105 protein-coding genes and 2 pseudogenes (2 of these 107 cut by a window edge) are annotated in these 115,031 nt (G+C 51.7%); 39 read left to right on the forward strand and 68 right to left on the reverse strand.

Annotated elements, in window-relative coordinates; all coding sequences use genetic code 11:
• On the reverse strand, positions 1–136 hold the 5' end (the start) of the coding sequence (locus tag GPJ68_RS12215) for a YebC/PmpR family DNA-binding transcriptional regulator (protein ID WP_049271531.1). The gene continues 581 nt to the left of window position 1, outside the view; 136 of the gene's 717 nt are visible here — the first part of the coding sequence; its start codon is at positions 134–136; its stop codon lies beyond the left edge, outside the window.
• 454 nt (positions 137–590) lie between these two features.
• On the opposite strand from GPJ68_RS12215, the gene GPJ68_RS12220 reads away from it, so the two are divergent.
• Positions 591–878, forward strand: coding sequence for a VF530 family DNA-binding protein (locus tag GPJ68_RS12220; protein WP_016153085.1), 288 nt, complete (start codon positions 591–593; stop codon positions 876–878).
• Between the two features lie 12 nt (positions 879–890).
• Positions 891–2,258: a glycoside hydrolase family 10 protein gene (locus tag GPJ68_RS12225; RefSeq protein ID WP_172860443.1), complete on the forward strand. Its 1,368-nt coding sequence runs from the start codon at positions 891–893 to the stop codon at positions 2,256–2,258.
• A gap of 65 nt (positions 2,259–2,323) precedes the next feature.
• On the opposite strand, the pseudogene GPJ68_RS12230 reads toward GPJ68_RS12225, so the two are convergent.
• Positions 2,324–2,764 (reverse strand): annotated as a pseudogene (locus tag GPJ68_RS12230) (methyl-accepting chemotaxis protein); the annotation flags it as partial.
• Between the two features lie 55 nt (positions 2,765–2,819).
• On the opposite strand from GPJ68_RS12230, the gene GPJ68_RS12235 reads away from it, so the two are divergent.
• The 3 genes from GPJ68_RS12235 (at position 2,820) to ansP (ending at position 6,897) form a co-directional block, all read left to right on the forward strand.
• A protein-coding gene (locus GPJ68_RS12235; RefSeq protein ID WP_095033700.1) for an IS1-like element IS1B family transposase occupies positions 2,820–3,517 on the forward strand; the annotation gives its coding sequence in 2 pieces (ribosomal slippage) (positions 2,820–3,069 and positions 3,069–3,517; 699 coding nt in all).
• A 115-nt stretch (positions 3,518–3,632) separates the two neighbouring features.
• Positions 3,633–5,174, forward strand: a complete 1,542-nt coding sequence (locus GPJ68_RS12240; RefSeq protein ID WP_104651607.1) for a PAS domain-containing methyl-accepting chemotaxis protein — start codon at positions 3,633–3,635, stop codon at positions 5,172–5,174.
• A gap of 280 nt (positions 5,175–5,454) precedes the next feature.
• The gene (gene ansP / locus GPJ68_RS12245) at positions 5,455–6,897 is read left to right on the forward strand and encodes an L-asparagine permease (RefSeq protein WP_047358134.1); all 1,443 of its coding nucleotides are present in this window, start codon (positions 5,455–5,457) and stop codon (positions 6,895–6,897) included.
• A 41-nt stretch (positions 6,898–6,938) separates the two neighbouring features.
• On the opposite strand, the gene GPJ68_RS12250 is transcribed toward ansP, so the two are convergent.
• Both GPJ68_RS12250 and GPJ68_RS12255 read right to left on the reverse strand, forming a co-directional pair.
• Positions 6,939–7,160 (reverse strand): YgdI/YgdR family lipoprotein, encoded by a 222-nt coding sequence (locus GPJ68_RS12250; RefSeq protein WP_003020157.1) that lies wholly within the window; start codon positions 7,158–7,160, stop codon positions 6,939–6,941.
• Positions 7,161–7,296: 136 nt separating this feature from the next.
• Positions 7,297–8,358, reverse strand: coding sequence for a YncE family protein (locus GPJ68_RS12255; protein ID WP_046275590.1), 1,062 nt, complete (start codon positions 8,356–8,358; stop codon positions 7,297–7,299).
• Between the two features lie 259 nt (positions 8,359–8,617).
• Here GPJ68_RS12255 and pqqU point away from each other — a divergent pair, with 259 nt between their 5' ends.
• On the forward strand, positions 8,618–10,738 hold the full coding sequence (pqqU, locus tag GPJ68_RS12260) for a TonB-dependent receptor PqqU (RefSeq protein ID WP_137380428.1): 2,121 nt from the start codon (positions 8,618–8,620) through the stop codon (positions 10,736–10,738).
• A 30-nt stretch (positions 10,739–10,768) separates the two neighbouring features.
• Here the strand turns inward: pqqU and GPJ68_RS12265 are convergent, their stop codons facing one another.
• Positions 10,769–11,806: an NADP-dependent oxidoreductase gene (locus tag GPJ68_RS12265; protein ID WP_016156570.1), complete on the reverse strand. Its 1,038-nt coding sequence runs from the start codon at positions 11,804–11,806 to the stop codon at positions 10,769–10,771.
• 58 nt (positions 11,807–11,864) lie between these two features.
• Positions 11,865–12,440, reverse strand: coding sequence for an XRE family transcriptional regulator (locus GPJ68_RS12270; protein WP_016153140.1), 576 nt, complete (start codon positions 12,438–12,440; stop codon positions 11,865–11,867).
• A 37-nt stretch (positions 12,441–12,477) separates the two neighbouring features.
• On the opposite strand from GPJ68_RS12270, the gene mddA reads away from it, so the two are divergent.
• Both mddA and GPJ68_RS12280 read left to right on the forward strand, forming a co-directional pair.
• Positions 12,478–12,996 (forward strand): L-methionine sulfoximine/L-methionine sulfone acetyltransferase, encoded by a 519-nt coding sequence (gene mddA, locus GPJ68_RS12275; RefSeq protein WP_016156571.1) that lies wholly within the window; start codon positions 12,478–12,480, stop codon positions 12,994–12,996.
• Complete coding sequence (locus GPJ68_RS12280; protein WP_016153142.1) at positions 12,993–13,442, forward strand: DMT family transporter; 450 nt, start codon at positions 12,993–12,995, stop codon at positions 13,440–13,442. The genes mddA and GPJ68_RS12280 overlap by 4 nt, the downstream gene beginning before the upstream one ends.
• Positions 13,443–13,508: 66 nt before the next feature.
• Here GPJ68_RS12280 and GPJ68_RS12285 read toward each other — a convergent pair whose 3' ends face one another.
• Positions 13,509–13,742 carry a YdcY family protein gene (locus GPJ68_RS12285; protein ID WP_016153143.1) on the reverse strand — a complete coding sequence of 78 codons (234 nt, stop codon included), beginning with the start codon at positions 13,740–13,742 and terminating at the stop codon, positions 13,509–13,511.
• Positions 13,743–13,759: 17 nt separating this feature from the next.
• Positions 13,760–15,358: an ABC transporter substrate-binding protein gene (locus GPJ68_RS12290; protein ID WP_104651604.1), complete on the reverse strand. Its 1,599-nt coding sequence runs from the start codon at positions 15,356–15,358 to the stop codon at positions 13,760–13,762.
• 282 nt (positions 15,359–15,640) lie between these two features.
• Here GPJ68_RS12290 and GPJ68_RS12295 point away from each other — a divergent pair, with 282 nt between their 5' ends.
• From GPJ68_RS12295 to GPJ68_RS12305, 3 genes are read left to right on the forward strand one after another with little or no spacing between them, the layout of a single operon-like run.
• Complete coding sequence (locus GPJ68_RS12295; protein WP_049282397.1) at positions 15,641–16,948, forward strand: SrfA family protein; 1,308 nt, start codon at positions 15,641–15,643, stop codon at positions 16,946–16,948.
• Positions 16,949–16,952: 4 nt separating this feature from the next.
• On the forward strand, positions 16,953–19,934 hold the full coding sequence (locus tag GPJ68_RS12300; RefSeq protein WP_046275606.1) for a virulence factor SrfB: 2,982 nt from the start codon (positions 16,953–16,955) through the stop codon (positions 19,932–19,934).
• Positions 19,931–22,090: a virulence factor SrfC family protein gene (locus tag GPJ68_RS12305; protein WP_104651603.1), complete on the forward strand. Its 2,160-nt coding sequence runs from the start codon at positions 19,931–19,933 to the stop codon at positions 22,088–22,090. The genes GPJ68_RS12300 and GPJ68_RS12305 overlap by 4 nt, the downstream gene beginning before the upstream one ends.
• Before the next feature lie 19 nt (positions 22,091–22,109).
• Here the strand turns inward: GPJ68_RS12305 and GPJ68_RS12310 are convergent, their stop codons facing one another.
• Positions 22,110–22,283, reverse strand: a complete 174-nt coding sequence (locus GPJ68_RS12310) for a GhoT/OrtT family toxin (protein WP_016153148.1) — start codon at positions 22,281–22,283, stop codon at positions 22,110–22,112.
• Between the two features lie 192 nt (positions 22,284–22,475).
• Between GPJ68_RS12310 and yncL the strand changes: the two genes are divergently transcribed.
• Positions 22,476–22,571 (forward strand): stress response membrane protein YncL, encoded by a 96-nt coding sequence (gene yncL, locus GPJ68_RS12315; protein ID WP_071524268.1) that lies wholly within the window; start codon positions 22,476–22,478, stop codon positions 22,569–22,571.
• A 119-nt stretch (positions 22,572–22,690) separates the two neighbouring features.
• Here yncL and GPJ68_RS12320 read toward each other — a convergent pair whose 3' ends face one another.
• On the reverse strand, positions 22,691–23,470 hold the full coding sequence (locus tag GPJ68_RS12320) for a helix-turn-helix domain-containing protein (RefSeq protein ID WP_104651602.1): 780 nt from the start codon (positions 23,468–23,470) through the stop codon (positions 22,691–22,693).
• Positions 23,471–23,571: 101 nt separating this feature from the next.
• On the opposite strand from GPJ68_RS12320, the gene GPJ68_RS12325 reads away from it, so the two are divergent.
• Positions 23,572–24,699, forward strand: coding sequence for a multidrug effflux MFS transporter (locus tag GPJ68_RS12325; RefSeq protein ID WP_104651601.1), 1,128 nt, complete (start codon positions 23,572–23,574; stop codon positions 24,697–24,699).
• Positions 24,700–24,893: 194 nt separating this feature from the next.
• On the opposite strand, the gene patD is transcribed toward GPJ68_RS12325, so the two are convergent.
• The 8 genes from patD to GPJ68_RS12365 all read right to left on the reverse strand — a co-directional run bounded on the left by patD (position 24,894) and on the right by GPJ68_RS12365 (position 32,730).
• On the reverse strand, positions 24,894–26,321 hold the full coding sequence (gene patD / locus GPJ68_RS12330) for an aminobutyraldehyde dehydrogenase (protein ID WP_016156580.1): 1,428 nt from the start codon (positions 26,319–26,321) through the stop codon (positions 24,894–24,896).
• A gap of 21 nt (positions 26,322–26,342) precedes the next feature.
• Positions 26,343–27,149: an ABC transporter permease gene (locus tag GPJ68_RS12335; protein ID WP_016156581.1), complete on the reverse strand. Its 807-nt coding sequence runs from the start codon at positions 27,147–27,149 to the stop codon at positions 26,343–26,345.
• Positions 27,139–28,083 carry an ABC transporter permease gene (locus GPJ68_RS12340; RefSeq protein WP_016153152.1) on the reverse strand — a complete coding sequence of 315 codons (945 nt, stop codon included), beginning with the start codon at positions 28,081–28,083 and terminating at the stop codon, positions 27,139–27,141. Before GPJ68_RS12340 ends, GPJ68_RS12335 begins: the two co-directional genes overlap by 11 nt.
• Entirely contained in the window at positions 28,084–29,100 is a 1,017-nt protein-coding gene (locus tag GPJ68_RS12345; protein WP_016153153.1) for an ABC transporter ATP-binding protein, read from the reverse strand. It abuts the gene before it with no gap.
• 16 nt (positions 29,101–29,116) lie between these two features.
• On the reverse strand, positions 29,117–30,262 hold the full coding sequence (ydcS, locus tag GPJ68_RS12350; protein WP_016153154.1) for a putative ABC transporter substrate-binding protein YdcS: 1,146 nt from the start codon (positions 30,260–30,262) through the stop codon (positions 29,117–29,119).
• Positions 30,263–30,591: 329 nt separating this feature from the next.
• Entirely contained in the window at positions 30,592–32,001 is a 1,410-nt protein-coding gene (locus GPJ68_RS12355) for a PLP-dependent aminotransferase family protein (RefSeq protein ID WP_019076828.1), read from the reverse strand.
• Between the two features lie 92 nt (positions 32,002–32,093).
• The gene (locus GPJ68_RS12360; RefSeq protein ID WP_131382557.1) at positions 32,094–32,510 is read right to left on the reverse strand and encodes a type II toxin-antitoxin system HicB family antitoxin; all 417 of its coding nucleotides are present in this window, start codon (positions 32,508–32,510) and stop codon (positions 32,094–32,096) included.
• A 31-nt stretch (positions 32,511–32,541) separates the two neighbouring features.
• The gene (locus GPJ68_RS12365) at positions 32,542–32,730 is read right to left on the reverse strand and encodes a type II toxin-antitoxin system HicA family toxin (RefSeq protein WP_049259794.1); all 189 of its coding nucleotides are present in this window, start codon (positions 32,728–32,730) and stop codon (positions 32,542–32,544) included.
• A gap of 263 nt (positions 32,731–32,993) precedes the next feature.
• On the opposite strand from GPJ68_RS12365, the gene GPJ68_RS12370 reads away from it, so the two are divergent.
• From GPJ68_RS12370 to GPJ68_RS12385, 4 genes are all read left to right on the forward strand, one after another.
• On the forward strand, positions 32,994–34,397 hold the full coding sequence (locus GPJ68_RS12370) for a cytochrome ubiquinol oxidase subunit I (RefSeq protein WP_016153156.1): 1,404 nt from the start codon (positions 32,994–32,996) through the stop codon (positions 34,395–34,397).
• Positions 34,397–35,407: a cytochrome d ubiquinol oxidase subunit II gene (cydB, locus tag GPJ68_RS12375; RefSeq protein WP_180837399.1), complete on the forward strand. Its 1,011-nt coding sequence runs from the start codon at positions 34,397–34,399 to the stop codon at positions 35,405–35,407. The genes GPJ68_RS12370 and cydB overlap by 1 nt, the downstream gene beginning before the upstream one ends.
• Entirely contained in the window at positions 35,407–35,532 is a 126-nt protein-coding gene (locus GPJ68_RS12380) for a DUF2474 domain-containing protein (RefSeq protein WP_104651600.1), read from the forward strand. Before cydB ends, GPJ68_RS12380 begins: the two co-directional genes overlap by 1 nt.
• Positions 35,533–35,721: 189 nt before the next feature.
• Positions 35,722–35,952: a DUF2554 family protein gene (locus tag GPJ68_RS12385; RefSeq protein ID WP_019076831.1), complete on the forward strand. Its 231-nt coding sequence runs from the start codon at positions 35,722–35,724 to the stop codon at positions 35,950–35,952.
• 3 nt (positions 35,953–35,955) lie between these two features.
• On the opposite strand, the gene GPJ68_RS12390 is transcribed toward GPJ68_RS12385, so the two are convergent.
• Both GPJ68_RS12390 and GPJ68_RS12395 read right to left on the reverse strand, forming a co-directional pair.
• Positions 35,956–37,917, reverse strand: coding sequence for a U32 family peptidase (locus tag GPJ68_RS12390; protein WP_104651599.1), 1,962 nt, complete (start codon positions 37,915–37,917; stop codon positions 35,956–35,958).
• Positions 37,918–37,996: 79 nt separating this feature from the next.
• Positions 37,997–38,533 carry a helix-turn-helix domain-containing protein gene (locus GPJ68_RS12395; protein WP_016153160.1) on the reverse strand — a complete coding sequence of 179 codons (537 nt, stop codon included), beginning with the start codon at positions 38,531–38,533 and terminating at the stop codon, positions 37,997–37,999.
• 105 nt (positions 38,534–38,638) lie between these two features.
• Here GPJ68_RS12395 and GPJ68_RS12400 point away from each other — a divergent pair, with 105 nt between their 5' ends.
• Positions 38,639–39,805 (forward strand): benzoate/H(+) symporter BenE family transporter, encoded by a 1,167-nt coding sequence (locus GPJ68_RS12400; RefSeq protein WP_047358124.1) that lies wholly within the window; start codon positions 38,639–38,641, stop codon positions 39,803–39,805.
• Here GPJ68_RS12400 and GPJ68_RS12405 read toward each other — a convergent pair.
• Positions 39,788–40,657, reverse strand: coding sequence for a helix-turn-helix domain-containing protein (locus tag GPJ68_RS12405; protein WP_180837401.1), 870 nt, complete (start codon positions 40,655–40,657; stop codon positions 39,788–39,790). The genes GPJ68_RS12400 and GPJ68_RS12405 overlap by 18 nt on opposite strands.
• 184 nt (positions 40,658–40,841) lie before the next feature.
• Here GPJ68_RS12405 and GPJ68_RS12410 point away from each other — a divergent pair, with 184 nt between their 5' ends.
• Positions 40,842–41,750: a DMT family transporter gene (locus GPJ68_RS12410; RefSeq protein ID WP_016153163.1), complete on the forward strand. Its 909-nt coding sequence runs from the start codon at positions 40,842–40,844 to the stop codon at positions 41,748–41,750.
• Between the two features lie 35 nt (positions 41,751–41,785).
• Here the strand turns inward: GPJ68_RS12410 and GPJ68_RS12415 are convergent, their stop codons facing one another.
• The 3 genes from GPJ68_RS12415 to tehA all read right to left on the reverse strand — a co-directional run bounded on the left by GPJ68_RS12415 (position 41,786) and on the right by tehA (position 44,213).
• Complete coding sequence (locus GPJ68_RS12415; protein WP_016156591.1) at positions 41,786–42,460, reverse strand: DUF3313 domain-containing protein; 675 nt, start codon at positions 42,458–42,460, stop codon at positions 41,786–41,788.
• A 155-nt stretch (positions 42,461–42,615) separates the two neighbouring features.
• The gene (gene tehB / locus GPJ68_RS12420) at positions 42,616–43,212 is read right to left on the reverse strand and encodes a tellurite resistance methyltransferase TehB (protein WP_180837403.1); all 597 of its coding nucleotides are present in this window, start codon (positions 43,210–43,212) and stop codon (positions 42,616–42,618) included.
• Complete coding sequence (tehA, locus tag GPJ68_RS12425) at positions 43,212–44,213, reverse strand: dicarboxylate transporter/tellurite-resistance protein TehA (RefSeq protein WP_104651598.1); 1,002 nt, start codon at positions 44,211–44,213, stop codon at positions 43,212–43,214. Before tehA ends, tehB begins: the two co-directional genes overlap by 1 nt.
• Before the next feature lie 113 nt (positions 44,214–44,326).
• Between tehA and ydcK the strand changes: the two genes are divergently transcribed.
• The gene (gene ydcK, locus GPJ68_RS12430; protein WP_104651597.1) at positions 44,327–45,307 is read left to right on the forward strand and encodes a YdcK family protein; all 981 of its coding nucleotides are present in this window, start codon (positions 44,327–44,329) and stop codon (positions 45,305–45,307) included.
• Here ydcK and rimL read toward each other — a convergent pair.
• The 5 genes from rimL to GPJ68_RS12455 form a co-directional block, all read right to left on the reverse strand.
• Positions 45,299–45,844: a 50S ribosomal protein L7/L12-serine acetyltransferase gene (rimL, locus tag GPJ68_RS12435; RefSeq protein WP_016156595.1), complete on the reverse strand. Its 546-nt coding sequence runs from the start codon at positions 45,842–45,844 to the stop codon at positions 45,299–45,301. The genes ydcK and rimL overlap by 9 nt on opposite strands.
• A gap of 103 nt (positions 45,845–45,947) precedes the next feature.
• The gene (locus GPJ68_RS12440; RefSeq protein WP_003833168.1) at positions 45,948–46,172 is read right to left on the reverse strand and encodes a YdcH family protein; all 225 of its coding nucleotides are present in this window, start codon (positions 46,170–46,172) and stop codon (positions 45,948–45,950) included.
• A 167-nt stretch (positions 46,173–46,339) separates the two neighbouring features.
• On the reverse strand, positions 46,340–47,995 hold the full coding sequence (locus GPJ68_RS12445) for a glucan biosynthesis protein D (RefSeq protein WP_029139548.1): 1,656 nt from the start codon (positions 47,993–47,995) through the stop codon (positions 46,340–46,342).
• 193 nt (positions 47,996–48,188) lie between these two features.
• Positions 48,189–49,532, reverse strand: a complete 1,344-nt coding sequence (locus tag GPJ68_RS12450) for a VOC family protein (protein WP_016156596.1) — start codon at positions 49,530–49,532, stop codon at positions 48,189–48,191.
• A 120-nt stretch (positions 49,533–49,652) separates the two neighbouring features.
• Positions 49,653–50,555: a manganese-dependent inorganic pyrophosphatase gene (locus tag GPJ68_RS12455; protein ID WP_104651596.1), complete on the reverse strand. Its 903-nt coding sequence runs from the start codon at positions 50,553–50,555 to the stop codon at positions 49,653–49,655.
• Between the two features lie 230 nt (positions 50,556–50,785).
• Here GPJ68_RS12455 and pcaQ point away from each other — a divergent pair, with 230 nt between their 5' ends.
• Complete coding sequence (gene pcaQ / locus GPJ68_RS12460; RefSeq protein WP_003020288.1) at positions 50,786–51,709, forward strand: pca operon transcription factor PcaQ; 924 nt, start codon at positions 50,786–50,788, stop codon at positions 51,707–51,709.
• Positions 51,710–51,754: 45 nt separating this feature from the next.
• Here the strand turns inward: pcaQ and GPJ68_RS12465 are convergent, their stop codons facing one another.
• The 11 genes from GPJ68_RS12465 to hrpA form a co-directional block, all read right to left on the reverse strand.
• The gene (locus GPJ68_RS12465) at positions 51,755–53,443 is read right to left on the reverse strand and encodes a methyl-accepting chemotaxis protein (protein ID WP_016156598.1); all 1,689 of its coding nucleotides are present in this window, start codon (positions 53,441–53,443) and stop codon (positions 51,755–51,757) included.
• Between the two features lie 169 nt (positions 53,444–53,612).
• Positions 53,613–54,731, reverse strand: coding sequence for an S-(hydroxymethyl)glutathione dehydrogenase/class III alcohol dehydrogenase (locus GPJ68_RS12470; protein ID WP_016153173.1), 1,119 nt, complete (start codon positions 54,729–54,731; stop codon positions 53,613–53,615).
• A gap of 32 nt (positions 54,732–54,763) precedes the next feature.
• Positions 54,764–55,039: a metal/formaldehyde-sensitive transcriptional repressor gene (locus tag GPJ68_RS12475; protein ID WP_003833178.1), complete on the reverse strand. Its 276-nt coding sequence runs from the start codon at positions 55,037–55,039 to the stop codon at positions 54,764–54,766.
• A 335-nt stretch (positions 55,040–55,374) separates the two neighbouring features.
• A protein-coding gene (locus GPJ68_RS12480; RefSeq protein WP_095033700.1) for an IS1-like element IS1B family transposase occupies positions 55,375–56,072 on the reverse strand; the annotation gives its coding sequence in 2 pieces (ribosomal slippage) (positions 55,375–55,823 and positions 55,823–56,072; 699 coding nt in all).
• An 83-nt stretch (positions 56,073–56,155) separates the two neighbouring features.
• Positions 56,156–57,457: an AppA family phytase/histidine-type acid phosphatase gene (locus GPJ68_RS12485; RefSeq protein WP_109018346.1), complete on the reverse strand. Its 1,302-nt coding sequence runs from the start codon at positions 57,455–57,457 to the stop codon at positions 56,156–56,158.
• Between the two features lie 278 nt (positions 57,458–57,735).
• Positions 57,736–59,004, reverse strand: coding sequence for a Y-family DNA polymerase (locus tag GPJ68_RS12490; RefSeq protein WP_049042983.1), 1,269 nt, complete (start codon positions 59,002–59,004; stop codon positions 57,736–57,738).
• A 2-nt stretch (positions 59,005–59,006) separates the two neighbouring features.
• The gene (locus GPJ68_RS12495) at positions 59,007–59,426 is read right to left on the reverse strand and encodes a translesion error-prone DNA polymerase V autoproteolytic subunit (protein WP_016153176.1); all 420 of its coding nucleotides are present in this window, start codon (positions 59,424–59,426) and stop codon (positions 59,007–59,009) included.
• Between the two features lie 171 nt (positions 59,427–59,597).
• Positions 59,598–60,128 (reverse strand): cytochrome b561, encoded by a 531-nt coding sequence (gene cybB / locus GPJ68_RS12500; protein ID WP_104652040.1) that lies wholly within the window; start codon positions 60,126–60,128, stop codon positions 59,598–59,600.
• A gap of 149 nt (positions 60,129–60,277) precedes the next feature.
• On the reverse strand, positions 60,278–61,717 hold the full coding sequence (gene aldA / locus GPJ68_RS12505) for an aldehyde dehydrogenase (RefSeq protein ID WP_016153178.1): 1,440 nt from the start codon (positions 61,715–61,717) through the stop codon (positions 60,278–60,280).
• Positions 61,718–61,916: 199 nt separating this feature from the next.
• The gene (locus tag GPJ68_RS12510; RefSeq protein ID WP_047417340.1) at positions 61,917–62,708 is read right to left on the reverse strand and encodes a YdcF family protein; all 792 of its coding nucleotides are present in this window, start codon (positions 62,706–62,708) and stop codon (positions 61,917–61,919) included.
• An 85-nt stretch (positions 62,709–62,793) separates the two neighbouring features.
• On the reverse strand, positions 62,794–66,696 hold the full coding sequence (hrpA, locus tag GPJ68_RS12515) for an ATP-dependent RNA helicase HrpA (RefSeq protein WP_104652041.1): 3,903 nt from the start codon (positions 66,694–66,696) through the stop codon (positions 62,794–62,796).
• 201 nt (positions 66,697–66,897) lie between these two features.
• Between hrpA and azoR the strand changes: the two genes are divergently transcribed.
• Positions 66,898–67,503, forward strand: a complete 606-nt coding sequence (gene azoR, locus GPJ68_RS12520) for an FMN-dependent NADH-azoreductase (protein ID WP_006684422.1) — start codon at positions 66,898–66,900, stop codon at positions 67,501–67,503.
• Between the two features lie 43 nt (positions 67,504–67,546).
• On the opposite strand, the gene GPJ68_RS12525 is transcribed toward azoR, so the two are convergent.
• The 4 genes from GPJ68_RS12525 to GPJ68_RS12540 all read right to left on the reverse strand — a co-directional run bounded on the left by GPJ68_RS12525 (position 67,547) and on the right by GPJ68_RS12540 (position 71,018).
• Positions 67,547–67,732 (reverse strand): hypothetical protein, encoded by a 186-nt coding sequence (locus GPJ68_RS12525; protein WP_016153181.1) that lies wholly within the window; start codon positions 67,730–67,732, stop codon positions 67,547–67,549.
• A gap of 127 nt (positions 67,733–67,859) precedes the next feature.
• Complete coding sequence (locus GPJ68_RS12530; protein ID WP_016156611.1) at positions 67,860–68,183, reverse strand: YdbL family protein; 324 nt, start codon at positions 68,181–68,183, stop codon at positions 67,860–67,862.
• A 7-nt stretch (positions 68,184–68,190) separates the two neighbouring features.
• Complete coding sequence (locus GPJ68_RS12535) at positions 68,191–68,382, reverse strand: YnbE family lipoprotein (RefSeq protein ID WP_016156612.1); 192 nt, start codon at positions 68,380–68,382, stop codon at positions 68,191–68,193.
• The gene (locus GPJ68_RS12540) at positions 68,379–71,018 is read right to left on the reverse strand and encodes a YdbH family protein (RefSeq protein WP_104652043.1); all 2,640 of its coding nucleotides are present in this window, start codon (positions 71,016–71,018) and stop codon (positions 68,379–68,381) included. Before GPJ68_RS12540 ends, GPJ68_RS12535 begins: the two co-directional genes overlap by 4 nt.
• Positions 71,019–71,708: 690 nt before the next feature.
• Here GPJ68_RS12540 and GPJ68_RS12545 point away from each other — a divergent pair.
• Together GPJ68_RS12545 and hslJ are read left to right on the forward strand one after the other, a co-directional pair.
• The gene (locus GPJ68_RS12545) at positions 71,709–72,698 is read left to right on the forward strand and encodes a 2-hydroxyacid dehydrogenase (protein ID WP_003833196.1); all 990 of its coding nucleotides are present in this window, start codon (positions 71,709–71,711) and stop codon (positions 72,696–72,698) included.
• Between the two features lie 112 nt (positions 72,699–72,810).
• Positions 72,811–73,230 carry a heat shock protein HslJ gene (gene hslJ, locus GPJ68_RS12550; RefSeq protein ID WP_094761302.1) on the forward strand — a complete coding sequence of 140 codons (420 nt, stop codon included), beginning with the start codon at positions 72,811–72,813 and terminating at the stop codon, positions 73,228–73,230.
• A 13-nt stretch (positions 73,231–73,243) separates the two neighbouring features.
• Here the strand turns inward: hslJ and GPJ68_RS12555 are convergent, their stop codons facing one another.
• Positions 73,244–73,510, reverse strand: coding sequence for a DUF333 domain-containing protein (locus tag GPJ68_RS12555; RefSeq protein ID WP_003020360.1), 267 nt, complete (start codon positions 73,508–73,510; stop codon positions 73,244–73,246).
• Between the two features lie 274 nt (positions 73,511–73,784).
• Here GPJ68_RS12555 and nifJ point away from each other — a divergent pair.
• From nifJ to ttcA, 5 genes and pseudogenes are all read left to right on the forward strand, one after another.
• Positions 73,785–77,310, forward strand: a pseudogene (nifJ, locus tag GPJ68_RS12560) (pyruvate:ferredoxin (flavodoxin) oxidoreductase).
• Between the two features lie 367 nt (positions 77,311–77,677).
• Positions 77,678–78,814, forward strand: a complete 1,137-nt coding sequence (ompC, locus tag GPJ68_RS12565) for a porin OmpC (protein ID WP_047417332.1) — start codon at positions 77,678–77,680, stop codon at positions 78,812–78,814.
• A gap of 145 nt (positions 78,815–78,959) precedes the next feature.
• Positions 78,960–79,172, forward strand: a complete 213-nt coding sequence (locus GPJ68_RS12570; protein WP_043016208.1) for a KTSC domain-containing protein — start codon at positions 78,960–78,962, stop codon at positions 79,170–79,172.
• A gap of 81 nt (positions 79,173–79,253) precedes the next feature.
• A complete protein-coding gene (gene uspF / locus GPJ68_RS12575) occupies positions 79,254–79,688 on the forward strand; it encodes a universal stress protein UspF (RefSeq protein WP_016153190.1) in 435 nt (144 codons plus the stop codon).
• Positions 79,689–79,886: 198 nt separating this feature from the next.
• Positions 79,887–80,822 (forward strand): tRNA 2-thiocytidine(32) synthetase TtcA, encoded by a 936-nt coding sequence (gene ttcA / locus GPJ68_RS12580; RefSeq protein WP_104652045.1) that lies wholly within the window; start codon positions 79,887–79,889, stop codon positions 80,820–80,822.
• Between the two features lie 49 nt (positions 80,823–80,871).
• Here ttcA and dbpA read toward each other — a convergent pair whose 3' ends face one another.
• From dbpA to GPJ68_RS12600, 4 genes are all read right to left on the reverse strand, one after another.
• On the reverse strand, positions 80,872–82,245 hold the full coding sequence (gene dbpA, locus GPJ68_RS12585) for an ATP-dependent RNA helicase DbpA (protein WP_104652046.1): 1,374 nt from the start codon (positions 82,243–82,245) through the stop codon (positions 80,872–80,874).
• Positions 82,246–82,273: 28 nt separating this feature from the next.
• Entirely contained in the window at positions 82,274–82,441 is a 168-nt protein-coding gene (locus GPJ68_RS12590) for a hypothetical protein (protein WP_016153197.1), read from the reverse strand.
• Between the two features lie 275 nt (positions 82,442–82,716).
• Positions 82,717–83,700, reverse strand: coding sequence for a zinc transporter ZntB (gene zntB, locus GPJ68_RS12595; protein WP_016153198.1), 984 nt, complete (start codon positions 83,698–83,700; stop codon positions 82,717–82,719).
• A 156-nt stretch (positions 83,701–83,856) separates the two neighbouring features.
• Positions 83,857–84,966 (reverse strand): methyl-accepting chemotaxis protein, encoded by a 1,110-nt coding sequence (locus GPJ68_RS12600; RefSeq protein WP_180836697.1) that lies wholly within the window; start codon positions 84,964–84,966, stop codon positions 83,857–83,859.
• Between the two features lie 410 nt (positions 84,967–85,376).
• Between GPJ68_RS12600 and GPJ68_RS12605 the strand changes: the two genes are divergently transcribed.
• Both GPJ68_RS12605 and GPJ68_RS12610 read left to right on the forward strand, forming a co-directional pair.
• Positions 85,377–87,491 carry a bifunctional diguanylate cyclase/phosphodiesterase gene (locus GPJ68_RS12605; protein WP_049270686.1) on the forward strand — a complete coding sequence of 705 codons (2,115 nt, stop codon included), beginning with the start codon at positions 85,377–85,379 and terminating at the stop codon, positions 87,489–87,491.
• 67 nt (positions 87,492–87,558) lie between these two features.
• A complete protein-coding gene (locus tag GPJ68_RS12610; RefSeq protein ID WP_104652048.1) occupies positions 87,559–88,791 on the forward strand; it encodes a sensor domain-containing diguanylate cyclase in 1,233 nt (410 codons plus the stop codon).
• A 12-nt stretch (positions 88,792–88,803) separates the two neighbouring features.
• Here GPJ68_RS12610 and smrA read toward each other — a convergent pair whose 3' ends face one another.
• The gene (gene smrA, locus GPJ68_RS12615) at positions 88,804–89,367 is read right to left on the reverse strand and encodes a DNA endonuclease SmrA (RefSeq protein WP_053388543.1); all 564 of its coding nucleotides are present in this window, start codon (positions 89,365–89,367) and stop codon (positions 88,804–88,806) included.
• A gap of 213 nt (positions 89,368–89,580) precedes the next feature.
• On the opposite strand from smrA, the gene ogt reads away from it, so the two are divergent.
• From ogt to uspE, 3 genes are all read left to right on the forward strand, one after another.
• Positions 89,581–90,096: a methylated-DNA--[protein]-cysteine S-methyltransferase gene (gene ogt, locus GPJ68_RS12620; RefSeq protein WP_016153203.1), complete on the forward strand. Its 516-nt coding sequence runs from the start codon at positions 89,581–89,583 to the stop codon at positions 90,094–90,096.
• A 194-nt stretch (positions 90,097–90,290) separates the two neighbouring features.
• The gene (gene fnr, locus GPJ68_RS12625) at positions 90,291–91,043 is read left to right on the forward strand and encodes a fumarate/nitrate reduction transcriptional regulator Fnr (protein WP_003020397.1); all 753 of its coding nucleotides are present in this window, start codon (positions 90,291–90,293) and stop codon (positions 91,041–91,043) included.
• Positions 91,044–91,194: 151 nt separating this feature from the next.
• A complete protein-coding gene (uspE, locus tag GPJ68_RS12630; protein ID WP_016153204.1) occupies positions 91,195–92,145 on the forward strand; it encodes a universal stress protein UspE in 951 nt (316 codons plus the stop codon).
• A gap of 48 nt (positions 92,146–92,193) precedes the next feature.
• Here uspE and GPJ68_RS12635 read toward each other — a convergent pair whose 3' ends face one another.
• Entirely contained in the window at positions 92,194–92,454 is a 261-nt protein-coding gene (locus GPJ68_RS12635) for a DUF2534 family protein (protein WP_003020403.1), read from the reverse strand.
• Between the two features lie 243 nt (positions 92,455–92,697).
• Here GPJ68_RS12635 and GPJ68_RS12640 point away from each other — a divergent pair, with 243 nt between their 5' ends.
• Positions 92,698–93,729, forward strand: a complete 1,032-nt coding sequence (locus tag GPJ68_RS12640) for a mechanosensitive ion channel family protein (protein WP_016153205.1) — start codon at positions 92,698–92,700, stop codon at positions 93,727–93,729.
• A 201-nt stretch (positions 93,730–93,930) separates the two neighbouring features.
• Here GPJ68_RS12640 and GPJ68_RS12650 read toward each other — a convergent pair whose 3' ends face one another.
• On the reverse strand, positions 93,931–94,338 hold the full coding sequence (locus GPJ68_RS12650; protein WP_029139554.1) for a cupin domain-containing protein: 408 nt from the start codon (positions 94,336–94,338) through the stop codon (positions 93,931–93,933).
• A gap of 215 nt (positions 94,339–94,553) precedes the next feature.
• A complete protein-coding gene (locus tag GPJ68_RS12655) occupies positions 94,554–94,937 on the reverse strand; it encodes a VOC family protein (protein WP_047417311.1) in 384 nt (127 codons plus the stop codon).
• Positions 94,938–95,054: 117 nt separating this feature from the next.
• On the opposite strand from GPJ68_RS12655, the gene GPJ68_RS12660 reads away from it, so the two are divergent.
• Entirely contained in the window at positions 95,055–95,825 is a 771-nt protein-coding gene (locus GPJ68_RS12660) for a DeoR/GlpR family DNA-binding transcription regulator (protein WP_065554831.1), read from the forward strand.
• Between the two features lie 107 nt (positions 95,826–95,932).
• On the opposite strand, the gene mppA is transcribed toward GPJ68_RS12660, so the two are convergent.
• Positions 95,933–97,546 (reverse strand): murein tripeptide ABC transporter substrate-binding protein MppA, encoded by a 1,614-nt coding sequence (mppA, locus tag GPJ68_RS12665; RefSeq protein WP_016153209.1) that lies wholly within the window; start codon positions 97,544–97,546, stop codon positions 95,933–95,935.
• 184 nt (positions 97,547–97,730) lie between these two features.
• Between mppA and mpaA the strand changes: the two genes are divergently transcribed.
• The gene (mpaA, locus tag GPJ68_RS12670; RefSeq protein ID WP_016153210.1) at positions 97,731–98,459 is read left to right on the forward strand and encodes a murein tripeptide amidase MpaA; all 729 of its coding nucleotides are present in this window, start codon (positions 97,731–97,733) and stop codon (positions 98,457–98,459) included.
• On the opposite strand, the gene ycjG is transcribed toward mpaA, so the two are convergent.
• On the reverse strand, positions 98,434–99,399 hold the full coding sequence (gene ycjG / locus GPJ68_RS12675; protein ID WP_047417302.1) for an L-Ala-D/L-Glu epimerase: 966 nt from the start codon (positions 99,397–99,399) through the stop codon (positions 98,434–98,436). The genes mpaA and ycjG overlap by 26 nt on opposite strands.
• A 115-nt stretch (positions 99,400–99,514) precedes the next feature.
• Between ycjG and tpx the strand changes: the two genes are divergently transcribed.
• Complete coding sequence (tpx, locus tag GPJ68_RS12680; protein ID WP_016153212.1) at positions 99,515–100,021, forward strand: thiol peroxidase; 507 nt, start codon at positions 99,515–99,517, stop codon at positions 100,019–100,021.
• Positions 100,022–100,074: 53 nt separating this feature from the next.
• On the opposite strand, the gene tyrR is transcribed toward tpx, so the two are convergent.
• The 4 genes from tyrR to pspE form a co-directional block, all read right to left on the reverse strand.
• Positions 100,075–101,619: a transcriptional regulator TyrR gene (gene tyrR, locus GPJ68_RS12685; protein WP_016153213.1), complete on the reverse strand. Its 1,545-nt coding sequence runs from the start codon at positions 101,617–101,619 to the stop codon at positions 100,075–100,077.
• 147 nt (positions 101,620–101,766) lie between these two features.
• On the reverse strand, positions 101,767–102,828 hold the full coding sequence (locus GPJ68_RS12690) for a YcjF family protein (RefSeq protein WP_104652049.1): 1,062 nt from the start codon (positions 102,826–102,828) through the stop codon (positions 101,767–101,769).
• Complete coding sequence (locus GPJ68_RS12695) at positions 102,825–104,222, reverse strand: YcjX family protein (protein WP_109017872.1); 1,398 nt, start codon at positions 104,220–104,222, stop codon at positions 102,825–102,827. The genes GPJ68_RS12690 and GPJ68_RS12695 overlap by 4 nt, the downstream gene beginning before the upstream one ends.
• Positions 104,223–104,364: 142 nt before the next feature.
• Positions 104,365–104,682, reverse strand: a complete 318-nt coding sequence (pspE, locus tag GPJ68_RS12700) for a thiosulfate sulfurtransferase PspE (protein ID WP_016153216.1) — start codon at positions 104,680–104,682, stop codon at positions 104,365–104,367.
• A 228-nt stretch (positions 104,683–104,910) separates the two neighbouring features.
• On the opposite strand from pspE, the gene GPJ68_RS12705 reads away from it, so the two are divergent.
• The gene (locus tag GPJ68_RS12705; protein WP_016153217.1) at positions 104,911–105,921 is read left to right on the forward strand and encodes a LacI family DNA-binding transcriptional regulator; all 1,011 of its coding nucleotides are present in this window, start codon (positions 104,911–104,913) and stop codon (positions 105,919–105,921) included.
• Between the two features lie 29 nt (positions 105,922–105,950).
• Here the strand turns inward: GPJ68_RS12705 and GPJ68_RS12710 are convergent, their stop codons facing one another.
• The 9 genes from GPJ68_RS12710 to GPJ68_RS12750 form a co-directional block, all read right to left on the reverse strand.
• On the reverse strand, positions 105,951–106,856 hold the full coding sequence (locus tag GPJ68_RS12710; protein WP_016156630.1) for an OmpG family monomeric porin: 906 nt from the start codon (positions 106,854–106,856) through the stop codon (positions 105,951–105,953).
• 67 nt (positions 106,857–106,923) lie between these two features.
• Positions 106,924–108,006, reverse strand: a complete 1,083-nt coding sequence (locus tag GPJ68_RS12715) for an ABC transporter ATP-binding protein (protein WP_016153219.1) — start codon at positions 108,004–108,006, stop codon at positions 106,924–106,926.
• Positions 108,007–108,016: 10 nt separating this feature from the next.
• On the reverse strand, positions 108,017–108,685 hold the full coding sequence (pgmB, locus tag GPJ68_RS12720; RefSeq protein ID WP_046274543.1) for a beta-phosphoglucomutase: 669 nt from the start codon (positions 108,683–108,685) through the stop codon (positions 108,017–108,019).
• The gene (locus GPJ68_RS12725; RefSeq protein ID WP_104652052.1) at positions 108,682–110,958 is read right to left on the reverse strand and encodes a glycoside hydrolase family 65 protein; all 2,277 of its coding nucleotides are present in this window, start codon (positions 110,956–110,958) and stop codon (positions 108,682–108,684) included. The genes pgmB and GPJ68_RS12725 overlap by 4 nt, the downstream gene beginning before the upstream one ends.
• Positions 110,955–112,010 (reverse strand): Gfo/Idh/MocA family protein, encoded by a 1,056-nt coding sequence (locus GPJ68_RS12730; RefSeq protein WP_075848148.1) that lies wholly within the window; start codon positions 112,008–112,010, stop codon positions 110,955–110,957. Before GPJ68_RS12730 ends, GPJ68_RS12725 begins: the two co-directional genes overlap by 4 nt.
• A gap of 10 nt (positions 112,011–112,020) precedes the next feature.
• A complete protein-coding gene (locus GPJ68_RS12735; protein WP_016156634.1) occupies positions 112,021–112,809 on the reverse strand; it encodes a sugar phosphate isomerase/epimerase in 789 nt (262 codons plus the stop codon).
• Between the two features lie 16 nt (positions 112,810–112,825).
• Entirely contained in the window at positions 112,826–113,878 is a 1,053-nt protein-coding gene (locus tag GPJ68_RS12740; RefSeq protein ID WP_016153224.1) for a zinc-binding alcohol dehydrogenase, read from the reverse strand.
• Between the two features lie 27 nt (positions 113,879–113,905).
• Positions 113,906–114,748, reverse strand: a complete 843-nt coding sequence (locus tag GPJ68_RS12745; RefSeq protein WP_003020474.1) for a carbohydrate ABC transporter permease — start codon at positions 114,746–114,748, stop codon at positions 113,906–113,908.
• Positions 114,735–115,031: the 3' portion of a carbohydrate ABC transporter permease gene (locus tag GPJ68_RS12750; protein WP_003840754.1), read on the reverse strand. The gene runs 585 nt beyond the window's last position; 297 of the gene's 882 nt are visible here — the last part of the coding sequence; its start codon lies beyond the right edge, outside the window — the gene reads right to left on this strand; it ends in the stop codon at positions 114,735–114,737. Before GPJ68_RS12750 ends, GPJ68_RS12745 begins: the two co-directional genes overlap by 14 nt.

Below are 115,031 nucleotides of genomic sequence, written 5' to 3' on the forward strand. Positions count from 1 at the left end.
CTGAGTTTGATTCTGGGTCTGGTTCACCTTGTTTGGCAGCAGCATAGATTTCTACACCGAATTTTGCATATATATTAGACGTTGCACCGTCTTTAGCAGTTTTTTTAGCAACAATATTTGCCCATTTACGTCCCACTGGAATAGTCTCCTCAGAAATTCATTTACATTACATGCAGATTAATAGCCTGCAAATTTTTCCGCAATATTATATCATGATATGTAAACTCTCGTCCATGAAAAACAAAATATCCATGTTTTACTAAATGTTACTTTAATTTTATCAATAGTTAACATTATGGATATGTTATTTTCGTTTTTTTTAGATCTTTTGTTTTTTTATTTTAATAGTCGAATGACAGCGATAATACATAAATAAAGAGAAACTGGAGTAACAATCCAGGTATAAATACCCACTTAAGATTAATGAACGCATCTAATCCAGATCTTTTCTTCAGCAATGTCTGGCTGATGTTTACTTCTTAATCATGAAAGCCTGAGGAACAGATGCCATTGCTGGTCGCCCCGCTTTCTTGTAACCTTCTTCCCGTTGCACTACTGACAAAATCTGGAACCACTGAACTGGACTTCATATGAATGCTCATATTTCTAAAGACCCTTTACATGGCGTAACGCTTGAAATGCAGGTCAATGCACTGGTTGATCGTTATGGTTGGGCTGAGCTGGCGCAACGCATTAATATCAACTGCTTTAAAAATGAGCCGAGCGTTAAATCCAGTTTGAAGTTTCTGCGCCGCACGCCCTGGGCGCGGGCAGAAGTTGAAGCGCTGTACCTGGATTCACTGCATGACCTTGCCTCAAATAACACCACCGAACCGGCGTTCGATCCCTGGGCTAACAGCCGCAACAAGAAGAATTAAGAGCAAAATCTGATGTCAGCATCCGGTTTTATTTCAGCAAATTATCAGAAAAAACTGGCGAATATTCTCGCCCGTTCCCGAGCCAGGCTGCCGCGAACCAACATGAAATGGTTTGCGCTGCTCGTAGGCAGTATGTTGCTACTTGGCAGTTGTTCTTCACAGCCGCCCGGTTCAAAAATCACCCCACTGCCCCCGGTGGGCAAACCACAGCAGAGCAAGGAGCCGGTGCGCGGTATCTGGCTGGCAACGGTTTCGCGTCTTGACTGGCCGCCGATTTCATCCGTCAACATCAGCTCGCCTGCCGTTCGTATCAGCCAGCAGCAAAAGGCGCTGACTGACAAGCTGGATAACCTGAAACGTCTTGGTATTAACACCGTTTTTTTCCAGGTGAAGCCCGATGCCACTGCGTTGTGGCATTCTACAATCTTGCCGTGGTCAGATACCCTGACCGGTAAGATTGGTCAGGATCCTGGTTACGATCCGTTACGGTTTATGCTCGATGAAGCGCATAAACGCGGAATGAAAGTCCATGCCTGGTTTAACCCCTACCGCGTGTCCGTGAACACTAAACCGGCAACGGTTACCGAATTAAACAACACGCTGTCACAGACGCCTTCCAGCGTTTTTGTCCTGCATCGGGACTGGATCCGTACCTCGGCCGAGCGTTTTGTGTTAGATCCCGGTATTCCCGAAGTGCGTGACTGGATAACCAGCATCGTGGCTGAAGTGGTTGAGAATTACCCGGTTGACGGCGTGCAATTCGATGATTACTTCTATACCGAGTCTCCCGGCTCTGCGCTCAACGACAGCCAGACCTTCAGAAGATACGGCCAGGGATTTGTCTCCAAAGCTGACTGGCGGCGCGATAACACGCAACGCCTGATCGCTCAGGTTTCACGAACCATCAAGAAACTCAAACCTGAAGTTGAATTTGGCGTCAGCCCTGCGGGCGTGTGGCGCAACCGTTCGCACGATCCGGCGGGCTCCGACACGCGCGGCGCGGCAGCCTATGATGAATCGTATGCGGACACCCGCCGCTGGGTGCAACAAGGCTTGCTGGACTACATCGCCCCGCAGCTGTACTGGCCTTTTGCCCGCGACGCGGCGCGTTACGATGTGTTGGCGAAATGGTGGGCAGATGTCGTCAAATCAACCAACACACGCCTGTATATTGGGGTGGCGTTGTACAAAGTCGGTGAGCCGTCGCGAAAAGAACCTGACTGGACGGTTAAAGGCGGCGTGCCGGAGCTAAAAAAACAGCTCGATCTGAACGAGTCTGAACCGCACATTAACGGCACAATTTTGTTTCGCGAAGATTACCTTAATCAGCCGCAAACGCAGGAAGCCGTGACCTATATTCGCAGTCGTTGGGGGCGTTAATGGTCGTCCGTATTGGATTTATAACGCAAAAGCGTCCGGTTATACGGACGCTCTTAACCGATCCATCAGGCAACTGAAGGCTCAGGCAATCTGAATGATGAGACCAGCATCGCCAGCTGTTCCGCCTCCTCTTTCAGCGCCTGCGTTCGCGCGGCGGCATCATCTATTAACGAGGCGTTTTGCTGAACGGTGCTGTCCATTTCGGTAACAGCCAGCGTAACTTCGGAAACGCCCTTGCGTTGTTCTTCACCCGCAACGCGTATTTCCCCCATCAACTGACGTACCTGACGTACATTACTGACCAGTTCTCCCAGACGTTCGCCCGCATTGTGAATTTGCTGACTTCCGCTACCTACATGAGAAACGGATTCATCAATCAACGCCTTTATTTCCTGCGCGGCAGTGGCGCTGCGCTGGGCCAGCGTGCGTACTTCGGAGGCCACAACGGCAAACCCTCTCCCGGCATCACCTGCTCTGGCGGCTTCAACCGCGGCATTCAGGGCGAGGGTGATGCTGCCAACTTACTGATTTAGTGTATGATGGTGTTTTTGAGGTGCTCCAGTGGCTTCTGTTTCTATCAGCTGTCCCTCCTGTTCAGCTACTGACGGGGTGGTGCGTAACGGCAAAAGCACCGCCGGACATCAGCGCTATCTCTGCTCTCACTGCCGTAAAACATGGCAACTGCAGTTCACTTACACCGCTTCTCAACCCGGTACGCACCAGAAAATCATTGATATGGCCATGAATGGCGTTGGATGCCGGGCAACCGCCCGCATTATGGGCGTTGGCCTCAACACGATTTTCCGCCATTTAAAAAACTCAGGCCGCAGTCGGTAACCTCGCGCATACAGCCGGGCAGTGACGTCATCGTCTGCGCGGAAATGGACGAACAGTGGGGATACGTCGGGGCTAAATCGCGCCAGCGCTGGCTGTTTTACGCGTATGACAGGCTCCGGAAGACGGTTGTTGCGCACGTATTCGGTGAACGCACTATGGCGACGCTGGGGCGTCTTATGAGCCTGCTGTCACCCTTTGACGTGGTGATATGGATGACGGATGGCTGGCCGCTGTATGAATCCCGCCTGAAGGGAAAGCTGCACGTAATCAGCAAGCGATATACGCAGCGAATTGAGCGGCATAACCTGAATCTGAGGCAGCACCTGGCACGGCTGGGACGGAAGTCGCTGTCGTTCTCAAAATCGGTGGAGCTGCATGACAAAGTCATCGGGCATTATCTGAACATAAAACACTATCAATAAGTTGGAGTCATTACCGCGTTTCTTATTAAAACGGTTTAAAACGGCTTTTTAATATTCCTCCCGATTTTATTGCGGGAATTTTTGTATGGATTATGCATATCATTATGGGGCCTCTATGAAAAGTAACATGCCCGTTACACAAATTGAGCACGCACTTAACGACAAAGCGACGCTGCTTTCAACGACGGATAAAGAAAGTCATATTACCTACGCTAATTCTGCTTTTATCGATGCCAGCGGATTTAACGAAGATCAATTAATGGGCGAAGCGCATAATATTATTCGCCATCCTGACATGCCTCCCGCTGCATTCGCCGATATGTGGTATACGCTACAGCAGGGAGACAGCTGGACGGGTATGGTGAAAAACCGCCGCCAAAATGGTGACCATTACTGGGTTCGCGCCAACGTTACGCCGGTCTGGCACAATGAAAAACTCACCGGTTACATCTCCGTGCGTACCGTTCCTTCGCGTGATGAAATAACTCACAGCGAAAGTTTATACCAAAAAATGAATAGTCAGCAGTTTAAAGGCTTTCGACTTTTTAAAGGGATTATCATTCGTCGCGGCTTATTGGCATGGACTTCCATGTTTAAATGGCTGAATATCAGCCAGCGCGTCAATTATTCTTTAGGGGTGACGGCCCTGCTCGCTTTGCTATTTATCTTCGCCCCGTTTAATCCATTTATTCAGTCGGGTGGCTTGCTGGTGTTATTTCTGGCGCTGGCTATTTACCTTAAGTATCAAATTTGTCAGCCAGTTAATACGCTCCTGACGCAAATGAAGAAAGTGGTGTCCGGACGTAAACCTGATAACTGTCATTTAAATCGGGTGGATGAGATCGGAATGCTAATGCGACTGGTTAATCAGTCCGGGCTTAATCTGAATTCTCTGGTCGATGACGTCAGTACGCAAATTTCCGGTATTCGCGCTATCAGTCAGCGGGTGTCAAAAGAAGGTACGGCGCTGCATCAGCGTTCAGAAGAAACCTCTGCCGACCTGCAACAAACCGCTGCGGCCATTGAAGAAATTGGTAGCGCGGTACAACAAACCGCTGAGACGGCGGCACATACCATGACCATGGCCGATAAAACCAGCACCAACGCTGCAGAAGGCGGCGATATCATGAAACAAACTATCGCCATGATGCAGGCGATATCGCGTGACAACGGGCAGATCGTTGACATCATTGGCGTGATCGACAGCATTGCCTTTCAGACCAATATTCTGGCGCTCAATGCCGCGGTTGAAGCCGCGCGAGCCGGGGAATCCGGGCGTGGCTTCGCCGTTGTCGCGGCAGAAGTCCGCAATCTGGCCCAACACTCGGCGTCTGCGGCAAAAGAGATCAAACAACTTATTGAGAAGAACGTCGCCAATGTTAATAGCGGCGTCAAAATGGTGGAGCAAACAGAAACGCATCTCACCGGGATGATTGGGGATGTACTGCAGATGTCGATGATGATCAAAGACATTAGTCTGGCCACGCGTGAGCAAACCCAGGCTTTGGATCTGATTAACGATTCAATTTCACGCGTTGGCACCATGACACACAATAATGCCGAGATGGTGGAGCGCGTGACCGACGCCACCGCCGATCTGACTCAGCGTTCATCACGCTTACAGCAGGCCGTTCAGGTCTTTGGCGTATCGGCATAACGTTACGGCGCTTATTGGGTAAATGCCTCGATAAGCGCACTCCTCTACAGGTATAAACGCCCTTCTCTTTTATTGGCTGAATCGAGGCCACACCGCGCCAGTACCGGCTGCATAAAAATGCTGAATTCTTGTTACCGGGGCTTTGCGGAACCAATCAATTGAATGTAGGATGCTCGGCCGGCAGTTTTCCCCCGTAACACAATGAAGGGTAAGGCTGTTTTCGCCGCAGCAGGTGCGGCAAAAAGGATGTTGTATTTTTGTCAGGTCAACAGGAATCGTAATGAACACAAACAACACGCAAGCCGCGGAACAACATGCGGCGAAACGACGCTGGTTGAATGCTCACGAAGAGGGGTATCACAAAGCGATGGGCAATCGACAGGTACAAATGATCGCCATTGGCGGCGCAATTGGTACCGGGTTGTTTTTAGGGGCAGGCGCACGCCTGCAGATGGCCGGCCCGGCTTTGGCGCTGGTCTATCTGGTATGCGGTATTTTTTCGTTCTTTATACTGCGCGCGCTCGGCGAACTGGTTTTACATCGCCCTTCCAGCGGTAGCTTCGTTTCCTACGCCCGTGAATTTTTAGGTGAGAAAGCCGCCTATGTGGCTGGCTGGATGTACTTCATCAACTGGGCGATGACCGGCATTGTCGATATCACCGCGGTGGCGTTGTATATGCATTACTGGGGCGCATTTGGCGACGTGCCGCAGTGGGTGTTCGCCCTCGGCGCGCTGGCTATTGTCGGTACCATGAACATGATCGGCGTGAAGTGGTTCGCGGAGATGGAGTTTTGGTTTGCGCTGGTTAAGGTACTGGCAATTGTGATTTTCCTGGTGGTAGGTACCGTTTTTTTAGGTACCGGAAAGCCGCTGGATGGTAACGCCACGGGTTTTCACCTGATTACCGACAACGGCGGCTTCTTCCCGCATGGCCTGCTGCCTGCGCTGGTACTGGTACAGGGTGTGGTTTTCGCCTTTGCCTCTATTGAACTGGTGGGTACCGCCGCCGGTGAGTGCAAAGATCCGCAAACGATGGTGCCGAAAGCAATCAATAGCGTTATCTGGCGTATTGGTCTGTTCTATGTGGGTTCTGTCGTGCTGCTGGTTCTGCTACTGCCCTGGAACGCCTATCAGGCGGGGCAAAGCCCGTTTGTTACATTCTTTTCCAAACTGGGCGTGCCGTACATTGGCAGTATCATGAATATTGTGGTGCTCACCGCGGCGCTTTCCAGCCTTAACTCAGGGTTGTACTGCACCGGGCGTATTTTACGCTCCATGTCGATGGGCGGTTCGGCACCGAAATTCATGGCTAAAATGAGCCGTCAACAGGTGCCATGGGCCGGGATCCTCGCCACGCTGGTCGTGTATGTCGTCGGGGTATTCCTGAACTATCTGGTGCCGTCACAGGTGTTTGAGATCGTGTTGAACTTCGCGTCACTGGGCATTATTGCGTCGTGGGGATTTATCATGGTCTGTCAGATGCGTCTGCGCCGGGCCATAAAAGAAGGTAAAACGGCAGACGTCAGCTTTAAACTGCCGGGCGCACCGTTTACCTCGTGGTTAACGCTGCTGTTCCTGGTGAGCGTACTGGTATTGATGGCGTTTGACTATCCAAACGGCACCTATACCATCGCGTCATTACCGCTGATTGCCATCCTGCTGGTCGCGGGCTGGTTCGGTGTGCGTAAACGCGTTGCAGAGATCCACCGCACCGCGCCATAACGGCAGAAGGCCTGACAGGTTAATCCTTCAGGCCTTCTTTTTTAGTTCGCTTCAATCAACTGCGCTACGTCGTTGCTGTTAATTTCCCGCGCATTCCCATCCTGATCGGTATAGCTGGTCATTCCCGTGTCTTTATCCAGTTTTGGCTTACCCTGGGTGGTGATGGTTTGTCCGCTTTTGGTCGTCATGACGTAATCGGTGGTGCATCCTGCCAATGTAAACAGCATTACGCCTGCACAAAGACAGATAAATGGCTTTTTCATGGTATTCCCGTGTTATTCAGTTAGCCGTTGAGGGCGTAGTGTAAGTCCCTGAAGTAGGTCAGGCTACTGGCGGGGTGTAACGAGGCGTATCGGGGGATTTAGAGAAGTGACAGGAGGGGTTTCCCCCTCCGGTTAATTACAGCGCAATACGAATAACATCGTCCGGCTGGGTGGCTTCCTGCTCGCGGGTGGACTTCTGTTTCACGCTAACGTACAGGGTTTTACCGTCGGCGGAGAGCGCCAGGCTATTCGGGAATGTTGGGGTCTCGAACGTTTTAACGACTTTATAGCTTTTCGCGTCGATCACGCTCACTTTGCCGGCCTGACGATGGGTCACGTAGGCCTCGTTACGCGCCGGGTTAAACAGCACGGCCAGGGATTCCGGCGCGGCGACTTTTGCCAGGACGTTGCCATTACGTGTGTCGATTACCAGCACTTCCGCCGCTTTAGAGTCGGTGACAAAGGCGCGATTGCCCGCCGTGTCCAGACTCAGGTTGATGAAGAAATGCTCTTTTCCATCATCCAGCAGCTTTTTACGGCTGAGAATTTTGTTGGTGGTGGTATCGATGGTGATGAATTCACCGTCCGCATTGGCGGTGTACAGGCGTTTAGCCTTGCTGTCGACAGCCAGAGCGGTGCTCATTTTGCCGGTATTTTGAATGGTGTCCTTCAATGTAATGGCATCACCGTCCACCACCCAAATCACGCTCTCTTTACCAATACCGCTAATGTATACCGTGTTGGTGGCGTCATCGGCGACCAGCTCACGCGGCTGCAGTGGGCGAACGTCTTCAGAACGCTTACGCGCATCCAGCACCAGACGTCCTTTCACCGCGCCCGTTTTGGCATCCATTGCCGTCACCGCGCTGTTTACCGTGTTGCCGAACCACAGCGTTTGCGTGGCGTTGTTGATGGTGGCGCCAAACGGTTTGAGATCGTTATGAATAACCTGAGTCACTTCGAGGGTGACCGGGTCAAGACGGTAAACCACCCCGCCGGTATCCAGTTTGCGGCTCTGCGAAGTCGCCAGCCACAGCGCGTTCTCTTGCTGACTGTATGCCATTTCATAGGCGCCTTTGCCCACGGCTTTGCGCAGCAGTTCTTCTGCAGCCTGCGTAGTAAAAGATGATGCAACGAGCAGTGAACCTAACAGTAAAGAACCACGCAGACGCGGCGAAAACAGATGACGTAAAGACATGACGACTCCCTTTGATAAATTCGTTTGTTACTGCTTCACATAGCTTCAATGAGCAAAATCATGGTTTTGCCCTTTTTAAGAATGAGAATAGTAATCATTATTCATCTCAAAGTGGAGCACTTCTTCACATATTGACTACAATCGTTGTCATTGCCCGAAAAATTAGCGCAATTCAGCAGCGCTAAAATTCATCTTTTATAAAAAATTCACGCGCTTATCGCCGGTGTTACGGCGTAAGCATCATTAACTGGCCTTGTTCATGACGATTTTTGCATCCCGCTACACTGCACTTCCTGTTTCTTTACTGCCTGTCTTCCTCTCGCCTTATGCCGTGGCAGAAAGTGAGATAAACGATCAAACGCTGATCGTTAGCGCGACACCACAGTCCATTTCTGAACTGGACACCCCTGCCGCCGTCAGCGTCGTTGACGGAGAAGATATGCGTCTGGCAACGCCGCGAATTAACCTGTCTGAATCCCTGACCAGCGTCCCTGGGCTACAGGTGCAAAATCGGCAGAACTACGCCCAGGATCTCCAGTTGTCGATTCGCGGATTTGGTTCGCGAACCACTTATGGCATCCGCGGCATTCGTTTGTATGTCGACGGGATCCCGGCAACCATGCCGGATGGGCAGGGTCAAACATCCAATATTGATATCAGCAGCGTACAAAATATTGAGGTTTTACGCGGCCCCTTCTCTGCTCTGTATGGCAATGCGTCTGGTGGAGTGATAAATGTCAGCACTGAAACGGGACATGAGCCGCCAACCATTGAAGCCAGCAGTTATTACGGCAGTTTTGGCAGTTGGCGCTACGGGTTAAAAGCAACGGGCGCATTGGGCGATGGCACACAGCAAGGGGATGTGGATTACACCGTTTCAACAACCCGGTTTACTACCCATGGTTATCGCGATCGCAGCAGCGCACAAAAAAATCTGGCCAATGCCAAACTGGGCGTGCGCATGGATGATACGAGCAAACTAACCCTGATTTTCAATAGCGTAGAGAGTAAAGCTGACGATCCTGGTGGTCTTACCGAGTCAGAGTGGCAGGCCAATCCGCAGCAATCTCCCCGCGCTGAGCAATACAACGCGCGAAAAACCATCAAGCAGACCCAGGCGGGGTTGCGCTATGAACGCCAGTTTAGCGCGAAGGATGATATCAGCATCATGACTTATGCGGGGGAGCGTGAAACCACTCAGTATCAGTCGATCCCGATGGCCCCGCAGTTAAAACCGTCTCATGCCGGAGGCGTTATTACCCTGCAACGTCATTATCAGGGGATAGACAACCGCTGGACTCACCGTGGCGAGCTGGGCGTACCCGTGACCTTCACCACCGGTCTGAATTACGAAAACATGAGCGAAAACCGTAAAGGCTACAACAACTTTCGCCTTGATGATGGCGTGCCAGAATATGGTCAGAAAGGCGACTTACGACGTAACGAACGTAACCTGATGTGGAATGTCGATCCCTATCTGCAAACCCAGTGGCAATTAACGCAGAAACTCTCGCTGGATGCCGGGGTTCGCTACAGTTCGGTGTGGTTTGATTCTAACGATCGCTATATTACGCCTGGTAACGGAGATGACAGCGGTGACGCCAGCTATCACCAGTGGTTACCTGCTGGATCGTTAAAATACGCCATCACCGATGCCTGGAACGTCTACCTGGCCGCGGGACGTGGGTTCGAAACGCCCACCATCAACGAGTTGTCTTACCGCTCCGACGGCCAAAGTGGGATGAATTTTGACCTACATCCTTCCACAAACGATACCGTGGAAATCGGCAGTAAAACGCGTATCGGCGATGGGCTGTTTACCGCAGCGCTATTCCAGACCGATACCGATGACGAGATCGTGGTTGACAGCAGTAGCGGCGGGCGGACAACCTACAAAAACGCTGGAAAAACCCGCCGTCAGGGAGGTGAGTTATCCTGGGACCAACGCTTTGCCGCAAGCTGGCGCGTAAAAGCTGCATGGACCTGGCTGGATGCAACCTACCGCAGCAACGTCTGTGGCGATCAAAACTGCAACGGCAACCGCCTGCCTGGCATTGCGCAAAACATGGGATTTGCTTCGCTGGGCTACGTGCCTGATGAAGGTTGGTATGCGGGAACTGATGTTCGTTATATGAGCAATATTATGGCCAATGATGAAAATACGGCGCAAGCCCCGTCCTATACCGTAGTGGGTTTAAATACCGGCTATAAATTTTATTACCGCAGTCTGATGATCGACCTGTTCGGTCGGGTGGATAATCTGTTTGATAAGTCCTACGTCGGTTCGGTGATAGTGAATGAGGCAAATGGTCGATATTACGAACCGGCGCCAGGACGAAACTATGGCGTAGGGATTAATCTGGCCTGGCGTTTTGAGTAACACTGGCGGGAATGACTCCCGCCATCCGTTTTACGCATCGTCTGCAAGACGAATCACCACTTTACCGAAGTTTTTGCCGGTCAGCAGGCCGATAAAGGTCTGCGGCGCATTTTCCAGACCGTCGGTGATTTGCTCGCGGTAATGGATTTTGCCCTCTTTAACCCAGCGCCCCATCTCCCGCTGAAACTCCTGAATGCGGTGACCATAATCCTGACCAATGATAAAGCCCTGCATCCGGATTCGCTTTTTCAGCAGCGTTGCCATCAGCAAAGGTAATCTATCGGGTCCGCCTGGAAGCGATGTGGCGTTGTAACCGCTGACCAGTCCGCACAGCGGAATGCGCGCAGAGGTATTGAGTAATGGCAGAACGGCGTCAAATACCTTGCCGCCGACGTTTTCGTAGTAAATATCGATCCCCTGCGGACAGGCTTTTGCCAGCTGTTGCGCAAAATCTTGTGCGTGGTGATCGAGGCAGACATCAAAGCCCAAGACCTCGGTGGCATGTCGGCATTTCTCTGCCCCGCCAGCAACCCCGATCACCCGGCAGCCTTTGAGCTTACCAATCTGCCCTACCGTTGCGCCAACCGGGCCGGTGGCGGCGGCCACAACCAGCGTTTCCCCCGCTTTTGGCTGACCGATATCCAGCAGCCCCATATAAGCAGTAAATCCTGGCATCCCCATCACTCCCAGCGCCCAGGAGGGATGTTCAGGATTATCGCCAAGCTTCACCAGCCCGTTACCGTCGGAGATGTCATAGTCCTGCCAGCCGCTGTAGCTCAGCACCCACTCGCCTGGCTGGTAATCAGGATGGTTGGATGACACCACGCGACTCACGGTCCCGCCAACCATCACGCCGCCAATCTCTACCGGCGGGGAGTAAGACGGCTCATCGCTCATGCGTCCACGCATGTAGGGATCGAGGGAAAGAAAAATGGTGCGTAGCAAAACCTGGCCTTCACCCGGCGTTGCCACCTCATCGTCTTCAAGACGGAAGTTTTCCGGGACCGGCGCGCCATGCGGGCGGGAAGCCAGTACCCAGCGGCGATTGCGATTAGTCTGTTGACCCATGATGTGCTCCTCTGCTTTTGGCATGATTCCATCAATAGTAGCAGCCTCTGTCCGCCAGTTAGCTGACGACATGATTTAACCGCACAACCAGGTAAACGCAGGGTTGTGCGGTTTCATTAATAAACCGACAATCATTCGGCGGGCCAAGCTCCAGGCAATCGCCAGCCCGCATTTCATGACGCACGTCCCCTTCCACAAAGACCAATTCCCCCTGTTGTAGCCAGATAAGTTGTCTTGCCTGCACATAGGAAGAGGCTGGCATCGGGATGTCGCTTCCAGCGGGCAATTCTATCTGCACCAGATCAATAGGCAGATCGCTGCGTGGTGAAACGTGGCGGCGCAGATAGTGGCTTTGCGGGTCGTGCCAGACAGGCTGATCAGCGAAGCGCAGCAGCTTGCCCTCCTGCATTTCGGCCCGCGCCATCAGCATAGACATGCTGATACCAAAGGCACCGGAGAGCCTGCCCAGCAGCGTGGCCGTAGGGCTGCTCTCACCGCGCTCTATTTTATGGATCATCGCCCGCGACACGCCTGCGCGTTCAGCGAGTTCCGTCAGAGACCAGCCGCGAGACTCCCGCTCAATGCGAATTCTTGCACCGATCCGTTGATTTATGCTGTCTTCAATAGTATTCATATTGTAATACTATAGTGAACAATCCCTGAGGTTCAACATGTCCATTCGATTTGCCAGCAAAGAAGATTGTGCCGCCATTGCAGAAATCTACAACCACGCGGTACTGCATACGGCGGCTATCTGGAACGATCAAACGGTCGATGCCGAAAACCGTATCTCATGGTATCAAGCCCGCCAGTTGATGGGCTATCCGGTGCTGGTGAGTGAAGAGAATGGCGTGATTACAGGGTACGCCTCCTTTGGCGACTGGCGTAACTTTGATGGATTCCGTCATACCGTTGAACATTCGGTATATGTCCATCCTGCTCATCAGGGTAAAGGCCTGGGACGAGCGCTGCTCAGCAGGTTAATAGAAGAAGCCCGCGCGTGCGGCAAGCATGTGATGGTTGCGGGCATTGAGTCTCAGAATCAGGCGTCGCTGCATCTGCACAGCACGCTGGGTTTTAAAACCACCGCGCAAATGCCACAGGTTGGCACGAAATTTGGGCGCTGGCTGGATCTGACTTTTATGCAGTTGCAGTTAGACGATCGTCGCGAGCCGGATGCCAGCAGATGAACCAGACGCTAACCCTCTCCTTTCTGATTGCCGCAGGTATTGGTCTGGTGGTGCAAAATACCTTGATGGTACGCATCACGCAGACGTCCTCGACGATCCTCATCGCCATGTTACTTAACTCGCTGGTCGGGATCGTGCTGTTTGTCAGCATACTGTGGTTTAAGCAAGGTATGGCGGGGTTTGGGGAACTGGTTTCCAGCGTGCGCTGGTGGACGCTAATCCCTGGCTTGCTGGGATCGTTCTTTGTTTTTGCCAGCATCAGTGGATACCAAAATGTGGGCGCTGCAACCACTATCGCGGTGCTGGTGGCCAGCCAGTTAATCGGCGGACTGGTGCTGGATATTCTGCGCAGTCATGGCGTGCCGCTGCGGGCGTTGGTGGGGCCGATCTGCGGCGCGGTGCTGCTGGTCGTTGGGGCCTGGCTGGTGGCGAGACGTTCGTTTTAATTGCGCTTATCCGGCCTGAACATGCAGGCCGGATAAGGTGTTACTTCGCCATCTGGCAACAACGAATTAAAGGATTGTGCCGCCTTTGGTCAACTGTTCGCGACGGGTTTCCATATCCTCTTTATGCTGACGGCCATGATGTGCGATAGCCGTACGCAAACGCTGTTGCTGGGTGTAACGTTCTTCCCGGCTCAGCACGACATCATCGCTGAGTTCAATCAGCAATTCATTCATATGCGTAATGACGCTCTCTTCAATGGCGGCATCAACACGTGCGCTGACCTCATCCAGATGCGACATAACCTCTCCTTAACTCATTAATTTAATTTTGCTTTTGAAAAATCGCTGCCCATCAGGCTAACGCTGTATCCGCTGACGTTGCTGCGCGTCGCGTAAAACGTTTTCCCGTTTGCCAACGCAATCCACGGAGCCTGCTGGTAGAAAATTTCTTGCGACTGCTGGTAAAGCGCGGCGCGTTCTTCCGGTTTACTCACCAGTTTCGCCTTTTGAACCAGCGAATTATACTCTTTATCGCACCAGCGCGCGGCGTTAGATCCGGTTTTAATGCTGTCACAGCCCAGCAGTACATCGGCGAAGTTGTCCGGATCGCCGTTGTCTGACATCCAACCGAACAACGCGGTGTCATGCTCACCTTTACGCATTCCAGAGAGATATTCCCCCCACTCGTACGACACAATTTTCGCCTTCACGCCAACCTTCGCCCAGTCGCTTTGGATCATCTCGGCAATCCGTCGGGAGTTCGGGTTGTATGGGCGCTGAACCGGCATTGACCACAGCGTCGCTTCAAAGCCGTTTTCCAGTCCCGCCTGTTTCAGCAGATCTTTCGCTTTTTGCGGGTCGTAAGCGTAATCCTGCAGATCTTTATTGAACCCCAACATATTCGGCGGAATTGGCGATTTTGCCACCGTACCGGAACCTAAAAAGACGGCGTTAATAATGGCCTTTTTGTCTGTCGCGTAGTTAAGCGCCTGACGCACCAGCACGTTATCAAACGGTTTTTTCTCGGTATTAAACGCCAGATAGCCGACGTTCAGCGCTTCAACCGAATGCAGCGTCAAATCTTTATTCTTCTTAATCTCGTCAAACTGTACGGGCGCAGGCGCCGGAATTATCTGGCATTCATTGGTTTGCAGTTTCGCCAATCGGGTCTGAACGTTTGGCGTGATTGAGAAGATCAGGTGCTTCGTGGGGACGGCACCGTCCCAGTAGTTCGGGTTGGCGAGATAGCGGATTTGCGAATCCTGCTTGTACTGCTGCAACACGTATGGCCCGGTGCCAATTGGCCAGTTATCGACGTTTTCCGGGGTGCCTTTTTTCAGCATCACGTCGGCATATTCCGCAGAGAGGATGGAGGCAAAATCCATTCCCCAGTCGGCAAGAAACGCGGCGTTAGGTTCATTAAGGATAAACTGAACGTGATAATCATCGACCTTCTTCACTTCTTTAATCAGTTTATCCAGACCGACATCGTTGAAGTATTCGTAGCTTCCCTGAGAAATTTTGTGGTACGGATGAGCGGCATCTTTCTGTCGTAATACCGAGAAAACCACGTCATCAGCGTTGAAGTCACGGGTTGGTTTGAAGAATTTATTACTGTTGAATTTCACGCCCTGACGCAGGGTAAAAGTGTAGGTCTTACCGTCCGGCGAAATCGTCCAGTCCGTTGCCAGAGACGGAACTGGCGTATTTTTTACCGGATCAAAGTTGATGAGTCGGTTGTAGAGCACCTGTGAGCTGGCTACAAACGATGGACCGGAACTGGCGATTTGCGGGTTAAATGACTCTGGCGACGCTTCTGAGCAGTAAATGAGAGTGTCAGTATTGGCCGCGAACGCCGCGCCTGATGGTAAGACGGCGCTGAGCGCCAGCGCGAGTAACGTTTTCCTTGCAATCATGGTTATAAGCCTTCTTATTTTATTATTAACCGGGATATCAGAGCATAGCTGACAAAAACTGACCAATAACAAATCACTATCAGGTTATTCTAATCCGGTGTATTTCGCTGAATAATTCATCACCCTAAGCGAATTAATTTCCCTTAAGTCTTTTTCAAAACGTCAAGATTTTTCCCGGCACTCTATGCCATGAAAATTCGCCCCTTTTTGCCTCTCTTCCACCGTTTGCTCGTTTTTATAAAACGTAAAGTAGATACGTGAAGAAGTCTAAGGGGTAACAACGTGGCAAAAACTCTCTTGCGCAGCGGCAATTTGGATGACTATCAGGCCGTGGGCGGCGGTGGTCAGGCCGTGTTTGATTCAGCATTGCAAATTCGTGAAACGCTTCGCCTGCGTAAACAGCAGGCGATGGTGGATTGTCTGGCGATCCCACAAATTAACGACAACGGCGATCGCGTTGACTGGTATTCGCCGATTGAAGGGAAAGCTGTTGCATGGAAAGCCGCTGATGAAGAGGCCCGTTTTCGTGCGCTGCGCTATCTGGGGAGCACGCTGGAAAATGCGGCGGCGCTGAGCCGTAAAAGTCTGCAATCGGGTAAAACCTCCCTGCAACTGTTTGGCTCCCTGCTGGAAAAAGCCATCCAGTTTCCTGGTGAGAATCACGTGTTTCTTGTTGAAGGTAAACCCGTTATTACGTTCTGGGGTTTCGTCAATCTGAATGAAAATCCTCGCGACGATGTGCTCGATTGCCTGCGCCTTGCCGATATTCCTCCGGTCGTCACCGTAGCGGAGCCTGAGCCGGAAGAAGAAATCACTGCCCAAATCACCTTCGCCGAGGCCGAGGCGCCTTTGTTGACTCCAGTCGTTGAGCTACCTAAACCGGCTGAACCTGAACCACAACCCCCGGTCGTTGTTAACGAACCTGAAGTCTCGCCGCCGCTCGCACAGAAGAAACCCGCACGCCGCCTGCCGCTGTGGAGCCTGCCCGTTGCCGCGGTGATCATTGCAGCCATGGTTGGACCGCTGCTGTGGAAGCAACAGACCACCCAGCCCGTACCCGCTGTTCCCCCTGGAGACGTCGCTAAGGCAGATATGGCACCGCTGCCAGAACTGACATCTGCACTGCCGTTGCATCGGGCTGAAGTGGTTCCGGCTGCGAAAAAAGAAAAACCTGTCGAGGGACCGGTCGTGATCGCCGCGATTCCGAAAGATGCGCTGGTGATGGATGCCAACCAGATGAAGGCAGGAACGACGCGTTTTCTCAACGGTAACTGGCGCGTAATGGTTGATGTTAAAGATCCGGTTAGCGGTAAAGCGCCGTCGCTGCGCTATCAGATCCAGGCCAATAAAGGTACTGCGCGCGTGGTTCATGGCGACAATATTGTTTGTCGTGCCGAGATTTTCTCCGGTTTGCATCAGTCAGGTGAATTAATGATTAAGAGTCGCGGGAATGCCCGTTGTACGGACGGGTCACGTTATCCGATGCCGGAAATTACCTGCAAAGCGGGAACCAATGACGTCGCCGCCTGTACCGCACGTTATGACGATCACGCGGAAATCCCTCTGACGATCAAAAAGATAGGTGCCTGATTTTATGTTGGTGAATCTGTGTGACTACAAACAGAGCGTGACGCTCATCGCCAATAGCGGTGTGCAATTTCTGGATTTTGGCCTGACGCCGCAGGAATCTGCGCATCATGGCCGCTTTGTGCGCAAAACGGCAAATGGTCCCCTGCTGCGGCTGGATTTCGATCTGACAACCGGACGTTATACCTTACCAGGCAGCACCGGCGGTCAGCCCGAAGTGGTGAAGCCGGAAAGCACCCAGAAGCTGCATTATTCGCTGGACGTGCTCGACGGTGTCTGGCTGCCGCTGCCGTTCCTGCGCTTTAATCCGCCGCGTACGTTCGTTGAAGGCCCGGATAACTGGGCGCGCGTACAGGTGCGAAAGCTGGCGCAACCTGACAGCGCGGGCAACACCCACCGCGTCACCGTGGCGCTGGACAGCCAGCTCACTGAAAATGCCCCTGCGGCGTTAACCCCCAACGAAAATGACCTGCTGAACGGTACGCGATTTGCGCTGGCCTGGCATGACAACGAAATTGCCGATTTCCTCGACCAGACCTGGATTGACGGCTGGTTGCGCGAATCCTTTATGCATCATGTCACACAGCATGAGAACCGCTCAGAACAAGAGATCCAGCAGGCGCTGCGTAACTTTGAATATCAGGCGCACTGGCTGAATGTGCTGACCCTGTTAGGCGAGCAACTTTCCGTCCCGGAAGTGAAACTGGTCACGCATACCCTCAGCACGCCCGCCATTCCCGTTGATCTTATCCTGGATATCGGTAACACCCATACCTGTGGCGTCCTGATTGAAGATCACGGGGATGCCAATGACGGACTACGCCAGACAGCCGAATTGCAGGTGCGTTCGTTAAGCGAGCCACAGTTTCTCAACGATCCGTTGTTCACCAGCCGACTGGAGTTTTCCGAAGCGCGTTTTGGTAAGCAGCACTTTTCCGTGGAGAGCGGTCGTGATGATGCCTTTATCTGGCCGTCGATTGTCCGCGTTGGCGATGAAGCCCGAAAGCTGGCAATGCAGCGCATGGGCACTGAAGGCAGCAGTGGGATCTCCAGCCCGCGCCGTTATCTGTGGGACGAAACGCCGGTGTTGCATGACTGGCGCTTTAGCCAGATGAATGGCAAAACCCAGCGCGAACCACTGGCTACCGCCTTCCCGCTGATGAACCTGATGAACGATGACGGGCAACCGCTGTTCAGCCTGCCGCAGGATGATCGTCTGCCGGTATTCTCACCGCAATACAGCCGCAGTACGCTGATGACGCATATGCTGTGCGAAATACTGGCCCAAGCACTGGGGCAAATTAACAGCGTGGCGACGCGTTTGCGCCTCGGATTCCCGGCATCTCCTCGTCAGTTGCGTACGCTGATCCTGACCCTGCCGTCGGCGATGCCCAAACAGGAGCGTGAGATTTTCCGCCTGCGCATGTTTGAAGCTATTGCGTTGGTCTGGAAAGCGATGGGCTGGCACCCGCAGGATGAAGACTTCACCACCCGTAAACAGCAGGAAAAGAGCGTGGTTCCCGTACCTGAGATCCAGATGGAATGGGATGAGGCCAGCTGCGGGCAACTGGTGTGGCTGTATAACGAAGCTATCTCTCACTACGATGGTCACACCGAATCGTTCTTTAACGCCCTTGCCCGCCCGGACCGTTTGCCGGAGCCTGGTGAGACTAAAGGTCGTGCGCTGCGCGTGGCATCGATCGACATTGGCGGCGGGACAACGGATATGGCCGTCGTCCATTACCAGCTTGATGACGGCGTGGGTACAAACGTCAAAATTACCCCGCATCTGCTGTTCCGTGAAGGCTTTAAGGTTGCGGGCGATGACATGCTGCTGGACGTGATTCAGCGTTGCGTGTTGCCTGCGCTGCAAACCCGTCTGCAACAGGCTGGCGTGACCGACGCCGCCGCATTGCTGGCTACGCTATTTGGCGATTCCGGGCGCATCGACACCCAGGCGATTTTGCGTCAACAAACGGCGTTACAACTCTTTATGCCGCTCGGTCATGCGGTACTTTCAGCCTGGGAACAAAGTGATATTAACGATCCGGTAGCGGGTCTGCATGCCACCTTTGGCGAACTCCTGAGCCAGCAACCAACGCGCAACGTGCTGAATTACATCCAGCAGGCTATCGATCATGCGTTGCCTGCGGGATCGCCAGCATTTGATGTGTTGAGCGTGCCGTTACAGGTGCAGTTCAGGCAGTTACAAGAAGCGTTACTGGCGGGCCAGTTTACCCTGACCTCCCCACTGCACGCGGTCTGTGAGGCCATTTCACACTATCGCTGCGATATTTTATTAGTGACCGGCAGACCCGCCTGTTTACCTGGCGTACAGGCGTTGATCCGCCATCTGCAGCCCGTTCCGGTTAATCGTATGATCTGGATGGATAACTACCGCGTACATGAGTGGTATCCGTTCAGCCAACAAGGGCGGATTGGTAACCCCAAATCCACCGCAGCAGTTGGTGCAATGTTGTGTAGCCTGGCGCTGGATCTACGCTTGCCGCGTTTCAACTTTAAAGCTGCCGATATCGGCGCTTACTCGACCGTACGTTATCTCGGCGTGTTGGATAATACGGTCAATACGCTGCGTGATGAGAACATCTGGTATCACGATATCGATCTGGATAAGCCCGGCGCGAAGCTGGATGCCCGCCTGCACTTCCCATTGCGCGGCAACGTTACGTTAGGTTTCCGTCAACTGGCCAACAGCCGTTGGCCTGCCACACCGCTGTATACGCTCAGCATAAATTCTGCCGAACTGGCAAAAACCATCGCCGGAGATGGCGTGTTGAATGTACGGCTGCAGCTACGCGGTGGTAGCAAAGAAAGCGGCCCGGAATTTTTCGTACTGAGCGATGCGTGGTTACAGGATGGCACTCCCGTTGCCGCCAATGCCTTAACGTTAAAACTGAATACGCTGGCAGACCGACGCCATAGCGGGAGCCATTACTGGATTGATAGCGGGAGCGTGTACCTGAAATGAGTAAGATGTTAAACACCGCGCAGGCCGCCATCGAGTGGGTAACTGATACCCGTCAGCGTGCGGCGCGTCTTGATGATGAAGCGGATGCCCTGTTGGCACAGCTCACCCTGGCCGCCGTTAATGAATCTGCGTTGAAGACAACCTTTTCATCGCGAGGATGCGTTGGGCTTTACGGACATTCGCAATCGGCAAAAGCGCACCTGCTCACAGCATTGTGCAGCAACGCCAATGGCAAAGTGAATATCGTTACCCCGGATCGCAGCTTTGATTACTTTTCACATATTAATCCTGGTCATGCGCCAACCAATATGGCGATCCGCTTTACGCGTGATGAAAATCCGCTCGATGGTGAATGGCCGTTGCGCCTGCGGCTACTCAGTGAAGCCGAACTGGTACAGCTATTTATTACCCAGTTCTGTGCGCTTGCGGACAACCGCCAGGTCGAGAAATCGATTATTGAGGCGCGCCTGGAAAAATGGCAAACGTTGCGCCAGCGTCATCCGGTGCCGGGCATTACCGCGCATGATGTCGCGGCAATTGGTCGTTTCTGGCGCGCCTGCGTACCGGCCAGACAACAGCAATTTGACGACGCGCTATGGCATCAGTTTGCCACGCTGCTACCCGCTCTGGATCTGACTACCCGGGCAAACGCCTGGGCGTTACTGTGGGGAGAACAACCAGAGTTGACGCAACAGTGGTTGGCGCTGGCGCATACGCTGCAACAAACCGGGAGCGCGCAAGAACTCGCGGCTCCGCTGAGCCTGCTGGTTGACCATTTTGGTTTACCTGCCGAGAGTTTCCTGACTCAGGTAGCATTGAACGGGAATGAGGCGCAAAGCGATGTGGTGGTTCATCCAATAGAAAATAATCAGTTGCTCAATGCGGTCAGCCTTTCTCAGGCTTCGCTGGCGCTGCTCACGCGCGAGCTGGTCCTGACGGTTGAAGACGCGGTACTGGAAAATGTCGATCTGCTGGATATTCCCCTCGCCCCGGATGTTCATCCCCATCCATTGTGGCAGGCCAAATTAGGCTGGATGCTGGAACATTATCGCCAGCATCTGCAACCGGATGTACTTTTAATCTGTAATGCGGTATCTACCCGCTCCCAGACGCCCGCCATCACCCGCAAACTACTGGGCTGGGTTAACGACACTCAGCCCGTACATGACGCCGCATTGCCGGGAGTGGTCTGGGCCATTACTCCGCAGGATGCGCGGTTTAGCACTCAGCAAAATCTTGATGAATCTGTGCAGCAATTAATGGGCAAGCCCGGACTGCACTGGGGCACGCTGCAGGCGCTGGATAAACACAGCTTACAACGCCTCGTCGAATGGCTGACTCAGGCAACCTCGCCCCAGCAACGCCAGGCGAGATTGACCTCCCTGCGTGAGCAGCACCAGCAGCGCGTACGCGAAACCCTGATCGGCTGGATTAACCCCGTTGAAACCGAATCGGGTAGCAATGAGTCGGTGATCCGCCAGCTCCAGGCCCAGGCGGCAAAGCATGGCGAACTCCTGGACGGTTTACTCCCGCCGATGCGCCTCTTTGAGTCGCTGCTGCGTGTTCAGCAGCCGCGCGAGGAACAGGTGAGCGGATTATTTAATGAAGAGATTGACCTGTTTGCCGAGGTGCGTGACACACCGCACTCGCCGGAAAGCAAAGAGGCCGGGTATCAGGCGCACAAAATGTGGGTTAACCACGTGCGACAGTGGTGTCGCGATGAAAATAATGCGCGCCGTTTACGTCTCGAGCCGCGTACGCTAAGGCAAGTTGCCGATATCCTCGTCACCACCAGCTATCGGCTGGAGATGCCGCAACGCTTACAGCGCATTATGCAGCGAGAAAACGTCTGCGCCGCGCAGCTTCACGCCGATATTGGGGATTTTATTACCTGGCTTGGATTTGCCAGCGTGGCAGAGGAACAGCGTCCGGCCAGCAGGATCCAAAAAGGATCGGCTATTTTTAGTGCCCCGGCGCAACAGCCGATGTTACGGTTGACGAAACTGGATGAACAACCTTCGCATGGCGCAAGCCGTTACGTTTACGACTGGCTGGTCGCTTTGTATACCCGCGCCAATGAAAACGTGGGATATCAGCATCCGCAGGATGTTTGCGCAGCCGACAAAAAACGATTAGATGCCCTGCTTTCCTCCTGAAACGGCGTTTACGCCGTCATCAGAAGAGAGAAAACATTAACGCGACGGGAAAACTCATCGGCCAGGTCGCCCCGACTAATACCGCGCTGAGAAAACGAATCCGCTTTTTATCGCGGGAAAGAAACCAGGTGATGATTGCCGTGATAGCGGCCATCACCGCATAAAAAACCAACATTTTTTGGTACAGAGACATGTCAGGCATCCGGGCCGAAAGGTAAAATCGCGCGCAATATGCTCTTTTTCATGACCTACATCAAGTTTTATTAATTATTTTAAGAGAAACGCCGGTAAAACAAGCCGTTTTCATTATGTTCAGAATCCGTACTATTGCGGATAGTTATAACCCGTACTATACCCATAAGGGTTAAAACGAAAGGTGGCACAAATGAATGTTTCCAGTAAAACTGTGGTGCTGATAAATATATTTGCTGCTGTAGGACTTTTCAGTCTGATTTCCGCAAGGTTTGGCTGGTTTGCTTGATGTCGTTCTTCTTGATTAATTGCAGCGTCCGCTGGCAGAGAGGCTCTTCTCTCTGCCATTAGTACACGATTTTCCCACTCTCCTGCCACCCGGTAAATTATCCTTAGTATGTAATCCCCCTAATCCTTCTGCGGCATTATATTGCCCGCATAACGGCTCGGTGTTGTGCCGGTATGCTGATGGAAAAAAGCGATAAAAGCACTGTCACTGACAAATTCCAGATATTGCGCCACCTGGCTGATCTGCCCCCCGTCAGCCAGCATCTCCATGGCTTTTAATAGTCTAAATTGCTGCCGCCAGCTCTGATAATTCATCCCGGTATCCCTGGTAAATATTCGACTGATCGTCCTCTCGCATGCCCCAACCCGTTGGGATAATTGATTTAGTCGTGGTGGCAATTCGCCCATGCGTACTCCTTCAAGCCACACGTTCAGCCGTGGATCTGAGGGAAACTGCAACGTCCAGTTTTCACTGCGGGCGGCCCGCATTTCCTCACAGAAAACGGTGATAAGACTGGCCTGCTGCGCGGCAGGCATTTCCCATGGCCAGAAAGCCATACGTTCTATTACTTCAAAAAAGAGAGGATTAACGTCGACTATCTGCAGCGGTAATTTAGATAACGGCAATGTAGTTGAAAAATACAACGAACGATAAGCCATCACGCCACGCATTATGGCGCGATGTACCGTACCAGCCGGGATCCAGACCGCGCGCCGTGGCGGTAGCAGACACAGGGCATGCTCCAGCTCAATCGTAATGCTTCCCGCTGCCGAAAAAAGTAGCTGATGACGAAGATGGCTATGCCGGCCGGAATCGTGTACGCCCATCTCGGAGGCAATCCCGATTACCGGTTTATCAAAGCTATCCGCATCGAAATCATCATCCGGGGCAATTACCATTATCTGTCCGATATTTGATATTTAAAGTCTTGATAATGGTAATACGACACCTCCCTTTCAGCAATAATGCCCGCCACTTTTCTGTCTCTCTGGATATTGCTATGAACTCTCTTCGCCGCCCGCCGCTGTGGCTTCTTACTTTGCTGATTATGTTTCCGCAACTGGTGGAAACCATTTATAGCCCGGCATTGCCAGGAATCGCCACGTCTTATCACGTAAGCAGTGAGCGCGCGGCCCAAACACTCTCCGTTTATTTTATTGCCTTTGCCATCGGCGTGGCGATGTGGGGTTGGCTAAGCGACTGCATCGGTCGACGTTGGGCGATGCTGGCAGGACTTATCTGCTATGGGTCAGGTTGTGCCCTGGCCGTGGTTGCCACTGACTTCAGCGTTTTGCTGCTGGCGCGGATGATCTCAGCCATCGGCGCGGCTGCCGGGTCAGTGGTGGTACAGACCATGTTACGGGACACATATGAATCAACTGCGCTATCCCGCGTCTTTTCCGTGATGGGCGCTGCGCTGGCATTGAGTCCCGTTTTCGGCCTGCTAAGCGGAGGTTGGCTGGTCAGCCTGGATGGTCATACCGGTGTATTTACTGCCCTTGTGCTGCTGGCGCTGCTACTGCTGCTACTGACTGCGACCATGCTGCCAGAAACCCGGCCCGAAAATACGCTCAGACCCAGCCTTGCTGCACTGCTCTCCCGCATGATGCGTGACCGCGAGCTGTGGAAAAATACCATGCTGGTTGCGCTGCTGAATACCATGCTGTTTAGCTATTACAGCCTGGCTCCGTTTCTTTTCGGTCAATTGGGATGGAGTTCCAGAGCCTTTGGCTGGACGGGGGGACTACTTGCGTTTGCTTCGCTGTCGGGCAGCCTGCTGAACCGGAGATTATTGACGACAGACCTGACGTCGGAACAGAGGGTACGTTATGCCTGTGCGCTGGCAGCATTGTCAGGCCTCGCCGCGTGGTGGTTACAGCACTCCGCGTGGATTCTGATACCGGTTTTCGGCGCGGTGATTGCCTATGGCATCGCGATCCCTAATGTGCTGAGTCAGGCCCTACGCCACTATCGTGAACAGGCCGGGGCCGCCGGTGCATTATTCGGATTAAGCTATTACCTGTTGCTGGGAATGATGCTGGGGGCTGCAGGCATGGTGCAACAATTGGGGCTGGTTCTGAGCGTCTGTGCGCTACTCGCCTGGATTTGCAGCTTGCGCCGCGGATAACCGGATGAGGTTCCTGAAAGCACAAAGCCCTGACATTAATAAGCCGGGGCTTTGTTGTATTAATAGCCTGACCTCGCGGATATTTCCAACTTACCGCCGTCCGATGGCGACGAGGCCAGTGGCGCGAATAATATAGACACACGTTTGCCAGTATTTAGCTATCCGTGCCGCATTTATTGCTCGCGCTCCAGATATTACTCATGCTTGATCATGACATGGCGAACAATCGTGTAATCTTCCAGCCCGTAAACCGACATATCCTTGCCATAACCAGACTGTTTTTGTCCGCCGTGCGGCATCTCGCTGACCAGCGTGAAGTGGGTATTGACCCAGGTGCAACCATACTGCAGGCGAGCGCTAAATCGATGCGCGCGCCCCACATCCCGAGTCCAGACGGAGGATGCCAGGCCGTATTTCGAATCGTTAGCCCACGCCAGTACCTGATCTTCATCCTCAAATACGGTGACGCTGACCACCGGACCGAAAACTTCCCGCTGCACGATAGCATCTTCCTGCTTCGCCCCGGCCAGCAGCGTCGGAGCAAAGTAGTAGCCTGCGCCGTCCACTTTTTTACCACCGGTGATGACTTTGATATGCCCCAGTGCTTTGGCTTCATCAACCGCTTTAGTAACGCGATCGAGGTGCGCCTGCGAGCTTACCGGCCCCAGCTCCGTCGATTCGTCATTCGGTGCACCGATTTTCAGACTGGCAACCGCGGCACCGAGTTTCTCAACCAACGCGTCATAAATGCCTTTCTGGGCATAGATTCGACAAGCGGCGGTACAGTCTTGCCCGGCGTTGTAATACCCAAAGGTTCGCACGCCGCTCACCACCGCATCCAGATCGGCATCATCAAAAATGATGACCGGGGCTTTGCCGCCCAGCTCCATATGTGTGCGCTTAATCGAAGGCGCGGTGTGCTGGATAATGTGTTCACCGGTCGCAATGGAGCCGGTCAGGGAAACCATCCGGACTTTTTCATGACCGGTCAGCGGGTCACCCACCGTTTTGCCACGGCCAAACAGCACGTTGATAACGCCTGGCGGATAAATATCTTTGGCAAATTCTGCCAGTTTAAGTGCCGTTAGCGGGGTAATTTCTGACGGTTTAATCACCACACAGTTACCCGCCGCCAGCGCCGGTGCCAGCTTCCACGCCGCCATCATCAGCGGGTAGTTCCACGGCGCGATAGAGGCCACCACGCCCAGTGGATCCCGACGAATCATCGACGTATGCCCTTCCAGATACTCTCCGGCCGCCTGTCCTTGCAGGGTACGAGCTGCCCCGGCGAAGAAGCGGAAAACGTCGACGATTGCCGGAATTTCATCGTTAAGGACACAGTGCAGCGGCTTACCACAGTTAAGCGATTCCAGCTCAGCGAAGGTTTGCGCGTTATCGGCGATAGCATCCGCCAGTTTCAGCAGCAGTTCGGAACGGACTTTCGGTGTGGTTTGTCCCCAGGTGGCAAATGCGCTGTCTGCTGCACGTACCGCCGCATCAACCTGCCCGGCTGACGCCTCGGCAATCTCCAGAATGCGTTCTCCAGTGGCAGGGTTATAGACTGGCTGCTTTTCACCTTCACCGTTGACCAGCTCGCCATTAATCAGTAATTGATGTTGCATAGCAATTTCCCATATCGTCGTTTATTTACCGTTTCCGGCGAGAGAGTCGCCTTCACGCGTTAGCCACCAGGCCCCTAAAATTGGCAGTGTTGTCACCAGCATTACCAGCAATGCCACAACGTTGGTGACAGGCACATCTCGTGGTCGACCCAGTTGATTGAGCAGCCACAAAGGAAGTGTTCTTTCATGTCCGGCGGTGAACGTTGTCACGATGATTTCATCAAACGACAAAGCAAACGCCAGCATCCCTCCCGCCAGCAGTGCCGATGCCAGGTTTGGCAGCACGACATAACGAAAGGTTTGCCAGCCGTTGGCGCCAAGATCCATAGACGCTTCAACCAGACTCCATGAGGTACGGCGAAAACGGGCCACGACGTTGTTAAATACCACCACCACGCAAAACGTCGCATGGCCGACCACGATGGTGAGAAAACCGGGTTCCAGGTTGATAGTTTTAAACGCCGTCAGTAGCGCCAGACCGGTAATAATCCCCGGCAGCGCGATCGGCAACAGCAGCAACAGCGATATTGCGCTTTTACCAAAAAAGTCCCTGCGCCACAGTGCGGCAGCGGCCAGCGTCCCCAGAACGAGAGCAATGGCCGTCGACAACGCAGCGATTTTAAGTGACAACGTCACCGATTCCAGAATATCGCTACGTTGCGCCGCAACGCTAAACCACTTCAGCGTTAACCCCTGCGGTGGAAAACTAAAAGCAGCCTCCTCAGTATTAAAAGCATAGGTGGCGATGATGAGGATAGGAAAGTGCAGGAAAATAACCCCGCCCCATGCCGCCAGTTTGAGTAACCAGGGCGCGCGTTCAGAGTGCATCGAAAGCTCCCAGACGCTTCACGAACGCCAGATACAGTGCGATTAACACAATCGGCACCAGAGTAAATGCCGCCGCCATCGGCATATTGCCGATCGCCCCTTGTTGCGAATACACCATATTGCCGATGAAATAGCCTGGCGGCCCCACCAGTTGCGGCACGATAAAATCGCCCAACGTCAGAGAGAAGGTAAAGATCGACCCTGCCGCGATACCGGGTATCGCCAGTGGCAGGACCACATAGCGGAAAGTCTGATGCGGACGAGCGCCCAAATCAGCGGAGGCCTGTAAGAGCGAAGGCGGAAGTCTCTCCAGCGCGGCCTGTACCGGCAGGATCATAAACGGCAGCCAGATGTAGACGAACACCAGAAAACGCCCTAACCCTGAAGTCGACAACGTATTGCCGCCGACCGCAGGCAGCGTCAGGAACGAAAGCAGCAGCGGCTCCAGCCCCAGATGGGTTAAAAACCACTGCGCCACCCCGTCTTTAGCCAACAGTAACGTCCATGCGTAGGCTTTAACAATGTAACTGGCCCACATCGGCAACATCACAGCAATGTAAAAAAAGGCTTTCATTTTGCCACTGGTATATCGCGCCATATACCACGCCATCGGAAACGCCAGAATCGCGCTGGCAATGGTGACCGCCACCGCCATCGTCAGGGTACGCAAAATGATGTCGTAGTTGGCGGGATTAAACAGCGCCTGCAAATTCGCCAGCGTCAGGTCGGGCGTGACCGACATGGTGAAATCATCGAAGGTATAAAAACCTTGCCACAACAGCGTCAGTAATGAGCCGAAGTAGACGATCCCAAACCACATCAGCGGTCCGAGGAGCAGCAAAAATAGCCCCAGACCCGGATTACGCCAGAAGAACCCTGAGATCCGGTTCAGACTTGTCGACTGTGGAGGCGAATGTAAGACATTCATAGCCATTCACCTCTCCTCAACCAGCGGTACCATCACGTCGCGTGACCACGATGCCATCACCTGTTGACCCGGCGACAGCGTTGTTGGCAGCATTTCTCCCGTCAGGTTCGCCTGGCTAACCAGCAATTTTTCACCGCCGACAAGTTTCAGTTCAAAACGTGTCGCGGCACCCTGGTACTGCACTGCCTGGATAACCCCCCGGGCCTGGACTTCGCCACTGCTATCATTCAAGCGAATGTGTTCCGGACGCAGGGAAAACATACCCTGTAGCCCGCAAACGTTCGCTGACATCGTTTCATCAAAAACATTTGACGTCCCGACGAAACTTGCCACAAACGGTGTGCGCGGACGCATGTACAGTTCACGCGGAGAATCCACCTGTTCGATGCGACCATTATTAAACACCGCCACACGATCGGACATCGACAGGGCTTCACCCTGATCGTGGGTGACAAAAATGAAGGTGATACCCAGGGATTGCTGTAGCTTTTTCAGTTCCAGCTGCATCTGCTCACGCAGCTTAAGATCCAATGCCCCGAGCGGTTCATCCAACAGCAGGACGCGCGGTTCATTGACCAGCGCGCGGGCAATCGCCACGCGTTGCCGCTGACCACCGGAAAGTTGCGATGGTTTGCGTTCATAAACAAAACCGAGCGCAACCTTATCCAGCGCTTCACGTGCTTTTGCGTGACGCTGTTTTTTATCAATACCTTTGACCATCAGCCCGTAGGCGACATTGTCGAGAATCGACATATGCGGGAATAGCGCATAATCCTGAAATACCGTATTGACGTCCCGTTCCCAGGGCGGCAATTCGCTGGCCTGCTTACCAAAAATGGTGATTGCGCCGCCTGACAGTTGCTCAAACCCTGCAATAAGGCGCAGACAAGTGGTCTTGCCGGAGCCGGATGGCCCCAGCATAGAGAAAAACTCACCGTCGTTAATCGCAATACTCACCCCATCAACTGCACGAACATCCCCGTACAGACGCGAGACGTTATGAAACTCCACTGCGTACGTCATAAAACCCCCAGCGGAATTAACGACCGCCCATAATGGCGATGTAATCCTGCGTCCAGCGACTGTAAGGAACGAATTTGCCACCTTCTGCGATCGGCGTTTTCCAGAAGGCAATTTTGTCAAAGTAGCTATAGCCGTTGGTTTCACAGCCCTTTTCACCCAGCAGCGGGCTGGCTTTACAACCTTCAGGCACGACTGGCAGAGAACCAAACCAGGCTGCGACGTCGCCCTGAACTTTCGGGGTTAATGACCAGTTCATCCATTTGTAAGCGCACACCGGGTGTTTGGCTTCGCTGTGCAGCATGGTGGTATCAGCCCATCCGGTAACCCCTTCTTTTGGGAAGACCGTGGCAATAGGCTGGCCTTCTCCTTTCAGGGCGTTCGCCTGATAAGGCCAGGCGCTGGACGCCACCACACCTTCGTTTTTGAAGTCGCTCATTTGCACGGTGGTATCGTGCCAATAGCGATGGATCAGCGCGTGCTGATCGCTCAGGACTTTGATCACCGCCTGATACTGTTGTTCGGTGAGCTGATAGGGATCGGTAATGCCCAGTTGCGGCTGAGTCGCCTTAACGAATAATGCAGCATCGGCAATATAGATCGGGCCATCGTAGGCTTGAACGCGCCCTTTATTGCTTTTTCCGTCCCCAAGTTTTTGCTCAACAAATACCACGTTCCAGCTATCCGGCGGTGTTGGGAAAATTTTGGTGTTGTACATCAGCAGGTTTGGCCCCCACTGGTACGGTGTACCGTAAACTTTTCCGCCAACGTTAAACCACTCGCCTTTTACCACGCGCGGATCGATGCTTTTCCAGTTAGGGATCAGCGCGGTATTAATCGGCTGAACGCGTTTTCCCATAATCAGACGCAATGAGGCATCACCGGAAGCGGTAACCAGGTCGTAGCCGCCTTTTGCCATCAGGCTGACCATTTCATCAGAAGTGGCCGCTGTTTTAACATTGACCGCGCAGCCGGTCTCTTTTTCAAACTGCGAGACCCAATCATATTGTTTATCGGTCTGTCCACGTTCGATGTAGCCCGGCCAGGCAATAATATCCAGACGGCCTTCCGGTTTATCTAAGGATGTCGGGGGTTCGGCTGCCTGTGCAGTCATCAGTGTCATACTGAGTGCGCACAGGCTACTGAGGGCAAACTGCTTGCTCATAACGTCTTACTCCTGTCTAAAAAATATTGAGCGGCAGCCTTGCCGTAAATATATGTCCTTTCCTAAAAATAGTCGGGGTGTTGTGAGCGTTCCTGCTGGCGCAAGGAAATTTAATCAGGTTGTGAGCTAACGCTCATTACGCTACTGACGCTGATCGGGAGCTTTAATCTTCTGGAGTATAGACAAGGAGTTAGGTGCAACGGTGGCAATAGTAAGAACTATTAATTTTTTGTATGGTAGCACCCGATATAAATAACATCGGGGTTAGGTATTCTCTATTTCGAAAATAAGAACGCGCTATTCTTTTATATTGAATAGCGCGTTACGTTTTATTTCATCATCTCGCGAATTAATTTTCCCAGCTGTTTCACAGCCTGTTCCTCACGCTCTCCCCAGTGCCATGCGGTATTAAAGCGAAAAAAACGAGTCCAGCTCCCCGAGGTCGAAAACATTTTTCCCGGTGCAATGCTGATATGGTGCGCCAGTGCCTGGGTGCTGAGCACGCCTGCATCAAGCGGTTCAGGCAGTTCCAGCCACAGAAAATAGCCGCTGTCGTTATGGTGAATTTTGACTTCCGCCGGAAGATGACGCAGCAACGTTTGCCAGGCCTGCTGTTTGCGTTCCGCCAGTTGACGGCGTAAGCGGCGCAGATGCGCGTCATAGCGCCGGGTTGACAGATAATCCACGAGCGCAAGCTGCATGGGGGAACTGGTGGATAACGTGCTCATGAGCTGGAGTCGCTGAATACGTCGAGCATGCTTCCCGGCCGCCACCCAGCCCACGCGAAATCCGGGCACCAGACACTTCGAGAAGGATGAACAATGCAAAACGCTGTCGGCGCGATCCCAGGCTTTGGCAGGCAGTGGTTTTTCGCGACCAAAGTACAGCTCGCTGTAGACATCATCTTCTATCAGCATTACATGATATTTTTCCAGCAATGCGACCAGGTGCGCCTTTTTCTCTGGGCTGAGCGTAAAGCCCAACGGATTTTGGCTGTTGGTCATCAGCCAGCAGGCTTTTACCGGATACTCCTGCAACGCTTGCTCCAGCGCGGTAAGATCGATCCCCTCTTTCACGTCGGTGGCAATCGAAAGCGCCTTCAGCCGTAATCGCTCCAGGGCCTGCAACGCCCCGTAGAAACAGGGGTTTTCGACAATTACCCAGTCTCCCGGTTCGGTAACCGCCTGCAGGCTCAGGTTGAGGGCATCCAGCGCACCGGTAGTGATGACAATTTCATCAGGTGAAATGGTCATCCCCTGTTGAGCATAGCGGCGGGCAATGGCATGGCGCAGCTCATCATTTCCCGGCGGCAGGTTTTCTATCACGCTCATGGCGGTCGCGGTTTTACTGACCTGCGCCAGCGAGCGGTTCAACTGCTGGAGGGGAAACAGACGCGGATCGGGGAATGCAGAGGCAAATGGCATCACTGACGCATCCCGGCTGGCCTGCAGCATATCAAAAATATAGGTGTTGATATCCACCGCTTCATCGCGCATCACCTGCGCCTGCGGCGCTGCCAGCTCACGTTCAGGGCGCGCGGCAACATAGTAACCCGACTGCGGCCGGGCGATAATCCGGCCCTGACTTTCCAGCAACTGATATGCATGTCCGACGGTCATAAAACTCATGCCGCTGCTGACCACCTGCTCGCGCAAGGATGGCAAGCGATCGCCGGGCTGCCATACGCCAGACGCGATTTGATCGCGAATTTGCTCAGCCAGTCGCTGGTATTTTTTCATTTTTCGTCCTGATAATCGGTGTCGGTGACACGCACTGTATATATCAGTTTACATAATCAGGGCATTTTTTATAACTGTTATAGTTAACAGTTTTACAACATTGTTACTGACAGCTCCTTGCCTAAGGCGCGTGCAGCTATTTGCACAGCATCAATTTTTGTCGCGTGCTTTAAATCGAACAAACGGGTAATTTCCTGCTTAGGCCTGCCGATCCTGTTTGCCAGCTCCTGCTGGGTGATTTTTGATTCAAGAAAGGCATTTAACAAAAGAACCTTCGACGCAATGCTCAGGGGGATTTCCACATAGTCACCTTCAGTGCCAACCGCCGAAGGTAAAGGAATCGGTTCGTTATCGTCGAAATAGAATTCAAAAGCGGTCACCAATGCAGACTGCGCAGCCTGCAAAGCCCCATGACGGGTTTCGCCCTGGGTTAATGCTTCAGGAATATCCGGGAAAGAAACCACGAATCCACCTTCCACGGCGGGGATTAGATTAACGGGATAACGCATGATTTTTTCAAAATCTCTCATATAATTAACCTCATATTGATGATGACTGTAAACCAAGCTGCTTCAGGATCGATTTTCGCAAGGCTTCTTTTATTTCATCACCAGGATGCCTGGGCATAACGCTACGCCTTCCCTGGTACCTCAACTTCAGATGATTTGAGCCGTTTGTAACAGCCACTCCCTGAGATTCAAGCCAGCGTCTGAACTCACTTTGCTTCACTGCGCCTCCCTGTCGTCTATTATACACACAAAGTAAACATTTATGATTACCTTTTCATTACCTCGCGAGTGATAGCGTAAAATCACTCGCGTGGGGAGGACGCGATTCAATAACAGGAATCCAGGTTCCAGATTTCATATCAGCCAGGCTAACCTATAACAGCACGACAACTGTTATGGTTAAAAAGAACTGTTCTGTTTCTGCCTTCCATTGCTTCGCAGCCTTAGAATTGCGCCAAATCAATTTTGCCTGCGGAGCTAAGCATGTTCGGTCTTGACGCGTTTCACCTGGCGAGGATCCAGTTCGCGTTTACGGTATCCTTTCACATCATCTTTCCGGCGATTACCATTGGCCTCGCCAGTTATCTGGCGGTGCTCGAAGGGTTATGGTTAAAAACGAAAAATCCGACCTGGCGCTCGCTATACCATTTCTGGTCGAAAATATTCGCCGTAAACTTTGGTATGGGCGTGGTTTCCGGGCTGGTGATGGCTTATCAGTTCGGCACGAACTGGAGTGGTTTTTCCGAGTTCGCCGGTAGCATCACCGGGCCGCTGCTGACCTATGAAGTATTAACCGCCTTCTTCCTCGAAGCGGGCTTCCTCGGGGTAATGCTGTTTGGCTGGAACCGGGTTGGCCCAGGACTTCACTTCTTCGCGACCTGTATGGTTGCGCTGGGTACTATTATTTCTACCTTCTGGATCCTCGCCTCCAACAGCTGGATGCAAACGCCACAGGGCTATGAAATTGTTAACGGGCAAGTCGTTCCCGTCGACTGGTTCGCCGTGATTTTCAATCCTTCCTTCCCTTATCGTTTGCTGCATATGTCCGTTGCCGCCTTCCTGAGCAGCGCGCTGTTTGTCGCGGCATCAGCCGCATGGCATTTATTGCGCGGTAATAGCACGCCAGCAATTCGCGCGATGTTTTCAATGGCGCTGTGGATGACGTTAATCGTCGCCCCGCTGCAGGCCTTAATTGGCGATATGCACGGGTTGAATACGCTGAAGCACCAGCCTGCAAAAATTGCGGCGATTGAAGGACACTGGGAAAATCCGCCCGGTGAACCGACCCCGCTGCTGTTGTTCGGCTGGCCGGATATGGAGCAGGAGCGCACCCGCTATGGGCTGGAAATCCCGGCGCTGGGCAGCCTGATCCTGACTCATAGTCTGGATAAACAGGTCCCGGCGTTAAAAGAATTTCCGAAGGAAGACAGGCCCAATTCCACCATCGTGTTCTGGTCGTTTCGCATTATGGCAGGGTTAGGCATGCTGATGATCCTGCTGGGCGCGTTTGCCCTGTGGCTGCGTTATAAGGAGCGGCTATACACCTCACGTCCTTTCCTGCGTTTTGCATTGTGGATGGGGCCCTCCGGTCTGATTGCCATCCTTGCTGGCTGGGTGACCACCGAAGTTGGCCGTCAGCCGTGGGTGGTTTACGGTTTGCAACGTACGGCGGATGCGGTTTCCGCACATGGTGATTTACATATGAGCATCAGCCTACTGTCTTTCTTTGTGGTGTATAGCTCGGTGTTTGGCGTGGGTTACAGCTACATGATCCGCCTGATCCGCAAAGGGCCACAGGAAGATGAGCCGACCATTCCACCAACAGGCACGCCGGCACGGCCGCTTTCTGCTGTTGTTCTCGATTCTCAACCGGAGGCACACCGCTAATGGGTATCGATTTATCAGTTATCTGGTTTGTAATTATCGTGTTCGCCACGCTGATGTATATCGTGATGGACGGTTTTGATCTCGGGATCGGTATTTTATTCCCTGCGATTTCGGATGCGGATGACCGCGATGTGATGGTCAACAGCGTCGCCCCGGTATGGGATGGTAATGAAACCTGGCTGGTGTTGTGCGGCGCCGGATTATTCGGCGCTTTTCCCCTGGCCTATGCGGTGATTGTCGATGCGCTAACGATCCCGTTGACCCTGATGCTCATCGGCCTGATATTTCGCGGCGTCGCGTTTGAGTTTCGCTTCAAAGCCACGCCGGCGCATCGACCATTCTGGGATAAAGCTTTTCTCGGCGGTTCAATCCTCGCGACATTCACTCAGGGTATTGTGGTCGGTGCCGTACTCAATGGATTTTCCGTCACCGGACGCAGCTACAGCGGCGGTCCTTTCGACTGGCTGACCCCCTTTACCCTGTTCTGCGGCGTGGGCCTGGTTGTAGCCTACGCCCTGTTGGGGGCAACATGGCTGGTGATGAAAAGCGAAAATCCGTTGCAGGATAAAATGCGCTGCGTGGCAAGAAAACTGCTGCTGGCGATGCTGGTTGTCATTGCCATTATCAGCCTGTGGACGCCGCTGGCGCACAGCGCCATTGCCGAGCGTTGGTTTAGCCTGCCCAATCTGTGGTTCCTGATGCCGGTTCCGCTCCTGGTTGCGCTGATTAGCCTCTGGCTGTGGCGCTCGCTGGGTCAGCAAAACAGCCATACGCTGCCTTTTGTATTGACGCTGGGGCTGATTTTTCTCGGGTTCAGCGGGCTGGGGATCAGTATCTGGCCCCACATCATTCCACCGTCCATTACGCTGTGGCAGGCGGCAGCTCCGGCGCAGAGTCAGGGCTTTATGTTGGTTGGCGCGCTGCTGATTATCCCGATAATCCTGGTGTACACCTTCTGGAGCTACTACGTTTTCCGCGGCAAAGTTCAACATGGTGAGGGGTATCATTGATGCAACAAACAATCTGGAAACGCCTGATGTGGCTGGTGATCCTCTGGGGCGGCAGCGTGCTGGCCCTGGCCGCCGTTGGTATGTTCTTTCGTATCCTGATGACGGCCGCCGGATTTAAATCCTGATTCTCTCCCTGATAATAACCGGGCAGCGCTGCACTGCCCGGTTGTGACAAATCCCAACGTTATCTAAACAAAAATGTAAAAAACATCGAAATGACAAAACAGAGATTGTCATTAACCCGATTAAAATATTGAATAGTCACCTGGCGAAATTATCGTCAATTCCGCAGCTAACGTACCAGAGGGTGCATGATGTTTAAGAAAGGGTTAACGGTGTTATTGCTGGCCAGCGCGCTTTTTTCCGGTCAGCTTCTCGTTACTAATCAGGGACATGAATATCTTCAGGTGCAGGATGCCGATCACTTATTACGACACACGGCCGACAGCGATGAACTACGAATGACGGCGGAAGAATCCGCCGCCGATCTTCGCGAACACCATTACTGGCAAAAATCACGCAAACCCGATACACATCAGAGCTAACCGTTAGCTTTTACGCTTTGGCAACGTTTTCAGCAGTTCTTCAGGGCTGACGGAAGCCACCACGCTGCCCGGCAACGGCATCTTCAGAATGTGATGTTTCATCTTGCCGATCACGTGCATTTCGCACGGTCGGCAATCAAATTTCAGCGTCAGGACCTCATCGCCGTTAACCAGTTGCATCGGCGTGGCTTTCCAGCTTTTGATATTTCCTTTCGCCTGTTTCGGACACAGGTTAAACGCAAAACGCAGGCAATGTTTGGTGATCATCACCGGCACATCGCCCTTTTCTTCATGCGCCTCATAGGCGGCATCAATCAACTGCACGCCATAACGGTGATAAAACTCTCGCGCTTTATGGTTGTAGACGTTAGCCAGAAAACTCAGATGCGTTTGCGGGTAAACCGGCGCCGGCTGGGCAACCGGTTTACGGCGACCGCGCTGATAGTTTTGCAAACGAGCTGCATCCAGCATGTCGACCGCTTCACGTCGCAGCTGATTCAGTTGACCGTTCGGCACGAACAATGCTCCCGGCAGATTCACCTGAATATTACGGGCGTAATACAGCGTTTGTCCCAGTTTTGCCAGGCCATCCTGCAGGTTGCTCAACGCTTTTTCTGCATTGTTCGCTTCCTCAAACTGGCCTTCCAGCGTATGGGTGATACTCACCCCCTCCTCACTGGTGAGCGTCAGGATCAACTGTTCCTGCCAGCCGCCCAGCTCAATATCGACCGCGACGCGGCGTTCGCTGGAGGTTTTGGTCAACGCTTGCTGCCAGTTATGATCGAGATTGCGGTTCAGCGGATGGTTGGCGCGCACTTTGTGCAGGTCGGCGGGCATTTCATTCGGCCACACCCGATAACGATTGTGCCCCGTTTTTTCAACGGTGTTGGCGCGAAATCCGACGACCTCACGCTTGATTAACACGTTCAGACCATCCCCGTTGGCCAGCGGTTCTGTTACCTCAACATCGAGATGATCTTTTGCCACCTTCAGGACTTCGCCAACCGGCAGACCGATGAACTTTGGTGAGTCGAATGCGCCGATATCCCCCTTACGGGCATTCACAAAATAATCGGTGCTGCCGCGATGGAAGGTCTTTTCCGTGGATGGAGTAAAGAAATGTTCGGTACGCCCGGCTGAAGAACGGGCAAGATCGCCGCGCTCTTCAATAATGGCGTCCAGCATCTGACGATAATGCGCGGTAATATTCTTCACATAGCTCATGTCTTTATAGCGCCCTTCAATTTTGAAGGAGCGCACGCCTGCGTCAATCAACGCGCCGAGGTTGGCGGTCTGATCGTTATCTTTCATCGACAGCAGATGTTTTTCATAGGATACGACGCGCCCCTGATCGTCTTTCAGGGTATACGGCAGGCGACAAGCCTGAGAACAGTCACCGCGGTTAGCGCTACGTCCGGTTTGCGCATGTGAAATATAACACTGGCCTGAATAGGCCACGCACAGCGCACCGTGAATGAAAAATTCAATAGTTGCATCCGTAGCCTGATGAATGGCGTGTATCTGCTCAAGGCTTAGTTCGCGCGCGAGGACAATTTGGGTGAATCCGACGTCAGAAAGAAACTTCGCCTTCTCGACGCTGCGAATATCACATTGGGTGCTGGCGTGCAGCTCAATGGGAGGGATATCCAGCTCCAGAATCCCCATATCCTGCACAATCAGGGCGTCAACGCCGGTCTGATACAGATCGGTAATTAATCGCTGTGCGGGCTCCAGCTCATCATCATGCAAGATTGTATTCAGCGTCACAAAGATTTTCGCCCCGTAACGATGCGCAAACGGCACCAGTTCGGCGATATCTTTCAGGCTGTTACTGGCGTTATGACGCGCGCCAAAACCCGGTCCGCCAATGTAAACGGCGTCAGCACCGTGCAAAATGGCTTCACGTGCAATGGCGGTATCCCGGGCCGGGCTTAACAATTCAAGGTGATGAGGCTGCTGGCGCATACAGTTGTTACCATCCACAAGTGGTAAAAATGGCGGCTATTGTAGTCACAAGCGCGGCTTTTCGGAATAGTTTTCCCGATTAACCGCGCGGGTAATGGATCAGGGAATGAAAGTGAACCGTTTGTTCGCTACTGTTACGGTAGCTATGCGCCCTGTCTCCCGCAAAACGCACCCCCTCGCCGGATTTCATGGTGCGCCACTGCCCCTCAATACACATATCCAGCAGCCCATTTATCACCACCACGTGCTCTATAACGCCGGTTTCATGCGGAGTCGATTCACTGAGTGCGCCGGGTGCCAGCTGTATCGAAAAATGATCGAAGCACAGCTGTGGGTCCCACGGAAACAATGGCGTGACGACCATCGCCTGCTGCTGGGGATCGAATGTTGGCGCGCCGTCTGACTCTGGCGGTGAAATAAACGTCGAGAACGGCACGTTCAGTCCGGTGGCAATTTTCCACAATGTCGCCACCGTTGGGCTGGATTCGTTGCGCTCAATCTGCCCCAACATGGCTTTTGACACGCCGGTTTCCTCCGCCAAACGTGACAGGCTCCATTCCCGCTGGTGACGTAGCGTGCGGAGCGTTGTGGCCAGATAGTGGGTTAAGTTTTCCATTTTTCGCCTTCCTGACTCTCCTTTCTCAAGGCTACAGCTTAGCACTTGTACGCTATAACGCACAGTGCTACATTGATTGACCGTTATAACGCACACGGAGTGACTATGCGCGCATTTTCCATCCCACTACCCACCGTATTATCGGGGTTTGTGGCCGTCCTGGTCGGTTACGCCAGCTCGGCTGCCATTATCTGGCAAGCGGCCCTGGCCGCAGGTGCGACCACCGATCAAATCGCGGGCTGGATGACCGCGCTGGGGATTGCAATGGGCGTCAGTACGCTGGCGCTGACGTTATGGTATCGCGCTCCTGTGCTCACGGCCTGGTCAACACCTGGCGCCGCGCTGCTGGTTACGGGTCTGCACGGGGTATCGATTCAGGATGCTATCGGCGTTTTTATCGTAGCTAACGCGTTGATTGTGCTGTGCGGCATAACCGGATTGTTTGCCCGTCTGATGAAAATAATCCCCCACTCACTGGCATCAGCCATGCTGGCCGGGATCCTGCTGCGCTTTGGTCTGCAGGCCTTTAATAGCCTCAACAGTGAGCTTATTTTGTGCGGTAGTATGCTGGTGGCATGGCTGGTATTTAAAGTCACAGCCCCACGGTACGCGACGATCGCCGCGATGCTGGCGGGTATCGCTATCGCGCTAATAAAAGGTGACATTGTCACAAACGGAGTGGATTTGTCGCCGGTCATGCCTGCGTTTATAGCCCCACACTTTTCATTTGCCCACAGTATCAGCATTGCGCTACCGCTGTTTCTGGTTACTATGGCTTCGCAAAATGCCCCAGGTATTGCCACTATGAATGCGTCGGGCTATTCATTACCCGTTTCACCGCTCATTATCTTTACCGGCCTGCTGGCGCTGATTTTTTCGCCGTTTGGCGTCTACTCCATCTGCATTGCCGCCATAACCGCCGCAATTTGCCAAAGTCCCGAAGCGCATCCTGATGCCAAACGACGCTGGCTCGCCGCCGCCGCGGCTGGCGTCTTCTATCTTCTGGCTGGGGTGTTTGGCGGTTCAGTCACAGGACTAATGGCGGCACTGCCCGTAAGCTGGATCCAGATGCTGGCCGGTCTGGCCTTGCTCGGGACGATTAGCGGTAGTTTGTATCAGGCGTTGCATAATGAAGCGGAACGCGACGCAGCCATCGTTACGTTTTTGGTCACGGCCAGTGGCCTGACGTTATTGGGGATTGGATCTGCATTCTGGGGGCTGGTCGTAGGCGGTATCTGCTACGCCGTGTTGACGTTATTTCGCCGCACGTAGCTGCGTTGGCGTTTTACCGGTTACCTGTTTAAACCGGTTACTAAAATGGCTTGCCGAACTGAATCCGCAGGTCATCGCAATATCTGACAAACTGCGTGAAGTGTAACAGACCAGATGCTGCGCCAGCGCCATACGACGTTGCATCACGTACTGATGCGGTGCCATATTCATCGACTGGCGAAACATTCTGGCAAAATGGAATTCGCTGAGCGCCGCCTCACTAGCCAGATCGTTCAGGGTGATTGGGTACGCCAGATGCGCGTCAATATAGGCCAGCACGTTACGCAAGGTGACTGGCGCGAGTCCCCCGATGACGGTGGGCAGCCGCCATTGAACGTTGCTGTAATGCTGGATCAGATGCGTTAACAGTAGCGAAGATGCCGCGCTGAGCGTGAGGTGATTGGCCGGTTGCTGCCAGTCGTTATCAAGCAGAAACTGACGGTAAACCGCCGTGATCCCCGGGTCACTGCCAAACGTGTGCTCGTCCAGCGTGAAGCTATAGGGGCTTTTATCCCAGACTTTTTCACCCACTTCGCGCAGATGTTCGTCGGTACAATAGAGATGAACAAAGGAGAGATCGTCGCGGATATCCCAACTTGATTCGCTCTCTTTCGGCATCAGGCAAAAACGGTCCGGTCCGCCGCCATTCTTCCAGCCCCCCGCCGTTTTGTGGTAACTCTCGTAGCCATCCGCGATATATAAACTGAGCGTATGGTGATCGCAATACTGGGTGATGGTATCGCGCTTGTTTGACCAGGCCGCCAGTTGGATCCCTGAATGTAACGCAACCGATTCATGCAGCACGGCATTATGTTTGCGTAAGTTTTCAAAGGCATCGTAGGGCTGAGGCATACCATCACATTCAAAATAAGTTAGCAGGCTTTCAGTCTATAACAGCCACATATTGTTAACAGCTTCCTTTTCGCTTTTACGCTAAAAAAGCGCAAGATTTTGCAAGTCCGCCGCAAACCTATGAAAGCCTCCTGCCGCCAGACATGACACAGTGTGAACCTGAATCCAAAAAAGAGAGAGTTGTATGAACGCACTGTTGTACTGCCTGGTGGTGGTAATTTGGGGAACGACATGGATTGCGATTTATTTGCAGCAGGGCCCGGTTTCTGCGCCGGTTTCTATCTTTTGGCGCTTCGCCGTTGCCAGTTCGCTGATGATAGTGATCCTGCTGGTTAGCGGTAAATTACGCAAACTGTCTGGTCGCGATCATCTGTTTTGTCTGTTACAGGGTGGATGCGTTTTTTGCTTCAACTTCTGGTGTTTTTATACGGCTGCGGCCTGGATTAATACCGGCCTGGAGTCGGTGATTTTCTCAATGGCCGTCCTGTTCAATGCGGTCAATAGCTTCATCTTTTTTGGGCAAAAACCACCGCTGCGTTTCTATATCGCAGCTGGTCTCGGACTGACGGGCATTGTGACTCTGTTCTGGCAGGATTTGCTCAACAGCGGATTCAATCATTCCTTGCTGCTGGGTATCGGCTTAAGCGCCCTTGGAACCTTCGGTTTCTCATTGGGTAATATGATCAGCATGCGTCACCAGAAAAAAGGGCTGGAAGTGTTAACGACCAACAGTTGGGCCATGCTGTACGGCACGCTGTTGATCGCTGCCATTGCGCTGATGCGCGGGGACAATTTTACGCCACAGTGGACATTCAGCTATCTCAGCGCGCTGTTATATCTGGCTATTTTTGGCTCAGTGATTGCTTTCGGCGCTTATTTCACACTGGTAGGTCGCATTGGTCCCAGTAGGGCGGCATACAGTACCCTGCTTTTCCCGCTGGTTGCGCTAACGCTGTCAACATTGTATGAAGGATACGTCTGGCAGGTTAACGCTATTGCCGGATTGGTGTTGATTTTACTGGGGAATATGGTGATGTTTGCCCGACCAGAAGTACTGATGGGTAAACTATTCTATCGACGCCGGGTGGCATAAAAAAAACTCACCATCCTGAGATGGTGCGTTGATTATTATTGTGGTTTTTTGTTCACGTCAAACATGGTGGCATCCGTCGCCATGTCATCAATAACTTTCTTCAACGTTTCGAACGCCATCGGCGTGCTTTCGTTGCTCAGATCTTTACCTTCACCCTTACGTACAACTTTAATTACCGGTTTATTGGTCGCAGCATCAATCAACTCACCCTCGAAATAGAGGTTGGTATCCATGGTACGGTGACCCGTTGCCATTTGTGTTCCCGCAACGAGTAGCGCAACCGGGATCACTTCATAGAACTGCAGACCTTCTTTGCTTGTTGCAACACCGGTAATCGCTCCGCGGAAAATCAGGCTACGTGGCCCAGGGGTAGTAACCAGGGGCTTACGCTTGCTGATGGCGGATTTCAACTGGGTATTGGTGTAGGTCAGCAGTTGATCAAGAACCTGCTGCCCTACCTGCGTGGTAGGTTTAGGAACCGGATAATACGTTACCGGGTTATATACAATGTTGTCATATTTGGATTCGTTGTAGCTCGGATCAACCCAACGGAGTACGGTTTGTCCCGATGCTGATTGTGTTTCCTTCAAATCAGAGTAATTTTTTAAAAACCCAGAATATTTATCCGGCGCGGTCACTTTTGACGCACAGCCGGATAATGCCAACAAGCCAGTAAGCACTGCAACTTTAAATAAAGTTTGAGTACGCATGAAACGATCCCTTTAGTTTTCGCAATGATGCTTAAAAAGGATAGCAAAACCGTTTCATTTTGGATGTACTAAAAATGGTAAACACCGCACAATTTTCTCTCTACGCCCGGCACAAAAAATGCTGAGCGCAGAAAGAGTTAACCCAGGCGGGAGGTTCAGGCAGTTTTGCGTGCCAGCATTGTGGCAAAGCGCAGTTTAATTCGATTACCGTTTTCATCCGTACGATGAAGTTCACCCACGTCTTCGTTATATTTCAGCAGATCCCATCCGCTGTAATAATTGCGCAATTCTCCGGTTTTAAACGCGAACGGGAAACCCACGGTACACGGAAAATCATCGGTATCCATCGCCGCGACGATTAAGTTATATCCGCCCGGTTTAGTGCACCGCTGCATATTTTCAATAAGGCCAGGGATAGTTTTGGCTTCAAGGAACATCAGCACAACGGTAGAAAGAATAAAATCATATTCGCCATCAAAGTGTAATGCGTTGAGATCCGCGACGTTCGCGTGCAGATTGGTCAGCCCTTCCGCCGCTTTTATACGCTCAAGGTTAGCGATGCTCATGGGATTTTTATCCCATGCTGTCACGTCATAACCGTTTGCCGCAAGGTACAGGCTGTTACGACCGTTACCGCAGCCCAGGTCTAACGTTTTACCTGGCTTAACAATGTTTGCCGCTTCAACAATATCGGAATGCGTACGAGTTAAATCGTATTTCTCAGTAAAGTAGTTTTCGTCGCAAAGGGTCATTATTTATCCTCAGATTTCAGTAATGCAGCACGCTCCGTGCGGATGAGCAGTTTCCCCTGCATCAGCAATGCAAACGTACGTACCAGTAATAATGCAATGATAAAATTGGTAAAAATAAACAGTGGGATCGACAGCGTATGAAAAAATCCTGACTCGCTACCGTGGCCCAGATGCAGCCCTGTTGTTGCCAGAGCCGACACGCCAAACGAGAAGCTCCAGAAAGACGCATTAAATGGCTGTGACAAATACCACGGCATGAGCCGTAGCATGAACAGCAGTTGCAGCAGACCATAGCCGAACAACATTTTGGCTAACGTATCGCCCTCGCCGCCGTTAACGCTAAGCCAGGCGCTGCAGGCGACCAGCGCAGGCGCCAGTTGAATGCCAAGTGAAGTACGTAACACCGCAGGCAACTCACCGCAGCTACGTAAACGTTGCAGAATCACCGGCTCCAGACTGAGCCAGGAAAAAACCCCGGCGCCTAAAAACACCAATCCTGCGTCGTTGAAACCCAGTGCGCCACAGGCCATTGCACTGATAAAGTTATTGGCGACGGTCGGCAGATACAGACCCGGCGTGGTGGCTTCCTCTGGATGCGAACCACGCCACAACCCTGCCGTTTGCCAGGCGGCGTAGGCCAGCTGTATCACCACGCCAATGCTGAACAACCCAATCGCCAGCGGTCGATACCACGGGACAAAACCAATCGCGACCAGCATCGTTGTGGCCGGAAACAGACTGACAAAGCTGCTCATCACCGGGTGACGAATTTCCGCCAATACGCTATGCGGAAAACGCAGTAAACGGCTCAGAAAAGCCAGCGTCAGCAGCCCCCAAATGACCATTGCGAGGATCACTAAACCGTCGCCAATAAAGTGACTCACTGGCCACACCTGACTGGCATAACGCCACGCAAACCCCATCCCAATGATGCCCAGTACCATGCCAAAATAACCGGCCGGAAGATTGAGGACCCGCTCACTCTGTTTGTTCTTACTCATTTTGTTTATTTTTTAAAGTATATTTGAAATGCATTTTATGGAATTTCCGCTGATTTAGCCAGTGCGGAAAACTTTGCTACGTTTAACTAAGGTGCGCAACATGGAAATGAGCTATGACCAAATATCGTCTCAGCGATGAGTCTCGATCCTTTAGTTACCAGGATAATGGCAATAAAAAAGGCGTATTACTACGCCAAATCATTGCGCTCACTGATTTTAATGATGTCCAGGCCGGCACGCCCGGTGGCTGGATCGACAATGAAAGCGTGCTGTCACAAAGCGGTGATTGCTGGATTTACGATGAAAACGCGCTCGCATTTTCCGGCGCGACGATTACAGGAAACGCCCGCATTACTCAGGCAAGCGTGGTCAGAGATGGCGCGCAAATTAGCGATGACGTGTGGATTGACCGGGCTGAAATCAGTCATAACGCGCAAATACGTGACAACGTCACCATTCAGGATTCTGTGGTTCGCGGCGAGTGCCTTCTCTTTGGTGATGCGCGCGTGATGTGTGACTCTGAAATCATCGCCGCCAGGGGGCTAACCCGTGAAAACGACCAGCTCCTGCAAATTTATGATCGGGCTTTTGTCAGCCACTCACGAGTGGTGCATCAGGCGCAGATCTATGGCGATGCGAAAATCAACTATGCCTTTATTGAACATCGGGCGGAAGTTTTTGATTTCGCACAGGTGGAAGGTAATGAAGAGAACAATGTCTGGATTTGCGATTGCGCCAAAGTCTATGGATATGCGCGCGTCATCGCCGGGAGCGAAGAAGATGCCATACCTACCCTACGCTACAGCTCGCAGGTGGCGGAGCACGCGGTAGTTGAAGGTAACTGCGTGCTGAAACACCACGTGCTGGTCGGCGGTCATGCGCAATTACGCGGTGGACCGCTCCAGTTAGACGACCACATCCTGATTGAAGGCCACGTCTGCGTGCTGGGCGAAGTGCTGATCGAGCATCACATTGAGATAACCGGTCAGGCGCATATCCAGGCGTTTGATGGCGATGCCATTCACCTACGCGGACCGAAAGTGATTAACGGTGAACAGCGCATTACGCGCACGCCTATCGCAGGTTTATTCTGAAGAGCCATCAATGATGCGGGCGTAGAGATTCACATCATAGTAATCACCATTAAGGAATTCCGCCTGTTGCATACATCCTTCCAGTTGGAAGCCATTACGTAGCGCCACCTGGTTGCTCTCAACGTTTTCTACGCGACATTTAATCACGAAGCGGCGAATCTCCTGACGCTGCGCATAATGATGAATTAAGGCCTGTAGCGCCTGGGACATGATGCCTTTACCCTGATGCTCCTCATCTAGCCAGTAGCCGATATAAGCCGCTTTGTTCAGCGGTTCTATCTGGTTAAACGAGATAACCCCGACCACATTTTCTTGCGCAAAAATCAGGAACATTTTGGCGTAACCGCGCTGGTGCAACATCATATTGCCCTGCACATTTTTGCGGGTGTCCTCCTCAGAGGCAACAAACTGCGGCCAGTTAAGCGACTGCTGGAGCCAGCTTTTATTTTTAAGCACCAACTGATGCAGAGGCGTGACGTGTTGCTCTTCTACGGCACGCAGTTCCAGCGTGTCATTGATGGTAATCACTTCTGACATTTTCATTCCGTTATGATGGTTAAGCAGGCCACCCTGCTCAATCAAATAAAAACAGGAAGGGCTCCCTTTTGGAAGCCCTTTTACACAGCAAGCGCCGTTTTACTTAGCTCTCACTGACACTCTCTTTTTGCAATATTTTGAGCAGATCTTCCTTCAGGTGGAGTTTCTGTTTCTTAAGGCGAACAATGTCCAAACTATACCCCCGACCATCCGAACCTTCCAGTCTGGAGATCTCATGATCAAGGCTGTTGTGTTTTTCGAATAAGGACAGAAAGCGAGGGTTCTCGGATTTCAGTCGGGAAATAAGGTCTCTGTATTCTGGAAACATACTTTCTCCCTGTTAGTGGAAAAGAACGTGTATAAGAAATACACACCTCCAGAGTACCCACTTGACTTACAGAAAAATGCGAACGGGATCGAGTAAATAGTGTACAGAATGGTTGTGAAGAGGATTACAGATTCGGCTCCCCATTCGGAGAGCCGTAAAGGGAGTGATTAACGCATCTCGCGGTCGTCAACGTACTGACGTTTATCCGGCGCTGGCGGGAAGTACTGATACAGCCAGGTTTCACTGATGGCGTCGCCCTGACAACGCAGGAACATACGCATATCTACCGGATCGGTTGAGTCAGAGGTCGGATACCAGTCAAACTGAATGCGATAACCGTCGATAGGTTCCACGTAAAGGATCTCAATCTGTTTCGCTTCACCGCTGGAGAGCGTAATCACCGGTTCAATACCCTTCGGCGCGGCGGCTTTTAGATCGCCACCGACGAAATCAACAGCAAAACGTCGCGCCCATTTTTCCGGGTAGTGCTCGCCCGGCGCCCATCCTTCCGGGAAGCCGCCCATGCCTGTTCGGGTCGCCATCACGCGAGCCAGCGGTGAACGCACCGGCGGTTGAGCGCTCCAGTACAGGCGATATTTGAATTCCAGATCATCGCCCGCTTTGATCGACCTTTCAGGCTGCCAGAAGCAGACGACGTTATCCAGCGTTTCGCCGGTCGTCGGGATCTCCATCAGGCCGATAGTCCCCTTGCCCCACTGGTTACGCGGTTCGACCCACAGGCTCGGACGCTTGTTGTACCAGCCCATGATATCCTGGTAATGGGAGAAGTCGCGATCGAGCTGCAGCAAGCCAAACCCTTTCGGGTTGTTATCGGTATAGGCGTTGAACTGCAGTTTTTGCGGGTTATTCAGCGGGCGGCAGATCCACTCGCCATTGCCCCGCCACATCGCCAGACGGTCGGAATCATGAATTTGCGGGTGAATGGTGTCACACATCCGACGTTCGTTGTTGCCGCAGCTAAACATGCTGGTCATCGGTGCAATACCGAGCTGCTTGATGTCTTTGCGCGCATAGATGTGGTTTTGTACATCCATGATCACCTGCGTTTTCTCGCAGTGGATCACGAACTTAAATGCACCGGTTACGCTGGGGCTGTCGAGAAGCGCATACACGGTAAAGGAGGTTGCGCCCGGTTTGACCGTTTCGAACCAGAAAGAGGTGAAATCAGGAAACTCTTCTTTGCTGTCGGTGTAGGTATCTACCGCCAGACCGCGGGCCGATAAACCGTACTGATAGGTGTCATCCACGGCGCGGAAATAGCTGGCGCCCAGGAAAGAAACGATATCGCGACGGGCTAATTCTGGCGCTTTAAACACGCGGAACCCGGCGAACCCGAGGTCAGTCTGCCCTTCCAGCTGTTTGGTATCCACACCCGCATCATTGTATTTAAACAGTTCCGGACGGAAGTGGATTTCGCGCGCCATATGCGTGCTGCCATCAACCGAGAACATGCGTACGCGGCGACGGAAGCCCATTCCCACGTGGAAGAACTGCGCATCAAGCTGACGATTTTCAACATTGTTCCACAGAGACTGCTCTGCGTCATATTGAATGCTGTTGTAGGCCTGCGGCGTCAGTTTCGCCAGCGTGTCAGGTAACGCGCGCGGTGCGCCGCCCCAGGGCTTCTGTGCTAAGTCATGGGCCATCGATTGCAGAACGGAAAAATCAAAACGTACGGTTTTTCCGTCTGCAATGTCAGACTCTGCCGCAAAGGCGGCGCTGGAAAAGAGTGATGCAATACCACTGGTTCCGCACACGGCGGCCATTGCCATTGAACCTTTAATAAATCGTCTGCGATTCATGCCTGAAAGTAAGTCCTTCTGGTCGTGTAAATGGTCCCGCGCCGGCCATAATCAGCGGCAAGAGAGTGCACATTTCTGACCGCTCACTCTAGACAAAATTCATTAATAATCCAATTGTTGGTCGCCGATTATCTGTACAAAATCGAAAATATTTTATGTCGATGGGAACAGACCGAATCCCATGTAAATTCAATTAAAGTAAACCACACCGCCGTTTACTGCGATCTTGCGCCTCCTGATACAACGCAAACTCATCATAAACCGCACAACCCAGCGCCTGTTCGAACGCGTCGCGGCTGGAATTACCGTGGCTACGGGCCTGAGTTTCATTCCCCAAATTAGACTGGAAAATCCCCGCGGCGCTCACCGGTAAAAAATCTTCGTAGGTAATGGGCTGAGCAACCAGCCAACCCCGCTCAATGAGCGGTTGCGGGTCGTCATCCGGGCGAATCGCCTGTCGATGCGCCTCGCCCGACGGCGTCAGCCGGTAGCGGAACCAGGCAAGCCCCTGCTGGCGCAGCAGAAATTCGCTGTCCGGAAATGCTTTGAACACCTCCTGCAAATGCAGCTGATGCGTCAGGTTGTCTTTTCCCGTTCCCGCTTTATTCAGCAATTCGTCGTACAACGCTCTGCCTTTCGGCGTCAGGGCCACGCCGCGCTGTTCGATTTCACCAAAACGCGCCGTGTGAGTGCCACGCATTTCACCGGCAAATAACACCGGCTCTTCCAGCGCTTTAAAACTGGTCTGGCGCAATAAAATGGGCACCTCGCGGCGCGGCGGCCCTTCAATCAGTATTTTGGGTTCAATGCCGCACTCCGGCATCATCGACTGAACCCGGTCGATATCCAGCGTACGCGGCGTCAGATGGTTAATATGACACCCAGGGAAACACACCACATCAGCAATCAGCCGGTGCTCATTGTGCAATGCGTGATAGGTCGCCTCATCGACCGTGGCATGCTGATGCCAGCGGAAAGTTTCCAGCGCTTCTTGCACAAACTCCTGCGCCTGCTCAGGCGTAAAACTGCCCTGCACATCAAACTCATCCAGCAGCTCGTGACAACGACGGGTGAAAATATCGCGTTTCGCGAGGATCTCCGCGGCTTTTTGCCGTAGCGCGGCGTTTTCGATTAATTCGAGCCGCAATAACGAGGTGAATACCCGAAACGGGTTGCGCGAAAGCGACGCATCGTCAATGGGACGAAACGCGGTGGAATGCACGGGAACACCGGCCTGGGAGAGATCGTAATAACTCACCGGATACATGCCCATAATGGCAAACATCCGGCGTAGCGTAGAAAGCTCCTGCGCAGTGCCCACCCGAATGGCGCCGTGGCGCTCAACGTTTAGCCGGGCCAGCTCATCTGCATTCGCCAGTTTTTCATGCAGCGTAGGATTATTTTCCAGTACCGCCAGATTCACATCAGCGACAAGTTCCAGCAACGTGCCATATTGCGGGACTTCCTGCTGGTACATTGCTGACATTGCCTGCGAAAATTGTTCCCGAATCTCATCTGCCGTGATGGTGTTCGCCATAATGTCATGCCTCCAGTGAATATTACCTGGAGTGTAGAAAACGCCGCTGACTCCGGTGGGAAGAATTTACAAAGTGTGACCCCGCGTAAATTTCCCACCCCTACAGACAGTGAACAGAACCTACTGGCGTGGTTTTAAATGACTTTCCAGCCAGGGCAACATCTGTTTTTTACGGCTGAGCATCCCCTCCACCTTACAGGGCTGCGGGATGTCTGACAGCGCTGAACCGGCAAACCACAGGCTGGTGTCGCCCAGATTAATATCGGTGAGCATCAGTACAACCAGCGCGGCATTCTTTTCCTCAGCATAGCGCGCCATTTCCAGACGGAGATCGTCCAGCACCGCATCCACCTGTTGCAGCGCATACAGTTCAAGCTGCGCCACACAAACCGAATGTCCATGAATGGTGAAGGTTTTAATGTCTTTCTGCAGAAGCTCGCGAGCGCTCATGCCTTCCACGCTTGTTTTAGCAGACAGCAGGTCGCGACTAAACGCCTCGAGATCCACACCGGTTTTTTGGGCCAGGGCCTCCACCGCCAGGCGATCGTCAGAGGTGGTCGTTGGTGAGCGAAGCGTGACAGTGTCACTTAATGCGGCACCCAGCAATAAAACGGCCTCAGCGGCAGACAACTGGTTGCGCTCCTCTTCCGTCATCAGTTGCCATAACAGCGTCGCGCTGCTGCCGACTGGCTTCACCCACACTTCTGGTGGCAGACGAGTGACTAATCCACCGAGTCGGTGATGATCGATAATTCCCACGACGTTACTTTCTGCCAGCGATGCCGGCCCCTGGGCAGGCTCGGTGAAATCGACCAGCCACACATCACGATCGGTCAGTTCAAACGTCAGCCGTTCGGGCATCGTCAGTCCTGCATGTTCAAAGATAAATTGCGTTTCGCGGTTAGGTTCGCCCAGACGCCATGCCGTCGCCTGCTGGCCACGTAAAGTAAGCCAACGCGCCGTCATGGCGGCGGTACAAATGGCATCGCTATCGGGGTTAAGGTGCCCTATTACATCTATCATTAATCAGTACCTTGTGAAGAGAATGGTTCAAAAGCAAACAATAACGAAAGTATATCGACTGGACGGATTCTCTTCCATGATCCCACCACCCGGTGACGCTGTACAAAACATAAGCAAAATAAATCAGTTGTAAGTAAAATAGGATAAATGTTAATAATATTTTGCTATCAAGTTATCAAAATCGAACAACTTCACTTGTCACCGATACGACTCTGTTTTTAACATCGCTTATGGAAAAAAATGTTCTGTTCAATCAGCGCATTCGCTTGCGCCACCTTCATACTTTTGTCGCCGTTGCACAGCAGGGAACGTTGGGCCGCGCGGCTGAGACCCTTAACCTGAGCCAACCAGCCCTCTCCAAAACGCTGAATGAACTGGAGCAACTGACCGGTACCCGGCTCTTTGAGCGTGGCCGTCTTGGCGCACAATTAACGCTGCCCGGAGAACAGTTTCTTACCCACGCAGTCAGAGTGCTGGATGCGCTCAACACCGCCGGACAAGCCTTAAACCAGCGCGAAGAGTCACAGACGGATGTCGTACGAATTGGTGCCTTACCCACCGCGGCCCTGGGCATTCTGCCGGCGGTCATTGGCCCGTTCCATAAGCAGCAAATGGAGACCACGCTGCAGGTTGCCACCATGAGTAATCCCATGATCCTGGCGGGTTTAAAGTCAGGGGAAATTGATCTCGGCATTGGCCGTATGGCCGATCCGGAATTGATGGTTGGTCTGAACTACGAGCTGTTATTTCTGGAATCGCTTAAACTGGTCGTGCGCCCTAACCACCCGTTGTTGCAGGAAACCATCACGCTGAGTCGAGTGATGGAGTGGCCGGTGGTGGTTTCACCAAAAGGAACCGCCCCTCGCCAGCACGCAGAGGCGTTGTTGCAAAGTCAGGGCTGCAAAATGCCGCCGGGCTGTATTGAAACGCTGTCAGCATCGCTCTCCCGCCAACTGACGGTCGATTACGACTATGTGTGGTTTGTCCCTTCAGGCGCGGTTAGAGAAGATTTACGCCAGGCGACGCTGGTGTCGTTGCCGATACCCACCCACGGTGCGGGTGAACCCATCGGTATTCTTACCCGTGTCGATGTGCAGCTCTCTCAGGCCGCGCAGATCCTGATCGCCGCAATACGCAAAACCGTACCGTTTTGATGCCAAAAATTAAGGGACCATCAGGTCCCTTAATTGATTTTATTGTTAAAACGTTTCCCAGTTATCGCCACTGGCAGTTGCCGCCTGCGGGCGTGAATGGTCAGGCTTTGTCGTCACAGGCGCGCGTTTAATAGCACTTGTCCCTGTTAAACGGAATGTGCCAACAGCTTCCGTTAAGCGCGCCGCCTGCTCTTCCAGCGATGCCGCAGCGGCAGAGGCTTCTTCAACCAGCGAGGCATTTTGCTGCGTTACCTTATCCATTTCTGAAATTGCCTGGCTCACCTGGACGATACCCCGGCTCTGCTCATCAGAGGCCGCTGCAATTTCCAGCATAATGTCGGTGACGCGTTTTACCGCATCGACAATATCCGTCATCGTATTGCCCGCGGCGACCACTTCTCCGGATCCCTGATCAATCAGTCGGACTGATTCGCTGATCAACCCTTCAATCTCTTTTGCCGCCTGAGCGCTGCGGCTTGCCAGCGTGCGCACCTCACTGGCAACCACGGCAAATCCACGGCCCTGCTCTCCAGCCCGCGCCGCTTCAACCGCTGCGTTCAGCGCCAGAATATTGGTCTGGAAAGCAATGCTGTTAATAACGGCTGTGATTTCGGAGATTTTCTTCGAACTCGTTGAGATATTGCCCATAGTTTTGACCACGCCAGAAACCATCTGACCGCCCCGACTGGCCTTACCGGAGGCATCTTCTGCCAGCTTGCTCGCATGATGCGCGTTGTCGGCGTTTTGCTTCACCGTCGCCGTCAACTCTTCCATGCTGGCCGCCGTTTGTTCAATCGCCGCAGCCTGTTGTTCAGTACGTGAAGACAGATCGGTGTTCCCCGCCGAAATCTCACTGGTACCGCGATAAATCTCTTCCGCGCCCTGACGCACCGTGCCTACCGTTGTCCCCAGCGAACGTTGCATTGTTTGCAGATGGCGGCTCAGGCGACCAATTTCGCTGCGCCCGGTCGGTTCCTCCGGCATGGTCAGATCCCCCGCTGAAATTTGCTCAATGCGCTGGGCGGCACGCAACAGAGGATGAATGACGGTACGACGCAGAACAATGAACGTCATCACGGTCAGCGCCAGCGCAAGAACAAATGCGCCCAGCATAAAAGCCATACCAAGCTGTGTACGCTGATGCGCCTGTTCGCTTAACTGATTCGCCCTGGTGGTACGAATGTCGATCGCCTTTAACAGCACCTTGTTGTACGCAGAGTCCAGCGGTCTGGCCTGTTCATTTTCATGGTTGATGATCGCCTCAAACATGCCGTTTTTAGCGTACTTCAGCATCGGCTGTAAGCCGTCGGTATAGGCTTTGAAGCTGGCGCTCAGTTCAGCGTCTAACGCTTCATCGGCAGACGTTTTTACCGCGCGTGACATATAAGCATTGAAACCGTCCTGCGATTGCTTAATCCGTTTTTCTGCCTCGGCGATATTGGCCTTCATGTCATCCATTTCGGCAATACGGCTCGCCGCGCCGGCGTGGATCATGTTGATACGCGCGGTACGCAAGTGGTTAGAGCTGTTAGATAACCCCATCCTGACCTGAATCTCATCGGTCACGTCGCGCTGATCGCGATCGGCCTGCATAAGAAAATAGCTTGCCAGCCCGGAACTTAAGGCGAACAGCAGAAGGATGCCACCGAGAATGGAGGAAAACAGCGGAACCAGCCGGATTTGATGCAGAAAGCCCAGTTTATGCTGGGCTTGCATCGATGTAGTGTTGTCCATGACCGTCGACTCTCTTGTAGGGTTTATGCGTGAAAACACGCCCGTTAGATAGTCATCGGCAATCCGGGAAGTTTACTTACCGTGAAAAGCGCCGGATTCGTCACACTTTCACAACATAATTCTAAAAAATTCAGGAAAGTGCCAGCGGAGAAATCCGCTGGCCAATGAATCAGTTATCGCCAAAGTGGATAACGGTACGGATGGATTTACCCTGATGCATTAAATCGAACGCGTCGTTAATCTGCTCCAGCGGTAAACGGTGGGTAATAAACGGATCCAACTGAATTTTCCCGCTCATCGCATCTTCAACCATACCAGGAAGCTGAGTACGCCCCTTCACGCCGCCAAACGCGGAACCGCGCCAGACACGCCCGGTAACTAACTGGAACGGACGTGTTTTGATCTCTTGTCCGGCTCCTGCCACGCCAATAATGATGCTTTCGCCCCATCCTTTATGGCAGCATTCCAGCGCCGCGCGCATCACGTTAACGTTACCGATACATTCGAAACTAAAGTCCACGCCGCCATCGGTAAGCTCGACAATCACATCCTGAATCGGTTTGTCGTAATCCTTCGGATTGATGAAATCGGTCGCGCCCATTTCACCTGCCAGCGTAAATTTTTCCGGATTGGTATCAACGGCCAGAATACGCCCGGCTTTCGCCTGCGCCGCGCCCTGAATCACCGCCAGGCCAATACCGCCCAGACCAAATACGGCGACGGTATCGCCTTCTTTCACTTTTGCGGTGTTATGGACCGCTCCGATACCGGTGGTCACGCCACAGCCCAGCAGACACACTTTGTCCAGCGGAGCCTGCGGGTTAACCTTCGCCAGAGAGATCTCCGCGCAAACGGTGTATTCGCTGAAGGTGCTGGTGCCCATATAGTGATAAATCGGCTCGCCGTTATACGAGAAACGGGTTGTGCCATCCGGCATCAGACCTTTGCCCTGGGTCGCACGTACGGCCTGACACAGGTTAGTTTTACCCGATTTACAGAACTTACACTCGCCACATTCTGCGGTGTATAGCGGGATCACATGATCGCCCGGTTTCAGGCTGGTAACGCCTTCACCCACTTCAACCACAATGCCGCCACCTTCATGGCCGAGCACCGCCGGGAAAACCCCTTCCGGATCGTCGCCTGAGAGCGTAAAAGCATCAGTATGGCACACGCCTGTGTGGGTAATTTTAACCAGCACTTCACCTTTCTTTGGCGGTGCGACATCGATTTCGACAATTTTTAACGGTTGGCCGGGGCCGAATGCAACTGCTGCACGTGATTTCATTTGTCTCTTCCCATTATTGCGAGGTGATGGTGTTATTTTAGATAAGCACGCAGAAGATGGCCGATTTCAGCCATGCGCACGGCACGCTGGTCTGGGGTTGTTTCCCCGCTGACCAGTTCGTCTTTCAGGTGGATCTCAACCATTTCGCCCATCAGGCCATTGGATGCGCCGCGCACGGCGGCAATTTGTTGCAGGATAGCCAAACACGGCTCGCCGGACTCCAGCGCGCGCTCAAGCGCATCAACCTGACCGCGAATACGGCGTACACGGGTGAGAATGCGTTTTTTATCTTCGGGTGAATGCGGCATACGCCCTCCAAATACTATAGGGGGGTATACTATCAGTCTTTTTAACTAATTGTAAAATAAATAACTTGTTATTCTTTAATGAGTTGCACAAACAGCACATTTAGATATATGTGGACATATCACCGTGTAAAGCAGTTTTAGAGCCGCAACACCGAGCGCTTTTCGATGTATTCTGCATCGCTGAACAGTCCGGATTTTTTCTGGAACAGCGTAACTGGATTGTCACTCGCAAAGAACAGTCAGTTGAAGACTCATGTAATTATGAACAATACGAATACCCCCGACTACAAACCGGGGGTTTCTATTTTTTAATACGCTATGGTAATGACTCCAACTTATTGATAGTGTTTTATGTTCAGATAATGCCCGATGACTTTGTCATGCAGCTCCACCGATTTTGAGAACGACAGCGACTTCCGTCCCAGCCGTGCCAGGTGCTGCCTCAGATTCAGGTTATGCCGCTCAATTCGCTGCGTATATCGCTTGCTGATTACGTGCAGCTTTCCCTTCAGGCGGGATTCATACAGCGGCCAGCCATCCGTCATCCATATCACCACGTCAAAGGGTGACAGCAGGCTCATAAGACGCCCCAGCGTCGCCATAGTGCGTTCACCGAATACGTGCGCAACAACCGTCTTCCGGAGCCTGTCATACGCGTAAAACAGCCAGCGCTGGCGCGATTTAGCCCCGACGTATCCCCACTGTTCGTCCATTTCCGCGCAGACGATGACGTCACTGCCCGGCTGTATGCGCGAGGTTACCGACTGCGGCCTGAGTTTTTTAAATGGCGGAAAATCGTGTTGAGGCCAACGCCCATAATGCGGGCGGTTGCCCGGCATCCAACGCCATTCATGGCCATATCAATGATTTTCTGGTGCGTACCGGGTTGAGAAGCGGTGTAAGTGAACTGCAGTTGCCATGTTTTACGGCAGTGAGAGCAGAGATAGCGCTGATGTCCGGCGGTGCTTTTGCCGTTACGCACCACCCCGTCAGTAGCTGAACAGGAGGGACAGCTGATAGAAACAGAAGCCACTGGAGCACCTCAAAAACACCATCATACACTAAATCAGTAAGTTGGCAGCATCACCATACGCTATATATATAATAATTAGTTACTTATTCCGTAACTGCACACTCTGGCACGCGAATTTCCTTAATGAGCCTGGAAAAACTTTTTAACGAACACATTCCCTGACTATTTTTCTCTTCACATGCAATTAATTTTAAATCAACTTTGCCGGCAGGTTTTTCTAACGACAACGTTTGTATATCCCTCATATCTCTCAGCGTCTGATAAACAAATGAAACCTGAACCCAATCCGTATTATCACTGGTTCTTTTCCACTTTTCGAATACAAGCTCCCCACCAGGAGGGGTATTATCGGGTTGACCGGGCAGCGACCAGTTAAGATCTAAAGCCCCGCTTAAATTTGCAAGATTGGTATCATGACCAGCAATAAACAACAGAGATACGGGTAATTTTATGCCATACCTGTTTTCTGTTGTACCATTTGTCAATAATGCAGTGTCTATCATATCGAGTAATGGTGTGGCCCTACTACGGGCAACTTCTGGAGTTCTTTGCAAAAGATCAAACTGAGCGTTATGCAGACTTAACAAATCTCTCCATTCTTTTTCCCCCGTAATACGCCCCCAGGCTACCTGTGGCATTCCCTGGGCCTCTTGCAACAGAAATATCTCAGTCAGCGTGGAAGAAAGGCTCCAGGCACCAGGTAATGATACATTGTCAGGCGTTACCTTAAGTTCAGACGGTAAAGCCTCTGGTAATGTGCATTTCGTAGACTTTTCTGTAGTCTTACATGTCTCCGATTGTGAGAAATTTAAAACATTTTCCAGGGTCCGAAATGAAGATTGATAGCGTTGGGTATACAGTTCAATATTTCCTCCGGCCCGTTCCAGAATAGCGTTTTTAACCTTCAATGTGTTAAACGAACATTTCCCCATTTTTACCGGATTAAAAAGAGGATCAGTTTTTTCTTCATCCTTCTGATAATGCACTTGAATTTGACATTTTGGTGCTAACCCAGCCAGAAACGCCTCACCCGTTTTACGGGTGCGTTGATCCGTGTCTGCAATAACAGCAACCTGCCCTGGAGATGGGCACGTTTGATTATTCAACAGACCTTTGCTCGTGAACCATAAACGTTGATACTGACCTAATTCAGAAACAAGTTCTCCCCCACGAGGCGTTAGCCATCCTAACGGCACATCCCATTGTGGCCATTGATCGGGTGTGACATCTTTCATTATTGGAGTGAACTTCGTAGGTGCTCTTACTCCATGACGGCTCACTATCACAACCCGCTCAAGTTTCATACCGTTCTGCTCTTCAGCATGTATTGAGAAAGAACCGCATAAGAGAGAGAAAAATAATAAACGAATGATGAATGTACTCATTACCAGCACCACCTTTTCGTAAGTGAAAAACAAACAACTCGTATAAGCCAGTTCGATAACTGGTTCTATCAGATAGAAATAATCCTACTCCTGAGTTCACAACAATCCAACTTTTTGAATATCAACTTTGTCTCTTATCGAAGTATTAAAGGAGCGCTAATTTAGCCGCGCTGGAAAGGTATCCAAGGTTATGGAATCGTTGGCAATTTACAACGTCCTGTCATTGAAAGGATAATTGATCCGGTATAAATAAGGTGGGCGGAAGCCTTGTTTGGCTATCAATTTACCCGCAGCAAATCACTGTATCTCGTTGTATAACGTGGTGAAAGCATGTCTCGCTTCATCGCCCACGGCTGCTGTATCCCTTGCCCGGCAAAGTAGAGCGTTCCTTTCCCCTTTTCAGCATTAAGAGTATCCAGTAGGTCCATCAATTTATCGCTGTTACGCCGCGGGGCGTTATTATCAAAAAGATTCAGCTGTGCAACGCCAGAGCTAAAAAAATCCCCCAGCATAACGCCCGCTTTTTGATAACGTAGCCCCTCTCGCCAAACGGCGTCCAGGCTGCGCGTGGCTGCTGTAATAATGTCCCGGCTATCCTGAGTTGGCGTCAGCAGTTTTATCGATGCGCTGTTACCGTAATAAGGTTGATTCAGGACAAACGGACTGGTTTTGATAAACGTAGAGATAAACCGGCAGTACTGGTGTTCTCTGCGCAGCTTTTCCGCAGCACGTGAAGCATAGGTGCAAATGGCCTCTCTCATGGCGTTGTAATCCGTGAGTTTTTCACCAAACGATCTTGAGCAGATAATTTCCTGCTTATCCGGCGCAAACTCTTCCAGCGCCAGACAAGGCTCACCGCGCAATTCCCGGACGGTTCGCTCAAGCACGACGCTGAAATGTTTACGAATGAAGCGAATATCGGTATCCGCCAGGTCGAGAACCGTTTTAATACCCATAACGTCCAGTTTTTTGCCGATACGGCGTCCGATGCCCCAGACTTCATCAACCGGGAGTGCTGCCATCAGCTTACGCTGGCGTTCAATATTTGAGAGATCCACGACTCCGCCCGTCTGTTCCTGCCACTTTTTGGCCGCATGGTTCGCCAGTTTGGCCAGGGTTTTGGTCTGAGCGATGCCGACCCCAACCGTGAGACGTGTTTTCTGCAAAATAGTTGCTCTGATTTCCTGACCAAAATCCGTAAGATCCCTGCAGTTTCGCACGCCCGTTAAATCACAAAAGGCTTCATCAATACTGTATATCTCCACGCGTGGCGACAACTCCTCCAGAATCGACATCACCCTGCTGCTCATATCCGCATACAGTTCGTAGTTCGAACTAAAACAGAACACGCCATAGCGCCTGAACAGATCTTTCTGTTTGAAGTACGGAGCGCCCATATTAACGCCAAGCGCCTTTGCCTCTACGCTACTGGCAATAACGCAGCCATCGTTATTTGAAAGAACGACAACGGGCTTCCCTTTCAGATCAGGCCGGAATGCCGACTCACAACTGGCATAAAACGCGTTAACATCCACCAGTGCAAACATCATCAGCCCGCAGCTTTAATGATAAATGTCACCACGCCAAATATATCCAGCGTGTCCTCGCTGCTAATCATGATCGGCGCGTAGGCGCTGTTCTCTGGCTTCAGCATCACAACCGGATGTAATTGCAGGCGTTTAACGGTGAATTCGCCCTCAACGGCGGCAATAACGATGTCTCCATGGGCAGGTTTTCTGGCGCTGTCGACAATCAGTAAATCACCCTCGCCGATCCCTGCTCCCCTCATAGAGTCGCCAGATGATTTAACAAAATAGGTTGCGCTGGGATGCCGTACCAGCAGGTCATTGAGGTCGATACGTTTCTCAACGTAGTCCTGCGCAGGAGATGGAAAACCGCAGGGCACAAGATCGCTAAATAACGGAAAGTGTTTAATTTCGCGGCGTTCCGCAGGCTGGAAAAACAACATAATAATCTGCCTCTCATTTACTGTATTTATATACAGTAGTTTTAATAAGAGCAGCAATCAAGTAGCGAGTGTGATGAACTGGACGTTGTTTAACCATCTTGTCGGTAAGTTTTTATGATGTCTGGAAAAATAATCGGCTAAAAAAATACCCCGCATTTGCGGGGCATTACATCAGGAGCGTTTTCGCGGCATCATGCGCAGCAGCGTATTGTCCTTCCAGAAATAGTGGTGCATCAGAGCCGCAGCGGCATGCAGAGCAATAACAAAATAGCCCAGATTTGCCAGCGTCACGTGCCAGGACTTCAGCATATCCACTACATCAAAATTGGCCTCTGCCGCATGCGGCATAACGATGCCGAATGCAATCCACGGGTTACCCCGGTTGTACATCATCACCAGCCCAATAATCGGCAGAACAATAAACAGCAGATAGATAACCAGATGCCCCAGATGCGCCATTCCGGTCATCATCGGCTTCGGTTTTGGCATAATCGGCGGTGCCGGATATTTTAGCCTGACCAGCAGACGCGCCACCATCAGCGTTAAAATAGTGATGCCACAGGATACGTGCACCATGTTAAATAAGGGACGATAGCTGCGCGGGAAAAATCCGCGAAACTCCATAGCGCTGTAGGCCACAATGACCAACAAAAAGACCAGCCAGTGAATGCCAATTTGCAGGCCAGAATACTTATTCCCCATAACACTTCCTGAATAAAAACAATAATGCGTCACCATAACGGGCTTTTGTTAAAAATTCATTAACTTTTGCTCACCCGGCTTATTCTTATGGATCGCCAGCAAAGTGTGAGAATTGCGCCGGGTGGCGTACAGGCTCACCCGGCGAAAACTTAGGACTGCAGATACACCACCTGCGTTTGCAGATATTCGTTCAGACCGTGTTTACCGTCAGCCCCGCCAATCCCGGACTTGCGCCAGCCAGCATGAAAGCCCTGCATCGCCTCGAAGTTTTCACGATTAATATAGGTTTCGCCAAACTTCAGCCCTTTGATCGCCTTCATCGCCGTATTCAGATTCTGCGTATAGATCGATGAGGTCAGACCGTAATCGCTGTCATTGGCCATCGTCAGCGCCTGTTCCAGCGTATCAAACGCTACCACCGGTAGCACCGGACCAAACGTCTCCTCGTGCATAATCGCCATCTCCTGGCGCACGTCTAACAGTAACGTCGGTGGATAGTAATACCCTTTGCCGGAAACGGCCTTACCGCCCAGCACCACTCTGGCGCCTTCCTGCACCGCTCGTGCAACTTTCTGCTCTACACGCTCCAGCGCAGCGGCGTTAATCAGCGGCCCCATTGCAATATCATTGCGCTCAGCCGGATTGCCAAACTGCACGGCTTTCATCGCCTCGCCCAGACGATTGACGAATTGGTCATAAATACCTTTCTGAACGTACACGCGCTCGGCACAGTTGCATACCTGTCCGGTGTTGATCACCCGCGAGTCAACAATTGCCTTTACGGCCAGTTCAAGATCGGCATCATCCATCACGATAGCCGGGGCCTTGCCGCCCAACTCCAGACAAACTTTGGTGATATTTTTAGCCGCCGCAGCCATAATTTTCTCACCCGCCCCGACGCTACCGGTCATGCTCACCATGGCCACCTTCGGGTTTGCGGCCAGCGCTTGACCGACCGTTTCACCACGTCCCAGCACCAGATTAAATACGCCGCGCGGCAAGCCAATATCATCAACAATTTTGGCAAAGGCGATGGCGTTATTCGGTGTAAATTCACTCGGCTTAATGACAATGGTATTACCCGTCAACAGTGCGGGAGCCAGTTTGCGGGCAATCAGGAAAAATGGAAAGTTCCACGGCAGAATGCCCGTAGTCACGCCCAAAGCGCGCTTAAACAGCAGAATATTCTCGCCCGGACGATCGCTTTGCAGGATCTCGCCTTCATAGCGACGCGCCCACTCCGCCATATAATCGATATAGTCGGCGGTAAACGAGACTTCGACCTCAGCCAGTTGCTGTATTTTTCCACCCTCCGCCACAATCAGCGCGCTGATTTCACTGGCTCGCTGACGGATACCCGCAGAAATTTTGCGTAACCAGTTCGCCCGTTCAATGGCAGGCAGCGCTTCCCATTGCGGCTGAGCGCGCTGTGCAGCATCGATCGCTTTACACGCATCCTCGGCACGTCCATCGGGAATACGCGAGATCACCTCTTCCGTGGCAGGATTGACGACATCAATCCAGGCATCATCGTGCCAGGTCACAAACTGCCCATCGATATACATAGGATGTTGTACGGGTACTGACATGCGGCTCTCCTGTGATTGATTTGTTTTTAACAAGTAAAACTATTGTTAATTAATATCAATCATGCAGGTCGTATTATGGCTGGAGTGGCTGTTCTGTGAGCGGCTTCATAAAAGCGTCTGGCAAAGTGATGATGAAGGGAAAAAACAGGTGTGATTTTTGCCCGTTTGCCGCAAAACGCCGACAAACGGGCAACAGGAATTACAGAGAGCGGCTCTCCAGTAAGTCAGTCAGCACGATGTCATTTTGCAACTGCTGCCAGGCTTGCTCAACGTTCTGAGGAATATCAACATGGGCAATAAAATCGCGGCCACAAGGCCCATAACCGGTGGCATCATCACGCAGGCGAGGAAGTTCACCGGTTATGAGAGACAGATAGCGATCCACTGACCACAAACCTTCTGCTGCTGGCACAAAATCCACGCCGTCTTGCTGTTGGGCCAGCTCAGGGATGAATCCAGGGAAACTCAACCAGCGCGGCGCATGCGGCTCATCGCGGGTTACGCGCTGAAAGGTTGCCATCGTGCGACGTTGCATAGTGGGATCCTGTACCACAATGACGGTATGAATACTTTCCGTCGCCTGATTCAATAATGCACAGCTAAAACGGGCATTCTCACCGCAGTTTGTTGACTGGTCTTCCACCCAAATCTTCTCCCCCGGAATTTGCCAGAACTGATGTGCGATATCGGCAAGGATCGCCGCTTCCGCGCGTCCGGTGGTACGAATGATGTTGTAACGAGGATGCTCTGCAATCGCGTCATACAGAAATCGTGTGGAGTGACCGATGCCACCGCTAATCAACAAGGGAACCTGTTGCTCTTTCGCGATCCGGCAAGCGGCGTCGATGGTCGGAATAACCGCGTTCCCTGCCAGAATCACGCAATCTGACTGAACGGTGATATTCCCCGTAAAATCATTCTGCGCCAACCATCGCCCTACGGTATTGATCGCCGCAAGCGTGGTTGCGGAAAGTGTAGGAAACTGGCTCATACTCATGACTCCTGATCTTAATACTTTATCGGGTTGCATACCGGGCGGTGACGTCACCTTACCCGGTATGCTGTCTGGTACCGATTCATCCCGAAATCTGCTCCATCGCCTGCAAAATACGTTTATCGGAAATCGGATACGGCGTACCAAGCTGCTGGGCAAAATAGCTGACGCGCAGCTCTTCTATCATCCAGCGGATCTCTTTGACATCGTCATCTTCACGGCGCGCGGGAGGCAGTTTATTGAACCACTGCTGCCAGGCCTGCTGCACGCTATCTACTTTCAGCATCTGCGCACGGTCACGATGCGGATCGATAGCCAGTTTTTCCAGACGCTTTTCGATAGCCTGCAAATAACGCAGCGTATCGCCCAGACGCTTGAAACCATTGCCGGTAACAAATCCACGGTACACCAGCCCGCCCATCTGCGATTTGATATCCGCAAGCCCCAGCGCCATGGTCATATCCACGCGCCCTTTCAGACGTTTGTTGATATTAAACACCGCGGTCAGAATTTGTTCGACCTGCTTAGCAATATCCACCACCGTATCGTTCAGTTCAGCCCGCACTTTTTCATGCAGCGCCGCAAAGCCTTCTTCGGTCCACACCGGACCACCGTTGGCGTCGATCAGTTGATCCACACCACAGGATATACAGTCGTCAATCAAATCCAGCACTTTACCGTACGGGTTAAAATACAGCCCCAGCTTGGCTTTGTTGGGCAGTTTCTCATGCAAATATTTGATTGGTGAAGGAATATTCAGCAACAACAGGCGGCGTAAACCGCACCACATCGCCTGCTGTTGCTCCAGCGGGTTATCAAACAGTTTGATGGCAACGCTGTCACGCTCATCCACCAGCGCTGGCCAGGCTTTTACCTTATAGTTACCGCGTTTTTGCTCGTAACTCTCCGGAAGCTGACCGAAGCTCCAGATGTGCAACCCGCTCTGTTCGATACCGTCATCCGCCACCGCAGACAATGTTTCCTGAACTTTACCCTTCAGTGTGTCTTTCAGATCCTGTAGCGAACGTCCTTCCTGCAGCTTTTTGTTCTTATCATCCACTACCCGGAAGGTGATTTTTAGGTGATCGGGCACCTGATCCCAATGCCAGTCTTCACGGTCAACGGTCACGCCGGTCATGCGGCGCAGTTCACGCTCCAGCGAGTCCAGCAGCGGCAGTTCCAGCGGCGTGACGCGGCCTAAAAACGCTTCCGCATAGTTCGGCGCGGGCACAAAGTTGCGTCGTACCGGTTTCGGCAGAGACTTAATCAGGGCGATAACCAGTTCACGGCGCAGCCCCGGAATTTGCCATTCAAAACCGCTCTCTTCGATCTGATTGAGCAGCGGGAGCGGAATATGTACGGTCACACCGTCCGCATCGGCTCCGGGTTCGAACTGGTAACTTAACCGTAGTTTGAGATTGCCCTGATGCCAGAAGTTCGGGTAATCCAGCTTACTGATTTTTTCCGCACCCTCTTTGATGAGCATGCTCTTTTCAAAGTTGAGCAGATCCGGCGTTTCACGGCTGATCTTTTTCCACCAGCTGTCAAAGTGACGCGCGGAGACTACATCATGGCTGATGCGTTGGTCGTAAAACTCAAATAGCGTCTCATCATCAACCAGAATGTCGCGACGGCGCGATTTGTGCTCTAACTCTTCCACCTCTGCGCGTAACTTCAAATTGTCACGGAAAAACGCATGGCGCGTTTGCCAGTCGCCTTCCACCAGAGCATGGCGGATGAACAGTTCACGCGACAACGCGGGATCGATCTGGCTGTAGTTCACCTTACGAGCTGCAACAATCGGTAAACCGTAGACGGTAACCTTTTCTGTTGCCATCACTGCGCCCTGCGCACGTTCCCAGTGCGGTTCACTGTATGAACGTTTGATCAGATGCTGGGCAACCGGTTCGACCCACTCAGGATCGATGCGTGCAGCAATACGTCCCCACAGGCGGCTGGTTTCCACCAGCTCCGCTACCATCGTCCACTTCGGCGGTTTTTTAAATAGACCAGAGCCTGGGAAGATCGAGAAGCGAGCGTTACGCGCCCCGGTAAATTCCTGTTTATCGGCATCTTTCATCCCGATATGTGACAGTAAACCGGTCAGCAACGCGACGTGGATCTCTCTGTATTCAGCGGGTTCGCTGTTAACAGGAATCCCTAACTCTTTCACCACCTGACGCAGTTGCGTGTAGATATCCTGCCATTCACGCACGCGCAGGTAGTTCAGAAAATCAAGTTTGCACTGACGACGGAACTGGTTTGACGACAGCGCTTTCTGCTGCTCGCCGAGATAGTTCCACAGATTCACAAATGCGAGGAAATCAGACTCTTTGTCGTGGAAACGGCGATGCTTCTCGTCGGAGGCCTGCTGCTTGTCCATCGGGCGCTCGCGCGGATCCTGAATAGACAGCGCCGAGGTGATAATCATCGCCTCACGTACGCAGCCATGTTTTTGCGCTTCCAGCACCATGCGCGCCAGACGTGGATCCACCGGCAATTGCGAGAGCTGACGGCCCAATGGCGTCAGTTTGTAAGCGGTTGCCTGTTCGTCGGTGGTTATCGCCCCCAGTTCTTCGAGCAGGCGTACACCGTCCTGAATGTTACGTTTATCCGGCGCTTCAACAAACGGAAACGCCGCGATATCGCCCAGCCCCAAGGCGGTCATTTGCAAAATAACGGACGCCAGGTTGGTACGCAGGATCTCCGGGTCGGTAAACTCCGGGCGCGACAGGAAATCGTCTTCAGAATACAGACGAATACAGATCCCCTCCGAAACACGACCGCAACGGCCTTTACGCTGGTTGGCAGAGGCCTGCGACACCGGTTCAATCGGCAAGCGCTGAACTTTGGTGCGGTAACTGTAACGGCTGATACGCGCAGTACCCGGATCAATCACATACTTGATCCCCGGAACGGTCAGCGAGGTTTCCGCCACGTTGGTCGCCAGCACGATACGGCGACCGCTGTGCGACTGGAACACACGGTTCTGCTCGCTGTTGGAAAGACGCGCATACAGCGGTAGCACTTCGGTATGGCGCAAATCCAGCTTATTCAGCGCATCGGCGGTATCACGGATTTCGCGCTCGCCGCTCATGAAGATCAAAATGTCGCCCTGACTTTCACGGCCTAACTCATCTACGGCATCAAAAATTGCCTGCAATTGGTCACGCTCGGTGTCATCTGCGTCTTCAACAATTGGACGATAGCGAACTTCCACCGGATACGTTCGACCAGAGACTTCGATAATCGGTGCATTATTGAAATGCTTTGAAAAACGCTCCGGATCGATGGTTGCCGAAGTGATGATAATTTTTAGATCCGGACGGCGCGGCAGAAGCTCTTTCAGATAGCCGAGCAGAAAATCGATATTCAGGCTGCGCTCATGCGCTTCATCGATGATGATGGTGTCGTACTGCATCAGCAGCCGATCCTGCTGGATCTCCGCCAGCAAGATACCGTCCGTCATCAGCTTAACCATGGTGTTGTCGCTGACATGATCGCTAAAACGGACTTTATAACCGATACAACCGCCCGGCTCGGTTTGCAGCTCTTCTGCAATACGGTTCGCCACGGTACGCGCCGCCAGACGACGCGGCTGGGTATGGCCGATCAGCCCTTTTACCCCGCGCCCGAGCTCCATACAGATTTTGGGTAACTGAGTGGTTTTCCCTGACCCCGTTTCCCCGGCGACAATCACCACCTGGTTATCGCGGATCGCTTCCAGAATATCCTGTTTTTTCTGACTGACGGGCAGGTTTTCCGGGTAGCTGATGACCGGACGCGCGGCTTCACGCAGCACAACTTTACCTGCAGCGTGACCAATCTCTTTTGCCATCTCCTGGTAAATGGCCTGTTGTGCATCAGGATTTTTAACCTTCTTCACGCCCTGCAGACGGCGGGCAAAACGCTGTCTGTCACGCAGCATCAGTGAATCCAGCTGTTGCTGCAACATGTTGAAGGTTAATTTTTGTTGTTCTGTCATAGCGTTAAAAGGCAGTGCTCTGCCGGGTTAAATCTCTTTTAGATGATAGGTATAGAGTACCACATCAGCGCTTTTCATGTGTTGTTCAATAATTTCGAACATAGGATTCGATATATTGCGCTATCACTGCGACAGGATTGTGAATAAAGTGTCAACAAGCAACGGGGCACTCCCCCTTCAAACACATAAAAGGAAACACCCATGAGCAAGGTATTAGTTCTTAAATCCAGTATTCTGGCAGGGTACTCTCAGTCTGGTCAGTTGTCTGATTATTTTGTTGAACAGTGGCGTGAAAAGCACTCCGCTGATGAAATCACCGTCCGTGACCTGGCTGCAAATCCTGTTCCGGTACTGGATGGCGAACTGGTGGGTGCGCTGCGCCCGAGCGATGCGCCGCTGACACCGCGTCAGCAGGAAGCGCTGGCGTTGTCCGATGAGCTGATTGCTGAGCTGAAAGCGCATGATGTGATTGTTATCGCCGCGCCGATGTATAACTTCAACATCCCAACCCAGCTGAAAAACTATTTCGATCTGATTGCCCGTGCAGGTGTGACTTTCCGTTATACCGAGAAAGGTCCGGAAGGTCTGGTGACGGGTAAACGCGCAGTCGTGTTGACCAGCCGTGGTGGTATCCATAAAGATACGCCGACCGACCTGATCACGCCGTATCTGAACGTATTCCTGGGCTTTATTGGCATCACCGACGTGAACGTCGTCTTTGCTGAAGGCATTGCGTACGGCCCGGAAGTGGCGTCCAAAGCTCAGTCCGATGCGAAAGCCGCTATCGACAGCGTCGTCGCTGCCTGATACTTCACCCTCTCACCATCCGGTGGGAGGGTTTCTCCAGCATTTACTTCTTTACCTGCACCTGTTTGCCGTGAATGCGGTTAATATCGCGCCAGATGGTTGCATAATCTCTGCACTTCGCCAGATTCTCTTCCCAGCAATGCAGCAAAAATTGTTCTGGCTCGGCAACATCCCGGCTTAACAGCTTGAATATCCAACGATTCCAGACATACCACTTGAAAAGCCACATGATTTCACTCCGCAACGCGACCGGTGTTGAACTATATCAGCCTCAGTTTGATGCCGTGTGGCAACTATTGCGATGTCGATGAATAAGTCAGCGTCGTGCCTCTCCGGTTGTGTGCAGAGAAGATTTATTATTTTCTCAACCACTTACCATTGATGCCCTGGACGTACTCCCCTGGTTTAGCCCGAGCGACCAGCTTTTGTCCGGCCATTTTCGCCACTTCATCTGGAGGAATGTTATTGCTCTCAGCCAGTTGCTGATAGCTGGCGCTGCGTGCTTTATTAATCTCACTCACCAGCGCCTGCGTTTCGGCGTCGGTTTGCAATGCCACCAGATAACCATTAAGCGTTTCGCCCACCCGCCCCTGGGATCTGGCTTCATTCAAGGTCAATGCCCACCCATTGCCACTGAATAAACTCAATGCCACCAGGATCACTGCAAGCTGTTTTTTCATCGTGACCTCAGAACAAATCGCTGCGCGATTTTAATAAGCTCTCAACGTCTTTATCGACTTTGATATGGATCTCATGCTCGATTTTGACGTTCATATTAATAGTGATCGGCTCTTTAGGCGCAGCCACTTCGATTCTGGGTGTGCACCCGATCAGCAGAGATGAAGCCAGCAGACCCAGCATGGCAGCTATCGTTTTCATTGTTGTTCCTCACATTCCTTGCCTTCCGGGCAATGGGATTCTGGCAGCGCTGCATTTTGTTCAAGCCATGCCTGTAAATTGTCGCCAAAACGCAAACTACGCCATAGCGTAAAGACGTTTTCCTCATGGGTGTAATTCAAATTAACCGTCCCCACTTTGCCATCCACCCGGCTATTGCCAGTTACGGTTGCCTGCATGGTTAAGACACCGAGATTATCCAAATTTATTTTCGTCCAGGAATGGCTTATTTCCATATAACGCAGCCAGTTAATGGCCGCACCGGCTGCCATATTATCTTTGACGACGGCATCCGCCGTGTCTTTATCAATACGCAGCGTCATAGGCCCCGGATTGGTCAGCCAGCCGTCTTTAATGATCCACTTTTCGTTATCCAGCCATAACGGCAACGCACCGCTGACCGGGCCAGACATAGCGAATTGCTTGGGATTAACCGCGCTGATAAGCTCGCTGGAAGAGATATTCTGCACCCGTAATAATGCCGGATCGTGCTGCGGCATCCGCAGTTGTTGCATGATGACTTTGCCCCCTAGCAGTTCGGCGCTGACATCGCTTAACAGTAACGGATTGTCTTCACTCCAGGGATACGCCCCCTGTAGATCGGCGGCGATATTTTTCACCGTCACCTGATTCACCACTTCCGCAATACGTAGTGAAATAGGTCCACGCGTACCCAGTTGCCATGCGCCTTCACTAAACCGGAAAGGCAACACAAAATCGACGCCATTAATTTGGTTATCGGGCATCCAGGCGCTACCGCCTTTTAATACCCCATGGCCGCCCGCTTCAAAGCCCTGTTCCGGGGCAGCCGAAAACGCAACCTGCGCATACAGTTCACCTTCACGTAGCTTCATTTTCCAGTCTGGTGGGATGAGCGGTTGGAATACGGTGAGCGATTGTTTTGGCCACCAGGCCTGTCCGCGCAGGCGGATCCCGTCCCAACGGCCATTTACCTGTACTGGACCTATCGCGCCCGCGTGAAGCTGGCCTTTAAACTGGAAAATCGTCGGGTCGGTGCCTTCCACGCTGAACTTCAGGGTTGACGGCGGTAACACGCTCCCCCCGGTAAAGGTGGTGTTCCCTGCGTCCAGCGACAGCGCGCCGCTAAAAGTCGGTTTGTTGGCATCCCGTACCCAGACGATCGGCTCGTCCATCACCAGGCGTGGGGTTTCCACCTTCATGGTGCCGTATTGCAGGTGGTCAAATCCGGTGGAGAGATCAAAAAGCTTCAGGGTGTTGTCATGCCATTCGCCCTTACCCGCCACGTCCCAACGCGCATGCATTGGCGTAAAGCTGCCTTTGCCCCAGTACCGCCACTGCCAGCGACCCGCGTCAGGGAGAAAATCATTTGCCAGACCATCCAGATGCAATTCAAAACCGCCCATCTGGTTTTCATGCGCGCGCAATATAGCCTGCAGACGGCCATCTACGCCGCGCTGCGTTACTTTTACGCCCGCCAGCGGCCAGCGAATTTCGTCAATATCCAGCGAGTCAATCACCCGTCCACGCGAACGCAGCAGCGCTCCTGGCTCGAAAGTAAGCTGCGGGTCGTTCAGGCTTCCGGTGAGTCTGGCGGGTAATTTGGCGTAGAAGATCAGGTCACCCTGTTTCGCCTCGCCTATTAACTGTAACGGCATATCACTACTATCCACACCCAGCTTACCCGGCCCCAGCGTTAATACGGCGTTTCCTTTACCTGCATCGCCTTGGGTCAATATGTTCAGACGCCCGCTCACCACCGCATTTTCCAGCCCGGCCTGCCAGTTTTCAACTTTCATGCCCAACCGCCCGCTGAGCGGGAATCCCTGATAAGGCCAGTTCCAGCGACCGTCGCTGATGGTTAATTGCTGACGGGTTATTTCCCACGGAAGATCGAGCAACGGATCGGCATTATCCCGCGCCATGACGATCAGTTGTCCGCTGTTTTCTTGCCACTCCAGTTCGGCGTCCACCAGTGAGGGCTCCTGCGGCAAGCTCAGAGTAGCAACCGCATGACCGCTCACCGGTAGTCCATCAGGAACCAGTGGCATGGTAAATTCACCGACCAGTTTTACCGGCGGTTGCCCTTCAAACGCGGCTATATCCAGCTCATTTACCGTGAGATTTTGCCCGTGCAGACGCCCCTGGAATTTCACTTTTTCACCCTGGTAGCGCAGTTGCTGGGTCGATGGCGTTAGCGAGAGAGACAGTTTTCCCTGCCACTCCTGCCAGGGGGAGAGAATAACTTTGTCGATGTTAATCCAGGTATTGGGCAGCATCGATTGCCATTCAGCCAGCGTTTTGGGCGCTGCCGGAGACGCTTCTGTCTGCGGTAATTTAGCCAGGCAAGCGGAATCCAGCTCAATTGTCCCGACATTGAGCAACCAGCGGCTGGGATGGGAAAGATCGGCCTGAGTAATGCGCGCTAGCGGGCAATCATCGACCAGATAGCGGAGTTCCGGGATATGCAGCCCATGCCGTGTCAACCGTGGGCTCTCATCCAGCGCGATGCGCGTGCCAACAGGTAACCAGACGCCCACCAGCGTAGGAACCCACAGGCCAAGCGTCATGACCAACGTCAGCGGCACGAGAATCAATAATAAGAGAAGTGCCAGAGCGGCTTTATATTTACCCTTCATGGGTAGTTAATATCCTGATTTAGCGAAAATTTAAGCCGGTTTAGGCCAGTATTGTGGCATGTTTAACAGGATATGCCCACATTAAGAATAAATTCCCATGAAGTATATGCACTATTTATCAATCAACGAGAATTAATAAAATAATAATCAATTCAATAAGATAGTGCGTTATTTTATATGGCACGCTATTACACGTGCCGTCGGGAATATAAAGAACTCAGACTCAATGAGGCCTCAGTTCTCCATCGCTATGTTTAGGTCCTAAACGACCAGCTTCTATCAGGATTTCCTCAATGAGCTCTTCGAGGCACTCCCTACCATGATGATCGCAGACCAGATGTACCTGCCGGGAAATCTCCTCAGGTTTCATACCATCACATAATGCCGCCTTAAGCATTAAGGTGGCCCATCGCTTTGCTTCAGAGTGAGTTAACATGACCCCTCCCGATATTTGCTACCTGTATAAGCGTAGCTGTCTGGATGTGATTCGGCTGGCTTTTTACCTGCATCGATTACGGGTATTGAGTTGGACGGAAAAATATCCAGTTGTTGAAATTGAGTAACCTGCCCACACTAACAACAGATGCGCTGAAATTATTCATTACGCCTATGACTATCAATAACTTTTTAGATTTTGTAAAATAATTTGAATTGGATTAATGTGACGTCAAAATCACTGGAGAAAGTCTTATGAAACTCGCCATCTATAGTACAAAACAGTACGACAAGAAGTATCTGCAGCAGGTTAACGAGGCTTTTGGTTTTGAACTTGAATTCTTTGACTTTCTGCTGACGGAGAAAACAGCCAAAACAGCCCATGGCTGTGAAGCTGTCTGTATCTTCGTCAACGACGATGGCAGCCGCCCGGTTCTGGAAGAGCTGAAAAAGCATGGCGTGAAATATATTGCGCTGCGTTGCGCCGGATTCAATAACGTCGATCTCGACGCGGCAAAAGAGCTCGGCCTGCAGGTCGTCCGTGTGCCAGCCTATTCACCGGAAGCCGTCGCTGAACATGCGATTGGCATGATGATGACGTTGAATCGCCGTATTCACCGCGCCTATCAGCGTACTCGTGATGCCAACTTCTCTCTTGAGGGGCTGACCGGCTTTACCATGTATGGCAAAACGGCTGGGGTGATCGGTACCGGTAAGATTGGGATTGCGGCACTGCGGATCCTGAAAGGTTTTGGGATGCGCCTGCTGGCGTTTGATCCTTACCCAAGCGCTGCCGCACTGGAGTTAGGCGTTGAATATGTCGATCTTAAAACGCTGTTCGCGGAGTCCGATGTTATCTCCCTGCACTGTCCGTTAACGCCGGAGAATTATCACCTGCTCAATCACGAAGCCTTTGAGCAAATGAAAAATGGCGTGATGGTTATTAACACCAGCCGCGGGGCATTGATCGATTCACAAGCCGCTATCGATGCGCTGAAAAACCAGAAAATTGGTTCTCTGGGTATGGACGTGTATGAAAACGAACGCGACCTGTTCTTTGAAGATAAATCCAATGACGTGATTCAGGATGATGTGTTCCGCCGCCTGTCGGCCTGTCATAACGTGCTGTTCACCGGTCACCAGGCGTTCCTGACTGCCGAAGCATTGACCAGCATTTCTGAGACCACGCTGCAAAATCTGGCACAAATCTCCAAAGGCGAAACCTGTCCAAACGCCCTCTTCTAATCCCTGTGCTCCCCTGGATTCAGGGGGGCATTTTCAGATAATCACCGATGCTAAAATCTTCAGTATCATTATTATATTGAATGTATTCCCGTCACAAACGTAGAGAAATTGAATGAAAAAAGTTGTCACGTTGGTTGCGCTCAGCATGCTGATGGCTGGCTGTGTGAGCAATGGAAAAGTTTCCGTCAATCGCGAACAGTTGCAGCATCACCGCTTCGTTTTGCAGAGCGTGAATGGTAAAGCCGTCACCGTCGCTAATAACCCACCCGAATTGAGTTTTGGCGAAAACATGACGGTATCGGGAAAGATGTGTAATCAATTCCACGGTCAGGGCAAACTGTCCGACGGCGAGTTGAAGGTTAAAGATATGGCGATGACCCGCATGATGTGCGCCGATCCGCAGCTTAACGCGCTCGACGGGATCGTCAGCGACATGTTTAAGCAAGGCGCACAGGTCGATCTGACTGCTGACCAGTTAACACTGGCGACAGCAGAACAAACGCTGACGTATAAACTCGCGGATTTAATGTAGGAAACGCGGTGGCTTAATAGTTGCCACAGCTTCCGGCGGCAAGCGACTGCTCACTACAGCGTTTGCCGTTGGGTAACGCACACATTCCGATAGCTGAACCATCCAGCTGACGGGCAACGGAGAGCGAACCACCAATCATGGCGCAATTAGCTTCTCCAGAACTGGACATTGCGGCCTTCATCCCCGGTGCGACATGCGCGGCGGTTGCCTGCTGAACAGGTTCACTACTACAAGCCGATAATAATAACGCGGCACACCCTACCCAAAACGCTGCGCGCATCTTACTCCCCTCTGAATATTAACCAAACGACACAGCCATAAATAATAGGCAGCGGAAACACCGCCGTCGAGAGGCAATATGCGCATTTATGCGCACTGTTTACATTTTCTGGCAATTTTTTGGCTGCTCCTTTGATCAAACCATTCATTCTGTTTATTCGAGGGACACAAAAGCGAAAATCTGTCTTTAGCGCTTTTGCTAAACTAAAAGGATAACTACAGGATTCGCCGCTGTTACGCGTGTCCCTTTTTTTGCGCAATGTAAGGGTGTCAGTATGATCACAATTGACGGTAATGGTGCGGTTGCTTCGGTCGCATTTCGTACCAGCGAGGTTATCGCCATCTACCCGATTACGCCCAGTTCGACGATGGCTGAACAGGCGGATGCCTGGGCCGGGAACGGGCTTAAAAACGTGTGGGGGGATACCCCTCGTGTCGTAGAAATGCAGTCGGAAGGGCGGTGCGATAGCGACCGTTCACGGCGCGTTGCAGACCGGTGCGCTCTCTACGTCGTTTACTTCATCGCAGGGCCTGTTGCTGATGATCCCGACGCTGTACAAACTGGCCGGTCAGTTGACTCCGTTTGTGCTGCACGTTGCGGCGCGTACGATTGCCACTCACGCATTATCCATCTTTGGCGATCATTCCGACGTGATGGCGGTGCGCCAAACGGGATGCGCAATGCTGTGCGCCAGCAGCGTTCAGGAAGCACAAGACTTTGCGCTAATTTCGCAAATGGCCACCCTGAAAAGCCGGGTCCCGTTTATTCATTTCTTTGATGGTTTTCGCACATCGCATGAAATTAATAAAATAGTGCCGCTGGCCGATGACACAATCCTCGGGCTGATGCCGCAGGCAGAAATCGATGCTCATCGCGCGCGCGCGCTCAACCCAGAGCATCCGGTTATTCGCGGTACGTCTGCGAACCCGGACACCTACTTCCAGTCACGCGAAGCAACAAACCCGTGGTACAACGCGGTTTACGATCACGTAGAACAGGCGATGAACGATTTCGCTGCTGCGACGGGCCGTCAGTACCAGCCATTTGAATACTACGGTCACCCGCAGGCAGAACGCGTCATTATTTTGATGGGCTCGGCGATTGGAACCAGTGAAGAAGTCGTCGAAGAGCTGCTGGCACGCGGCGAGAAAGTTGGCGTTCTGAAAGTGCGTCTGTTCCGCCCATTCTCTGCCAAACATTTACTGCGCGCTCTGCCGGAAACGGTACGGAGCATCGCCGTCCTGGATCGCACCAAAGAGCCCGGCGCGCAAGCTGAACCGTTGTATCTGGATGTAATGACCGCGCTGGCGGAAGCCTTTAACTGCGGCGAACGAGAAACGCTACCGCGCGTGATTGGCGGGCGTTATGGCCTTTCTTCCAAAGAGTTTGGCCCGGACTGCGTCATGGCGGTCTTTAATGAGCTGAGTAGCGCGAAGCCGAAATCTCGCTTTACGGTCGGTATCTATGATGATGTCACCAACCTGTCGCTACCGTTACCGGAAAACACCCTGCCCGGTACCGCGAAGCTCGAGGCACTGTTTTACGGGCTGGGCAGTGACGGTAGCGTGTCGGCCACCAAAAACAACATCAAGATTATCGGTAACTCTACGCCGTGGTATGCGCAGGGTTATTTCGTCTATGACTCGAAAAAAGCAGGCGGTCTGACGGTTTCTCACCTGCGCGTTAGTGAACAACCTATTCGCTCAGCGTATCTGGTGTCGCAAGCCGATTTTGTTGGTTGTCACCAGTTGCAATTTATCGATAAGTATCAGATGGCTGAGCGCCTGAAACCTGGCGGTATATTCCTGCTTAATACCCCGTACAGTGTGGATGAAGTCTGGACACGTCTGCCGCAGGAAGTTCAGGCTGTTCTGAATCAGAAGAAAGCGCGTTTCTACGTGATTAATGCGGCCAAAATTGCCCGCGAATGCGGTCTGGCTGCACGTATTAACACCGTTATGCAGATGGCGTTCTTCCATCTGACGCAAATCTTACCAGGCGACAGCGCTCTGGCTGAATTGCAGGGTGCGATTGCGAAAAGCTATAGCAGTAAAGGACAGGATCTGGTTGAACGTAACTGGCAGGCGCTGGCCCTGGCGCGTGAATCCGTCGCCGAAGTGGCGCTTCAGCCGGTTGACTCACATAGCGCTAATCGCCCACCGGTGGTTTCTGATGCCGCACCTGATTTCGTGAAAACCGTCACCGCGGCAATGCTCGCCGGTCTGGGCGATGCTCTCCCCGTTTCAGCGCTGCCGCCAGACGGCACCTGGCCGATGGGCACCACGCGTTGGGAAAAACGCAATATCGCCGAAGAGATCCCCATCTGGAAAGAAGAGCTGTGTACCCAGTGTAACCACTGCGTAGCCGCTTGCCCGCACTCGGCTATCCGCGCCAAAGTGGTTTCACCAGAAGCGATGGAAAATGCCCCTGCCAGCCTGCATTCTCTGGACGTGAAATCACGCGATATGCGCGGTCAGAAATATGTCCTGCAGGTTGCGCCAGAGGATTGCACCGGGTGTAATCTGTGCGTCGAAGTATGCCCGGCGAAAGATCGCCAGAACCCGGAGATCAAGGCCATCAATATGATGTCGCGCCTTGAGCACGTGGAAGAAGAAAAAGTTAACTATGACTACTTCCTCAATCTGCCGGAAATCGATCGCACTAAACTGGAACGCATTGATATTCGTACCTCGCAGTTGATAACACCGCTGTTTGAGTACTCTGGTGCCTGCTCTGGCTGTGGTGAAACGCCGTATATCAAATTGCTTACGCAGTTGTACGGCGACCGTATGCTGATCGCCAATGCGACCGGCTGTTCATCAATTTATGGCGGTAACCTGCCCTCAACGCCTTACACCACCGACGCCAATGGTCGCGGGCCTGCGTGGGCAAACTCCCTGTTTGAGGATAACGCCGAGTTTGGGCTGGGCTTCCGCCTGACGGTGGATCAGCACCGTGTACGCGTCATGCGTTTAGTGGAACAGTTTGCCGATAACATTCCGGCTGAACTGAATGACGCCCTGCACGCTGAAGCTACGCCAGAGGTGCGCCGTGAGCAAGTTGCAGCACTGCGCCAGCACCTGAAAGATGTCGACGGCGCACAGCAGTTGTTAACCGATGCCGATGCGCTGGTCGAGAAATCTATCTGGCTGATTGGCGGTGATGGCTGGGCTTACGATATTGGTTTTGGGGGACTGGATCACGTCCTGAGCCTGACCGAGAACGTCAATATTTTGGTACTGGATACCCAGTGTTACTCCAATACAGGCGGACAAGCGTCGAAAGCTACGCCGCTCGGGGCCGTCACTAAATTTGGTGAGCATGGCAAACGCAAAGCTCGCAAAGATCTTGGCGTCAGTATGATGATGTACGGGCACGTGTATGTTGCACAAATCTCTCTGGGCGCGCAGTTGAACCAGACGGTGAAAGCTATCCAGGAAGCGGAAGCCTATCCAGGTCCGTCGCTGATTATCGCCTATAGCCCATGTGAAGAGCATGGTTACGATCTCGCACTAAGCCATGATCAGATGCGTCAGCTCACGGCAACCGGGTTCTGGCCGCTGTACCGCTTTGATCCGCGTCGAGCAGATGAAGGTAAGCTGCCGCTGGCGCTGGACTCTCGGCCACCGTCAGACGCCCTGGCCGAAACATTGCTTAACGAGCAGCGCTTCCGTCGTCTGAATACCCAACAGCCAGAAGTCGCAGAACAGCTCTGGAAAGACGCCGCAGCCGATCTGCAAAAACGCTACGACTTCCTTGCGCAGTTGGCTGGAAAAGCGGAAAAGAGCGGTACCGAGTAATGCGTTTATCTCAGTATTAACCTGGAACCCAAAAAAAAAGCCCGAACAGTTGTTCGGGCTTGTCAATTTATTCGCTGGCTAATTAATAATAGCTATCAATACGTCAACGAAAAATAAAACGTGACAATAAAGGCATATAACACGCGCAGAATAGCCCAACACAATTCACTTGTATAATTTTTATTTTATATATTTACCATCCATACATTCACCACAATTATCATCATTTCCGTAGAATTATTTCTTTAAGGTTTTACTTAAGGCGTAACAATTCATATTTATCCCTTTACGGAACTTCTCCTTTAGCATGCTTTTACTCCCTACATGGGTAGTCACAGGTTAATAAAAAAACTAAAGGATTATTTCAATGAACAGAAAAGTACTGGCTCTCGTAATTCCTGCCCTGCTGGCTGCAGGCGCTGCTCACGCGGCTGAAGTTTATAATAAAGACGGCAACAAATTAGATCTCTATGGCAAAGTAGACGGCCTGCATTATTTCTCTGATGATTCTTCCAAAGATGGTGATCAGTCTTATGTTCGTCTGGGCTTCAAAGGCGAAACTCAGATTAACGACCAACTGACTGGTTACGGTCAGTGGGAATACAACGTTCAAGCTAACAATACTGAATCTTCAGAGAATCAGTCCTGGACCCGTCTGGCATTTGCTGGCCTGAAATTTGGCGACTACGGCTCATTCGACTACGGCCGTAACTACGGCGTTCTGTACGACGTGGAAGGCTGGACTGATATGCTGCCGGAATTTGGTGGCGACTCTTACACCAACGCCGATAACTTTATGACAGGTCGTGCTAACGGTGTGGCAACCTACCGTAATACTGATTTCTTCGGTCTGGTTAACGGTCTGAACTTTGCCCTACAGTATCAGGGTAACAATGAAGGTGCTTCTAATGGTCAGGAAGGCACCAATAACGGTCGCGATGTTCGTCATGAAAACGGCGACGGCTTTGGTATTTCCACCACTTATGACTTTGGTAAGGGCTTCAGCGCTGGCGTGGCATACGCATCATCTGACCGTACGAATGAACAAGTCAGTGCAGGTAATGCTCTTGGTCAGTATGCAGGCGGTGACAAAGCTGACGCTTGGACTGCGGGTCTGAAATACGATGCAAATAACATCTATCTGGCAACCATGTATTCTGAAACCCGCAACATGACTCCGTTTGGAAGCACGGATAGTGATAACGGCGGTGGCATTGCAAACAAAACTCAAAACTTTGAAGTTACTGCTCAGTACCAGTTTGACTTCGGTCTGCGTCCGGCAGTGTCTTTCCTGATGTCTAAAGGTAAAGATCTGAACAATGTCGATGGCGACAAAGATCTGGTTAAATATGCTGACGTAGGTGCGACTTACTACTTCAACAAAAACATGTCTACCTACGTTGATTACAAAATCAACCTGCTGGACGAAGACGATAGCTTCTACGCTAACAACGGCATCTCTACCGATGACGTAGTAGCACTGGGTATGGTTTACCAGTTCTAATCCGTCAGCCCGCTGGCAACAGCGGGCTCTCTTTATGTTCTAACAATTCTGTTTTATCCAGATCAAAACATTATATCTGTTGCGCTAAAACACATCTCTGATAGATGATATCTTGCATTAAGACCTGTAGTAGAGGATACCTGCAATGAATCATCATCCTGTAAAATCATCCCGTATTGCATCCGTCGGCTATGACGAATCCTCCCGCACGCTAGAAATTCGCTTTCACCAGTTGGCTACTCTGCAATATCAGCATGTCCCTGCTCGTATTTTTCGTGATTTCCTGAGCGTCGTTTCTAAAGGTCGATTTTACGATGGAGTAATAAAAGGAAAGTTTCCTGAAATAAAAATAAAGTGATGCCAAAATGTGATCTTTGTCATTGTACATAAAGTGCCATTACGCGGTAAGCTTTGGGTGGATACTTAAACAGGAGGTTTTATGAACAGAACGATTCTTGTACCCATCGATATTTCAGACTCAGAATTAACTCAACGTGTTATTGCCCATGTTGAAGCAGAGGCAAAAATTGACGATGCACAGGTTCATTTTTTGACCGTAATTCCGTCACTGCCCTATTATGCTTCCCTGGGATTGGCCTACTCGGCAGAGTTACCGGCCATGGAAGATCTGAAAGCCGAAGCAAAATCTCAACTGGAAGAGATTATCAAGAAGTTCAATATCCCAACGGACAGAGTGCACGTTCATGTCACAGAAGGTGCGCCAAAAGATAAGATTCTGGAGATGGCCAAAAAATTACCGGCTGATATGGTCATTATTGCCTCACATCGACCTGACATCACTACCTACCTGCTGGGGTCTAACGCCGCAGCCGTGGTGCGTCATGCGGAGTGTTCGGTACTGGTAGTCCGCTAAGCTGTCTGGCCCGCACATCGCTGCGGGCTTTTTGTTTCTACCTCTTATACCCCACGATTCCTGTCCTAAATGTGCTGACATTTTTCCCGCTTATCCGTACCATACACGCCACAGTTTTTATATCAGACTTCTTTTGCCGGACTATCCGGCGTGATGCATACTCTTCTGATGCCACACTATGAATTGAGCCTCTATTAAATGTCGCAAAATCAAGATATTAGTAAGAAAGAACAATACAACCTGAACAAATTGCAAAAACGTCTGCGCCGTAACGTGGGCGAAGCCATTGCCGACTTCAATATGATCGAAGACGGCGATCGCATTATGGTGTGCCTTTCCGGGGGGAAAGACAGCTATACCATGCTGGAGATCCTGCGTAATTTGCAGCAAAGCGCCCCGATCAGTTTTTCCTTAGTTGCGGTTAACCTCGATCAGAAACAACCTGGCTTCCCGGAGCATATTCTGCCGGAATATCTGGAACAACTGGGCGTGGAGTATAAGATTGTCGAAGAAAACACCTACGGGATCGTCAAAGATAAAATCCCTGAAGGCAAAACGACCTGCTCGCTCTGTTCTCGCCTGCGTCGCGGCATTCTGTACCGCACGGCAACTGAGTTAGGCGCCACCAAGATTGCGCTCGGTCACCATCGCGACGACATCCTGCAAACACTGTTTTTAAACATGTTCTACGGCGGGAAGATGAAAGGTATGCCGCCGAAACTGATGAGCGATGACGGTAAACATATCGTTATCCGTCCGCTGGCTTACTGCCGTGAGAAAGATATCGAGCGTTTCTCCGAAGCGAAAGGTTTCCCGATTATTCCATGTAATCTGTGCGGCTCACAGCCTAACCTGCAGCGTCAGGTCATTGCCGATATGCTGCGCGACTGGGACAAACGCTATCCAGGGCGTATTGAAACCATGTTCAGCGCAATGCAGAACGTTGTACCTTCACATCTGAGCGATATCAATCTGTTCGATTTTAAAGGCATCAGGCACGGTTCAGAGGTTGTGGACGGCGGTGATTTAGCGTTCGATCGTGAAGAGATCCCGTTGCAGCCTGCGGGGTGGCAGCCAGAAGAAGAAGATGCTCAACTGGATGAGCTGCGCCTGAACGTCGTGGAAGTGAAGTAAGTCGATAGTGCCGGATAAGCGGAGCGCCATCTGGCGCTCCGACGAGTGGTTATTTCAATAACCGAACCCGGCAAGTCTTGCCTTTTATCTTACCGTTTTGCAATTGCTTCCATGCCTTATGCGCTACAGTCTGGCGAACAGCGACATAGACATGCGCAGGATGAACGGCAATTTTGCCGATATCGGCGCCTTCCAGACCAATATCACCGGTCAGCGCGCCGAGAACATCGCCGGGACGCATTTTAGCCTTTTTACCGCCATCAATGCATAACGTCGCCATCTCAGCTTCCAGCGGCAGGATTGGGCCGTTAGCTGGGGCTGGCAGCCAGTTCAGCTTCAGTTGCAACATTTCAGAAAGAATATTGGCCCGCTGCGCTTCTTCCGGTGCACAGAAGCTAATCGCCAGACCACTGTTGCCGGCACGCGCGGTACGTCCGATACGATGGACGTGGACTTCCGGATCCCACGCCAGTTCGAAGTTAACCACCAGCTCAAGTGATTTAATATCCAGACCACGCGCGGCCACATCGGTAGCAACCAGAATGCGCGCGCTGCCGTTGGCAAAACGCACCAGCGTTTGATCGCGATCGCGCTGCTCAAGATCGCCATGCAGTGAGAGCGCGCTTTGCCCCGCCGCATTCAGTGCGTCACACACGGCCTGACAATCTTTTTTGGTATTACAAAAAACTACGCATGATGCAGGTTGATGCTGACTGAGCAATTTTTGCAGCAGCGGAATTTTGCCGTGGCTGGAAGTTTCGAAAAACTGCTGCTCAATCGCCGGCAGCGCGTCAACGGTATCAATTTCGATCGTTAATGGATTTTGTTGCACCCGGCCACTAATGGCGGCAATGGCTTCCGGCCAGGTCGCAGAAAACAGTAAGGTCTGACGCGAAGCTGGCGCAAAGCGAATGACATCATCAATCGCATCGCTAAAGCCCATATCCAGCATGCGATCGGCTTCATCCATCACCAGCGTATTCAGGGCATCCAGAGAAACAGTGCCTTTTTGCAGATGGTCGAGTAAACGCCCCGGCGTGGCGACAATAATATGTGGCGCATGCTGCAGGGAGTCACGTTGTGCGCCAAAGGGCTGCCCACCGCACAACGTTAAGATCTTGGTGTTTGGCAGAAAGCGCGCTAAGCGACGCAGCTCACCCGCCACCTGGTCAGCAAGCTCGCGCGTTGGGCACAGCACCAGGGACTGCGTCTGAAACAGCGCGACATCAACATGCTGTAATAATCCAAGACCAAAAGCCGCCGTTTTGCCACTGCCGGTTTTAGCCTGCACGCGAACATCTTTCCCCGCCAGAATTGCCGGTAACGCAGCAGCCTGAACAGGCGTCATTTCAAGATAACCCAGCTCGTTAAGATTCTCGAGTTGGGCAGCAGGTAAAACATTCAGGGTTGAAAAAGCGGTCACAATTTAATCTCGCGGTAAAAACTCACAATCAGCAGGCGCGTATCCTCGCAGATCTGCGCCCGCGATGCGACAATTTAATCGGCTCTTCATCCGGTGGCGGATCCGGCATTGGCTGCGGACGAGGTATGGGATCGGGAATGGGAACCGGGTCGGTCGGTAGCGAATCAGTGTGCGGTGTTGCAATCAGACAGTTCATATACCCCTCCAGTTATTCAGGTTGGCTCTTTTAGGGTAGACGCTGATTTCCTGCAGGCAAAAAAAAGCCGACTAATCTAAGTCGGCGTCGTACGAATCAATTGTGCTATGCAGTAATTCAAAAAAGGAAGTAAGACAATATGGAGCGCAACGCCCATCGCTTGACGTTGCATTCACCTGCGAGAGAGATATTGCCCCGAATAGGTAGATGGTTTATTGACTTCGCTCAAAAACCAGGACGTTTTCATGCGCAAAAGTCACTAAAAAACGTTGTTGTTACAACCATTTACTACGATGCAACCATAAAGTAACACCACCAATCAGGACCACTAACAGAATACAAAAAAGTGAGAAGCCAAACTGCCAGCCACCGCCAGGGATACCGCCGAGGTTAACGCCAAACAGCCCGGTTAAAAATGTGCTGGGAAGAAAAACCATTGCCATCAATGACATTGTATACGTTCGGCGAGCCAGAGACTCCTGCATAACCTGCGCAATTTCATCCGCCATAATACCGGTCCTGGCAATACAGGCATCTATTTCATCCAGCCCTCTCCCTAGCCTGTCAGCGATATCCTGCATCCGCCGCCGATGGTCGTCGGTCATCCAGGAAAAACGTTCGCTCGCCAGCCGGGAATAGACATCGCGTTGAGGCGCCATATAGCGGCGCATCACAATTAACTGCTTACGCAGCAATGCCAGGAAACCACGCGGCGGAATCTGCTGATCGAGCAGGTTATCTTCCAGATCGATAATCTTATCGTGCAGTTGTTCGATAAACTCACTGGCATGATCGGTTAGTGCATCGCAAACATCCACCAGCCAACTACCACAATCAGCCGCTCCCGTGCCTTCCTGGAGATCGCTGACCACATCATCCAGCGCCAATACTTTACGCTGACGCGTTGAGACAATCAGACGTTCATCCATATATAAGCGCATCGCAACCAGTTGGTCAGGTCGCTCGTCGGTGCTGCCGTTAATACAGCGCAGCGTAATCAACGTACCTTCCCCTACCCGGCTTACGCGTGGGCGCGTGCTTTCACCCGCCAGCGCATCACGCACGTTATTGGGAAGTAAAGGCGTTGTCGCCAGCCATTGCGCGCTTTCAGGATGGGTATAATTAAGATGCAGCCAGCAGGGATGTTGACTGTCGATAACATCGTTATCTTCCAGTGGCTTCACCCCACCACGGCCATCCAACAGCCAGGCAAACACGGCATCCGGCACATTAACATCCGTTCCCTTAATGGCTTCCACAGCGCCTCCACAAACATTCAGCTTTTTTCGTTAGTCTAGCTGTCAGAATATGTTAAGCAATATCTCATTGTCCCATTGTGCTGAAATGATTCATAAAAAGTATCTGATAATAAGAAAAGCGCCGACGAATGCGGCGCTGGTTAAGAGATGCCCCTCTCAGGCCCGCTGGCGTTTCTCTGATTCAAGCGTATGACTTAAGCGAAATTTATGCGTTCGCGATTGAAGGTCAATCACCTGGTTTTTCAGGATACCTGATGAGTCAGAAAGCTCATCAACCATAATGGCATTACTTTGGGTGACGTTCTCCAGTTCGGCCAGAGCATGGGTAATTCTGATAATTCCTTTCTCCTGCTCCTGCGTAGTGGTTAATATCTCGCCCATCAGTTGGTTTAATTGCCCGGCTCCCCCGACAATATCATGCATGTTTTTCTCAGCTTCACGCACAATAGCAGCGCCTTGCTGAACATTTTGATGGGTTTGGGCAATCAGTTGCTTAATATTCTTAGCTGCATCTGCACTGCGGTGTGCAAGCATTCTTACCTCACCGGCCACCACGGAAAACCCTTTGCCATGTTCACCGGCCCTTGCAGCTTCCACAGCAGCATTCAATGCCAGAATATTGGTCTGGAATGCAATACCATCTATCAGCGTAATAATTTCTGTCATTTGCTGTGCGCATTCGGTGATTGAACGCATATTTGTCGCAACCTGCACCATTAATTCGCCACCCTGACGGGCGCATTGCGTGGCAATTGTTGCCTGGGCGCTGGCTATTTGCGTGTTATCAGCATTATTTCGCGTATTAACCGCTATTTCATCCATGTTGGCAGCCGTCTGCATTAATGCTCCGGATTGCTGTTCTGTTTTCACTGAAAGCTCGGCGCTGCGTTCCGCCAGCTGTTCAGAAAGCGTCATCGCCGTTTGCGAGGATGTTCTGATCTCATTAACGAATGCTGAAATATTACTTGATAAGCTATTGATGCCAGGAATTAGTCTACCCGCACAGTTATTACCAAACTCGGGAATACTGATTGCCAGATTCCCGGATGTTACTTCTTCAATGCTTCTTTTAACCGTATTAATCGGCATGACCAGATATTTCGTCATGTACCACCACAAACATAATATAGAAATAATGCTTACCGCATTAGTACCAATAATAATTTCTGGGGTAGCCGAAAAAATCATTTCAACAACATTGAGCACAACGGCTGTAATGAGCAGAAATAAAATAATGAAGGTTCTGACGCTAATATCATTTAACATTTTAACCCTGTGCACCAAGAAATAACGTGGATGTTATTTTTATAGCATCTGCATTACAGATTTCCATTGCTCTGTGACGAAAGCTGAACTTTCAATGAGAGCCAGCAGACCTTTTACTTAAGTCAATAAATTACACTAGCCATTCATAATAGTTCAGCACTTTATCCCGCCAATGGCGGTAATGTTCCCCACCATCAGATTATTGTGATGGCGAGCACGTGACGAGCATAAAACACACAGAAACATAATTTTTATGAATGTTTATATAAGTAATGGCTTGTCATTTTCAATATCTTGCCCTTCGCTCTAATACTCATTGTAAAAACACAAGAACATTCCTGGTTTTATCAGGTTAACTGGACAAAACCTGCTAGATTTATCATCACGGCTTTTTTTCGATAGGTAGTAAGATGTTGCACGTGTCGTGGGACCCTGTATTGATTGGGATTTCCTTTGTTGTCGCATTTATTGCCTCCTTTATTGCCCTCGACAGTGCGGGTAAGGTAGCAATCTCCAGCAAACGTGAATCTACCTTCTGGCGGCTATCTGGCGGCGCTACGCTGGGTATGGGGATCTGGTCGATGCATTTTATCGGTATGCTGGCCATGAAAATGACTATGCCGATCAATTATCACCTATCACTCACCGCGTTTTCGTTCTTTATTGCGCTCATTTCTGCAACCCTCGCCATCAATATCGCTATTTCCGGTAATACGTTATCAACAAAACGACTGGTCATTGCCACCAGCATATTGAGTGCCGGCGTTGTCACGATGCACTACGTTGGCATGTATGCCATTATCGAACATGTGGCCATCTCATGGGATCGCTCGCTGATATTGCTCTCTGTAATTATTGCCGTCGTTGCGTCTGGCGTAGGTTTATGGCTGGCCTTCCATTTACGCCAAAACACCCGTCGCGTGCTGATTAACCGACTTATTGCTGCCCTTATTATGGCGCTGGCAATTGCTTCTATGCATTACACCGGTATGGGAGCGGCAACGTTCACCCATTTTGGACACACTGCGCACGATGGGCTCAGTACGCTGGAACTCTCTGTCTGGGTCTGCGCCGTCACGCTGATTATTTTGGGTATCATGCTGGTCGTCTCAATGGTGGATTCACAACTGCGCACTTCCCGACTGGCTGACAACCTGCATCAGTTGAACTGCCAGCTTGAACATCAGGTCCACTTCGACGCGCTGACGGGACTTGCTAATCGAACGCAAATAGATACCTGCTTACAGGCCTGCCTGCGGCATTCCAAATTGCATCAACAGCATTTCGCGTTGGTATTTATCGACCTCGATCGTTTTAAAGTCGTTAACGATACCTGGGGGCATCACATCGGTGATCAACTGCTGATTGCCAGTACACAGCGTATTTACAGTTGCCTTGATGATTCAATGACGCTGGCAAGACTGGGGGGAGATGAATTTATCCTGCTGGTTCCAGACTGCAACCAGCAGGCTATCTCCGCCTTGCTTGCGCGAATCTCAGATGCGATCGGTGACCCCTTTACCTTATTCGGTCATACCATTCGGGTTTCGTTAAGTGCGGGGAGCAGTATTTATCCCGAACATGGCTCGACACTGCATGAGCTAAAAGTGAAGGCCGATATGGCGATGTATCATGTCAAACAGGCGGGCAGAAACGGCTGGGCTATTTATAGTCCCCAGATGGAAGCTATCGCTGATACGCCGCCGACATTTCTACAGGAACTTTCACAAGCGCTTGAACGCAACCAGTTTGAGCTATGGTATCAGCCTAAATATACCGCCGGAGATCATTCCCTGACTGGTTTTGAAGCATTATTACGCTGGCATCATCCGGAGCGCGGCATGCTGCTACCGGCTGAATTTCTGCCTGCGCTGGAAGAAACGGGCCTGATTATCCCCGTCGGCAGATGGGTTATCCAACAGGCATGTTTGCAGTTGCATCAGTGGACATTACAAGGGAATAAAGAATGGACGCTCGCCGTTAACCTCTCACCCGCCCAGTTTGAACAGCATGATATTATTGATGTTGTTTGCAACGCCCTGGCGCAATACCAAATTTCACCTGCCTGTCTCACGCTGGAGCTCACGGAGAGCACTGCACTTAAAAATTTAAAACGCAGTATTGAAATCCTGAATGCTTTCTCTGCTTTGGGGATCACCGTTTCTATTGATGATTTCGGCACTGGTTATTCAAATATATTGATGTTGAAGTCACTTCCGGCACGGGAATTAAAAATCGACAGGATATTTGTCAAAGATATTAGCGAGAACAGTAAAAATACAAAAATTGTGTCTACCATTATTGACATAGCTCACTCCATGAATATGCGCGTGGTGGCTGAAGGAATAGAAACCCAGGAGCAGGAATTACTTCTTACCCAGATGGGATGTAGCATGCTGCAAGGTTTCCTGTTTGCAAAACCGCTGCCAGCGCATAAGATTCATGAATTGATCCAATCAGAAAACAGCATCAAACAAAAGCCAGTCGTACAACCCTTGTCTCACCGACAATCAATAACTTTGTGAGACTGTAATATCTAAAATATTCGCCATTAAACGGGCAACACAGCAGATAAAGATAACGGGATTATCGATGAGCACAACCGAGCTGCATTCACTGGATTTGTTAACCTTTCCGGTGTGGATTGTTTCGCCACAAACCGAAGAACTGGTGTTCGCTAATATCGTTGCACGTGAGTTAATGCAGGATCTCTGTTTTTCCCCACTGCGCAAGGGCATATTCTCAACGCATTCTCAACATGATTTAACCATGTATCTCAGTGACTTGAGCAATCATCATCACGTTGTTGAGATCCTCACGGTTTACCGCGATGGTGAGGAAATCGCGTTGGCCAGCCGCCTGTCCATTAAATCTCTGCCGGGCGTGGGGGATGTTATCCTTTTCGAAGGCATTGAAACGCCAACTGCGCAAGGCCTGAAAGCCAGCCGTTCAGCAACTTATCAACGAAAAAAACAGGGCTTTTATGCGCGTTTTTTCCAGACCAACTCCGCGCCAATGTTACTGATTGATCCGTCCCGCGATGGCCTGATCGTTGATGCAAACCTCAGTGCCCTGAATTTTTATGGTTACAACCTTGATGTGATGTGCCAGAAACATACTTGGGAGATCAACATGCTGGGCCGCCATATATTGCCGGTGATGCATGAAATCGCCCATCTGCCCGGCGGCCATAAGCCTTTGCACTTTGTCCATAAACTGGCAGACGGCACCTCACGTCATGTGCAAACCTACGCCGGACCGATTGAAATTTACGGTAATAAACTCATGTTATGCATTATTCATGATATTACCGAACAAAAACGGCTGGAACAGGAGCTTGAGCATGCCGCTCTGCGTGACCCCTTAACGGGATTACTTAATCGCCGACATTTTTATCAGGTAACCGAGCCGGAGCAGACGCATGCGGTATCATTGACGCAGGACTACAGCCTGTTATTGATCGACACCGATCGTTTTAAAAGCATTAACGATCTCTTCGGTCATTTAAAAGGCGATGAAGTGCTTTGCGCTCTGGCCCGCACACTGGAATCCTGTGCACGAAAAGACGATCTTATTTTTCGCTGGGGTGGTGAAGAATTTGTGCTGCTGCTGCCGCGAACCTCGCTGGATGTCGCCCTCAATCTTGCAGAAGTGATCCGCGCAACGGTAGCCAAGGTTACTCTCCCTGGTCTTCCCCGCTTTACCGTCAGCATTGGCGTTGCGCGGCACGAAACGAACGAAAGTATTGATGAATTATTCAAACGCGTGGACGACGCGTTGTACAAAGCCAAGCACGAAGGCAGGAACAGAGTATTGGCCGCCTGATGAATACGTTGATCAGCGGCTGCGCTTAGCGTGACGCTCCCAGTTTTCCTGTTTTGCCTGCGCGGTTTTACGTAATGCCACATAGCATGCCCCGCTGCCGCCGTGATGCGGCAAAGCGGCGCAGTAGGCCTGGACGTCATCAAATTCTGTCAGCCAGCGCGCCACATAGCTGCGAACAATATTGGCATGAGCGTTATCGTCACGCCCCTTACCGTGTATCACCAGCACGTTACGTAATCCATCTTGCTGTGCCTGCAGAATAAAACTGAATAGCATCTGGCGGCATGTTTCTACGGGCTGGCGGATGAGATTAAGGCTCGCCTGCTGCGGATATCTTCCGGTTCGCAGTTTGTCAGTCACGCCGTGCTGTAAACCTTCGCGACGAAACTCCAGCGGCTCGTTCAACGGGATAATATCGAGAAACCCCGTCGTGAGAAAGTTATCCAGTTGAAGCGTATCGATACGCGCCGGAGTGCGGATATTACGCGTTGGCTGCCAGTGTACATCGGCGCAGCCCTTCAGTGGTTGGACATCCCCCATAGCATCCAGAAACAGCGAAGCATCATCAAGATTCATGTTTCTTCCTCCAGCGAATTACGACGAGCATTATCATAACCGCGCACTATTATACCGACAACGGTTTACGATTATTTCCAATAATTCACCTAGCTCGCTCCGCTGAAAAGATCTACTCACGACATACAGATATCCGTTTTTAGGGGTATAGCTGCAACTGTTGCTGCCGTGATAATGTGTAACCTCGCCTGAACGCTGTAATGAGAGAAACGGATGCTGAACTTACTGGAAGACACCATCGACACGCCGCTGGGCCCGCTGTGGGTTATTTGTGATGAGCAATTTCGCCTGCGCGCGGTGGAATGGGATCAGCACCGCGATCGCATGGAACAATTGCTGGATATTCATTACCGCACAGAAGGTTATCAGCGTATTACAGCCAAAAACCCTGGCGGATTAAGCGATAAACTGTCGGAGTATTTTGCCGGGAATCTCAGCATTATTGACACGCTGGAAACGGCAACGGCTGGCACGCCTTTCCAGCGTGAGGTCTGGCAAGCATTACGCACTATCCCTTGTGGGCAGGTCATGCACTATGGTCAACTGGCCGAACAGTTAGGGCGCGCCGGTGCTGCAAGAGCCGTCGGTGCGGCCAATGGCGCCAACCCGGTAAGCATTGTGGTCCCCTGCCATCGCGTCATTGGGCGTAACGGCACCATGACTGGATATGCTGGCGGCGTACAGCGAAAAGAGTGGTTATTGCGTCACGAAGGCTATTTGCTACTCTAGATTCCAGGCAATTAATGCCTTATTCGTCACACTTTCGCATAATGTGACCACAAATTAAATGCGGTTAATCAAGGAGATACAAACATTCATTCCGGTTATACCTGAATTATTCTCTATTGGGAGTAGCTCAGGCTTACGTGCTCACCAAAAAGATGTTAAAATTGACAAATATCAATTACGGCTTGAGCAGACCTATGATCCCGGAAAAGCGAATTATACGGCGCATTCAGTCTGGCGGTTGTGCTATCCATTGCCAGGATTGCAGCATCAGCCAGCTTTGCATCCCGTTCACACTTAACGAGCATGAGCTTGACCAGCTCGATAACATCATCGAGCGCAAAAAGCCTATCCAAAAGGGGCAAACGCTCTTTAAAGCAGGTGATGAACTTAAATCACTCTACGCTATCCGCTCCGGAACGATTAAAAGCTATACCATTACCGAACAAGGCGATGAGCAAATTACCGGCTTCCATCTGGCGGGTGATCTGGTCGGTTTTGACGCGATTGGCAGCGGACATCACCCGAGCTTTGCCCAGGCGCTGGAAACCTCAATGGTTTGCGAAATTCCTTTCGAAACCCTTGATGACCTGTCCGGAAAAATGCCGAATCTGCGTCAGCAGATGATGCGTCTGATGAGTGGCGAAATCAAAGGCGACCAGGATATGATCCTGCTGTTGTCGAAGAAAAATGCAGAAGAGCGCCTGGCGGCCTTTATCTACAACTTGTCTCGCCGCTTTGCCCAGCGCGGATTCTCGCCTCGTGAGTTCCGCCTGACCATGACCCGCGGCGACATCGGTAACTACCTGGGTCTGACGGTTGAAACCATCAGCCGCCTGTTGGGTCGTTTCCAGAAAAGCGGTATGCTGGCAGTGAAAGGCAAATACATAACTATTGAGAATAGCGACGCGCTGGCAGTTCTTGCTGGCCACACACGTAACGTTGCGTAATCTTTCCGCAAGCATTTCTGTTATCCTTCTGTCAAATCGCTAAATTTTCCCGATTTATTGATCTGGCAGGAGGTTCTCCCCTGTTTCAATCCACATTATTGGGTTACTCTTTTAATTACAAACTGCGATGACAGTTGTAAGGAGACCCTGTATGGCTATGTATAAAAATATGCTGGTCGTCATCGATCCAAACCAGGACGATCAACCAGCATTACGGCGAGCTGTTTATTTGCATCAACGGATTGGTGGCAAAATTAAAGCCTTTTTGCCAATCTATGACTTTTCCTACGAGATGACTACCCTGCTGTCGCCCGATGAGCGTACGGCAATGCGTCAGGGGGTCATCAGCCAGCGAACAGCATGGATCCGTGAACAAGCAAAATACTACATCGAAGCAGGGATCCCTCTTGAAATAAAAGTGGTATGGCACAACCGTCCCTTTGAAGCCATCATCCAGGAAGTCATTAGCGCTCAGCATGACCTGGTCCTCAAAATGGCACACCAACACGACCGCCTCGAAGCCGTAATTTTCACCCCTACCGACTGGCATTTATTGCGCAAATGTCCAAGCCCGGTATGGATGGTTAAAGACCAGCCATGGCCTGAAGAGGGTAAAGCGCTGGTTGCCGTGAACCTCGCCAGTGAAGAGCCTTATCACAACGCGCTCAATGAAAAACTGGTCAAAGAGACGCTGCAACTGGCAGAACAGGTTAACCATACTGAAGTGCATCTGGTTGGCGCCTACCCTGTTACGCCAATCAATATCGCAATTGAACTACCAGAGTTTGACCCCAGCGTTTATAACGACGCGATCCGTGGACAGCATCTGCTGGCCATGAAGGCGTTGCGCCAGAAATTCAGTATCGATGAGAAAGTGACGCACGTTGAAAAAGGATTGCCTGAAGAGGTCATTCCTGATTTAGCCGAGCACTTGCAGGCGGGTATTGTAGTACTGGGTACCGTCGGTCGTACCGGTATTTCTGCCGCGTTCCTTGGTAACACCGCTGAACAGGTTATCGATCACCTACGCTGCGACCTGCTGGTCATCAAGCCGGATGAATATCAGACGCCAGTTGAACTGGATGATGAAGAAGACGATTAACCACACAACTCAATGCCGGATGGCGATCTCATCCGGCATAACAAACGCTTAGTGTTGCTCTTCGCCGCCGAGGAAATAGATTCCCAGCGGGATAGCCAACAGAATCGTAAACACCATGCTGTAGACACAAATCATTGCCGATTGAATAGCGTACATTGAAGCGGTCCAGTCGGATAGCGGAATGTCATACTGTTCAATCACACCACCGATCGTCGCTCGCGTCACGACCGACGCTGCGATAATAAACACCCCAAGCAGGCACAACAAAAACTTCCGTCCCTTCGCTGTCTTCAGCTTAGCCATGATCATAGTACTGTCCTTTTGCAGATGAAAACCTTGTTACTTTGCGCTAACAATACCATGACATCAACTGACTGTCTGCTACATAAACCGCTTTCAGGGTGGATACCAGCGCTATTTCGCCGAAAATAGCGCTAATTGCATTATATATCTCCCCTATGGATTAATGATCTGACCGCCAGAACTGAGTAAAATATTCGAGGATTAGGATATCAGAAGATATTTCACTACCACGGAGCTGTTGGAAGAATCATGATCGCTGAACTGTTTATAAATAATGCGTTTAATTTGACGGTAATTCTCAGCTGCTGTGCCGCGCTGGTTCTGATGAGCGTCTGGTATCATCGTGGAGAGCGTCGCTGCAAAGGATTCATATTTCATGCTGCGCAATTTCTTGTCTATGCCATTATCATCGGGACGTTAGGCAGTATTGCTAATAACGTTATCGAAAATTACAGCCTGAAATTTATCTCCTCCAGCGTGGTCGACTTTATCTGCACCTCGTTGATTGCGCTGATCCTTACCATCAAACTTTTTCTGGTAATTAATCAGTTTGAAAAGACGCAGATTAATAAAGGTAGAGATATCACCAGCGCGAGGATCCTGTCGCGAATCATCAAGATTACCATCGTGGTTGCCATCATTTTGCTGTATGGCGAACATTTCGGTATGAGCTTATCCGGCCTGTTAACCTTCGGCGGCATCGGCGGTATCGCTGTAGGTATGGCAGGCAAAGACATTCTGAGCAACTTTTTCTCAGGGATTATGCTCTACTTCGACAGACCCTTTAGCATCGGCGACTGGATCCGCTCCCCGGACCGCAATATTGAAGGTACAGTTACGGAAATCGGCTGGCGAATGACCAAAATAAACACCTTCGATCATCGTCCGTTATATGTCCCGAACTCGATTTTCTCCTCTATCAGCGTAGAAAACCCAGGAAGGATGACGAATCGCCGCATCAAAACGGTGATCGGGTTACGATATGAAGATGCTGATAAAGTCAGTGCCGTTGTCGAGTCGGTCAGAGAAATGCTGCAAAACCATCCGGGAATAGACCAGAAACAAACCCTGTTGGTTTATTTTAATGAATTCGCCGACTCATCGCTGAATATCATGGTGTATTGCTTCACGAAAACCACCGTGTGGCAGGAATGGCTTGCGGTACAGCAGGACGTTTATTTAAAGATTATTTCGATAGTCAAGGCACACGACGCCGACTTTGCGTTCCCCAGCCAGACGCTGTATATGGATAATCCTGAAGTATCGCCATCGACACACTAACAAAAGAAAAGGCGCGGAAATCCGCGTCTTTTTTCTGCACTTATTTCAATGAGGCAATATCAATGACAAAGCAGTACCAGCGCCAGCGTTGGAATATACGGATTCAGGTCATGTAGATACAGGACTGTATCAATAATCAGCTCAAACTGATTCACTTCGGGCATCGGATTCTTTACCTGCAGAACGCGTGCCCCGCACAGCTCAGGGGAGCAGGTTGTACTCAGTGTCGCTTACCGGTTCAAGCCACTCGTTCGATGCGCCAGCTGCCGGGATTTCCACAGCGATATGGGCAAACCAGCTATCACGCGCAGCACCGTGCCAGTGTTTCATTCCCGCCGGGATGTGTACGACATCACCAGTTTTCAGTTCGCGCGCCGGTTGATTCCACGCCTGATACCAGCCTCTGCCGCCGGTCACCAGCAAGATTTGTCCCCCTTGATGATGGATATGCCAGAAGTTACGACAGCCCGGCTCAAATGCTACGTTACCAATGACCACGCCTTCCATGGAGAGCATAGTCAGATAGCTGTCGCCAGTGAAATATTTCGCATACGCTTCATTTTTCTCTCCGCGAGGAAAGACGCTGTTACCATCAAATTGTTGACTCATAATCTCCGCGCCGGCGCTGGAGACGGTATTCCGTTGATTTTGCATTTCGACTCTCCAAAACGGTGGCAGCACGCGCCACCGATGCTGAAAACTATAAAAATTATAGAGACTCGACAGGCGGGTGATTAGAGGTGAAAAGAAGGACAACCTTATGAATCATGCTCATCAATAGTCGGTAACAGGTACAACGTTTCTACTGGAGATGGCGTGAAGCCTTAGGCCACAATTTCAATCAAATTGCCGTCAGGATCGCGTATCACCGCTTCGTAATAGCCATCACCGGTGGTGCGCGGGTCAGAAACTAATATCCCCTGTTCTTTTGCACGCATCGCCATGGCATCAACGTTTTCACTGCCGCCAACTGAAATGGCGAGATGCACCCAGCCTGAGGTGTTATTGTTGGGAGCATGTTTTGTCAGTCCAGGCTTAGTCATTAACTCAATCGCGATATCCTCACCAATTTTGACAAAATAGGATTCAAATCCAGGATTGGTTTTACTGCAGTATTTTTCGTTGATCTTTGCGTCAAAAAACGTGACCCAGAATTGAGCTTGTTGCTCAAGATCCCGTGTCCATAACGCCATATGCGCAACCTTCATAGCTAACCTCTTCTTGTTGTATCCAAACAATAGGTTCCCTAAAGGGATGTTGACATCGTGAACCATAATGCACAATTATGCTTGTTATTGCTCGATGTTTATTTCACTGGAGTATTGATGCTCGATTACGCAGCATTCCCTGAACAGCGCCAGGCGCTTATCTATCAGATCCTGCAGGAAAACGGCAGAGTCATCTGTTCCGAACTCGCCAGTAGGTTAGGCGTTTCGGAACATACAATCCGCCGCGATCTGCATGAACTGAGTAAAGATGGCGTGTGTAAAAAAGTCTATGGCGGCGCGGTCATTGCACTCCCTGAATCCGAAGACATCACCGTGCGCAAGAGTATTAATGTGGCGAAAAAGAGCAATATCGCGCAGAGATGCGCCCGGATGGTCAAATCCGGAAGCTGCATTTTTATCGACACAGGCAGTACTAATCTGGCGATGGCTGAAGCCCTACCCGCCGAGCTGGCGTTAACCGTGGTAACAAATTCCCCGGAGATTGCCGCCGTTTTACTAAAAAAACCACTGTTTGATGTCATTATGCTGGGCGGCGCGGTGCAACGATCTTCTGGAGGGTGTGTGGGTGCCACCGCTATCTCGCAGGTGCAGGGCATTTTATTCGATCAGGGATTTATTGGCGGCTGCGCGATGTCGCCAGAATCCGGCTTAACCGGATTTGATTACGCGGATTGTGAGTTCAAAAAAGCGGTGATCAAACAGTGTAATGAAACCATTGTCGCGCTGACGGCTGAAAAAATCCCGGCTGTCGCCCGTTATGTCGTTACCGAAAGCAGCAATATCGATGTAATTGTCGTCGAGGAAAATATCAGCAAAGAGTATGCCACGGCGTTTCAGGCGCACGACATTCGTATTTATACAGTGTAACCCATTCTATTGGGTGATACTTTTCCATTGCTTTCATGACTCACCTTCCCCACAGCCTTGCCTGTTCGGGAAATCGCCAATGCAACGTCCCGAACAGGCCAGCGATATCAGTGCTTCACAATATACATTGTGCGGCTATAAGCCACATCTTCAGGGTTAGTAATCGGATACCCTTTCAGCCACGGTTTAATTAAACGCCCGTTGGTGTACTGATAAATCGGCGCAATGGGAGCCTGTTCCATCAGAATGTTCTCCGCAGCGTTATAATCAGCATTGCGTGCTTTCTGCGTATTCTCCAGGGTTGCCTGGGTCAACACTTTATCGTACGCCGGATTATTAAAGCGGGAGATATTGCCCGTATGGGTTGATGTTAATAGCGACAGGAACGTAGATGGCTCATTGTAATCGCCCACCCACGAGGCGCGGATCACATCAAAATTACCGGTATTGCGGCTATCGATATAGGTTTTCCACTCCTGGTTTTGCAGTTTCACGTCAACGCCAAGATTCTTCTTCCACATAGACGCGACAGCAATAGCAATCTTCTGATGATTTTCAGAGGTGTTATACAGCAACGTCAGTTTAAGTGGTTTCTGTGGACCATAGCCCGCCGCACGCAGCAGCGTTTTCGCCTGAGCGTTCAGCTCTTCCTGACTCATTTGCTCAAACGGTGAAGGTTCCGGCACAAACCCTGCCGTTACATCCGGCGTAAAATGCCATGCGGGCTTTTCGCCGGTACCCAGAACTTTCTCCGCCATCAGGCGACGATCGATAGTCATGCTGAGCGCCAGGCGCACGCGTGAGTCGGCAGTCGGTCCCTTCTGGGTATTAAAGGCATAGTAGTAAGTGCCAAGCTGCGGCGGGGTATAAACCTGGCCCGGGATGTCCTTCAACAGTTTCTGATACATGTTTTTCGGGAACGACTCGGTAATATCGATATCACCAGCAAGATAGCGCTTGGTCGCTGCCGATTCCTGGTTAATAGGCAGGAAGGTGACTTTTTGCAGCACCGTTTTGGCGTTGTCCCAATAATGCGTGTTCGGCACAACGTCCAGTTTTTCGTTCACCACGCGATCTTTGAGCACATAAGCGCCGTTACCAATTAGATTGCCTGGTTTGGTCCAATCTTTACCGCTCTCAACGTTAGCTTTTTGTACCGGATAGAAAGCAAAACTCGCCGTCAGATTAGCAAACCAGGGCAGCGGTTTATCCAGTTGGACCTTCAATGTACGCGCATCGATCGCGCTAACGCCGAGCTTATCTGGCGAGGCTTTTCCATCAATTATCGCCTGTGCGTTGTTAATACCCGCCAGCGCAGCAAACCAGGCAAACGGCGACAGCGTTTTCGGGTCAACCAGACGCTGCCAGCTATAGACAAAATCCTGCGCCGTTACCGGCGTACCATCTGCCCATTGCGCATTGTCGCGCAGCGTAAACGTCCAGATACGGTTATCGTTACTTTTCCACTGAGTGGCAACACCGGGCACAATCTCGCCCTTCTCATTCTGGTTGACCAGCCCTTCAAATAAATCACGAATAACCTGAATTTCAGGAAGCCCGACGGCCTTTGCCGGATCCAATGACGCCGGTTCGTCTTTGATATGACGCACCAGTTCTTGCTTTTCTGCCAGTACCGTTCCGCTGGGAACATCAGCAGCCCAGGATAATGAAATGCTGCTTACCAATAGCGCACAACAGGTTACTGAAACAGAATGCTGCATAAAATACCCTCAATTCCGGCTACTAAGTGAATGTGTAATTATTTGTATCGCCAGCAGGAAATGCAATTAACTTTCGACAAGGAAATAATATTACATCTGAAAAGATAAGTGTGTGAAAACGATTTGATTATCCATACATTTTGCACAACACTGCGAGTAACAATCCACGCATTCAGAGATGACTATGACCGTTACCCGACCCCGTGCCGAGCGCGGCGCATTCCCACCTGGAACCGAACATTACGGACGTTCATTATTAGGCGCGCCGCTAATCTGGTTTCCCGCAATGGCGGCCGATCGTGAAAGCGGTCTGATACTGGCAGGAACGCACGGCGACGAAAACGCATCGGTTGTCACCCTTTCCTGCGCATTGCGTACGCTTAATCCTTCCTTACGTCGTCACCATGTGGTGCTGGCGGTTAACCCTGACGGTTGCCAGCTCGGGCTGCGCGCAAATGCGAACGGAGTGGATCTAAACCGTAACTTTCCCGCTGCCAACTGGAAAGCGGGTGAAACGGTGTATCGCTGGAACAGCAGCGCAGAAGAACGCGATGTGGTGTTGTTGACCGGCGAAAATCCGGGCTCAGAACCAGAAACCCAGGCGCTGTGCCAGCTTATTCACCGAATTCATCCTGCGTGGGTGGTCTCTTTTCACGATCCGCTGGCCTGTATTGAAGATCCCAGACGCAGCGAATTAGGCGCGTGGCTGGCGCAGTCGTTTGAATTACCCCTCGTCACCAGCGTAGGTTATGAAACGCCCGGCTCATTTGGAAGCTGGTGCGCAGACCTGAACTTACACTGTATAACCGCCGAATTTCCGCCCATCTCTTCAGATGAAGCGAGCGAGAAATACCTGCTGGCCATGTCCAATCTCCTGCGCTGGCACCCTAGAGATGAAGTTGTCCGGTCGTAAAATGCAGGGCCGGCTCCGCGTCGCTGGCAAGCCAGGTCGGGCCATCAAGATCGGCAAAGTTAACCTGCGGCGTAAGGGGTAACGCCGCGCCAATCGCCCGGGAAGTACACAACATGCAGCCCAGCATTAGCGTAAATCCCTGCTCGCGGGCTTCGGTTGCCAGCGCCAGCGCCTCCGTCAGGCCGCCTGTTTTATCCAGTTTGATATTGACCATTTCATAGCGCCCGTGCAGCGCTTTCAGGCTGCTGCGGGTGTGGCAGCTTTCATCTGCGCAGATCGGCAGCGGATGCACAAAATTTTCCAATGCGGCATCGTCCTGCGCTGGCAGCGGCTGCTCCAGCATCGCCACCCCTAAATCAGCCAGCAGCTGGCAGCGCGCCGCCAGACCTTCTGCCCGCCAGGATTCATTGGCGTCGACAATAATCGTTGCATCAGGGACTGCGGCACGAATAGCAACCATCCGCTCGCTAATCAAGCGCGCATCCAGTTTAACTTTTAGCAGTTTCGCGCCATTTTCCCACAGTGCAGCCGCACTCACCGCCATTTGTTCCGGCGTGCCAATCACCACGGTTTGCGCCGTCGTCACCACTTCCGCCAGCTCACTTCCCACCAACTCTGCCAGTGACAATTGCTGTTGACGCGCACTCAGATCCCACAACGCGCAGTCCACAGCATTACGCGCGGCTCCCGCTGGCAGCAGCTTTTGCAGCTCTTCACGCGTCAGTCCATTTTCCAGTTGTGGGGCAATGCTCATAATTTGCGCCAGCACTGAGGCATCGCTTTCACCATAGCGCGGATACGGTGTGCACTCGCCGATACCCGTGACGCCGTTTTCTGCCACTTCAACCACTACCACATGCGCTTCGGTTCTGCTCCCACGGGCAATAACAAAGGGAGTGTGCAGCGGCCAGGCTTCCTCATACACCTTAACTGTTCTCATTTGCTTTCCTTAATGCAGTCCCTGAAGCGGATATCCGCAAATAGCGTTTGCCGTGTTAACTGCTGATGGCATAAACTAGCGTCGACGTTAACTATATGTAAACAGGAAGATAACCATGTCACAAACCGTTCATTTCCAGGGCAACCCGGTTACAGTTGCCGGCTCAATTCCTCAGGCTGGAAGCAAAGCTCAGGCTTTTACCCTTGTGGCTAAAGACCTGTCTGACGTTACGCTGGGCCAGTTCGCAGGCAAGCGCAAAGTGCTGAATATTTTCCCAAGCATCGATACCGGCGTTTGTGCGGCATCGGTACGTAAGTTTAACCAACTGGCGACAGAAATCGACAATACCGTCGTACTGTGCATTTCGGCCGACCTGCCATTCGCCCATTCACGTTTTTGCGGCGCGGAAGGTCTGAGCAACGTTATCACGCTGTCCACCCTGCGCAACGCAGAATTTCTGAAAAACTACGGCGTAGAAATCGCTGAAGGCCCACTGAAAGGTCTGGCCGCACGTGCCGTGGTCGTTATTGATGAAAATGACAACGTCGTTTTCAGCCAACTGGTCAATGAAATCACCAACGAGCCAGACTACACTGCTGCGCTGGACGTACTGAAAGCTTAAACCACGTCTGCATACAAAAATGCCTCCGCAGGGAGGCATTTTCATTTACCGCGTTACTCTTCGCTTTTTTTCTGCTGGCTCAGGCCATATTCACGCAATTTGTTGGCAATCGCGGTGTGCGAAACGCCAAGGCGCTTGGCCAGTTTGCGCGTGCTGGGATAATTCATATAAAGCTGCGTCAGCACAGAGCGTTCAAAGCGGCTGGTAATTTCATCCAGCGATCCTTCCATCACCTCTTCTCCGACCGCAACCGTTGCCGCATCGTAATCCGGCAGTAAAATATCCTGCGGCCGCAGCTCATAGCCTTCAAGCTGGGTCAGCGCCCGGTAGATGGCATTTTTAAGCTGACGCACGTTGCCCGGCCAACCGTAGCGGGTTAACACCGTGCTGAGATCGGCAGACAGCTTCGGACGCGGCACGCCCTGCTCGTCGGCGAAGCGCGCCACAAACAGTTCGGTAAGCGGCATAATATCCTGCGGGCAATCGCGTAGCGGCGGCAGATTTAGCGTCAGTACATTCAGTCGATAATAGAGATCTTCACGGAAAAGCCCTTTCTGCACCATTTCCACAAGGTTCTTTTGCGTTGCGCAAATCACGCGGACATCAACATGAACTTCGTGATCTTCTCCCACGCGGCGGAACGTGCCGTCATTGAGAAAACGCAGCAATTTGGTCTGCATACGCGGCGACATTTCACCAATTTCATCTAACAGAACCGAGCCGCCATTCGCCTGCTCAAAGAAGCCTTTTTTACCTTCCGGGGCATGGCCAAACAACTCGCTTTCGACCGCATCCTCAGGAATTGACGCGCAGTTCAGCGCCAGATACGGCTTCGACGCACGCGGGCTTGCCAGGTGGCAGGCATGGGCAAAGAGATCTTTGCCGGTGCCGGTATTACCGGTAATCAGCAGCGGCGCACTCAGTGTCGCCAACTTACGCGCCTGTTCCACTACGTGTTTCATTTTGGCGCTGACGGCAATAATCTGGCTAAACGCGCTCAGATCCTGCGTAGTCATATTTTGCAGCTGACGCCCCATCCGGATGGTGGAGCGCAGCATGACAACAGCACCAGTCAGCATCTGCTCCTGATTTTCACCCTGCAAATGGACAGGCGTAATCTCCATCAGGAAGTTCTGTCCGTTAATTACGACATGCTCGCTATGAGAATCCTGCGGATTGCTTTCGAGCCAGCGCTGGAAGTTAAACCCATTGATTAACTGGGCGGCGGTATGATTGCGCATCCGATCCTGAGTGTGCGCGAAAAGCTGACAGCTCGCAGGGTTCGCCATCTCGATTTTGCTTTTCATATCCAGAGAAAGGACCGGTTCTGGTAACGCCTCAAGCAGCGCGCTCAACGCAAGATGTTCTCGTTCGGAAGGCATCCAGGGCACGGTACGCACATCCGTAACCCCTGAAATACGGCGGATTTCAGCCATCAGACTACTGAAGTTGGTGAACTCCAGTTCCGCAAAATTGAGGTAAATCCGCCCGATGGGGTCAATCTCGATACCGCGTAAATCAATGCTTCTCAGCACCAGTAAATCGAGCAATTCGCGGGTCAGACCAAGTCGGTCTTCACAAAAGACTTCCAAACGCATAGGAACCTTCACCTGGACAAGGGATTATGTATTAAATGATAAGACAGTATTGGGTTTGCAGGAAGAACTCTGTCAACAAATATTGACAGCTCGCTGGAAAATCAGGCGCCAGGACGTAAAGTTAAACGACTGGCGCCCAATTTTTAGCTAACTTTCGCGCGGCGATTTGTTCTTTTGTAAGGTTTCTTTCACCTGACCAATCAGTTGACGGCGAAAATCGCCCAGTCGTGGCTTATCGTCATCGATCCACGGCAGCGGTCGGCAAAGTTCCATGGCTTTAATACCCAGACGCGCCGTTAATAATCCCGCGCCAATACCCTGCGCGGCACGCGTCGATAAGCGAGCGGCTAAATCCTGCGACATCCAGTCCATTCCCACTTCCCGCACCAGCTCACTGGCCCCGGCAAAAGCGATATTTAGCAGCACCAGGCGGAACAAACGCAGGCGGCTGTAATAACCGAGTTCAATGCCATACAGCGATGCGATGCGATTAATCAGCCGCAGGTTTCGCCAGGCAATAAACGCCATATCCACCAATGCCAGCGGACTGACGGCAATCATCAGCGTGGACTCCGCCGCTGAACGGCTAATCTCACGTCGGGCCTGCGCGTCCAGCACCGGCTGCACAAGATGGGCATACAGGCTGACGACTTCGCGATCGTTCTGCGTTTCATGAATTGAGGCATACCAGCGCTGTAGCGCCGGATGGGACTGATCGATACCCGCCTGCTGCGCCAGCTTTTCACAAAATGCACGACCTTTTCCGGTTCCATGGCTGTGGAGCAGATCTCGCGCTTCATCACGCTCGTGCGCACGCTGGCGCAAACGCCATAGCCGACGCCACTCGGTCGCAACCGATCCGACACCTGCGCCGATAATCAATGCGCCAGCGGCACATCCTCCCAGCGCGACCCAGTCCTGAGTCTGCCAGGCGTTCATGGTCCATTGTACGCCCTGAGCGACAACGCTCGCGCCAAACAGCGCCAACCCGCCCATCACCATTTTGCGCCACAAACTGCGTTTGGGGCGTAGGACCGCATCAATGACGGCTTCTGCCTGACCTTCGTCTTGCAGAGGTTCATCCACTGTCGCCGGAGAAAAAGTCTGCGCCTCTGTTTCATTGAACATCTGCTGCGCTTTAAACGCCGCGTTTTGTTCCACGTCCAGCGGACCTGAGAAATCGATACGCGGTTTTAACGGCTCGCTCATCGCAATTTATCTCCTATTAAAAACTCCATCGCGGCATCAAGACGAATATGCGGTAAGGGTTTATCAACATCCATAACCTGCGGGCGAAACGCTTCAAACTGAAAGCCCTGGCTGTCCCAGAATGCTTGTCCAGGTAAACGCGCGGGCACTTCCCCCGGATAAACGGTTAGCGGTTCACCATCGCTCAGACGATGACCACGCAGCGCCGGGATCTTTTCGCCCTTCACATCGATCAGGCCGCTGGTGGTTGCCTGTACTGATGCCAGTCCCAGACAATCCATGCTGATACCTTCAAACGCGGCGTTTTGCCAGGCGTCCTGGATCAACTGCTGCAATAACGACACCATATTGGCGTGCTGATCGACCGTGACGTGGTCGGCTTTGGTGGCGGCAAACAGCAGTTTGTCGATCACCGGAGAAAACAGCCGACGAAACAGCGTACGCTGTCCGTAATGGAAGCTTTGCATCAGTTGGGTGAGTGCCAGACGCATGTCGTTAAACGCCTGTGGCCCGCTGTTGAGCGGTTGCAAACAATCGACCAGCACAATCTGACGGTCAAAGCGCAGGAAGTGATTCTTATAAAATCCCTTCACGACTTTTTCACAGTAATAATTAAACCTGTCGCGTAGCATGCCCGCATTGGTGTGTTTGTCTGCCTGCGCCAGCTTCGATTCCCCCCAGGCATCAACGTCCGGCCACGGGAAGAACTGCAGCGCAGGCGCGCCCGCCATATCTCCGGGCAGAACAAAACGGCCCGGCTGAATAAAATGCAGTCCCTGCTGCTTGCACTGGTGCAGATACTCCGTCCAGGCGGCAGCGATTTCCGCCAGACGGTTTTCATCAGCAGGCGCCAGCGGATCCAACCCATGGCATAACTGCCGCCATCTTGCCGACCATTCGCCCCGCTGTCCCTGTAATAATCCGGTCATTTGCCGCGACCAGCTGAGATAATCCTGGGCCAGCATCGGTAAATCGAGCAGCCACTCCCCCGGATAATCGACGATTTCCAGGTACAGCGTGGAGGTGTCTTTAAAGTGGCGCAGTAAAGAATCATTGGATTTGTAGCGCAGCGCGAGGCGTATTTCACTCACACCGCGCGTAGGTGTCGGCCAGGTCGGTGGAGAGCCATACAACTGCGCCAGTCCCTCATCATAGGTAAAGCGCGGAATACCAAAATCGCGTTGTGGAACCCGTTTAACGCCGAGCAGACGCTCTTCGCGCACGCAACTGAGCAACGGCAGACGCGCACCGGCATGAATATTGAGTAACTGGTTTACCATCGCGGTGATAAATGCCGTCTTACCGCTACGGCTAAGTCCGGTGACAGCCAGGCGCAAATGCCGGTCTACGCCGCGATTAACCAGCGAATTGAGTTCATTTTTAAGTCGCTTCATCGCCATCCCGTTTTGCTGAAGGAACCGAAGAAATTATAACAAACAGGAAGTAAAGATAGGGGTCAATTCTTACTTATCAACTACCTGAGCTGTAACAGGCAGCATTATTCTTACCGCCTGAAGCAGAAGGAATGCGAGCGGTTTATTGATTCTCGACTTTAGGAAGCGCTATCTGATTGATGCCACCTTCGTTGGTCACCTGCGTGTAGCCCATTTCCGTCAACATATCCTTCGCCTGCCCCGATTGACGCCCGGAGTTGCAGTACAGCTTCACAGTGTCGGTCTTATCAGGAACTTCAGCAGCGATACGCGCCTTCATCTCTTTTAATGGAATGTTGACCGCCCCCTGAATATGCTGCTGTTGATACTGTTCAGGAACGCGAACATCAATCCAGTGCTCGGCTGCAAAAACCGGCATGCCGATGACCAGTGCCAACGCTAATACGCCTTTTTTCAACATAATATCTTCCTGACTGATAGTTGGATTTAACCAACACACTATACGCCAGTTCTTAAGAAAATATTGCGATTGCATTATCACCCTCGGCACCCGTGGACGACTCTTCCTATGGTTGCGCATACTGCGGTTAGTTTTTTGATTTTTCTGCCCGCATTCCGATATTGTTGTCATTCGCCAATTAACTCCATAATATGTTCGCCATTGACTCTCGGACGGAGCTTGGGATCTATGTCTCCTACCATTTATGATATTGCACGAGCCGCTGGCGTATCAAAATCCACGGTATCGCGCGTGCTTAATAAGCAAACCAATATCTCGCCGGAAGCGCTTGAAAAAGTGCTGCGTGCTATTGATGAGTTACAGTACCAGCCCAATAAACTTGCTCGCGCACTCACCTCTTCCGGGTTTGATGCAATAATGGTGATATCTACCCGTTCAGCAAAAACAACTGCCGGTAATCCGTTTTTCTCTGAAGTGCTGCATGCTATTACTGCCAAGGCTGAAGAGGTCGGTTTTGATGTCATATTACAGACGTCGCGAAGCACTGAAGATGATTTACAAAAATGTGAGAGCAAAATTAAGCAGAAATTGATCAAAGGTATCATTATGCTGAGCTCTCCCGCAGATGAATCTTTTTTTGCAAGGCTGGATAAATACAACGTACCGGTCGTGGTTATTGGAAAGGTTGAAGGCGATTACGCCAATGTCTATTCTGTAGACACAGATAATTATCGCGACAGCATTACACTAACTGATGCGCTGATTGAGAGTGGACACCGTAATATAGCCTGTTTGCACGCGCCGCTTGATGTTCATGTTTCTATCGATCGCGTTAACGGATATAAAGCCAGCCTTCAGGCTCATAATATTAAAATGCGCGATGAATGGATTGTTGACGGGGGCTATACCCATGAAACAGCCCTGCTCGCTTCACGAAAATTACTGAGTCAGCAGCCGTTACCCGACGCCGTATTTGCCACCGACAGCTTGAAATTAATGAGCTTATATCGCGTGGCGGCTGAGAAAAATATAACCATCCCACAACAACTTGCCGTTGTGGGCTACAGTAATGAGCTGTTGTCTTTTATGCTCACGCCCGTTCCTGGGGGAATTGATGTGCCTACCCAGCAGTTGGGTGAACAAAGCTGTAATTTATTATTTAACTTGATTGCGGGCGAGAAAGGATTACAAAATATCACGGTGAGCACACAAATATCGCTGGCCGACTCACTGGTGTAAAAACTGGGGCATAAATGCCCCAGTATATTTTAGAATGCGTAGTTCACGCCTATACCAGCATAATGGAATCTGTCGCTTTCGCCTTCGTCGTGATCTTCCCACTCATAGGCATACTCCAGTGACATTGATAAACCATTCTGGAAATCATATGCATACAGTAAACCGAGACGATTGAAATTATGGCCTTCACGTTCCGGATCATCTCGCCAGTCCCAGTTTGACCAGCGATCAAGCCCGAGACGGGTATACGGCGTCAGGGTGGTATTGCCTAAAGACAACGGTAAATATGCACGAATTTCCTGGGTTGAGAACTCACCATTATTGCGCGAATCAGCCAGATTAAAGCCGCGCTCAAGGTAATAGTTGACCGTTAAGCCCACCGTTTCGTTAAACCTGTAATTCAGACCGGTCTCGCTTTCGACACGACTATCGGAGTAGCCAGTAGTATTCAAATCATTAACGAATTGATACATCGACAGCCAACCGCTAAAGCGCAGGTCGTCGGTCAGTTTAACATCCCAGTCCGGCTGAACTTTCCAGCGCTGCATATTAGCGGTGTCGTTTCCTGGTTCATTGACATAGTGATAACCGTAATTACGGAAGCCACCGGTCAAACCGAAATTAACATCCTCACTTTCCAGAAATTGATAGCGAATTTCCAGTTCCGGACGATCAAACCAGGTACCACGCTTACCTTCGCTGTAATCAACCGGTCCTTCCTGATAATAGGCCAGCGATATTTTCCACGGCCCATTAGAGGCATTGAAATAGACGGACGGCTCAGCCAGTCCATCCATATCTTCGCCCTGACCTTCAACGTTTTCTATTTCGTACATAGCACCAATATTAAAGTGCCAGTCATTATTTTCAGCAGCCTGCGCGCAGGCCATTCCTGCGCTCATAATCAGCGCAGTAGCGGACAGTAGGGTTTTCATTATTATTCCTTGTTAAAATACTCGCAAAAATGCCCCAAGGCTTGGGGGGATTTACCCCCCCGGAATTTTATTGAATAGCCACTTCAGTTTCAGCATCAAAGAAATGGCATTTCGCCATATCAAAATGAATAGTGATATTTTCTCCTGCATGATAATCATTCACTGCCCCAGCACGGACCACCAACTCATGCCCCCCAACAATGGTATAAAGCATAAATTCAGCGCCGGTTAATTCTGCAACGCTAATTTTTGCCGATATACTATTTTCGTTATTAAGCTGCGGGTGTATATCTTCAGGACGAATTCCCAGAGTGACCGCCTGATGTTCATAACCCTGCGCTTTTAATTGTGCTAATTTATTTTGTGGAATCGTTAATTTCAGTGTTTCAGTAACAAACTTATCACCATCAATCGCGCCACGAATAAAGTTCATGGCCGGTGAGCCAATAAATCCGGCGACAAACATATTAGCCGGGTGGTTATAAACCGTTTTCGGCGCACCAACCTGCTGAACGATGCCATCTTTCATAATCACAATACGCGTCGCCATAGTCATGGCTTCGGTTTGGTCGTGGGTAACATAGATCATGGTGGTATTGAGTTTCTGATGCAGTTTGCTAATTTCAGCCCGCATCTGAACGCGAAGTTTGGCATCGAGATTCGATAAGGGTTCATCCATCAGGAAGACCCCCGCTTCACGTACAATCGCACGCCCCAGCGCCACACGCTGACGCTGACCACCGGATAACGCGCCGGGTTTACGCTGCAGATAATCGCGCAGACCAAGGATCTGCGCCGCCCAGTTGACGCGCTCCTCAATCACAGCAGGCGCTATTTTCTGCATTTTCAGACCAAACGCCATGTTGTCATAGACGGTCATGTGTGGGTATAACGCGTAGTTCTGAAAAACCATCGCAATGTTGCGTGATTTCGCCGGCACATCGTTCATCCGTTTACCGTCAATCAGCAAATCGCCGCCGCTGATCTCCTCCAGACCGGCGATCATGCGCAACGTAGTTGACTTCCCGCAGCCGGAAGGTCCAACAAAAACAATAAACTCTTTATCTTCAATTTCCAGATTGAAGTCTTTAACGACGTGTACCTGGTTGTCGTAAATTTTTTGAATGTGTTGCAACGAAAGCTGTGCCATGTTGAATCCTTTACTTGTCGTGTTGCCAGAAAGCCGATAAGCACGGCCACGTCAGAAATTCGGTTGCCGGAAGCAGCAAGTCTGCCCCATTCAGCCCTTTACCGATGCCGACAGAAAGCATGCCGCAGGCGTTGATTGCATCAATTCCCGCTTGTGCATCTTCTATGCCAATACATTGTTGCGGGTCAACGCCAAGACCCGCGCAGGCTGCCAGGAAAATTTCCGGATCCGGTTTCGAGCGGGTGAGCAATGCCGCATCCGCACAAAAATCAAAGCAAGAGCTAAGATTAAGCGCCTGTAAAATAGCCGGGGCATTGCGCGACACAGAGGCCAAACCCACCGGAATCCGTTCTTCCCGCAACGTCATCAACAGCTCACGTATTCCCGGTAATACCGAGTTAACCGTCAGCTGGCGCAAAGAATGGACATACAGTCTGTTTTTTCTCTCGGCCAATTGTGCGCAGGCCTCGGGAGAAAACGCCCCCGCCTTCCCACCATGGTGCAAAATACGCTGTAGTGATTCGCCGCGACTAATCCCTTTCAGGCTGTCATTAAATGCTTCGTCGATCACAATCCCTATTTCATCGGCTACCTGCCGCCAGGCCAGAAAATGCAGATGCGCGGTATCGGTAATCACGCCATCCAAATCAAAAATGATGGCCTGTGGTTTGAGTATCATTCATCGCCCCTTTGTGTGGTAGCGGTCCCATAAGTGGGCGAAATAATGGCGTCATTGCGGATTACGGTTTCCCCCTGCACGGAGACCTTTTCACCATTGACCCAAAGGACAATCTGCTCAGTGCTGTTAATACGGATTTCAGCCGCATTAATGATTACCTGCATATCGATGCCCTGCCAGCGCAGCGGGAAACACAGCGTTTGCCAATGAGCCGGTAAGGCAGGAGCAAGGTGTAACTCCCCGCGGCGAATATTCACGCCAGCAAATCCCTGGATTGCGCCCAGCCAGATGGCGCCCGTTGCCGCTGCATGAATGCCGTCATCGCAGCTATGTGGGTCCTCCCCGAGATCGATAAGCGATCCTTCACGCCAGAACCGATAGCCCTGTGCCGGATCACCGCAACGCGCTGCCACAATCCCGTGGATCGCTTTACTCAACGAGGAGTCATGAATTGTGCGCGGCTCGTAAAAGCGCAGGTTTGCCAGACAGGTTTGCGGGCAAAATTGCTCCGGTAACATGTAGGTCAGCATCACCACATCGGCCTGTTTGAGAATTTGCATCTCATTGACTTCTGCACGGGAGTAATCGAGCAAAATCGTCTGCTTGCCCGCTTTGGCTTTGTACTGTGACAGATCGATAGCCGGTTTGCTCAGGAAGGTATCGTCCTGAGGTAGCACGCCATCGGGCTGAACTTCCGGTCGCCAGAGATGCTGTAAAAAATACTCTGCGCGGTGAATAAACGTCTCATCACCGCAGCCCAACCGACGGGCAAAACCCAGCGCCTGTTCCACGTTGTACCAGGCCATGTAGTTGGTGAACGCGTTGTTGTTCACATGCTCAGTGTATTCATCCGGGCCAATCACATCGTGGATCTCTAAACGATCATTAACCATGACCGCCCTGCTGATCCAGAACTTCGCCGTTTCCAGCAGCAACGTCATTCCCTCACGGGACATGAAGTTTAGATCCCCTGAGGCATGCCAGTAATTGATTACCGCCCAGGCAATATCCGCCACGAGGTGATGTTCAGCCTGCGCAGAGGCCACTTTCTGACGCAGTCCGGTACGGATGTTGATCGCCGCAAATTCAGGCGTTTCCTCATCACCGCTGCGAGCGCTTTCCCAAGGGAAAAGCGCTCCCTGCCAACCGTTACGGCGGGCTTTCTCACGCGCCCCCGACAGATTATGCCAGCGGTAACGCAACAAACTTCTCGCGGTTTTCGGCTCGGTAAAGAGATGAAACGGTAACAGAAAGACCTCGGTATCCCAGAATATGTGGCCTTTATACCCTTCCCCCGTCAGACCTTTGGCCGCAATACTGCTGCGCTCATCGTGGTCAGGAGTCATCACACGCAGATGATAGAGCGCATAGTCCAGCGCTCGCTGATCGCTGGCATCAGTGCTGGTGACCTGAACGCGACGATTTTGCCACCAGGCATGCCAGTTAGCAGCCGACTCAGCCAGCAGAGCGTCATAGCCCTGCTGCGCGCATACTTCCAGGTTGCGCAGCGACTGGCGTCCCCAGGTCTCAAGCGACAGGCTGCGTTCGCTCGCCCAGTCTACCCAGCTAATTTTTGTCAGCGTGACGCGCTGTCCGGCTTTCGCCTGCATGCTGTTGTGTTGTAACAGCCGACGTTCTTTCGCGGTGAAGCAGCGCTGCGCTGCACCGTCTACATCGCAATACGTGGTGATAGCGATATCATTGCGGTTGTCCTGGGTGGTGTAAATCCCTTGCATAAGATGCTGGCCAAAGACCCGGACCTGCGTTTCATCCAAATGCTGACGACCATGATTGGTCATCGTGGCGTCAATTCCGGTCGAGATACCAATGCTGGCATCGCCATCCAGTGGCGTGACGACAACTTCCATCGCAAACAGCGGCAGTTTTTGTGCCGAGACAAATCGCCGGCTCTCAATGGCAAAACGCGCTCCGCCAGACGCACGCCAGGTAAGCGCACGGCGTAATTCCCCACTGGCAAAATCCAGTTCACGTTGCCAGCTTTCGATAACGCCGCTGGTGAGCGAGAAAATCTCACCATTGAGTGAAATCTCCACCCCCACCACATCAGGCAGATTAACCAGTTCATTAATCTCGCCTTTCCCTGCCCGGTGATACAGTCCAGCAAGGTACATGCCGCGAGTTTGTAAGGTGTAGGCTTCCTCGTGGCTGGCGCGAATCCCCATATAACCGTTACCGGTCGTCATGAGGGACGCATATTTATTCAGGTTGTGTGGGCAAAAAGCCGGTTCAGTTAGCATTACTGGCCTCGTCATAAGTCTACGTAGGTCCCTGTTTCAGCCGATTGATACAGTGCGGCAACCAGTTGTTGAATAACGACGCCTTGCTCTGCGTCGGCAATAGTGACAGGCTCGCCCTGGACATGATTCACAAAAGCTTCCATGCTGCGATAATGACGATTGTCATCGGCTATTTCGCGCTGAAGCAGTACGTCAAGCGTACCCTCACGATCGGTATAAACCTGGGCCGGGAATAACGTCGCCCCTGCCAGATCGCCGCAGAAATTAACGTTCATAATCGATTGTTCCGGGATATTCAGCGCAAAAGAGGTTTCCAGTCGCAGGATACCGCCGTTATGAAATTCAATCGTCCCGAACAGAGAATCCTCCACGGTATACGTCTCGGGATCCCATTTCCCAAACTGGCCGCTGTTTTTACGCGTGCCAATGCGTTGATAACTGTGTGCGTTAACGCGCTTTACTGCCGGAAACCCCAGCACATACATGGCGGCATCAAGCATATGGATGCCGAGATCAATCAGCGGCCCGCCGCCCTGCAGTTCTTTGTTGGTAAATACCCCCCAGCCGGGCACGCCGCAGCGGCGCAAAGCGCGGACATTGGTGACATAGATTTCACCCAGCACGCCGGCCATCACCTGCTCACGAAGCAGCTGCGTATCCAGTGCGAAACGATGATGAAAATCATAAGCCAGAACTTTCCCCATTCGACGCGCCGTGTTACACATTTCCAGCGCCTCGGCTGGCGTCATCGCCGGAGGTTTCTCACACATCACATGGCATCCGGCGTTCAGCGCCAACATGGTGTGTTCATAATGAAAACGATTGGGTGAACAGATGCTGACGATATCTGGCTTAGCCTCGCGTAGCATCGTCTGAGGATCGTCCCAAACCTGCGGATTGCCGTATTTCTCTGCCAACGCCTGCGCCTGTGACAGGCGGCTGTCACAGACAGCCACCAGTTCCAGATCGTTGCGGGTGCAGTAGTACGAAGCATGAACTTTATCCGCCACCTGCCCGGCGCCGATAATGGCGATGCGTAGCGGAGAGCTTGTCAGTGCACTTTTCACAGAAATCCTCTTAGCAGGTACGCAGCCAGGCCAGTGACTGACGGTACGCTTCCGGCAGGTTCTCTGCCCGTACACGCCCTTCGTACACGACGTAACCCTGATAATTATCTTCACGCAACTGATCAAACAGCGCAGTGAAATCCAGCGTACCGCTCCCCGGCTGATAACGATGGTTATCCGCAATATGGACGTGTCCCAGCAGATCGCGATTGTCATGCAGCGCCTGAGCCATATCGTCTTCTTCGATATTCATATGGTAAAAATCACCAATGATTTGCACATGCTTCAGGTTGTTTTCCACGATATAGCGACGGGCATCCGCCAGGGTGTTGATCATATGATCCTGATAGCGATTAAGCGGCTCCAGATACACCACCGTCCCCGTACGCTCGGCAACTTTATCTAGATAAATCAATGAATCACTTACTGCTTTACGATCACCCGCCAGGCTGCGCGGAGAGGTCATCGGCGGTAAGCGGAAGGTAAACATGCCCCATGCAGCGGGTACAATAATGCCCTGCCCACCGACTTCGGCCAGCGCTTCGAGAATGCGGGTAATCTGCTGTAAGCCATTCAAACGACGCTCTTCGATAAAATCACCGATCCAACCGTCATATCCTCCACAGGCGGTGGTGACGGGCAGGCCTGTTTCTTTGATTGCCGCTTTCACTTCTGCCAGGTTGTTAACCAGCAGCTTGCCGTCAATTTCAAAACCGTCAAACCCCATCTCTTTGATGTAACGGAATTTCTCGAGAATATTTTCCGGAAAAAAAGCCTGGTTCTGTGTTCCAATTTTCATCTTCTGCATTCCTTAATTAAAACGTCACGCCCATTTTGATGCTCTTTTCCGGATGGCGATCGACATACTGCATATAGCTTTCCGGGCTGCTGGCAAATGTCACTACCGGGTCAATAAGTTCTTCACAGTTCAGGTAACCGTTCATCAACAGTTCCCAACAGGTCTCCTCAATACGCTTGCGGCTCCAGCGCGGATAATCCGGATTTGGCTCACTGCAGGCACGGGAGAAGACAATTTTGGCGTTGTTGAAGTGCGCTTCACGCCCCAGGTTGAAGCCTTCAGCAAAAGGTTTCGCGAAAGCGACATAGGAGATGGTTCCACCATAGGCCAGACCACGTAACGCCGATTGCAACGCATCCGCATAGCCGCTGGTTTCGATAATCACATCCGCGCCCTGCTTGCCGGTCAGCTTCTTAATTTCCATGCCGACATCGGTGCCAATAGGATTCAGACAGAAATCCGCGCCATGACGACGCGCGATATCGCAACGATGGGCAATCGGATCCACACCAATGACCACCGAGGCTCCCGCTTTCTTAGCCAGTTGGACGGCAATCTGGCCAATCGCCCCTAAGCCGACGATGACAACAAAGTCGCCGACACGCACATTGGCGTCGCGCACGCCACTCATGGCGAACTGTGCCGGGTCATAGCACACGGCATTTTTCCACGAACTACCTTCCGGCATTTTGCGCAGTTTGTAGTTGTTTACCGCATTAAAGAAAACCGTTTCTGCCAGTGGGCCGTAGCCGCAAACTGAATCGCCAACGGCGTATTCGGTCACATCGCTGCCACACTCAATAACATCGCCCACCACCATGTTGCCAAGCTGGAACTTGCCGAATTCAATCCCGCGCGGCGCCCCTTCCGGACGCGGCATGAACATTTGCCATTCGCCGTTGAAATCTTCGTCAATAAACGGACTGGCAGCGCGAAAATCGACCACTTCCGTGCCATGTTTCGGCGCACCAAAGCGAACGCGAACTTTCACTTCATTGGCGGATACAGCTCTGTCTTCATATTCCACCAGCGCCGCAACACGCGGTTCTGTGGCAACTAACTTCTTCATTTACAACTCCTTAATTAAACTGGCCGCTTAGCCTTTCACGCCGCCTGCGGTCAAACCACTTTTAATAAAACGTTCGGAAAGCGCATACATAATGACGACCGGCAATGCGGTGACTAACGATGCCGCCATCATGCGTCCCCAGATATAGTCAGGCGTACTGAACAGCGCGTTCAGACCGACCGGTAAGGTAAAATTGCTGGCGCTGGAGAGGAAAATCGAGGCAAACAGATAGTCATTCCACGCCACCATAAAGCAGTACACAAAGACCGAAACCAGACCGGACATCGCCAACGGCACGGTAATGCGAAAGATGATCTGCAGACGGTTCAATCCATCCATCATCGCGGCTTCTTCTATTTCATCCGGAATGGTGTCGAAGTAGCTTTTCAGCATGAACACCGCGGTCGGCAGCGTCTGGGTGACCATGGTGATAATCAACGCCATTTCGGTGTCATAGATGCCAAGTGCCGTAATGATTTTGAATAGCGGCACCACCAGCAGGATCCCCGAAAACATGTACACCGTGTAAAAGCTGGCATTGATAGTCATTCGCCCCTTAAAACGCAGGCGGGAAAGCGCATACGCTCCGAGTACGCCGAGAAATACCGCCACCACCGAAGAAGTGACCGATACCACCAGGCTATTACGGAAGTAGTCAACAAACGGGAAAATCATCGGGTTGAAGATGTCGATGTAATGTTCCAGCGTCCATTGCTGCGGTAACAACGTCGGATGCAGCGAGATCGCCTCTTTGGCGCTTTTAAATGAGGTCATCAGCATCACAAAAAATGGGAATAGCGTGATGCCCAGGAAGACAATTAATCCACAGTAAAAGCCGATGCGGCCAAGTGTGCGCTTATTTGTTGCCATTGAGGTTCACCCGTTTTCTGGTCAGCAGGATAACAGCGAAAATAATGACGAAGAGGACGACAGAAATAGCGGCCGCTTTGCCTAAGTCGTTAAATGCAAACGCTGTTTTATAGAGATAGACCCCGAGAATATCGACTTTAGTGGTCAGCAGATAAACATCGGCGAACATGTAAAACATCCAGATCGTGCGCAGTGTGACCACGGTTGCCAGCACCGGCATAATCGCTGGCAGCGTGACGATACGAAACCGTTGCCAGGCATTCGCGCCGTCCATTTCTGCCGC

It is taken from the genome of Citrobacter sp. 172116965, from assembly GCF_013458095.1.
Lineage (GTDB): Bacteria > Pseudomonadota > Gammaproteobacteria > Enterobacterales > Enterobacteriaceae > Citrobacter > Citrobacter braakii.

Excerpts from the sequence above, each read along its gene's own strand:
- patD (WP_016156580.1), bottom strand. The coding sequence starts at position 26,321 with ATGCAACATCAATTACTGATTAATGGCGAGCTGGTCAACGGTGAAGGT.
- GPJ68_RS12635 (WP_003020403.1), bottom strand. The coding sequence starts at position 92,454 with ATGATCATGGCTAAGCTGAAGACAGCGAAGGGACGGAAGTTTTTGTTG.
- GPJ68_RS12470 (WP_016153173.1), bottom strand. The coding sequence starts at position 54,731 with ATGAAATCACGTGCAGCAGTTGCATTCGGCCCCGGCCAACCGTTAAAA.
- GPJ68_RS12740 (WP_016153224.1), bottom strand. The coding sequence starts at position 113,878 with ATGAAGAAGTTAGTTGCCACAGAACCGCGTGTTGCGGCGCTGGTGGAA.
- GPJ68_RS12380 (WP_104651600.1), top strand. The coding sequence starts at position 35,407 with ATGCAACAAACAATCTGGAAACGCCTGATGTGGCTGGTGATCCTCTGG.
- GPJ68_RS12455 (WP_104651596.1), bottom strand. The coding sequence starts at position 50,555 with ATGATAGATGTAATAGGGCACCTTAACCCCGATAGCGATGCCATTTGT.
- GPJ68_RS12650 (WP_029139554.1), bottom strand. The coding sequence starts at position 94,338 with ATGAGTCAACAATTTGATGGTAACAGCGTCTTTCCTCGCGGAGAGAAA.
- GPJ68_RS12405 (WP_180837401.1), bottom strand. The coding sequence starts at position 40,657 with ATGCCTCAGCCCTACGATGCCTTTGAAAACTTACGCAAACATAATGCC.
- GPJ68_RS12490 (WP_049042983.1), bottom strand. The coding sequence starts at position 59,004 with ATGTTTGCACTGGTGGATGTTAACGCGTTTTATGCCAGTTGTGAGTCG.
- tehA (WP_104651598.1), bottom strand. The coding sequence starts at position 44,213 with ATGAGTAAGAACAAACAGAGTGAGCGGGTCCTCAATCTTCCGGCCGGT.
- pgmB (WP_046274543.1), bottom strand. The coding sequence starts at position 108,685 with ATGATACTCAAACCACAGGCCATCATTTTTGATTTGGATGGCGTGATT.
- uspF (WP_016153190.1), top strand. The coding sequence starts at position 79,254 with ATGAACAGAACGATTCTTGTACCCATCGATATTTCAGACTCAGAATTA.
- GPJ68_RS12310 (WP_016153148.1), bottom strand. The coding sequence starts at position 22,283 with ATGTCTCTGTACCAAAAAATGTTGGTTTTTTATGCGGTGATGGCCGCT.
- ttcA (WP_104652045.1), top strand. The coding sequence starts at position 79,887 with ATGTCGCAAAATCAAGATATTAGTAAGAAAGAACAATACAACCTGAAC.
- tpx (WP_016153212.1), top strand. The coding sequence starts at position 99,515 with ATGTCACAAACCGTTCATTTCCAGGGCAACCCGGTTACAGTTGCCGGC.
- GPJ68_RS12320 (WP_104651602.1), bottom strand. The coding sequence starts at position 23,470 with ATGGTAATTGCCCCGGATGATGATTTCGATGCGGATAGCTTTGATAAA.
- GPJ68_RS12340 (WP_016153152.1), bottom strand. The coding sequence starts at position 28,083 with ATGGCTATGAATGTCTTACATTCGCCTCCACAGTCGACAAGTCTGAAC.
- GPJ68_RS12250 (WP_003020157.1), bottom strand. The coding sequence starts at position 7,160 with ATGAAAAAGCCATTTATCTGTCTTTGTGCAGGCGTAATGCTGTTTACA.
- GPJ68_RS12660 (WP_065554831.1), top strand. The coding sequence starts at position 95,055 with ATGCTCGATTACGCAGCATTCCCTGAACAGCGCCAGGCGCTTATCTAT.
- GPJ68_RS12745 (WP_003020474.1), bottom strand. The coding sequence starts at position 114,748 with ATGGCAACAAATAAGCGCACACTTGGCCGCATCGGCTTTTACTGTGGA.
- GPJ68_RS12485 (WP_109018346.1), bottom strand. The coding sequence starts at position 57,457 with ATGAGTACATTCATCATTCGTTTATTATTTTTCTCTCTCTTATGCGGT.
- yncL (WP_071524268.1), top strand. The coding sequence starts at position 22,476 with ATGAATGTTTCCAGTAAAACTGTGGTGCTGATAAATATATTTGCTGCT.
- GPJ68_RS12305 (WP_104651603.1), top strand. The coding sequence starts at position 19,931 with ATGAGTAAGATGTTAAACACCGCGCAGGCCGCCATCGAGTGGGTAACT.
- mppA (WP_016153209.1), bottom strand. The coding sequence starts at position 97,546 with ATGCAGCATTCTGTTTCAGTAACCTGTTGTGCGCTATTGGTAAGCAGC.
- GPJ68_RS12300 (WP_046275606.1), top strand. The coding sequence starts at position 16,953 with ATGTTGGTGAATCTGTGTGACTACAAACAGAGCGTGACGCTCATCGCC.
- smrA (WP_053388543.1), bottom strand. The coding sequence starts at position 89,367 with ATGAATCTTGATGATGCTTCGCTGTTTCTGGATGCTATGGGGGATGTC.
- rimL (WP_016156595.1), bottom strand. The coding sequence starts at position 45,844 with ATGTCAGAAGTGATTACCATCAATGACACGCTGGAACTGCGTGCCGTA.
- ompC (WP_047417332.1), top strand. The coding sequence starts at position 77,678 with ATGAACAGAAAAGTACTGGCTCTCGTAATTCCTGCCCTGCTGGCTGCA.
- GPJ68_RS12605 (WP_049270686.1), top strand. The coding sequence starts at position 85,377 with ATGTTGCACGTGTCGTGGGACCCTGTATTGATTGGGATTTCCTTTGTT.
- GPJ68_RS12725 (WP_104652052.1), bottom strand. The coding sequence starts at position 110,958 with ATGACGAGGCCAGTAATGCTAACTGAACCGGCTTTTTGCCCACACAAC.
- GPJ68_RS12325 (WP_104651601.1), top strand. The coding sequence starts at position 23,572 with ATGAACTCTCTTCGCCGCCCGCCGCTGTGGCTTCTTACTTTGCTGATT.
- GPJ68_RS12530 (WP_016156611.1), bottom strand. The coding sequence starts at position 68,183 with ATGAAAAAACAGCTTGCAGTGATCCTGGTGGCATTGAGTTTATTCAGT.
- GPJ68_RS12555 (WP_003020360.1), bottom strand. The coding sequence starts at position 73,510 with ATGCGCGCAGCGTTTTGGGTAGGGTGTGCCGCGTTATTATTATCGGCT.
- GPJ68_RS12280 (WP_016153142.1), top strand. The coding sequence starts at position 12,993 with ATGAACCAGACGCTAACCCTCTCCTTTCTGATTGCCGCAGGTATTGGT.
- GPJ68_RS12590 (WP_016153197.1), bottom strand. The coding sequence starts at position 82,441 with ATGAACTGTCTGATTGCAACACCGCACACTGATTCGCTACCGACCGAC.
- ydcS (WP_016153154.1), bottom strand. The coding sequence starts at position 30,262 with ATGAGCAAGCAGTTTGCCCTCAGTAGCCTGTGCGCACTCAGTATGACA.
- hslJ (WP_094761302.1), top strand. The coding sequence starts at position 72,811 with ATGAAAAAAGTTGTCACGTTGGTTGCGCTCAGCATGCTGATGGCTGGC.
- GPJ68_RS12220 (WP_016153085.1), top strand. The coding sequence starts at position 591 with ATGAATGCTCATATTTCTAAAGACCCTTTACATGGCGTAACGCTTGAA.
- GPJ68_RS12450 (WP_016156596.1), bottom strand. The coding sequence starts at position 49,532 with ATGGCGAACACCATCACGGCAGATGAGATTCGGGAACAATTTTCGCAG.
- GPJ68_RS12695 (WP_109017872.1), bottom strand. The coding sequence starts at position 104,222 with ATGAAGCGACTTAAAAATGAACTCAATTCGCTGGTTAATCGCGGCGTA.
- hrpA (WP_104652041.1), bottom strand. The coding sequence starts at position 66,696 with ATGACAGAACAACAAAAATTAACCTTCAACATGTTGCAGCAACAGCTG.
- GPJ68_RS12710 (WP_016156630.1), bottom strand. The coding sequence starts at position 106,856 with ATGAAAACCCTACTGTCCGCTACTGCGCTGATTATGAGCGCAGGAATG.
- mddA (WP_016156571.1), top strand. The coding sequence starts at position 12,478 with ATGTCCATTCGATTTGCCAGCAAAGAAGATTGTGCCGCCATTGCAGAA.
- tehB (WP_180837403.1), bottom strand. The coding sequence starts at position 43,212 with ATGACCCTTTGCGACGAAAACTACTTTACTGAGAAATACGATTTAACT.
- GPJ68_RS12240 (WP_104651607.1), top strand. The coding sequence starts at position 3,633 with ATGAAAAGTAACATGCCCGTTACACAAATTGAGCACGCACTTAACGAC.
- GPJ68_RS12345 (WP_016153153.1), bottom strand. The coding sequence starts at position 29,100 with ATGACGTACGCAGTGGAGTTTCATAACGTCTCGCGTCTGTACGGGGAT.
- pqqU (WP_137380428.1), top strand. The coding sequence starts at position 8,618 with ATGACGATTTTTGCATCCCGCTACACTGCACTTCCTGTTTCTTTACTG.
- GPJ68_RS12690 (WP_104652049.1), bottom strand. The coding sequence starts at position 102,828 with ATGAGCGAGCCGTTAAAACCGCGTATCGATTTCTCAGGTCCGCTGGAC.
- GPJ68_RS12655 (WP_047417311.1), bottom strand. The coding sequence starts at position 94,937 with ATGAAGGTTGCGCATATGGCGTTATGGACACGGGATCTTGAGCAACAA.
- GPJ68_RS12225 (WP_172860443.1), top strand. The coding sequence starts at position 891 with ATGTCAGCATCCGGTTTTATTTCAGCAAATTATCAGAAAAAACTGGCG.
- GPJ68_RS12335 (WP_016156581.1), bottom strand. The coding sequence starts at position 27,149 with ATGCACTCTGAACGCGCGCCCTGGTTACTCAAACTGGCGGCATGGGGC.
- azoR (WP_006684422.1), top strand. The coding sequence starts at position 66,898 with ATGAGCAAGGTATTAGTTCTTAAATCCAGTATTCTGGCAGGGTACTCT.
- GPJ68_RS12705 (WP_016153217.1), top strand. The coding sequence starts at position 104,911 with ATGTCTCCTACCATTTATGATATTGCACGAGCCGCTGGCGTATCAAAA.
- GPJ68_RS12385 (WP_019076831.1), top strand. The coding sequence starts at position 35,722 with ATGTTTAAGAAAGGGTTAACGGTGTTATTGCTGGCCAGCGCGCTTTTT.
- GPJ68_RS12390 (WP_104651599.1), bottom strand. The coding sequence starts at position 37,917 with ATGCGCCAGCAGCCTCATCACCTTGAATTGTTAAGCCCGGCCCGGGAT.
- GPJ68_RS12600 (WP_180836697.1), bottom strand. The coding sequence starts at position 84,966 with ATGTTAAATGATATTAGCGTCAGAACCTTCATTATTTTATTTCTGCTC.
- GPJ68_RS12640 (WP_016153205.1), top strand. The coding sequence starts at position 92,698 with ATGATCGCTGAACTGTTTATAAATAATGCGTTTAATTTGACGGTAATT.
- GPJ68_RS12525 (WP_016153181.1), bottom strand. The coding sequence starts at position 67,732 with ATGTGGCTTTTCAAGTGGTATGTCTGGAATCGTTGGATATTCAAGCTG.
- GPJ68_RS12255 (WP_046275590.1), bottom strand. The coding sequence starts at position 8,358 with ATGTCTTTACGTCATCTGTTTTCGCCGCGTCTGCGTGGTTCTTTACTG.
- GPJ68_RS12445 (WP_029139548.1), bottom strand. The coding sequence starts at position 47,995 with ATGAATCGCAGACGATTTATTAAAGGTTCAATGGCAATGGCCGCCGTG.
- GPJ68_RS12415 (WP_016156591.1), bottom strand. The coding sequence starts at position 42,460 with ATGCGTACTCAAACTTTATTTAAAGTTGCAGTGCTTACTGGCTTGTTG.
- GPJ68_RS12440 (WP_003833168.1), bottom strand. The coding sequence starts at position 46,172 with ATGTTTCCAGAATACAGAGACCTTATTTCCCGACTGAAATCCGAGAAC.
- GPJ68_RS12270 (WP_016153140.1), bottom strand. The coding sequence starts at position 12,440 with ATGAATACTATTGAAGACAGCATAAATCAACGGATCGGTGCAAGAATT.
- pspE (WP_016153216.1), bottom strand. The coding sequence starts at position 104,682 with ATGTTGAAAAAAGGCGTATTAGCGTTGGCACTGGTCATCGGCATGCCG.
- mpaA (WP_016153210.1), top strand. The coding sequence starts at position 97,731 with ATGACCGTTACCCGACCCCGTGCCGAGCGCGGCGCATTCCCACCTGGA.
- ogt (WP_016153203.1), top strand. The coding sequence starts at position 89,581 with ATGCTGAACTTACTGGAAGACACCATCGACACGCCGCTGGGCCCGCTG.
- GPJ68_RS12495 (WP_016153176.1), bottom strand. The coding sequence starts at position 59,426 with ATGTTGTTTTTCCAGCCTGCGGAACGCCGCGAAATTAAACACTTTCCG.
- ansP (WP_047358134.1), top strand. The coding sequence starts at position 5,455 with ATGAACACAAACAACACGCAAGCCGCGGAACAACATGCGGCGAAACGA.
- uspE (WP_016153204.1), top strand. The coding sequence starts at position 91,195 with ATGGCTATGTATAAAAATATGCTGGTCGTCATCGATCCAAACCAGGAC.
- GPJ68_RS12285 (WP_016153143.1), bottom strand. The coding sequence starts at position 13,742 with ATGTCGCATCTGGATGAGGTCAGCGCACGTGTTGATGCCGCCATTGAA.
- ycjG (WP_047417302.1), bottom strand. The coding sequence starts at position 99,399 with ATGAGAACAGTTAAGGTGTATGAGGAAGCCTGGCCGCTGCACACTCCC.
- GPJ68_RS12545 (WP_003833196.1), top strand. The coding sequence starts at position 71,709 with ATGAAACTCGCCATCTATAGTACAAAACAGTACGACAAGAAGTATCTG.
- GPJ68_RS12400 (WP_047358124.1), top strand. The coding sequence starts at position 38,639 with ATGCGCGCATTTTCCATCCCACTACCCACCGTATTATCGGGGTTTGTG.
- GPJ68_RS12410 (WP_016153163.1), top strand. The coding sequence starts at position 40,842 with ATGAACGCACTGTTGTACTGCCTGGTGGTGGTAATTTGGGGAACGACA.
- GPJ68_RS12355 (WP_019076828.1), bottom strand. The coding sequence starts at position 32,001 with ATGAAAAAATACCAGCGACTGGCTGAGCAAATTCGCGATCAAATCGCG.
- GPJ68_RS12570 (WP_043016208.1), top strand. The coding sequence starts at position 78,960 with ATGAATCATCATCCTGTAAAATCATCCCGTATTGCATCCGTCGGCTAT.
- fnr (WP_003020397.1), top strand. The coding sequence starts at position 90,291 with ATGATCCCGGAAAAGCGAATTATACGGCGCATTCAGTCTGGCGGTTGT.
- GPJ68_RS12360 (WP_131382557.1), bottom strand. The coding sequence starts at position 32,510 with ATGCGTTATCCCGTTAATCTAATCCCCGCCGTGGAAGGTGGATTCGTG.
- tyrR (WP_016153213.1), bottom strand. The coding sequence starts at position 101,619 with ATGCGTTTGGAAGTCTTTTGTGAAGACCGACTTGGTCTGACCCGCGAA.
- cybB (WP_104652040.1), bottom strand. The coding sequence starts at position 60,128 with ATGGGGAATAAGTATTCTGGCCTGCAAATTGGCATTCACTGGCTGGTC.
- GPJ68_RS12465 (WP_016156598.1), bottom strand. The coding sequence starts at position 53,443 with ATGGACAACACTACATCGATGCAAGCCCAGCATAAACTGGGCTTTCTG.
- GPJ68_RS12735 (WP_016156634.1), bottom strand. The coding sequence starts at position 112,809 with ATGAAAATTGGAACACAGAACCAGGCTTTTTTTCCGGAAAATATTCTC.
- aldA (WP_016153178.1), bottom strand. The coding sequence starts at position 61,717 with ATGTCAGTACCCGTACAACATCCTATGTATATCGATGGGCAGTTTGTG.
- GPJ68_RS12540 (WP_104652043.1), bottom strand. The coding sequence starts at position 71,018 with ATGAAGGGTAAATATAAAGCCGCTCTGGCACTTCTCTTATTATTGATT.
- GPJ68_RS12370 (WP_016153156.1), top strand. The coding sequence starts at position 32,994 with ATGTTCGGTCTTGACGCGTTTCACCTGGCGAGGATCCAGTTCGCGTTT.
- ydcK (WP_104651597.1), top strand. The coding sequence starts at position 44,327 with ATGACCAAATATCGTCTCAGCGATGAGTCTCGATCCTTTAGTTACCAG.
- GPJ68_RS12535 (WP_016156612.1), bottom strand. The coding sequence starts at position 68,382 with ATGAAAACGATAGCTGCCATGCTGGGTCTGCTGGCTTCATCTCTGCTG.
- GPJ68_RS12290 (WP_104651604.1), bottom strand. The coding sequence starts at position 15,358 with ATGATTGCAAGGAAAACGTTACTCGCGCTGGCGCTCAGCGCCGTCTTA.
- GPJ68_RS12510 (WP_047417340.1), bottom strand. The coding sequence starts at position 62,708 with ATGAGCCAGTTTCCTACACTTTCCGCAACCACGCTTGCGGCGATCAAT.
- GPJ68_RS12610 (WP_104652048.1), top strand. The coding sequence starts at position 87,559 with ATGAGCACAACCGAGCTGCATTCACTGGATTTGTTAACCTTTCCGGTG.
- pcaQ (WP_003020288.1), top strand. The coding sequence starts at position 50,786 with ATGGAAAAAAATGTTCTGTTCAATCAGCGCATTCGCTTGCGCCACCTT.
- cydB (WP_180837399.1), top strand. The coding sequence starts at position 34,397 with ATGGGTATCGATTTATCAGTTATCTGGTTTGTAATTATCGTGTTCGCC.
- GPJ68_RS12395 (WP_016153160.1), bottom strand. The coding sequence starts at position 38,533 with ATGGAAAACTTAACCCACTATCTGGCCACAACGCTCCGCACGCTACGT.
- GPJ68_RS12265 (WP_016156570.1), bottom strand. The coding sequence starts at position 11,806 with ATGGGTCAACAGACTAATCGCAATCGCCGCTGGGTACTGGCTTCCCGC.
- GPJ68_RS12715 (WP_016153219.1), bottom strand. The coding sequence starts at position 108,006 with ATGGCACAGCTTTCGTTGCAACACATTCAAAAAATTTACGACAACCAG.
- GPJ68_RS12475 (WP_003833178.1), bottom strand. The coding sequence starts at position 55,039 with ATGCCGCATTCACCCGAAGATAAAAAACGCATTCTCACCCGTGTACGC.